This is a genomic window from Synechococcus sp. MU1617 (assembly GCF_020514235.1).
In the GTDB taxonomy this organism is placed as follows: Bacteria; Cyanobacteriota; Cyanobacteriia; order PCC-6307; family Cyanobiaceae; genus Parasynechococcus.
The window spans coordinates 220,396-301,236 of sequence record NZ_VTLB01000003.1; the positions used below are offsets into that span (position 1 = coordinate 220,396).

The 80,841-nt window shown below is 61.7% G+C and carries 78 protein-coding genes and 2 pseudogenes (1 of these 80 only partly in view); 41 read left to right on the plus strand and 39 right to left on the minus strand.

Going from position 1 to position 80,841, the window contains the following annotated elements:
- The 10 genes and pseudogenes from FZZ90_RS08345 to grrP form a co-directional block, all read right to left on the minus strand.
- Positions 1-68, minus strand: a pseudogene (locus FZZ90_RS08345) (low-complexity tail membrane protein) (its annotated part extends 493 nt beyond the left edge of the window); the annotation flags it as partial.
- 14 nt (positions 69-82) lie between these two features.
- The gene (infB, locus tag FZZ90_RS08350) at positions 83-3,421 is read right to left on the minus strand and encodes a translation initiation factor IF-2 (RefSeq protein WP_226425235.1); all 3,339 of its coding nucleotides are present in this window, start codon (positions 3,419-3,421) and stop codon (positions 83-85) included.
- A gap of 69 nt (positions 3,422-3,490) precedes the next feature.
- Entirely contained in the window at positions 3,491-3,769 is a 279-nt protein-coding gene (locus tag FZZ90_RS08355; protein ID WP_226425236.1) for a YlxR family protein, read from the minus strand.
- A complete protein-coding gene (gene nusA / locus FZZ90_RS08360; RefSeq protein WP_226425237.1) occupies positions 3,766-5,205 on the minus strand; it encodes a transcription termination factor NusA in 1,440 nt (479 codons plus the stop codon). Before nusA ends, FZZ90_RS08355 begins: the two co-directional genes overlap by 4 nt.
- 54 nt (positions 5,206-5,259) lie before the next feature.
- Complete coding sequence (gene rimP, locus FZZ90_RS08365) at positions 5,260-5,727, minus strand: ribosome maturation factor RimP (RefSeq protein WP_226425238.1); 468 nt, start codon at positions 5,725-5,727, stop codon at positions 5,260-5,262.
- 110 nt (positions 5,728-5,837) lie between these two features.
- Positions 5,838-6,095, minus strand: coding sequence for a hypothetical protein (locus tag FZZ90_RS08370; RefSeq protein WP_226425239.1), 258 nt, complete (start codon positions 6,093-6,095; stop codon positions 5,838-5,840).
- Positions 6,096-6,153: 58 nt separating this feature from the next.
- Complete coding sequence (locus tag FZZ90_RS08375) at positions 6,154-6,615, minus strand: hypothetical protein (RefSeq protein WP_226425240.1); 462 nt, start codon at positions 6,613-6,615, stop codon at positions 6,154-6,156.
- A gap of 11 nt (positions 6,616-6,626) precedes the next feature.
- Positions 6,627-7,814 carry a cyclophane-forming radical SAM/SPASM peptide maturase GrrM/OscB gene (gene grrM, locus FZZ90_RS08380; protein ID WP_226425241.1) on the minus strand — a complete coding sequence of 396 codons (1,188 nt, stop codon included), beginning with the start codon at positions 7,812-7,814 and terminating at the stop codon, positions 6,627-6,629.
- Entirely contained in the window at positions 7,811-8,212 is a 402-nt protein-coding gene (grrA, locus tag FZZ90_RS08385; protein ID WP_226425242.1) for a GrrA/OscA1 family cyclophane-containing rSAM-modified RiPP, read from the minus strand. The genes grrM and grrA overlap by 4 nt, the downstream gene beginning before the upstream one ends.
- 40 nt (positions 8,213-8,252) lie before the next feature.
- Positions 8,253-9,113 (minus strand): extracellular substrate binding-like orphan protein GrrP, encoded by an 861-nt coding sequence (grrP, locus tag FZZ90_RS08390; protein ID WP_226425243.1) that lies wholly within the window; start codon positions 9,111-9,113, stop codon positions 8,253-8,255.
- A 160-nt stretch (positions 9,114-9,273) separates the two neighbouring features.
- On the opposite strand from grrP, the gene FZZ90_RS08395 reads away from it, so the two are divergent.
- Positions 9,274-10,362, plus strand: coding sequence for a trypsin-like peptidase domain-containing protein (locus tag FZZ90_RS08395; RefSeq protein ID WP_370631046.1), 1,089 nt, complete (start codon positions 9,274-9,276; stop codon positions 10,360-10,362).
- A 37-nt stretch (positions 10,363-10,399) separates the two neighbouring features.
- Positions 10,400-11,119: a ribose-5-phosphate isomerase RpiA gene (gene rpiA, locus FZZ90_RS08400; RefSeq protein ID WP_226425244.1), complete on the plus strand. Its 720-nt coding sequence runs from the start codon at positions 10,400-10,402 to the stop codon at positions 11,117-11,119.
- Here the strand turns inward: rpiA and hisD are convergent.
- The gene (gene hisD / locus FZZ90_RS08405; protein WP_226425245.1) at positions 11,112-12,419 is read right to left on the minus strand and encodes a histidinol dehydrogenase; all 1,308 of its coding nucleotides are present in this window, start codon (positions 12,417-12,419) and stop codon (positions 11,112-11,114) included. The two genes, rpiA and hisD, sit on opposite strands and share 8 nt — an antisense overlap.
- 107 nt (positions 12,420-12,526) lie before the next feature.
- Here hisD and rpsT point away from each other — a divergent pair, with 107 nt between their 5' ends.
- The 14 genes from rpsT to FZZ90_RS08470 all read left to right on the plus strand — a co-directional run bounded on the left by rpsT (position 12,527) and on the right by FZZ90_RS08470 (position 29,597).
- Positions 12,527-12,823, plus strand: coding sequence for a 30S ribosomal protein S20 (rpsT, locus tag FZZ90_RS08410; protein WP_226425246.1), 297 nt, complete (start codon positions 12,527-12,529; stop codon positions 12,821-12,823).
- Positions 12,824-12,871: 48 nt separating this feature from the next.
- Entirely contained in the window at positions 12,872-13,660 is a 789-nt protein-coding gene (locus tag FZZ90_RS08415) for a TatD family hydrolase (RefSeq protein ID WP_226425247.1), read from the plus strand.
- A 281-nt stretch (positions 13,661-13,941) separates the two neighbouring features.
- Positions 13,942-17,235 carry a DNA-directed RNA polymerase subunit beta gene (gene rpoB / locus FZZ90_RS08420; protein WP_226425248.1) on the plus strand — a complete coding sequence of 1,098 codons (3,294 nt, stop codon included), beginning with the start codon at positions 13,942-13,944 and terminating at the stop codon, positions 17,233-17,235.
- 48 nt (positions 17,236-17,283) lie between these two features.
- Positions 17,284-19,188, plus strand: coding sequence for a DNA-directed RNA polymerase subunit gamma (locus FZZ90_RS08425; protein ID WP_226425249.1), 1,905 nt, complete (start codon positions 17,284-17,286; stop codon positions 19,186-19,188).
- 46 nt (positions 19,189-19,234) lie between these two features.
- Positions 19,235-23,323 carry a DNA-directed RNA polymerase subunit beta' gene (locus FZZ90_RS08430; RefSeq protein ID WP_226425250.1) on the plus strand — a complete coding sequence of 1,363 codons (4,089 nt, stop codon included), beginning with the start codon at positions 19,235-19,237 and terminating at the stop codon, positions 23,321-23,323.
- Between the two features lie 35 nt (positions 23,324-23,358).
- Entirely contained in the window at positions 23,359-23,511 is a 153-nt protein-coding gene (locus tag FZZ90_RS08435; protein WP_006850847.1) for a hypothetical protein, read from the plus strand.
- Positions 23,508-24,566: a 23S rRNA (adenine(2503)-C(2))-methyltransferase RlmN gene (gene rlmN, locus FZZ90_RS08440; protein ID WP_226425251.1), complete on the plus strand. Its 1,059-nt coding sequence runs from the start codon at positions 23,508-23,510 to the stop codon at positions 24,564-24,566. The genes FZZ90_RS08435 and rlmN overlap by 4 nt, the downstream gene beginning before the upstream one ends.
- A gap of 54 nt (positions 24,567-24,620) precedes the next feature.
- On the plus strand, positions 24,621-26,375 hold the full coding sequence (locus tag FZZ90_RS08445; RefSeq protein ID WP_226425252.1) for a sodium:solute symporter family protein: 1,755 nt from the start codon (positions 24,621-24,623) through the stop codon (positions 26,373-26,375).
- Between the two features lie 30 nt (positions 26,376-26,405).
- Entirely contained in the window at positions 26,406-26,531 is a 126-nt protein-coding gene (locus FZZ90_RS12820; protein WP_255444647.1) for a hypothetical protein, read from the plus strand.
- 30 nt (positions 26,532-26,561) lie between these two features.
- A complete protein-coding gene (locus FZZ90_RS08450; protein ID WP_226425253.1) occupies positions 26,562-27,374 on the plus strand; it encodes a HEAT repeat domain-containing protein in 813 nt (270 codons plus the stop codon).
- Positions 27,375-27,448: 74 nt separating this feature from the next.
- Entirely contained in the window at positions 27,449-27,652 is a 204-nt protein-coding gene (locus FZZ90_RS08455) for a DUF2997 domain-containing protein (protein WP_226425254.1), read from the plus strand.
- Positions 27,652-28,044 carry a DUF1257 domain-containing protein gene (locus FZZ90_RS08460; RefSeq protein WP_226425255.1) on the plus strand — a complete coding sequence of 131 codons (393 nt, stop codon included), beginning with the start codon at positions 27,652-27,654 and terminating at the stop codon, positions 28,042-28,044. The genes FZZ90_RS08455 and FZZ90_RS08460 overlap by 1 nt, the downstream gene beginning before the upstream one ends.
- Before the next feature lie 3 nt (positions 28,045-28,047).
- Positions 28,048-28,398 (plus strand): ferredoxin, encoded by a 351-nt coding sequence (locus tag FZZ90_RS08465; RefSeq protein WP_226425316.1) that lies wholly within the window; start codon positions 28,048-28,050, stop codon positions 28,396-28,398.
- The gene (locus FZZ90_RS08470; RefSeq protein WP_226425256.1) at positions 28,398-29,597 is read left to right on the plus strand and encodes an aldo/keto reductase; all 1,200 of its coding nucleotides are present in this window, start codon (positions 28,398-28,400) and stop codon (positions 29,595-29,597) included. The genes FZZ90_RS08465 and FZZ90_RS08470 overlap by 1 nt, the downstream gene beginning before the upstream one ends.
- A 9-nt stretch (positions 29,598-29,606) precedes the next feature.
- Here FZZ90_RS08470 and rsmG read toward each other — a convergent pair whose 3' ends face one another.
- Positions 29,607-30,338 (minus strand): 16S rRNA (guanine(527)-N(7))-methyltransferase RsmG, encoded by a 732-nt coding sequence (gene rsmG, locus FZZ90_RS08475; RefSeq protein WP_226425257.1) that lies wholly within the window; start codon positions 30,336-30,338, stop codon positions 29,607-29,609.
- Positions 30,339-30,363: 25 nt separating this feature from the next.
- Between rsmG and FZZ90_RS08480 the strand changes: the two genes are divergently transcribed.
- Both FZZ90_RS08480 and FZZ90_RS08485 read left to right on the plus strand, forming a co-directional pair.
- The gene (locus tag FZZ90_RS08480) at positions 30,364-30,903 is read left to right on the plus strand and encodes a J domain-containing protein (RefSeq protein ID WP_226425258.1); all 540 of its coding nucleotides are present in this window, start codon (positions 30,364-30,366) and stop codon (positions 30,901-30,903) included.
- Positions 30,845-31,117, plus strand: a complete 273-nt coding sequence (locus FZZ90_RS08485) for a DUF3143 domain-containing protein (RefSeq protein ID WP_226425259.1) — start codon at positions 30,845-30,847, stop codon at positions 31,115-31,117. Before FZZ90_RS08480 ends, FZZ90_RS08485 begins: the two co-directional genes overlap by 59 nt.
- Before the next feature lie 11 nt (positions 31,118-31,128).
- Here FZZ90_RS08485 and bioA read toward each other — a convergent pair whose 3' ends face one another.
- The gene (gene bioA / locus FZZ90_RS08490; protein WP_226425260.1) at positions 31,129-32,427 is read right to left on the minus strand and encodes an adenosylmethionine--8-amino-7-oxononanoate transaminase; all 1,299 of its coding nucleotides are present in this window, start codon (positions 32,425-32,427) and stop codon (positions 31,129-31,131) included.
- A gap of 31 nt (positions 32,428-32,458) precedes the next feature.
- On the opposite strand from bioA, the gene FZZ90_RS08495 reads away from it, so the two are divergent.
- Positions 32,459-32,719: a hypothetical protein gene (locus tag FZZ90_RS08495; protein WP_226425261.1), complete on the plus strand. Its 261-nt coding sequence runs from the start codon at positions 32,459-32,461 to the stop codon at positions 32,717-32,719.
- A gap of 4 nt (positions 32,720-32,723) precedes the next feature.
- Here FZZ90_RS08495 and FZZ90_RS08500 read toward each other — a convergent pair whose 3' ends face one another.
- From FZZ90_RS08500 to FZZ90_RS08520, 5 genes are read right to left on the minus strand one after another with little or no spacing between them, the layout of a single operon-like run.
- Positions 32,724-32,879, minus strand: a complete 156-nt coding sequence (locus FZZ90_RS08500) for a hypothetical protein (protein ID WP_226425262.1) — start codon at positions 32,877-32,879, stop codon at positions 32,724-32,726.
- A complete protein-coding gene (gene bioD, locus FZZ90_RS08505) occupies positions 32,876-33,535 on the minus strand; it encodes a dethiobiotin synthase (protein WP_226425317.1) in 660 nt (219 codons plus the stop codon). The genes FZZ90_RS08500 and bioD overlap by 4 nt, the downstream gene beginning before the upstream one ends.
- Positions 33,532-34,311, minus strand: coding sequence for a methyltransferase (locus FZZ90_RS08510; protein WP_226425263.1), 780 nt, complete (start codon positions 34,309-34,311; stop codon positions 33,532-33,534). Before FZZ90_RS08510 ends, bioD begins: the two co-directional genes overlap by 4 nt.
- Entirely contained in the window at positions 34,293-34,982 is a 690-nt protein-coding gene (locus FZZ90_RS08515; RefSeq protein WP_226425264.1) for an alpha/beta hydrolase, read from the minus strand. The genes FZZ90_RS08510 and FZZ90_RS08515 overlap by 19 nt, the downstream gene beginning before the upstream one ends.
- On the minus strand, positions 34,979-36,118 hold the full coding sequence (locus FZZ90_RS08520) for an 8-amino-7-oxononanoate synthase (protein WP_226425265.1): 1,140 nt from the start codon (positions 36,116-36,118) through the stop codon (positions 34,979-34,981). Before FZZ90_RS08520 ends, FZZ90_RS08515 begins: the two co-directional genes overlap by 4 nt.
- 54 nt (positions 36,119-36,172) lie before the next feature.
- Here FZZ90_RS08520 and FZZ90_RS08525 point away from each other — a divergent pair, with 54 nt between their 5' ends.
- Complete coding sequence (locus tag FZZ90_RS08525) at positions 36,173-37,093, plus strand: bile acid:sodium symporter family protein (RefSeq protein ID WP_226425266.1); 921 nt, start codon at positions 36,173-36,175, stop codon at positions 37,091-37,093.
- Positions 37,094-37,102: 9 nt separating this feature from the next.
- Here FZZ90_RS08525 and FZZ90_RS08530 read toward each other — a convergent pair whose 3' ends face one another.
- Entirely contained in the window at positions 37,103-37,333 is a 231-nt protein-coding gene (locus FZZ90_RS08530; protein ID WP_226425267.1) for a hypothetical protein, read from the minus strand.
- Between the two features lie 251 nt (positions 37,334-37,584).
- On the opposite strand from FZZ90_RS08530, the gene FZZ90_RS08535 reads away from it, so the two are divergent.
- Positions 37,585-40,359 (plus strand): RNA helicase, encoded by a 2,775-nt coding sequence (locus FZZ90_RS08535; RefSeq protein WP_226425268.1) that lies wholly within the window; start codon positions 37,585-37,587, stop codon positions 40,357-40,359.
- Positions 40,360-40,361: 2 nt separating this feature from the next.
- On the opposite strand, the gene FZZ90_RS08540 is transcribed toward FZZ90_RS08535, so the two are convergent.
- Positions 40,362-41,795, minus strand: a complete 1,434-nt coding sequence (locus FZZ90_RS08540) for a class II fumarate hydratase (protein WP_226425269.1) — start codon at positions 41,793-41,795, stop codon at positions 40,362-40,364.
- A gap of 60 nt (positions 41,796-41,855) precedes the next feature.
- On the opposite strand from FZZ90_RS08540, the gene FZZ90_RS08545 reads away from it, so the two are divergent.
- From FZZ90_RS08545 to FZZ90_RS08560, 4 genes are read left to right on the plus strand one after another with little or no spacing between them, the layout of a single operon-like run.
- On the plus strand, positions 41,856-42,371 hold the full coding sequence (locus tag FZZ90_RS08545; protein ID WP_226425270.1) for a DUF1997 domain-containing protein: 516 nt from the start codon (positions 41,856-41,858) through the stop codon (positions 42,369-42,371).
- A gap of 22 nt (positions 42,372-42,393) precedes the next feature.
- Positions 42,394-43,221, plus strand: a complete 828-nt coding sequence (locus FZZ90_RS08550; RefSeq protein ID WP_226425271.1) for a hypothetical protein — start codon at positions 42,394-42,396, stop codon at positions 43,219-43,221.
- A 14-nt stretch (positions 43,222-43,235) separates the two neighbouring features.
- The gene (locus FZZ90_RS08555; protein WP_226425272.1) at positions 43,236-44,069 is read left to right on the plus strand and encodes an ABC transporter permease; all 834 of its coding nucleotides are present in this window, start codon (positions 43,236-43,238) and stop codon (positions 44,067-44,069) included.
- Between the two features lie 46 nt (positions 44,070-44,115).
- A complete protein-coding gene (locus tag FZZ90_RS08560; RefSeq protein WP_226425273.1) occupies positions 44,116-45,324 on the plus strand; it encodes a sugar ABC transporter in 1,209 nt (402 codons plus the stop codon).
- Between the two features lie 31 nt (positions 45,325-45,355).
- Here the strand turns inward: FZZ90_RS08560 and FZZ90_RS08565 are convergent, their stop codons facing one another.
- The 7 genes from FZZ90_RS08565 to dusB are packed head-to-tail and all read right to left on the minus strand — an operon-like array spanning position 45,356 to position 56,490.
- Positions 45,356-48,844, minus strand: a complete 3,489-nt coding sequence (locus FZZ90_RS08565; RefSeq protein WP_226425274.1) for a rhamnan synthesis F family protein — start codon at positions 48,842-48,844, stop codon at positions 45,356-45,358.
- 33 nt (positions 48,845-48,877) lie between these two features.
- Positions 48,878-50,014 carry a dTDP-glucose 4,6-dehydratase gene (gene rfbB / locus FZZ90_RS08570; protein ID WP_226425275.1) on the minus strand — a complete coding sequence of 379 codons (1,137 nt, stop codon included), beginning with the start codon at positions 50,012-50,014 and terminating at the stop codon, positions 48,878-48,880.
- Positions 50,015-50,072: 58 nt separating this feature from the next.
- Positions 50,073-50,957 carry a dTDP-4-dehydrorhamnose reductase gene (gene rfbD, locus FZZ90_RS08575; RefSeq protein ID WP_226425276.1) on the minus strand — a complete coding sequence of 295 codons (885 nt, stop codon included), beginning with the start codon at positions 50,955-50,957 and terminating at the stop codon, positions 50,073-50,075.
- A complete protein-coding gene (gene rfbC / locus FZZ90_RS08580) occupies positions 50,954-51,544 on the minus strand; it encodes a dTDP-4-dehydrorhamnose 3,5-epimerase (protein WP_226425277.1) in 591 nt (196 codons plus the stop codon). Before rfbC ends, rfbD begins: the two co-directional genes overlap by 4 nt.
- Entirely contained in the window at positions 51,534-52,472 is a 939-nt protein-coding gene (rfbA, locus tag FZZ90_RS08585) for a glucose-1-phosphate thymidylyltransferase RfbA (RefSeq protein ID WP_226425278.1), read from the minus strand. Before rfbA ends, rfbC begins: the two co-directional genes overlap by 11 nt.
- Before the next feature lie 8 nt (positions 52,473-52,480).
- A complete protein-coding gene (locus tag FZZ90_RS08590) occupies positions 52,481-55,492 on the minus strand; it encodes a rhamnan synthesis F family protein (protein ID WP_226425279.1) in 3,012 nt (1,003 codons plus the stop codon).
- Positions 55,489-56,490 carry a tRNA dihydrouridine synthase DusB gene (gene dusB, locus FZZ90_RS08595; RefSeq protein ID WP_226425280.1) on the minus strand — a complete coding sequence of 334 codons (1,002 nt, stop codon included), beginning with the start codon at positions 56,488-56,490 and terminating at the stop codon, positions 55,489-55,491. Before dusB ends, FZZ90_RS08590 begins: the two co-directional genes overlap by 4 nt.
- A 6-nt stretch (positions 56,491-56,496) precedes the next feature.
- Between dusB and FZZ90_RS08600 the strand changes: the two genes are divergently transcribed.
- Positions 56,497-56,964 (plus strand): DUF1823 family protein, encoded by a 468-nt coding sequence (locus tag FZZ90_RS08600; protein ID WP_226425281.1) that lies wholly within the window; start codon positions 56,497-56,499, stop codon positions 56,962-56,964.
- 1 nt (position 56,965) lies between these two features.
- Here FZZ90_RS08600 and FZZ90_RS08605 read toward each other — a convergent pair whose 3' ends face one another.
- Positions 56,966-57,349, minus strand: a complete 384-nt coding sequence (locus tag FZZ90_RS08605; protein ID WP_226425282.1) for a L,D-transpeptidase — start codon at positions 57,347-57,349, stop codon at positions 56,966-56,968.
- Positions 57,350-57,478: 129 nt separating this feature from the next.
- Between FZZ90_RS08605 and der the strand changes: the two genes are divergently transcribed.
- From der to proC, 6 genes are all read left to right on the plus strand, one after another.
- On the plus strand, positions 57,479-58,846 hold the full coding sequence (der, locus tag FZZ90_RS08610; protein ID WP_226425283.1) for a ribosome biogenesis GTPase Der: 1,368 nt from the start codon (positions 57,479-57,481) through the stop codon (positions 58,844-58,846).
- Between the two features lie 3 nt (positions 58,847-58,849).
- Positions 58,850-59,758, plus strand: coding sequence for an energy-coupling factor transporter transmembrane protein EcfT (locus FZZ90_RS08615; protein ID WP_226425284.1), 909 nt, complete (start codon positions 58,850-58,852; stop codon positions 59,756-59,758).
- A gap of 14 nt (positions 59,759-59,772) precedes the next feature.
- Positions 59,773-60,039: a PipX family protein gene (locus tag FZZ90_RS08620; protein ID WP_186493710.1), complete on the plus strand. Its 267-nt coding sequence runs from the start codon at positions 59,773-59,775 to the stop codon at positions 60,037-60,039.
- A 4-nt stretch (positions 60,040-60,043) separates the two neighbouring features.
- On the plus strand, positions 60,044-60,706 hold the full coding sequence (locus FZZ90_RS08625) for a YggS family pyridoxal phosphate-dependent enzyme (protein WP_226425285.1): 663 nt from the start codon (positions 60,044-60,046) through the stop codon (positions 60,704-60,706).
- A gap of 75 nt (positions 60,707-60,781) precedes the next feature.
- The gene (locus FZZ90_RS08630; RefSeq protein WP_226425286.1) at positions 60,782-61,348 is read left to right on the plus strand and encodes a cell division protein SepF; all 567 of its coding nucleotides are present in this window, start codon (positions 60,782-60,784) and stop codon (positions 61,346-61,348) included.
- A 44-nt stretch (positions 61,349-61,392) separates the two neighbouring features.
- The gene (gene proC / locus FZZ90_RS08635; protein ID WP_370631047.1) at positions 61,393-62,169 is read left to right on the plus strand and encodes a pyrroline-5-carboxylate reductase; all 777 of its coding nucleotides are present in this window, start codon (positions 61,393-61,395) and stop codon (positions 62,167-62,169) included.
- Here the strand turns inward: proC and cobI are convergent.
- Complete coding sequence (cobI, locus tag FZZ90_RS08640; RefSeq protein ID WP_226425288.1) at positions 62,166-62,876, minus strand: precorrin-2 C(20)-methyltransferase; 711 nt, start codon at positions 62,874-62,876, stop codon at positions 62,166-62,168. The genes proC and cobI overlap by 4 nt on opposite strands.
- 68 nt (positions 62,877-62,944) lie before the next feature.
- Between cobI and FZZ90_RS08645 the strand changes: the two genes are divergently transcribed.
- From FZZ90_RS08645 to FZZ90_RS08660, 4 genes are all read left to right on the plus strand, one after another.
- On the plus strand, positions 62,945-63,505 hold the full coding sequence (locus FZZ90_RS08645) for an acireductone dioxygenase (protein ID WP_226425289.1): 561 nt from the start codon (positions 62,945-62,947) through the stop codon (positions 63,503-63,505).
- A 21-nt stretch (positions 63,506-63,526) separates the two neighbouring features.
- The gene (locus tag FZZ90_RS08650) at positions 63,527-63,910 is read left to right on the plus strand and encodes a hypothetical protein (RefSeq protein ID WP_226425290.1); all 384 of its coding nucleotides are present in this window, start codon (positions 63,527-63,529) and stop codon (positions 63,908-63,910) included.
- Positions 63,911-64,017: 107 nt separating this feature from the next.
- Entirely contained in the window at positions 64,018-64,584 is a 567-nt protein-coding gene (locus FZZ90_RS08655; RefSeq protein ID WP_226425291.1) for a L,D-transpeptidase, read from the plus strand.
- A complete protein-coding gene (locus FZZ90_RS08660; protein WP_226425292.1) occupies positions 64,585-65,103 on the plus strand; it encodes an isoprenylcysteine carboxylmethyltransferase family protein in 519 nt (172 codons plus the stop codon).
- Between the two features lie 9 nt (positions 65,104-65,112).
- On the opposite strand, the gene FZZ90_RS08665 is transcribed toward FZZ90_RS08660, so the two are convergent.
- From FZZ90_RS08665 to hpf, 5 genes are read right to left on the minus strand one after another with little or no spacing between them, the layout of a single operon-like run.
- Positions 65,113-66,282, minus strand: a complete 1,170-nt coding sequence (locus FZZ90_RS08665; RefSeq protein ID WP_226425293.1) for a glycosyltransferase family 4 protein — start codon at positions 66,280-66,282, stop codon at positions 65,113-65,115.
- 32 nt (positions 66,283-66,314) lie between these two features.
- Complete coding sequence (locus tag FZZ90_RS08670; RefSeq protein ID WP_226425294.1) at positions 66,315-67,694, minus strand: MFS transporter; 1,380 nt, start codon at positions 67,692-67,694, stop codon at positions 66,315-66,317.
- 28 nt (positions 67,695-67,722) lie between these two features.
- The gene (recO, locus tag FZZ90_RS08675) at positions 67,723-68,496 is read right to left on the minus strand and encodes a DNA repair protein RecO (RefSeq protein ID WP_226425295.1); all 774 of its coding nucleotides are present in this window, start codon (positions 68,494-68,496) and stop codon (positions 67,723-67,725) included.
- Positions 68,497-69,177 carry a 2-deoxyribose-5-phosphate aldolase gene (locus FZZ90_RS08680; RefSeq protein ID WP_226425296.1) on the minus strand — a complete coding sequence of 227 codons (681 nt, stop codon included), beginning with the start codon at positions 69,175-69,177 and terminating at the stop codon, positions 68,497-68,499.
- A gap of 14 nt (positions 69,178-69,191) precedes the next feature.
- The gene (hpf, locus tag FZZ90_RS08685; RefSeq protein ID WP_226425297.1) at positions 69,192-69,779 is read right to left on the minus strand and encodes a ribosome hibernation-promoting factor, HPF/YfiA family; all 588 of its coding nucleotides are present in this window, start codon (positions 69,777-69,779) and stop codon (positions 69,192-69,194) included.
- An 11-nt stretch (positions 69,780-69,790) separates the two neighbouring features.
- On the opposite strand from hpf, the gene lipB reads away from it, so the two are divergent.
- The 5 genes from lipB (at position 69,791) to queA (ending at position 75,467) form a co-directional block, all read left to right on the plus strand.
- On the plus strand, positions 69,791-70,489 hold the full coding sequence (gene lipB / locus FZZ90_RS08690) for a lipoyl(octanoyl) transferase LipB (protein WP_226425298.1): 699 nt from the start codon (positions 69,791-69,793) through the stop codon (positions 70,487-70,489).
- Between the two features lie 28 nt (positions 70,490-70,517).
- Positions 70,518-72,431 carry an AMP-binding protein gene (locus FZZ90_RS08695; RefSeq protein ID WP_226425299.1) on the plus strand — a complete coding sequence of 638 codons (1,914 nt, stop codon included), beginning with the start codon at positions 70,518-70,520 and terminating at the stop codon, positions 72,429-72,431.
- A 97-nt stretch (positions 72,432-72,528) separates the two neighbouring features.
- The gene (locus tag FZZ90_RS08700) at positions 72,529-72,972 is read left to right on the plus strand and encodes a YlqD family protein (protein ID WP_114989554.1); all 444 of its coding nucleotides are present in this window, start codon (positions 72,529-72,531) and stop codon (positions 72,970-72,972) included.
- Positions 72,973-73,028: 56 nt separating this feature from the next.
- Positions 73,029-74,354, plus strand: a complete 1,326-nt coding sequence (locus tag FZZ90_RS08705) for a dihydrolipoamide acetyltransferase family protein (RefSeq protein ID WP_226425300.1) — start codon at positions 73,029-73,031, stop codon at positions 74,352-74,354.
- A 12-nt stretch (positions 74,355-74,366) separates the two neighbouring features.
- A complete protein-coding gene (gene queA, locus FZZ90_RS08710; RefSeq protein ID WP_226425301.1) occupies positions 74,367-75,467 on the plus strand; it encodes a tRNA preQ1(34) S-adenosylmethionine ribosyltransferase-isomerase QueA in 1,101 nt (366 codons plus the stop codon).
- A gap of 70 nt (positions 75,468-75,537) precedes the next feature.
- Here queA and cysK read toward each other — a convergent pair whose 3' ends face one another.
- The 5 genes and pseudogenes from cysK to FZZ90_RS08735 form a co-directional block, all read right to left on the minus strand.
- The gene (gene cysK / locus FZZ90_RS08715; RefSeq protein WP_226410996.1) at positions 75,538-76,524 is read right to left on the minus strand and encodes a cysteine synthase A; all 987 of its coding nucleotides are present in this window, start codon (positions 76,522-76,524) and stop codon (positions 75,538-75,540) included.
- 96 nt (positions 76,525-76,620) lie between these two features.
- Positions 76,621-78,075 (minus strand): PLP-dependent transferase, encoded by a 1,455-nt coding sequence (locus FZZ90_RS08720; protein ID WP_226425302.1) that lies wholly within the window; start codon positions 78,073-78,075, stop codon positions 76,621-76,623.
- Positions 78,072-79,214, minus strand: coding sequence for a PLP-dependent aspartate aminotransferase family protein (locus FZZ90_RS08725; RefSeq protein WP_226425303.1), 1,143 nt, complete (start codon positions 79,212-79,214; stop codon positions 78,072-78,074). Before FZZ90_RS08725 ends, FZZ90_RS08720 begins: the two co-directional genes overlap by 4 nt.
- Positions 79,215-79,326: 112 nt before the next feature.
- On the minus strand, positions 79,327-80,715 hold the full coding sequence (psbC, locus tag FZZ90_RS08730; RefSeq protein ID WP_011364942.1) for a photosystem II reaction center protein CP43: 1,389 nt from the start codon (positions 80,713-80,715) through the stop codon (positions 79,327-79,329).
- Positions 80,699-80,841 (minus strand): annotated as a pseudogene (locus tag FZZ90_RS08735) (photosystem II D2 protein (photosystem q(a) protein)); the annotation flags it as partial. The gene psbC and the pseudogene FZZ90_RS08735, both read right to left, overlap by 17 nt.

Here is an 80,841-nt window from a genome sequence, read left to right on the forward strand (position 1 = left end):
AGCTCCAGGGGGATGGCTCCAAGAGCCAGGCACTGAAGCCAGAGCAGGGGCTCGCTGCGGGGCTGCACGATCGCTTGCGGGGTCAGGTGGTGAGTTTGCGGCGTTGGGTGACCATCTTGAAGGCTTCAATGCGATCGCCTTCTTCCCAGTTGGCGAACCGATCGGTGCCGACACCGCATTCGAAGCCCGTGGCCACTTCTTTGACATCGTCCTTGTTGCGACGCAGGGAGTCGAGGTCGCCTTCGTAAACCACCTGTTTTCCGCGGTGAACCCGCACCCGGCAGTTGCGATGCAGCTTGCCGGTGGTGACGTAGCAGCCAGCCACAGCGCTCTTGCCGATGGTGAAGACGGCGCGCACCTCGGCTTCGCCCAGGGCTTCCTCCACCAATTCCGGTTCGAGCAGACCTTCCATCGCCATCTGGATGTCTTCCAGAAGCTTGTAGATCACGTCGTAGTCGCGAACATCCACCCCGGTGGCATCCGCCGCTTTCTTGGCGCCGGAGGCCATGGAAGTGTTGAAGCCCACGATCACTGCGCCGGAGGCGGCTGCCAGGTCGACGTCGGTTTCGGTGATCTCGCCAGGTGCCGACAGCAGCACCCGAACCTGCACCTCATCCTTCGGCAGCTGTTCGAGCGATCCCAGGATGGCTTCCACAGAGCCCTGAACGTCGGCTTTGAGAATCAGGTTGAGTTCCTTCAGCTCACCATCATTCGCCTGGCCGGACATGGCCGTGAGCGAGACGCGTCGTGACGCCATCTGCTGAGCGAGACGGGTGGCACGCGCATCGGAGGCGCGATCGCCGACGACCGCCCTGGCTGATTTCTCGTCGGGGTACACCTCGAACTCATCACCGGCGGTGGGCACCTCGCTGAAGCCCAAAGCCTCCACAGCGAAGGAGGGACCAGCTTCCTTGAGGCGTTGGCGGTTGTCGTCCACCATGGCGCGCACCTTGCCCAGCACCGGACCAGCGGCGACAACGTCGCCGGTCTTGAGGGTGCCGTTCTGCACCAGCAGCGTGGCCACGGGGCCTTTGGCCTTGTCGAGGTGAGCCTCGATCACGGTGCCGCGGGCCAGACGATCCGGGTTGGCCTGCAGGTCTTCCACTTCGGTGACCAGCAGCAGCATCTCCAGAAGCTTGTCGATGTTTTCGCCCTTGATGGCGCTCACCGGCACCATCACCACGTCGCCGCCCCAGTCTTCCGCCAGCAGGTTTTGTTCCGACAACTCCTGCTTCACCCGTTCGGGCGATGAACCTTCTTTGTCGATCTTGTTGATCGCCACCACGATCGGCACTTCCGCAGCCCGGGCGTGGCTGATGGCTTCCAGGGTCTGAGGCCGGACGCCGTCATCGGCGGCCACCACCAGCACAGCCACATCGGTCACTTTGGTGCCGCGAGCTCGCATGGCGGTGAACGCTTCGTGGCCCGGAGTGTCTAGGAAGGTGAGCTTGCGCTGTTCGTTGTTGTGTTCGATCTCAACCTGATACGCACCGATGTGCTGGGTGATGCCTCCGGCCTCACCCGCAGCGACGCGGGCCTGACGGATGGCATCCAGCAGGCTGGTTTTGCCGTGGTCGACGTGGCCCATGACGGTCACCACGGGAGGACGCCGGATCAGGTGAGCCTTGTCGGTCTCTTCGATCATTTCGACGGTCTTCTTGGCCGCCTCTTCCACGTCGTCCTGCAGCACAGGCACGCCGAATTCGTCGGCGACGGCCTCGATCGTGGGCATGTCCAGGGTCTGGGTGACCGTGGCGATGATCCCTTTGAAGAACAGGGATTTGATGATTTCTGAGCTTTCGACGCTCAGCATGTCTGCCAGTTCCTGCACCGTGAGGTTGTCCTCCGGCACCACGATCATTTCGGGCCGTACCTGTTTGGCTTCCCGGGCTGCCCGCAGTTCCATGGCACGCCGGCGCTGACGCTGACGGGCAGTTTCCTTCTTGCGCTTGCGCATCGCCGCCACCGGTTTTGGTGCGGTGCGCTGCTTCGATTTGGGCTTGGCGGGACGAGCCAGGCTCGCCGAGAGAACCATGTTCTCCTGTTCGCCGGCGAAGCCGCCGGTCTGTGCCGCCAGGGAATCATCGTTCTCGCCAATGATGTGTACCTTCTGGCGCTGCTTCTGCGGCGAGCGGCTGCGCAGAGCATCGAGCCGGGCGCTGTCATCCCAGTCGGGCCGACCAGGGCGTCGCTGTCCTCCGGGACCGCCGGGACGGAAGCCGGGACGGCGGGGTGCCGAGGGGGCATTCGGACGTGCCACAGGTGGGGTGGCGGTTCCTGCCCCTGCAGCGGCTTTGGTGGGCGCATCGGGACGGCGGGGTGCCGGTGCCGCCGGCCTGCCGACAGGCTTCTGCAGCTGCATGAGCTCACCGGGAGCAACCGGTTTGCGCATTCCAGCGGGCATGCCGGGACGTCCAGGAGCTCCCGGACGGGTTGGCGCGCCAGGACGACCGCTGCCGGTGCTGCTGCCGTCGCGACGAATCGGCTTGCCGACCAGTTCAAGGGTGTTGCCGCTGCGGGGGGGCATCCCCGGGCGACCCTGTCGGGTGGGGGCTCCTGGACGGCTTGGACCACCCTGGCGTTGAGGCACGCCTGTGCCAGCAGGACGGCGGGGCACAGGTTTGCCCACCAGTTCAGGCCTGGGGGTTGGCCGTGAGGGTGCTCCGGGCTTTGCAGGAGCGCCGGCACGGGTTGGAGTACCGGGCCGAGATGGGGCGCCAGCGCGGATGATCTGCGGCTTGGGCTGACCCTGGCCAGGGGTGGGCCGTGCTGGACTTCCAGCCCCTGCGGGACGCGGCGCCGGGCGAGCGGGTGTAGGCCGCGGCGTGGGTGCCGTGGGTTTAGCAGCAGTCTTGGGCTTGCTCACCAGTTCCGGTTTGCCCTCAGCCTGCTTGCTGACGACCTGCGGCTTGGCCGCGGCAGGGCGTGGCATGGGCTTTGCTGCCGTTGGTCGCGCTGGGACTGCAGGTGGTTTCTGAGGCGCGGCGGGCCGCGCAGGAGCTGCCGACGATTTCGCCGGGGCAGGGGCCGGCTTGCTGATCACCGGTTTGGGCGTGGCCGCTGCAGGAGGCTTCGGGGCCGCTTGTGGCTTGGCTGCCACTTGGGGCTTGGCGGCAACAGGCTTGGCGACCGGTTCTCTCACCGCTGGGGTGGGTTTGCTCGGGGCGGCAGGGGCTGCTTTCTGCACCGAGAGGATGGCCTTCCCCGGTGCGGGCTTGGCAGGGGCCGCGGCAGCGGGCGTCGCACCATTCCCGCCTTTCCCAAGCAGCGAACGGATCTTCCCGGCTTCAGCGTCACTGATCGAGCTGCTGTGGCTCTTCGCAGCGATCGAAAGCTTTTCAGCCGCATCCAGCACGTCCTTGTTCTCAAGACCGAGGTCCTTGGACAGCTCGTAAATTCTGACTTTGCCGCTGCTGGTCATTCAGTTCGGGTCTCCGATCGGTCCGGGCATGGAATGCCGCGGTGGCCACTCACAACGTGGGGCCAATGTTCAGTCTGCCTCAGCGGATTCACCAATGCTTTGGTTAAGCCGCTGTTTCAACACCGCAAGCACTGTTTCGGGCACCTGACAACGCAGGGCTTTCTGCAGACGTTTGCGACGGGTCGCCTCCTCCAGGCAGTTTTCCTCGCGGCAGAGATAGGCCGAACGGCCCATCCCCTCATCGAGGAGAACTCCGTCCTGATGGTCGCGGATCACCCTCCAGAGTTGGCGGCGATCCAAGAGTTGGCGGCAGGCCACGCAGCGACGCAGGACGGGACGGTCACTCACCGGACCTGCTCCTGATCGGCATCGGTATCGGCTTCAACCGCTGCGTCCGTGGTTTCAGTTTCGGTTTCGGTGCCGGCTTCCAACTCAGCGGGCTCCTCCTCCGAGAACTCCTGCTCGGGCTGCTCCTCGCCGTACTCCTCCTCGTCTTCGGGCAGCGGATACAGCTCCCTCAGGCGTGCATCCTCTTCCGCCCGAGCGGCCTGTTCGACGGCCAGCCGTTCTTCGGCTTGCTGCTGGAGGGCTTCCTCTTCCTCACGCTGGGAGATCAGCTCCGCAACCACGGCATCCTCTGCCTCTTGGTCGTATTCGGTGGAGTTCTTGATGTCGATCTTCCAGCCGGTAAGTCGGGCGGCCAAGCGCACGTTCTGGCCTTCGCGGCCAATGGCCAGGCTCAGCTGATCGGGGGGCACCAGCACATGGGCGTGCTGGCCCACGGGATCCACCAGGCGCACCATTTCCACTCGAGCGGGGCTGAGGGAGTTAGCGATGTACTGACCCGGATCGTGGGACCAGCGAATCACGTCGATTTTTTCTCCACGCAGTTCGTTCACCACCTGCTGGATGCGAGAGCCGCGGGCGCCAATGCAGGCGCCGACAGGGTCCACCTCGCGTTCGATGCTGTCGACGGCCACTTTGGTGCGAGGGCCCACCGAACGTGAGGGGGGATTGGCTTCACGGGCAACGGCCACGATCCGAACGGATCCTTCCTGGATTTCGGGAACTTCGTTCTCGAACAGGTAAACCACCAAACCGGCGTTGGAGCGGCTGACGAACAGCTGCGGTCCCCGGCGGGGAACTTCGCTCACTTCTTTCAAGAAGACTTTGAAGGTGGCGTTGGCGCGGTAGTTGTCGTTGGGCAGCTGATCGCGCCGGGGGAGTTCTGCCTCCACTTCCGGACGGCCCAGGCCTGAGCTGACCGCCATGATCACCGACTGGCGCTCGAAGCGGATCACTCGGGCCGTCAGCACCGGATCCTCCAGATCAGCGAATTCCTCTTGGATCATGCGGCGCTGCTGATCCCGCAGCTTTTGGGCCAGCACCTGCTTGGTGGTGGCGGCGGCCATGCGGCCGAAATCTTCTTTCTCCGGCGTGACATCCAGCACCACCGTGTCGCCCACCTGGGCGTCATCGGCCACCTGCATCACCTCGGCGATCGCGATCTGGTGGTCTTCACTCTCGACCTCATCAACAATGATCTTGCTGGCGAGAACCCTGTAGCCCTCTTCCTCAAGGTCGAGGCCAACGTCAAAGTTGCTGAAGTACTCCTCATCAAAGGGGTCTTCGCTGATCCCGAGATACAGGGTGCGCCTGTAGCGCTCGTAGCCCTTCAGCAGGGCCTCGCGCAGGGCCGCTTCCACCACCTGGGGCGGCAGCTTCTTCTCTTCACTGATGTCGTCGATCAGGTTGGTGAGACCGGGAAGCAGGACGAGAGCCATCGCGTTGGGTTAGGGGGAAAGAAGGGAGCGGTTGCAGGGGTGTGAACGCTGGGTTCAGCTGCCTGGACTCGTGAGGCGGACATCGATCACGCAATCCCGAGGAATCCGTTTGATTCGCCCGCGAATGTTGATCTGCAGCGTGTCGACGTCGCGTTCGAGCAAGAGGCCCTCCAGACGTTGCTCGCTGTCGTCCTTGTCGCGGTGATGAACCTCCACGGGGAAACCGCGGAAGGTTTCAAAGTCGCGATCGCTGGACAGCTGGTCGCCGATGCCGGGACTGCTGATCTCCAGAACATACGCGTCAGTGAGCAGGGAAGAGGCCTCAAGGGCATCCCCCAACACGCCGCTGAAACCCGCGCAGTCATCGAGGCTCACATCCGCTCCATTGCTGTGGCGGATCTGTACTTCCAGGGTCATCGGGCTCATGTGAGTGAGCAGCTGAATACCGCAAAGGGAAAAGCCTTTGCTGGCGGCCACCTCGGTGGCCAGAGTTTCCAGATCTGGAAGCAGAGGGTGAGGCAACGCAAACTGAGGGAGGACGTCGGTCCGACGTGCATTTCAGTTGTGACCGATCTCCCGCAGGGAGATGCCCGTCGGACACACCTTCAATGTACGGGACTGTCTACCCGCCGTCAGGTGTTGCCCAGGTCGATGGCTGGTGCATCAGGGAAGGCATCGCCCGGCTGCTCGGAGCCGCGCCCGTCGGAATCCTGATTGATGCACAGGCGTCGACGCTCCGGATCGGTCACGTACTGACAGACGCGACTCCAGAGTTTGCTGCGGCTGCCTTGGGGGCCATTGCTGAATGTCACCACGCCGGGAAGGCCAGGCCGGTCTTCGATCACGACCTGGCAGAGCTCACAGCGTTGTGAAGCGGCGGATTCGCTCAAGAGTGAAGCTCACAAGACGGATTGACCCTAAGCAGTGGACTGAAGACCCGCTGTGCGATCAGTGGCAGCCCTGAACGGAGATCCGGTAGCTGAATCCAGTGGCTGCCGGATCGTTGTTGGCGCCGATCCTGAAATTCACCTGGCTGATGCTCTTGCCTGGCACCTGCTGGAAGGGACCGAACATCCGGCCGGTCCCCACGGGCGGCTGCAGTTGTTCATCGGCCACCTTGCTGTTGCTGCCGTCGCTGAACTTGAGGAAGGCCTGGATGGGATAGCTGCTGGGATCGTTGGAATCGGCGGTGAAAAAGAGCTTGAAACTGCGGTAGGGCTGATCCACCACGAAATCGGTGTTCCAGTTGGTGCGGCCGACGGCTTTGCCAAGCAGCCCTTTGGGTCGCTCCACCTTCTTTTTCACGATGGGATCGCCACCTCCCACAGGAGGCAGGAAACTGCAGGCGGCCTGGGCCTGCAGTGGCATGAGCAGCAGGCCCAGCACGGGCAGAACAGTGAAGGATCGCATGGAGAATTGGATCAATTGGGCGTGAGTGCCGTCAGGGGAGGACCCTCTTCAAATCGCTCCAACAGCACCTGAACAGGAATCTGGGTGCCGAAGCGGCAGGCGTTGGTTTCACTGGAGGCGAGGGTGCCGTGCTCCCAGAACTTGTTGCTGCCGTTGCCACCGCCACAGAGGCCGAAGTATTCGCAGCTCTTGTGGCAGGTCTCCACACCGCTGGTCATGTCGGCCATGAGGCGACGGAACTGTTCGGTGTAGGTGGATTCCACCAGCGACAAATCCTTGAGATTGCCGAGGTTGAAGCTGCCGTAGCGGTCACTTGCCACCGACAAAAGCTCGGGGTCGAAAGTGGAGAAATTTCCCTCCCAGTCAACGCTGAGGATCGAGAACGGGCGATTGAGCTCGTTCTGGGTCATCCGCTCGTTGCCTTGGATCAGGCTGATGACCTGCTCGAATTCGCGCAGCACCACGGGATAACCGTCCTGCTCGCTCAGCCGCCAGAAGGCCCGCAGGAAGTCGCGATACTTCCCCTCCATCTCTGAGCCTTGCATCGAGGAACTGGTGTTGATCCCCTCCTGCTCCTCAACGTTGAAGCCCACTTCGCTGATGCCGTTGTCGCGGAAGAAGCGATACATCCGCTCCGGTTGCTCCATGGCATCGGCGGTCACCACCGAGATGCAGTGGAAGGGCACATCATTGCGGTGCAGGGCTTCAATCCCTTTCATCGCCATAGCATGGGAGCCGCGCCCGTTGCGGAAGCGCCGGTGGGCGTCGTGGATGTCTTCAGGGCCATCCACACTGATGCCCACCACGATGCGGTTGCGCCGGAAGCAGTCGCACCAGGCGTCGTTGATCAACGTGGCGTTGGTCTGCACGTGCTGGGTGAAGTCCAGCCCCTGGGCATTGAACTGATCAAGGCTGCGATACAGGATCGCTGTCGCCTCGTCATACCAACTGGTGGGCAGGGTGAGCGGTTCACCGGCGTGCCAAACCAGGGAAAATTCAGGTCCGGCATAGGGGCTTTCCAGGATCCGCTGCATCAGCAAGGGCAGCAGATCGAGGTCAAAGACCCGCTTCTTCTGCCGGTCCGGCAGATAGCAATACGAACAATCGAGGTTGCACAGCGAGGTGGACTGCACAACCACGAGCCCGATGGGCCCGAACCGGTTGAGGTCGGGCCTGACGTTGGGAGAAGAAACGATCACCAGTTGACGAATCCGCCGCCACCGTTGCCCCAGGCCCCGCCACCATTGCGCCAGCCGCCGTAGTAGTTGCCGTTGCCCCAGGTGTTGCGGCTATTGCCCCACTTGTTGCCGCTCTTGCCGTTGCCCCACTTGCCCTTGCCGCGGCTATTGCCGAATTTCTTGCCCTTGCCGTTGCCCCACTTGCTCTTGGCAACCAGCTCGTCATCCATGTCGGAGACCTGGAGCAGGCTGCCCCAGTCGGTGTTCCGCACGGCTTCGATCCGGGCTTCGATGCTGTTGGTCTTGGCCTGGCCGGTTAGTTGCTCTGGAGCGGTGTAGGTGGAGCTGGCTTCGGCGGTCTGGCAGAGCACGGCGCTGGAGGCCAGCAGTGCTTGAAAGGCAATCAGAGAACGCTTCATGACTGTTGATGGATAGAGAACAAAAGCAAGCGAGGAGTCGTCAGATTCCCGGTGTCGCTGGGGTGTTGATTTCTGCGGTGATGCTGAGGATCAGGCCGTAAAGGGAGCGGATCACGTCCTGGCTCAGGCCCACGTCGCTACCCGGACCAATCCAACGGTTGATCATGCGGCGCGTTCCCGCATCGCCATCCATGTAGGCCTGCATCATCTGGCCCAACGCGATGTTGGTGGAGGAGAGCAGCTTGCCGTTGTCCTGTTTGACGATGCAGCTGATGCCGGAGCGGCCGTAGGGGCGGAAGGGCAGCAGCGCCGTCTTGTCGATGCGGCTGTTTGCGGCCAGCCACAGGGTGCCGCCGCCAAGGATTGGAACGTCACCTTCGTAGAAAGCGTTCAACGCTTCGATCGGGGTGTCGTAGCTCTTCAGCGTGGCGCCGGGCACCACGCTCTTCAGCACCTTGGCGGAGGCGGTGTCCTTCACCACCCCGATCGTTTGGCCCTCCAGTGAAGCCGGGGTCCCATTAATGGTGGTGTCGTTGGCGGTCAGCAGACGGGTGCCGCCAACGCCGAAGGGAAGGCTGTAGCTCACCTGGGTGGAGCGCCCCCAGGTGAAGGCCACGCCACAGGCGATGTCGGCTTTGCCGGTGATCACGGCGCCGATGCCGTCATTCACCGACTTCGCCACCCGGTAGTCCACCTTGCGGCGCTTGGCCTGAATCCGGATCTGTTCAAGAACATCAACCCCGAGGCCCTCGTAGCCGGCATCCGTTTTGTGATACATCGGCTTCATCTCCTCAAAGATCACCGCCTTGAGCGTTGTGCTTTCCGCTGAGGCTTGAGGGGTGAGGGCAACCGGGCCAGCCAGGGCAAGCAGGGCTGCCGCTGGAGCCAGAAGTGCACGCATTTGAAAACTGCGTTTCCTGATTTGTTAGCTGGAATCGCCGACCTTGTCCGCCCATCGCAAAAGGCTTTGTGAGATTGCGTTCGATTTGGACCAAGGCCCGCTTCCCTGGCTGGATCCGATAAAAAGAAGGCAATTCACAGGTCTTGTGTTGCGTTACGCCCTGCGTCAACTCTTGGCCGTGCTGGTGGCCGTAGCCGTCCTGGTCGGTGATGGACCGTCCGTCCAGGCTTTGGAACACAGCTTTGTTGCCGATGCCGTTCAGCGGGTGGCCCCGGCTGTGGTTCGGATCGACACCGAGCGCACCGTGGAACGCCAGCCGTTTGATCCCACGCTGCTCGATCCCCTGCTGCGGGACTTGCTGGGGGATCCTCCGGCAGGTCCGGAGCGGGAACGCGGCCAAGGCTCCGGTGTGGTGATTGATGCCAAGGGGCTTGTGCTCACCAACGCCCATGTGGTGGATCGGGTGGAGTCCGTCAGCGTCACCCTGGCCGACGGAGAGCAGCGGGATGGACGGGTGGTGGGTACCGATCCGGTGACAGACCTGGCCTTGGTGCGTCTCGAGGGCAATCAACTACCGCCGCGGGCTCCCTTGGGTGATTCGGAAGCCATGCAGGTGGGCGATTGGGCGATCGCCCTCGGCACCCCGTTCGGATTGGAACGCACGGTGACCCTGGGCATCGTCAGCAGCCTGCACCGCAACATCAACAGCCTTGGCTTCGCCGACAAACGGCTGGAACTGATTCAGACCGACGCCGCCATCAACCCCGGTAATTCCGGCGGGCCGTTGGTCAACGGCGATGGTCAGGTGATTGGCATCAACACCCTGGTGCGGTCAGGCCCTGGGGCCGGCCTGGGTTTTGCCATCCCGATCAACCTGGCCCGCCGGGTGGCCGATCAGCTGCAGCAGCAGGGTGAGGTGGTGCATCCCTACATCGGTCTGCAACTGGTTGCTCTTACACCGCGCATCGCGCGCGATCACAACAAGGATCCCAATGCCCTTGTTCAGCTGCCGGAACGCAGCGGTGCCCTGGTGCAAGCCGTGCTTCCCGATGGCCCGGCCGAAAAAGCAGGACTGCGCCGCGGCGATCTGTTGATCACCATCGATGAGCGCGACATTCCCGACCCTCAGGCGCTGCTCGAGGTGGTGGATGCCGCCGCCATCGATGTTCCCTTGCCCTTGAAGGTGCTACGGGCGGGCCGCGAGCTGACCCTTTCCGTCAAACCGGAGCCCCTGCCTGGGATGGCTTGAAACCCTTGCTACGGTCGCGCTCTAAAGATGTGACCTGATGGCTGATCTTCAGACCCAGATGAAACAGGCGGTGGCTGATGCCGCTGTTGAGCAGATCAAGGACGGCATGGTGCTGGGCCTGGGATCAGGTTCCACCGCAGCGTTGATGATTCAGGGCTTGGGGGCCAAGCTCGCCAGCGGCGAACTCAAAGACATCGTTGGTGTGACCACCTCCTTTCAAGGTGAGGTGCTGGCCGCGGAACTCAATATCCCCCTGCTCAGCCTCAATGCCGTCAGCCGGATTGATCTGGCCATCGATGGTGCCGACGAAGTCGACCCTGGCTTCCAATTGATCAAGGGCGGTGGCGCTTGCCACGTGCAGGAAAAACTCGTGGCGGCACGGGCGGATCGTTTTGTGGTGGTTGTGGACTCCACCAAGCTGGTGGACCGTCTCAACCTCGGTTTTCTGCTGCCGGTGGAAGTGCTGCCTGGGGCCTGGCGCCAAGTGAAGCAGCAGCTGGAAGCCCTCGGGGGCAGCGCTGAGCTGCGCATGGCCCAGCGCAAGGCCGGCCCCGTGGTCACCGATCAGGGCAACCTGGTGTTGGACGCCAAACTCGACGGCGGCATCTCCGATCCCGTGGCTCTGGAACAGACCATCAACAACATCCCTGGTGTGCTGGAGAACGGCCTGTTCGTCAATATCACCGATGAGGTGTTGGTCGGCGAGATCGCCGATGGCGTGGCGGGTGTCCGCAGCCTGGAGAAGCGCCTCAGCTGAGGCGCCGCCGCACTGATTCAGCGTGGCTGTGAAGTCCTTCACTGGTGGCTAGCTCCTGCACAGCTGAACCCGTTGCTTCCAGCGCAGCACGGTTGAAACCGATCAGCGAGGTGTGACGCATGAAGGTCTCAACGCTCAGGGCCCCGCTAAAGCGCGCAGCTCCACAGGTCGGCAATGTGTGGTTTGGGCCTGCCAGGTAATCCCCCACAGCTTCTGGGGACCAGGGGCCCAGGAAAATGGCTCCGGCGTTTTGAATGCGATCCGCCAGGGGGTCGGGCCGCTCCACCAGCAGCTCCAGGTGTTCGGGGGCGAAGCTGTCGCTGAGGCGGGCACAGCTCTCGAGGTCGTCGCAGACCACCACCAGCCCCCAGTCCCGCAGAGCGGCCTCGCAGATCTCCTGGCGGGGGTGATTGGTCAGCTGTTCGGCCACCGCAGCGTTGATCCCGTCGGCCAATGCAGGGTCGGTGGTGATCAGCACCGCCGCCGCTAGAGGGTCGTGCTCCGCCTGCGCCAACAGATCCGCCGCCACCTGGTCGGGCTTGGCGGAGTGGTCCGCGATCACCAGAACTTCGCTCGGTCCCGCTAGGGAATCGATGGCCACCTGGCCGTACACCGCCTGTTTCGCCAGGGTCACGTAAAGGTTGCCTGGGCCACTGATGACATCCACCTTGGGCACGCTGTCGCTGCCGTAGGCCATGGCGGCGACAGCCTGGGCACCTCCGAGGCGGAACACCGTTTTCACGCCGGCAAGGTGAGCTGCTGCCAGCACTACGGGGTTGACCGCACCACTCCGTCCGGCGGGGGAGCAGATCACCACGTCCTTCACGCCGGCGACCCGAGCTGGCACCGCATTCATCAGCACGGTGCTGGGGTAGGCCGCTCGTCCTCCGGGCACGTAAAGACCCGCCCGCTCGACCGGTCGCCAGCGCCGCCCGAGCTGTTCGCCGTGGGGGCCCGTCACCGCCAGATCGGCGGGACGTTGGCGTTGGTGGAAATCGGTGATGCGGCGATGGGCCAGCTCCAGGGCGTCCCGTAGGTTGGTCGGAAGCGAAGTCCAGGCCTGTTCGAGGGCCTCGGGGGAAACCGCCATCGGTTCTGGCCGGAAGCCATCGAACCGTTCGGTGAAATCGGCAATGGCCGCATCGCCGCGGTCGCGTACCGCCGCAAGAATGGTTTCAACCCGCTCACGGGCTTCACCTTGCTGGGTTTGTGTGGTGCGGCTTGATAACCGTTGCAGTTCTGTCTGGGCCTGTTCCAGATCCCGCACGATGCGAAGGGGAGCAACGGCCGGTTGGCTCACAGACAAAGGAACGGTGGGAGATTTCGGTCAAGTTAGGACTCCACAACGCAGGGAGGGGGTCCTGTCAAGGAGTAAGGTGATGGATTGTTCGCAACGTTGAAGCCTCAGTGGCCAATAACAAGTCAGCCAAGAAGCGGATTGAAATTGCTGAGCGCAACCGTGTGCGCAACCGCACCTACAAGTCGTCGATGCGCACCCTGATGAAGCGCTGCTTCGCCGCCTGTGATGCCTACAGCGCGACCCCTGGTGATGAAGCCAAGGCCAGCGTGCAGACCTACATGCGTGCCGCCTTCAGCAAGATCGACAAGGCCGTGAAAGTTGGTGTGCTGCACCGCAACAACGGTGCCAATCAGAAGTCCCGCCTCAGCGCGGCCGTGCGCAAGGTGCTCGAGCCCGCCAGCTGATTCGGTTCCAACCGGCAGAATGGGCCGAAAGCGCGTTTCGGCCCAGCTGTGTCCCCCACCCCGACGTTGATTGACAGCCACTGTCACATCGTCTTTCGCAACTTTGACGACGACCTCGATGAGGTGGCCTCACGTTGGCGTGAGGCTGGGGTTGGTGCTCTGCTGCACGCCTGCGTTGAACCCTCTGAAATTCCGGCGATCCGCGCCTTGGCTGATCGGTTTCCGGAGATGCGCTATTCCGTCGGCGTCCATCCACTGGACACCGAGCATTGGCGGGATGACACGATGGCTGTGCTGCGTCGGGCGGCCCTCGAGGACGATCGGGTGGTCGCCATCGGCGAACTCGGGCTCGATCTTTTCCGTGACAAGAATCTGGATGAGCAGCTCGCTGTGCTGCGTCCTCAATTGGATCTGGCGTTGGAGTTGAACCTGCCGGTGATCATTCACTGCCGGGATGCCGCCGAGCCGATGCTGGATGAACTGCGGGCCCGCAAGGCTCAGGGCCGTTGCCCTGGAGGGGTGATGCACTGCTGGGGCGGCACCCCTGATGAAATGCACCACTTTCTGGATCTCGGTTTTTACATCAGCTTCAGTGGCACCGTCACCTTCCCCAAGGCGGAGCCCACCCACGACTGCGCCCGTCAGGTGCCGGAGGATCGTTTCCTGGTGGAAACAGATTGCCCTTTCCTGGCCCCTGTGCCCCGCCGTGGCAAGCGCAACGAGCCGGCCTTCGTGGCCTCCGTTGCAACACGGGTGGCCGAGCTCCGCGGCGTGGATCTCGACAGCGTGGCCTGCAGTAGCACCGCCAACGCCCGGCGTTTGTTCGGACTCCCTTAACTGGGGTTTCAAGAGTGTCGAGTCCATATGTAAGATGTTGTATTGGCCTGGCCATGCGCAGGATTCCTTCTTGTGCGTGGTGCCTGAAGCGTCCATTTCCTTCCGGTGCATTTGTCGTCGTCAGCTGATCTGACCCGCGATTTCTGAACAGCAGCAGCGGCGCTGTCGGTTCCGTCCTGGAAACCGTCAGTGCCGCTGCTGTGTCGAATCGTCTTGTCGGGTGAGCTTTTGCCGCCAATCCAGTCCTCCCCAGTCCCTTCGTCCTCTCTGCCGGTCCCCGCATGAGCAGCAGCGCGATTCAGGTCGCCAAGACCGCCACCTACCTCCCTGATCTGGTGGAGGTGCAGCGGGCCAGCTTTAAGTGGTTTTTGGATCAAGGTCTGATCGAGGAGCTGGAAAGCTTCTCTCCGATCACGGATTACACCGGCAAGCTGGAGCTGCACTTCATCGGTAGCGAGTACCGGCTGAAGCGCCCCCGCCATGATGTGGAAGAGGCCAAGCGTCGCGATGCGACCTTCGCCTCGCAGATGTATGTGACCTGCCGTCTGGTCAATAAGGAGACCGGTGAGATCAAGGAGCAGGAGGTCTTCATCGGCGAATTGCCGCTGATGACCGAGCGCGGCACGTTCATCATCAACGGCGCTGAGCGCGTGATCGTGAACCAGATCGTGCGAAGCCCCGGTGTCTATTTCAAGGATGAAATGGACAAGAACGGCCGGCGCACTTACAACGCCAGCGTCATCCCCAACCGGGGTGCCTGGCTGAAGTTTGAGACAGATAAGAACGACTTGCTCCACGTTCGTGTGGACAAGACCCGCAAGATCAACGCGCACGTGCTCATGCGTGCCATGGGTCTGTCTGACAACGACGTGCTTGACAAGCTGCGTCACCCCGAGTTCTACAAGAAGTCGATTGATGCCGCGAACGACGAGGGCATCAGCTCGGAAGACCAGGCTCTGCTTGAGCTTTACAAGAAATTGCGTCCGGGTGAACCCCCCTCAGTGAGTGGTGGTCAGCAGCTGCTGCAGACACGTTTCTTCGATCCCAAGCGCTACGACCTCGGTCGGGTCGGCCGCTACAAGATCAACAAGAAGCTGCGTCTCACCATCCCCGACACGGTGCGCACCCTCACCCATGAGGACGTGCTCTCCACCCTCGATTACCTGATCAACCTGGAGTTGGATGTTGGCGGCGCCAGCCTCGATGACATCGACCACCTCGGCAACCGCCGCGTGCGTTCCGTGGGTGAACTCCTGCAGAACCAGGTTCGTGTGGGTCTGAACCGTCTCGAGAGGATCATCAAGGAACGGATGACCGTCGGAGAAACCGATTCGCTGACCCCAGCGCAGTTGGTTAATCCCAAGCCCCTGGTGGCGGCGATCAAGGAGTTCTTCGGCTCCAGCCAGCTGAGCCAGTTCATGGACCAGACGAACCCTCTGGCTGAGCTCACCCACAAGCGCCGCATCTCGGCTCTTGGACCCGGTGGTCTCACCCGTGAGCGTGCAGGCTTCGCTGTCCGCGACATTCACCCCTCCCACTACGGCCGTCTCTGCCCGATTGAGACGCCGGAAGGTCCTAACGCCGGTCTGATCAACTCCCTGGCCACCCACGCCCGGGTTAACGAGTACGGCTTCATCGAAACTCCGTTCTGGAAGGTGGAGAACGGTGTCGTCCTGAAGGAGGGCGATCCGATCTACCTGTCTGCAGACCGGGAAGACGAAGTGCGCGTTGCCCCTGGTGATGTGGCCACCGAGGACGACGGCAGGATTACGGCGGATCTGATCCCTGTGCGTTATCGCCAGGATTTCGAGAAGGTCCCCCCCGAGCAGGTCGACTACGTCGCCTTATCACCGGTGCAGGTGATCTCCGTGGCAACGTCCCTGATCCCCTTCCTGGAGCACGACGACGCCAACCGAGCACTGATGGGCTCCAACATGCAGCGTCAGGCTGTGCCGTTGCTGCGCCCCGAGCGTGCCCTGGTGGGCACCGGCCTGGAAACCCAGGTGGCCCGCGACTCCGGCATGGTGCCGATCTCCCGGGTGAACGGCACTGTCACCTATGTGGATGCCAACGCCATCGTTGTCCAGGACGAGGATGGCAACGACCACACCCACTTCCTGCAGAAGTATCAGCGCTCCAACCAGGACACGTGCCTGAACCAGCGCCCGATCGTCCGCTGTGGCGATCCGGTGATCGTCGGTCAGGTGATGGCGGATGGCTCGGCCTGTGAGGGCGGTGAGATCGCCCTGGGTCAGAACGTTCTGATCGCTTACATGCCCTGGGAGGGTTACAACTACGAGGACGCGCTGCTAGTCAGCGAGCGTCTGGTCACCGACGACCTCTACACCTCGGTTCACATCGAGAAGTACGAGATCGAAGCGCGTCAGACCAAGCTCGGACCCGAGGAAATCACCCGCGAGATTCCCAACGTCGCTGAGGAAAGTCTCGGCAACCTCGACGAGATGGGCATCATTCGTGTTGGTGCGTTCGTTGAAAGCGGCGACATCCTCGTCGGCAAAGTGACGCCCAAGGGCGAATCTGATCAGCCGCCCGAAGAAAAGCTGCTTCGCGCGATCTTTGGTGAGAAGGCCCGCGATGTGCGCGACAACTCTTTGCGTGTGCCTGGCACCGAGCGTGGCCGCGTTGTGGATGTGCGCATCTATACCCGTGAACAGGGTGATGAGCTGCCCCCCGGCGCGAACATGGTGGTGCGGGTTTATGTGGCCCAGCGCCGCAAGATTCAGGTCGGCGACAAGATGGCCGGCCGCCACGGCAACAAAGGCATCATCAGCCGCATCCTTCCCCGGGAGGACATGCCCTATCTGCCCGACGGAACCCCGGTCGACATCGTGCTCAACCCTTTGGGTGTGCCGAGCCGGATGAATGTGGGACAGGTATTCGAGCTGCTGATGGGTTGGGCGGCGTCCAACCTGGATTGCCGCGTGCGCATCGTTCCCTTCGATGAGATGTACGGGGCTGAGAAGTCCCAGCAGACCGTCGAGACCTTCCTCAAGGAAGCTGCCAAGCAGCCTGGCAAGGGTTGGGTGTACGACCCTGAGGATCCCGGCAAGCTGCAGTTGCGGGATGGCCGCACCGGTCTGCCTTTCGATCAGCCCGTGGCCGTGGGCTATTCCCACTTCCTCAAGCTGGTTCACCTGGTGGACGACAAGATCCACGCCCGTTCCACCGGCCCCTACTCCTTGGTCACCCAGCAGCCCCTGGGCGGTAAGGCACAGCAAGGCGGTCAGCGTCTGGGTGAGATGGAGGTGTGGGCACTCGAGGCCTATGGCGCCGCTTACACCCTGCAGGAACTGCTCACGGTCAAGTCCGACGACATGCAGGGCCGTAACGAGGCCCTCAACGCCATCGTCAAGGGCAAGCCGATCCCCCGCCCCGGAACGCCGGAATCCTTCAAGGTGCTGATGCGCGAGCTTCAGTCCCTGGGGCTGGACATCGCCGTCTACACCGATGAAGGAAAGGAAGTGGACCTGATGCAGGACGTGAACCCACGTCGCAGCACCCCCAGCAGGCCCACCTACGAATCCCTCGGCGTCGCGGATTACGACGAGGACTGACGGATCAACGAACGAACCGATTCCCCGCTCCTTCTTCCTTAACCGTCAATGACCAACAGCAACCTCCGCACCGAGAACCACTTCGATTACGTCAAGATCACCCTCGCCTCACCCGATCGGGTGATGGAGTGGGGACAGCGCACCCTGCCCAACGGCCAGGTTGTCGGTGAGGTCACCAAGCCGGAGACCATCAACTACCGCACCCTCAAGCCCGAGATGGACGGGCTGTTCTGCGAAAAGATCTTCGGCCCTTCCAAAGACTGGGAATGCCACTGCGGTAAGTACAAACGGGTGCGTCACCGGGGCATTGTTTGTGAACGCTGCGGTGTGGAGGTCACCGAGAGCCGCGTGCGTCGTCACCGCATGGGCTTCATCAAGCTGGCGGCACCGGTCTCCCACGTCTGGTACCTGAAGGGCATCCCCAGCTACGTGGCCATTCTGCTGGACATGCCCCTGCGGGATGTGGAGCAGATCGTTTACTTCAACTGTTATGTGGTGCTGGATCCCGGCGACCACAAGGACCTGAAGTACAAGCAGCTCCTCACGGAAGACGAGTGGCTGGAAATTGAAGACGAGATCTACGCCGAAGATTCCGAGATCGAGAACGAGCCCGTAGTGGGCATCGGTGCCGAGGCCCTCAAGCAACTGCTGGAAGATCTCACCCTCGATGAAGTGGCTGAGCAGCTGCGTGAGGAGATCAACGGCAGCAAGGGGCAGAAGCGCGCCAAGTTGATCAAGCGTTTGCGCGTGATCGACAACTTCATCGCCACCAACGCCCGTCCCGAGTGGATGGTGCTGGATGTAATCCCGGTGATTCCGCCTGATCTGCGTCCGATGGTGCAGCTCGATGGCGGTCGCTTTGCCACCAGTGATCTCAACGATCTCTACCGGCGGGTGATCAACCGCAATAACCGTCTGGCGAGGCTCCAGGAAATCCTGGCCCCTGAAATCATCGTCCGCAACGAGAAGCGGATGCTGCAGGAGGCCGTCGATGCCCTGATCGATAACGGCCGTCGCGGTCGCACCGTTGTAGGTGCCAATAACCGTCCGCTCAAGTCACTGAGCGACATCATCGAAGGCAAGCAGGGCCGCTTCCGTCAGAACCTGTTGGGTAAACGGGTCGACTACTCCGGTCGTTCCGTGATCGTGGTGGGTCCGAAGCTGAAGATGCACCAGTGCGGTCTGCCCAAGGAGATGGCGATTGAGCTGTTCCAGCCCTTCGTGATCCATCGCCTGATCCGCCAGAACATCGTCAACAACATCAAGGCGGCTAAGAAGCTGATCCAGCGAGCCGACGATGAAGTGATGCAGGTGCTGCAGGAGGTGATCGACGGTCATCCGATCCTGCTGAACCGTGCTCCAACCCTGCACCGTCTCGGCATCCAGGCCTTCGAACCCAAGTTGGTGGATGGCCGCGCCATTCAGCTGCACCCACTGGTCTGCCCAGCCTTCAACGCTGACTTTGACGGTGACCAGATGGCCGTTCACGTGCCTCTAGCCATTGAGGCTCAGACCGAAGCACGCATGCTGATGTTGGCCAGCAACAACATCCTGTCGCCCGCCACAGGCGAGCCGATCATTACTCCGTCTCAGGACATGGTGCTCGGCTCCTACTACCTGACAGCGCTTCAACCCGGTGCCACCAAGCCCGATTTCGGTGATCGCAGCTGCACCTTCGCGGGCCTGGAGGATGTCATCCACGCCTTCGAAGACACCCGGATTGGTCTGCATGACTGGGTTTGGGTCCGCTTCAACGGTGAAGTTCAGGACGATGAAGAGCTGGATGCGCCCAGCAAGAGTGAATCCCTCAGCGATGGCACGCGCATCGAAGAGTGGAGCTTCCGCCGCGATCGCTTCGATGAAGACGGTGCCTTGATCAGCCGCTACATCCTCACCACCGTGGGCCGTGTGGTGATGAATCACACAATCATCGACGCGGTGGCCGCCGCCTGAATCGAGCCAGACGCCCTTTCCCTCCATTCCTGATCCGCGCGCAGCCATGACCTCGTCCTCGAAATCCCGAAAGTCCAAATCCAGCAAAGCTTCCAAGGCCGCCAAGGAAGCTCCTGTGAGCGCATCCCGCCCCCTCTCCAAGACCCCGCCACCGTTCCGCAATCAGATCATTGACAAGCGGGCCCTCAAACAGCTTGTTGCTTGGTCTTACAAAAACCACGGCACGGCGGTGACGTCGTCCATGGCCGACAACCTCAAGGATCTCGGCTTCAAGTACGCCACCCAGGCGGCTGTGTCGATCTCCGTCGACGACCTCAAGGTGCCCGAGGCGAAGAAGGATCTGCTGGGCCAGGCCGAGGAACAGATCACGGCGACCGAAGAGCGTTATCGCTTGGGTGAAATCACCGAGGTGGAGCGTCACACCAAGGTGATCGACACCTGGACCGAGACAAATGAGCGTCTGGTGGATGCCGTCAAAAAGAATTTTGACGAGAACGCACCGCTGAACTCGGTGTGGATGATGGCCAACTCCGGTGCCCGGGGAAACATGTCCCAAGTGCGTCAGCTGGTGGGCATGCGCGGCCTGATGGCCAACCCACAGGGCGAAATCATTGACCTTCCGATCCGCACCAACTTCCGTGAGGGTCTGACGGTCACTGAGTACGTCATCTCCTCCTACGGCGCCCGGAAGGGTCTGGTGGATACGGCGCTACGCACCGCTGACTCGGGCTACCTCACCCGTCGTTTGGTGGACGTTGCCCAGGATGTGATCGTCCGTGAGGACGACTGCGGCACAACTCGCCACATCGTGGTGGACGCCGAGGACGGCAAATTCGGCAGCCGGCTTGTGGGTCGCCTGACTGCCGCCCAGGTGGTGAATGCCGATGGTGAGGTGCTGGCCGAGCGCGACACCGAAATCGATCCGCCGCTGTCCAAGGCCTTTGAGGCCGCTGGCGTAAAGGCCGTGAGTGTGCGTTCGCCGCTCACCTGCGAAGCCAACCGTTCCGTTTGTCGTAAGTGCTACGGCTGGGCACTGGCCCACAACGAACTGGTCGATCTGGGTGAAGCCGTCGGCATCATCGCGGCCCAGTCGATCGGTGAGCCTGGAACCCAGCTCACGATGCGGACCTTCCACACCGGTGGTGTGTCCACCGCTGAAACTGGTGTGGTCCGCTCCAAAGTGGCGGGCACCGTCGAGTTCGGCAGCAAGGCGCGGGTGCGTCCCTACCGCACCCCCCATGGTGTGAATGCTCAACAGGCTGAGGTTGATTTCAACCTCACGATCAAGCCGTCCGGCAAGGGCAAGGCTCAGAAGATCGAGATCACCAACGGCTCTCTGCTGTTCGTCGACAACGGTGCTGAGATCGATGCCGACGTCACGGTGGCCCAGATCGCTGCTGGTTCGGTCAAGAAGAGTGTGGAGAAGGCCACTAAGGACGTGATCTGCGACCTTGCCGGTCAGGTGCGTTACGAGGAGGCGATCCAGCCCCGTGAGGTCACCGACCGCCAGGGCAACATCACCCTGAAGGCCCAGCGCCTCGGCCGGATGTGGGTGCTGTCGGGTGATGTGTACAACCTGCCGCCCAACGCCCAGCCTGTGGTCAGCGGTGAAACTCAGGTCACTGAGGGTCAGGTGCTGGCCGAAGCCAGCCAGCGCAGTGAGTACGGCGGTGAAGTCCGCCTGCGCGACTCCATCGGTGATTCCCGCGAGGTGCAGATCGTCACCACGGCGATGACCCTCAAGGACTTCAAACTGCTGGAGGAGTCCACCCACTCCGGTGAGATCTGGAATCTCGAGGCGAAGGACGGCACCCGTTACCGCCTCAACACCATCCCCGGCAGCAAGATCGGTTCAGGTGAAGTCATCGCTGAACTGGCGGATGACCGCTTCCGCACTGGTACAGGTGGTCTGGTGAAGTTCGCCCCTGGTTTGGCAATCAAGAAGGCCCGTTCCGCCAAGAACGGCTACGAGGTCAACAAGGGCGGCACCCTGCTGTGGATCCCCCAGGAGACCCACGAAATCAACAAGGACATCTCCCTGTTGATGATCACCGATGGTCAGTGGATCGAGGCTGGAACCGAGGTTGTTAAAGACATCTTCAGCCAGACAGCGGGCATCGTCACCGTCACCCAGAAGAACGACATCCTGCGCGAAATCATCGTCCGCAGTGGTGAGTTCCACCTCTGCAGCGATGCCAAGGCGTTGGAGCGCTTCGAGGGTGATGGCCAGATGGTCAATCCCGGCGAGGACGTCGCCAAGGGATTGTCCGTCGACACGATGAAGTATGTGCAGACGGTGGAGACCCCCGAAGGCAAGGGTCTGCTGCTGCGTCCCGTTGAGGAGTACACCATTCCCAACGAGGCCCAGCTGCCTGAGCTGTCCCATGTGAAGCAGGCCAATGGCCCTCACCTCGGCATCAAGGCCACTCAGCGTCTGGCGTTCAAGGACAACGAACTGATCAAGTCCGTTGAAGGTGTGGAGCTGCTCAAGACCCAGCTGCTGCTCGAGACCTTCGACACCACTCCGCAGATGACGGTGGATGTGGAAAAGGCCCCCGACAAGCGGGCCAAGACCATTTCCCGTCTGCGCCTCGTGATCCTTGAGTCGATCCTGGTGCGTCGCGACACCATGTCCGACTCCAGCCATGGTTCAACCCACACCGAGCTGCAGATCGAAGACGGCGTGTCAGTGAAGGCTGGTGATGTCGTTGCTACCACGCAGATCCTCTGCAAGCAGGCAGGTCTGGCGCAGTTGCCGGAAGCCACCGAAGCCGACCCTGTGCGTCGGATGATCGTGGAGCGCCCCGAAGACACCACCACCCTGAGCACCTCCGGCAAGCCGGTGGTGAGCGTCGGTCAGCGGATTGTCGATGGCGATGTCCTTGCCGACGGCGAGACTGCAAGCTGCTGTGGTGAGATCGAGGCTGTGGGAGGCAACAGCGTCACCCTGCGCCTGGGACGTCCCTACATGGTGTCTCCCGATTCCGTTCTGCACGTGCGCGATGGAGATCTGGTGCAGCGGGGTGACGGTCTGGCCCTGCTGGTGTTCGAACGCCAAAAGACCGGTGACATCGTTCAGGGTCTGCCACGAATTGAGGAATTGCTGGAGGCCCGTCGCCCCCGTGAATCCGCGATTCTCTGCAAGAAGCCCGGCACCGTCGAGATCAAGCAGGGTGAAGACGACGACTCCCTCGCCGTCAACGTGATCGAATCCGATGACGCCATCGGCGAATACCCGATCCTGCTCGGCCGCAACATCATGGTGAGCGATGGCCAGCAGGTCACTGCCGGTGAGTTGCTGACCGATGGCCCGATCAACCCTCACGAGTTGCTCGAGTGCTATTTCGAGGATCTGCGCAGCCGCAAGCCTCTGATGGATGCCGCTCAGGAGGCGATTGCCAACCTGCAGCACCGTCTGGTGACTGAGGTTCAGAACGTCTACAAGTCCCAGGGCGTCTCGATTGACGACAAGCACATCGAAGTGATCGTCCGTCAGATGACCAGCAAGGTGCGAGTCGAGGATGCCGGTGACACCACCCTGTTGCCCGGTGAGCTGATCGAACTCCGTCAGGTGGAAGACACCAACCAGGCCATGGCGATCACCGGTGGCGCTCCCGCCGAGTTCACCCCGGTTCTGCTGGGTATCACCAAGGCGTCGCTCAACACCGACAGCTTCATCTCCGCCGCCTCCTTCCAGGAGACGACCCGTGTGCTCACCGAAGCTGCCATCGAGGGCAAGAGCGACTGGCTGCGCGGTCTCAAGGAGAACGTGATCATCGGTCGCCTGATTCCTGCAGGTACCGGCTTCAGTGGCTTCGAAGAGGAGCTGCAGAAGGAGGCTGGCCCCCACCCCGACATCCTGTCTGAGGATCCGGCCGGCTACCGCCGCATGCAGAACCTGCGTCCCGACTACACCGTCGACATGCCCCCTGCGGCCAGCGCCAGTGCGGTGCTGGATGACCCCAGTGACGCCGACCTTGAGGCCACCCGCACCCGCCACAACATCGATCCCTCGGCGAGTAATTTCGCCGCGTTCACCCGTCCGGACGCCGACAATGAGCTGAAGGAAGAGCAGGTGGTCGATGCTGAAGCCGTCGAGGGCCTTCAGGAAGAGGGCCTGCTCTCTGACGAATGAGCTCCGCTCAAACGTTCACCATTGCAGCCCCTTCCATGCTTGAGCCCACTGAGATTCCCAAGAGACGCCTGCCTAAATATGGGTTCCACACCCATACCGAGCGGCTGAATGGACGTTTGGCCATGCTTGGCTTCATCGCCCTGATGGCGGTGGAGATCAAGCTGGGCCATGGTCTGCTGATCTGGTGACCCAGGCTCTGCTGGGTCGCAGCGCGGCTGAGCTGCAGGACTGGGCCGTTGCTCAGGGGCAAAAGCCGTTCCGTGGCCGTCAGCTCCATGACTGGATTTATGCCAAAGGGGCTCGATCCCTGGCCGACATCACGGTCTTCCCCAAGACCTGGCGTGCCGCCTTGTTGGAGGGTGGCATCGATGTGGGCCGACTGAAGGAAGTGCATCGTTCGGTGGCCACGGATGCCACCACCAAATTGCTGCTCTCCACAGAGGACGGCGAAACCATTGAAACCGTCGGTATTCCCACCGACCAACGGCTCACCGTCTGTGTGTCCAGCCAGGTGGGTTGTCCCATGGCCTGCCGCTTCTGCGCCACCGGCAAAGGCGGCCTGCAACGCTCACTCCAGACCCACGAAATCGTGGATCAGGTGCTGAGTGTGCGTGAGGCGATGGACCGTCGTCCCTCCCACATCGTGTTCATGGGCATGGGCGAGCCCCTGCTCAACAGCAGCGCTGTTCTGGAGGCGATCCGCTGCCTCAATGATGACCTCGGTATCGGCCAACGGCGCATCACCGTCAGCACGGTGGGTGTTCCGAAAACCCTGCCGCAACTGGCAGAACTGGCCATGCAGCGGTTGGGACGCGCCCAGTTCACCCTGGCGGTGAGTCTCCATGCCCCCAACCAGCGGCTGCGCGAGGAGCTGATTCCCACAGCCCATGCCTACCCCTATGACGCCCTGCTTGAGGATTGCCGTCACTATCTGGACGTGACCGGTCGGCGGGTGAGTTTTGAGTACATCCTTCTTGGTGAACTCAACGATCAGCCAGAGCACGCCGCAGAGCTGGCGGATCGCGTTGGCGGTTTCCAGAGTCACGTGAACCTGATCGCCTACAACCCGATTGAGGAGGAGGAGTTCAAGCGACCGACGCCGCAGCGGATTGAGGCGTTTCGTCGTGTTCTGGAGCGACGCGGTGTCGCCGTGAGTCTGAGGGCCAGCCGGGGGCTGGATCAAAATGCGGCTTGTGGTCAGCTCCGGCGTCAGCAGATGGCTCCGAATTCGTCGGGGATCTGAAGGGTGGGCTGATGTCCTGTTCCTTAGCAGACTGCTGAGGAACAGGCTCTGCGAATGACAGCAATTGATTGGCTGCTTCTCGCTGCTTACCTCGTTCTCACCCTGGTGTTGGGGTTGTGGCTGGCCCGCCGCAACAGCGGCGAGGCGGATTATTTCGTGGCTGGCCGTCGTCTGAACGGTTGGTTGGCCGGCGCCTCGATGGCGGCGACCACCTTCTCCATTGACACGCCGCTCTACGTCGCCGGCTTGGTGGGTGCCCGCGGCCTGGCGGGCAACTGGGAGTGGTGGAGTTTTGGTTTGGCCCATGTGGCCATGGCCGTTGTCTTCGCACCCCTCTGGCGCCGCAGCGGTGTGCTCACCGACGCCGCCTTTACCGAGCTGCGCTACGGCGGAGGGGCCGCGGCTTGGTTGCGCGGTATCAAGGCTTTCCTGTTGGCCGTGCCGGTGAACTGCATTGGCATCGGGTATGCCTTCCTCGCCCTACGCAAGGTGGTGGAAGCCCTCGGCCTGGTGTCGGGTCAACCCGCTGCCCTGGGACTGACGGACACGGTCTGGTTGTTGATGGTCGTGGCCCTGCTCGTGATGAGTTACACCGTGGCCGGTGGGCTCTGGGCTGTCGTGGTCACCGATCTGGTCCAGCTCGTGCTGGCGTTGGCGGGTGCCGTGGCCGTGGCCGCGGCTGCCCTCCATGCCGCAGGAGGGATGACGGCGCTGTTGGAGCAACTGCAGGCGCTGCAGCGGCCAGAGCTGCTGTCTCTGGTGCCCTGGACCTGGGATGACTCGGGCTTCCGCTGGTTGCAGGGCAGTGGCATCAGCATCCCGATGTTCACGGCCTACATCGCTGTGCAGTGGTGGAGTTTCCGTCGCAGCGATGGTGGCGGCGAGTTCATCCAGCGGATGCTGGCCACCCGTGATGAGCAGCAGGCCCGGCTGGCGGGTTGGGTCTTTCTGGTGGTGAATTACCTCCTGCGCAGCTGGCTCTGGATCGTGGTCGCGTTGGCGGCCCTGGTGCTGTTGCCAGCCGGCGCTGATCTGGAGCTGGGCTATCCCGCCCTGGCCGTGCAACTTCTGCCCCCCGTGGCGCTCGGCCTGGTGGTGATCTCCCTGGTGGCGGCGTTCATGAGCACCGTGAGCACCTCGGTGAACTGGGGAGCCAGCTACCTCACTCACGACCTCTATCAGCGCTTTGTTCGCCCCTCCGCCGGTTCCCGCGAGGTGTTACTGGTGGGACAACTCACCACGGTTCTGCTGCTTGTTCTTGGGGTGATCACTGCTTTGATCAGCGACAGCATCGGCACGGTGTTTCGGCTGGTGATCGCCATCGGGTCCGGCCCAGGTGTGGTTCTGGTGCTGCGCTGGTTCTGGTGGCGCGTTAACGCCGCGGCGGAGCTATCGGCGATGCTCTGCGGGTTTTTCGTTGGGGTGTTCACCTCGGTGGTGCCCCTGGTTCGGATCGAGGATTACGGGGTTCGTATTGCGGCGATCACCGGCCTCTCCGCTGTGGTCTGGTTGGCGGTGATGCTGAGCACACCTCCGGAATCCGACGCTGTCTTGGAGCGGTTTGTGCGGACGGTGCGTCCTCCGGGCCCCGGTTGGTCACGCCTGCGCAAGCGCTTCGGTGTCATGCCGATGGAGTCGTTGCCCGCCATGCTGCGGCGCTTTGTGCTGGCCTGCGGTGTGCTGTTCGGCGGTCTGCTCGGCACGGGAGGATTCCTTTTGCATCAGCAGTGGACTGGCTGGATCGGTCTGTCGGTGCTGATCCTCTCGATCTGGCAGCTGAGGCGGCGTGTCGATGCCGTGCCGTCTTGAGCAGAATGGCGCCTTGATTGGAGTGTTCCGGTGTCGTTTTTTCGTTCCACCCTTCTGCCGGCTCTGATTGTTCTCCTGTTTGCCCTGGCGTTGGTGGCCGTGAGTGCCCGCATCTGGCTTCCCGGTGACATGCTGGCTCCAGCTCCCATGGGTTGAGCCCTGGAATGGCTCCCGTAGCATCCCCGCATGACTGACGATCGCAGCCAACAGAAGGACCAGGGGCTTTCCAACCTTTCCGTGGATCCTGATCTGCTGGCGCGTGAGCTGGCGGCTGAAGACGATATTGACCCGCTTGATGCGATCCAGCTCGACGACGCCGAGCAGGATTCCTCTTTGCAAATTGCCCGGTCCTGTGACCAGGGTCTGGTCTGGTTGCGTGGCAACCATGGAGAACGGCTCCAAGGCCTGCAGGTTTTCTGTGAACACCGTGATCCCCGCGCGATCGCCCTGCTGCTCCCCTTGCTCCAGAACTTCTGCCCGGTGGAGCGGATGAGTGCCGTCTACGCCTTGGGCCGCAACCCATCTCCTCCGGCTGTTGAGCCGCTGTTGCAGCTGCTGCAGCTCGATGCCAACGCCTACGTCCGTAAGGCTGCGGCCTGGAGCCTGGGCAATTTCCCCGATGCTCCGGTGCTGAATCCGCTGATCCGGGCACTGCAGACGGATGTCGCAGCGGTGCGCCTGTGGTGTCCAGGCTCACTGGCGGAGGCCGGCAGTCGTTCACCGGTGAAGGCCGACCCCGCGGCGGGTCAATTGCTGGTGAGCCTGCGCATCGACAGTGAAGCGGTGGTGCGCAGCAACTGCATCTGGGCTTTGGGCCGTTTGATGGATCAGCTGGTGCAGCCGCGACAAGCTGAGATCGTTGAGGCTCTGGTGAGCGCCCTCCTCCATGACGGTGAGATCTCTGTGCGCGATGAGGCCAGAACCGCCCTCGAACAGCTGGAGGATCCATTGGTGCTGGAACGCATCCAGGCTTTGATCAACGACGGTTTCATCCTGTAACTGGGCTGTGTAACGAGGAAGTCAACACTCTCGGGAGACCACCACTAGATTGCGATGCAAATCACGCTTCTTCAATGCCCCAAAAGACCCTTCGTTTCACCATTCGGCCTGATGGTCGTGTGGAAGAGCGGGTCGAGGGTGTTGCAGGCGAGGCGTGCCAGCAGCTCACTGAAGAAGTGGAAGCTGCTCTTGGAACGGTTGAACGTAAGGAGTCCACATCCGAAGCGTTTCTGCAGCCAGAGGTCCAGTCCCAGTCTCTTCCAGCTCATTTGAACTGATGTCGCATTTCAGCACCGTCAAAACCGAACTGCGTCAGCTGGAGCCTCTGGTGAAAGCTTTGGAAGACATGGGTTATGCCCCTGATCAGGCCGAACGCCCTGTGCGTGGCTACCGCGGCCAGACCGTTACGGCTGATCTGGCTATTCCAGTGCAGGACGGTGGTGATATCGGCTTCCGCTGGAACAGCGCATCGGAGTCCTACGAGCTGGTCACAGACCTCGATCTGTGGAAACAGCAGATTCCTGTGGAACGTTTCCTCTCCAAGCTCACCCAGCGCTATGCCTTGAACACGGTTCTTGCTGCCACCGCCAAGGAAGGTTTTCAGGTTGCCGAGCAGACCCAAACCGAGGATGGTTCGATTGAACTCGTGGTGACCCGCTGGGACGCCTGAATCCTGGCTGATTCTTCGTCTCACGCTTTTTCTGCCCCAGCCCGGCCGCTGGAGCAAGCCACCGGTAGGGAGCCACTCCTTGGTGGTGACATGCGAGATCAGGCTGTCTGGGTCGATGAAGGCGTCTGCATCGGCTGCCGTTATTGCGCTCATGTAGCTGCCAACACTTTTGTTGTTGAGCCCCATTTGGGACGTTCCAGGGCAATCCGACAGGACGGCGACTCCACCGAATGCATCCAGGAGGCCATCGATACCTGCCCAGTGGATTGCATCCACTGGGTTCCTTTTGAATCGTTGGAAACGCTGCGGCAAAACCTGATTCGCCAGAATCTGCAACCCCGTCCCCAGGGTTAATGGCGCTTCCCACCCGCCGATTCGGCCGCACGGAGCTTGAGATCCCTCTCTTGTCTCTTGGGGGAATGCGCTTTCAGCAGAGCTGGACAGACCTCCCTGCTGAAGAGATCACGTCTGCGTCGCAGACCCAGCTCGAGGCGACCCTGAGGCGCGCAGTGGATCTGGGTTTTCATCATGTGGAAACGGCTCGGCACTACGGCAGCTCCGAGCGTCAGCTGGGTTGGGCCCTGCCGCGCACACCCGACCCCTCCCGTCTGCTGCAGAGCAAGGTGCCTCCCCGGCCCGATCCCGATGCCTTCGAAGCGGAACTGGAGCTCAGCTTTGAGCGGCTGGGATGTGATCGCCTGGATTTATTGGCCATCCATGGCATCAACCTGCAGGAGCATCTCGAGCAGACCCTTCGGCCTGGGGGATGCATGGAGGTGGTGCGCCGCTGGCAGGCGGAGGGTCGCATCGGTCACGTGGGCTTCTCCACCCATGGCCCCACAGCCTTGATTGCAGAGGCCTGCGATTCCGGTGCCTTCGATTACGTGAATCTGCACTGGTATTACATCCGCCAAGACAACAATCCCGCCCTGGATGCGGCCCGCCGTCAGGACATGGGGGTGTTCATCATCAGTCCCACCGACAAAGGAGGCCATCTGCACACGCCATCCCAACGGCTGTTGGAGCTTTGTGCACCGTTGCATCCCATCGTTTTCAACGACCTGTTTTGTCTCCAGGATCCGCGGGTGCACACCATCAGCGTGGGAGCGGCCCGGCCGGAGGATCTCGAGCTTCATCTGGAGGCGTTGCACTTGCTGCCGGATGCCGCGTCCTTGATTGCTCCGGTGGATCAGCGGCTTCGGCAAGCGGCCGATGAAGCGCTGGGTCGTGACTGGATGGCCACCTGGTCCGTCGGGCTTCCGCCTTGGTATGCGACGCCTGGGGGGATCAACCTGCCGGTGTTGCTTTGGTTGTACAACCTTCTGGAGGCCTGGGATCTCGAGAGTTATGCCAAGGCCCGATATGGGTTGTTGGGCTCCGGCGGGCACTGGTTTGCCGGTGCCAATGCCGATGGCTTTGATGGGGAGGTCAGTGCCGAAGACCTGCGGAGAGTCCTGCAGGAGAGCCCATGGCGTCAGCGCATCCCCGAGATCCTGCGCAGCCTCAAGCACCGGCTCAAGGGCGAATCCCAGATGCGCTTGTCGAGCGTCTGAGTGTTCGTCTTAGCCCCCAAGGGGATCTCGGCTGGGCGTTCCCACGGCCCTTGGGTAGCTGCGGGGGCAGGGGGCGTTCGGCTGCACCCGCAGAAGATGACGCGTGCCGCGATCACCGGGCAGTTGCCGGTGCTGCACCTCCATCAGACGGGCCTGCAGTAGGCGCAGGGCTCTGTTGAACGGCACGGCATCGGCGTCATTCCACTGGCCCCGATACAGCAGGGCCTGGCCGTCGGTTTTCAGCAAGGGCACGAGGTATTCAGCCACCACAGGAGCTGCCGCCACAGCCCGGGCTACGGCTCGATCGAAGCTGCCGCGGAAGTTGCGATCGCGCCCGGTGGTTTCGATCCGCTCGGTGCGGACCCGCACCCGATCGGCAAGCCCCAGGCTGCTGGCCATGGCTTCCACGGCGGCGGTCTTGCGCCCGACGGAATCCAGCAGGGTCACCTGTGACTGGGGCAGGGCAATGGCGACGGCGAGACCGGGGAAGCCGCCCCCGGTCCCCACATCAATCCAGTGCTGCGGCTCGTCCGCTGACTGGAGTTCCCCCGCCAGCGGCCAGAGACTGTCGAAGACCTGACCAATCCAGAAATCATCGCCGTTCACCAGGCGCGTGAGGTTGACCCGTTCATTCCAGCTCTGCAGGAGGCCTTGAAGCTCCACCAGCTGGTCGCGTTGCCCTTGCGATGGCTGCCATCCCAGGGCGTCCCAGAACGCCGGTTCAGGCGCGGTGGCGGCCATGGCTGCACCAACAACTCTTCTTAGGATGAAGGACCGGCTGTCTCCTGTGTCCGAAGCCCACCCCAGCCATCACGAACGGCTTGGCGTGCGCCCCGGGGTTGACGCTGAAACCTTGCGCCAGGCCTTTCGACGTCAGTCCAAGGCTCTGCATCCCGACACCACGCAACTGCCGCCCGAGCAGGCCAGCATTGCTTTTCAGGAGCTTAAGGAGTCCTACGACGTTTTACTGCGTCAGAGCCAAGCAACCCTCGGTCTTGGCATACAGGCGCCGTCATCGCCCCCGCCCCTGCAGAGTCAGCCCCGCCCGGATGCCTGGCAGGGCATCGGTCAACGAAGGCCGCTTTCCGGCGGGGAATGGTTCTCGCTGGTGCTGTTGAGCATCGCGCTGTTGCTCAGCCTGGTGCTGGGGTTGGGGGTGGCTCTTGCCCAGGGCCGCGACTGGCAGGTGTCGCCGAGTTGGCTGGCGGATGAGCAGACTCCGAAGACATCCGTGCGTACGCAACCTGATGGCCGCCCTGCCCCCGGAGAGCACCCCGCTGAATCAGCACTCTCTTCCGGCGCTTGAGGCCTGGCTTCAGCAGCTGGGTGCCGTCCGTATGGACGACAACCCCTGCCAGTGGATGCTCGAGCGTTCTGAGTGGAGGGCGCTGTTGCTGCTGGAACGGGAGGACCTCAAAGTGATCTGGCACCCCGGTTCCCTGGAAGCGATGTTGCAGTGTTCATTGCCCTATGGCCTCTCCAGGGCTGATGTCGAGGCGGCGATTCAGGCGGGTCCCTGAGGCCACAACGTTCAGAGCTGATCGAGGGCCATTTCCAGCACCGAATAGCACCGTTCCAGCTGGACATCGCTGATGCAGAGCGGTGGCAGTAGATAGACCACCTGGCCCAGGGGGCGGAGGAAGACGCCGTTCTCCATCGCCAGCCGTTTCAATCTCGGCCCCGCCGGGTTGAGGTAGCCCGAGGTTCCCTCCACAACGAGGTCGAAGCCGGCAACAGTCCCCGTCAGCCGGGGGTGTTGCACCTTCGGATGGCGTGCCAACCGTTCGAGGTGCGGACGATGCCGTTGTTCGAACTGCTGAAAGGCAGCGGGGTTGCGCTCCATCAGATCGAGGCTGGCGTTAGCCGCGGCGCAGCCCAGCGGATTGGCCGTGAAGCTGTGGCCGTGCCAGAGGGTCAGACAAGGGTCGTCACCGACGAAGGCTTCGAACACCGCTTCGCTGGCCATGGTCACGCCCATCGGCAGACATCCACCCGTCAAGCCTTTGGACAGCGCCATCAGATCCGGCCGGATGCCCGCCCGCCGGCTGGCGAACCAGTCGCCGCAGCGTCCGAAGCCGGTCAGCACTTCATCGGCAATCAGCAGTGCTCCTGCCTGACGGGTGCGTGCCTCCACCTGTTGCAGAAACTCGGGCCGCACCATGGCCATCCCGCCGGCCCCCTGCAGCAGGGGCTCGAGGATCACCGCCGCAGTCGGTGTCTCCAGCACGCGCTCGAGCACCTCCAGTGCTGCCGATTCCTTGGCCTCCACGGCGTCGTCATCCCACCAGGTGGCCGGCCAGGGAACCCTGGCGACGGGAAAGAGCTTGTCTTCAAAGGGCGCGCTGAAAAGGTTGCGTTCGCCAACGGCCATCGCCCCGAAGGTGTCGCCGTGGTACGCGCCGTCGAAGGCGACGATCTGATGACGCGGTTGCCCCCGGTTGGCCCACCACTGGCAGGCGATCTTGAGCGCCACTTCCACCGCAGTGGAGCCGTTGTCGGAGAAGAACAGCCGTTGCAGACCGCAGAGTCCGCTCAGGCGTACGGCCAGCTGTTCCGCAGGCTCATGGGTGAAGTCGGCAAAAATCACCTGCTCGAGGCGGGCTGCCTGATCGGCGATGGCCTTGGCCAACACCGGATGGGCATGGCCGTGAAGGGTGACCCACCAGCTACTGATGGCATCGATCAGCGGTTCCCCCTTTTCACGAATCAGCAGAGCCCCGTCTCCGGACACCACCCGTTGGGAGTTGGCTGCGCTGGCCATCTGGGTGAAGGGGGGCCACAGATTCGGATGGCGGATCGACTCCATGGCAGCAGCGGCAGCTTTTGCCATATTGGATCTGAGGCTGTTGGAGATGCCCCGGATGGCTGCCCCGCGCACCCGTCGTCAATCCAAGCGTTTTGTTCCCGCCATGCCGCCTGAGCGGTCGGCCAAGCGACGCCTCGTTCTCCCGGAGGGCGACTGGCATTCGATTCGCAGTGATCTCGAGCTACGGGGTTGGTCGTCGTCCCAGCTGGAGTTGATCCAGGCTGAACTCAGACACGGATGGCCGCTGCGGATCGCCGTGCGCCATGCCGCGATGCGACTGGGCACCTGCCCCACCGGTTCAAAGGCCCTGGGCTGAGTCTTCAGCGGCAGACGTCACTGTTCTTTTCCGCCTCTGTGGCAATGGCACTGCAGTTCACCCAGCGCACCAGCTGCACCTCGATATCGGTGAACAGCACCAGAATTCCAACGCAGAGTGCTGAAACAGCAAGGGTCGCCAGGGTTTGACGTGAATTCACGGGGACGATCGCTTCAGCGCTTTTCGGAATGTAGTGGTGAGATCCTGCTCGTGCCAAAGCCGCTCCAGAACCGTTGCCGATAGCGAGGCCTGGGGGGGGAGCTGCGCCAGAACGGGGACGTCACCGAACTGTTCGAGGGTCCCCGGGTTGTCGGCATGGAGGCGGCCGTTGAGGATCAGTCCCAACACCGTGAGATTTCGCCGTCTCATCGCTTCCAGGCTGAGCAGGGTGTGGTTGAGGGTGCCCAGCCCACTGCGGGCCACCAGAACGATTGGCAACTGCCACTCCACGAGTTGATCGATCTGGAGCCAGTTGCGGGTGAGGGGCACCATCAACCCTCCAGCTGTCTCCACCACCAGCGATCCCTGATGGTCGGGAAGAGCCAGTTGGGCTGGGTCGAGCGGCGTGTCGTCCAGTTCGGCGGCCCAGTGGGGGGAGACCGGCTCTCGGAAGGCATAGGCCTCGGGAAGCATCCGTTCCGGCGGGAGGTTCAACAGCTGCCGCACCCGTTCGCGGTCTCCGCCGCCCTCCAGTCCGCTCTGAACGGGTTTCCAGTAGCTGGCCTGAAGCCCCTGCACGAGCCACGCACTCACCACGGTTTTGCCGACGTCCGTGTCGGTTCCGCATACCACCAGGCGACTGACGCTGCCGTTCATCGCTTCACTATCAGGACCCACATCCTCCAGGTCAGGGCGAACCGTGTCAGAGCGAACCGTGGTGATGCGTTGGCTTGGGGCCAAGCCCGGAAGACGGCCTTCCACTGGCCTGGGGAGAGCCGGCCAGCATTGGTGACGGAGGCGCCAATGCTGCTCATCGGTCGCAGCAGCCGCAGTGGATTGGCGGCGTGTTGGGTGAAGCTCAGGCACTCGTCCCGTTGCACCACGCCATCGGGCAGGGCCGCGATCAGTTGCTCTCGCACCGGCATGGTCAAGGCCGTGCAGGCCTGATCTGCTGCGCGGGCGGCGTGCTGCCATTGCGGAAAACTTCCGTCCACCGGCACCGCCAGGGCCAGCCAGCCCCCCTTCGGCAGCGCATCCACCCAACGTCGAAGCTGTTGCGCTGGATCTGGCAACCAATGCAAAACAAAGCTGGAGGCCAGCAGTTGCGGTGGCTCACTCCAGTCCGGTAGCCCGCGGCTCAGGTCATGCCGCAGGGTGCGTGTTCCATGGGGGTGGCTGTTCAACATGGCGGTACTTCCGTCAAGGCGGATCACTTGCTGACCCGGGTGAGCGGCTTCCAGGGCTGCGGCCAGATGACCGGTGCCGCTGCCGAGGTCTGCCCACAGGCCGCGCCGGATGGAGCAGTGTCGGCAGAGTTGGGCCAGGCGCCAGGCCATAGCCCGTTGCAGCTGCGCGTCGCCCGCGTAGGTCGGCGCTGCGCGACTGAAGCGCTCCAGCACCTGGTCGGGGCGAATCACAGGGCCTCCAGCCATTGCTGCACCACCGAGAGCACCGGTGGTGTGATCAGTGCGTGGCCCCAATTCGGATCCCGATGGAGGGTCAGCGGCTGCTGTCTGAGGTCATCGATCAGCTGCTGCGCCGATGCGGCGTGCACCACAGCGTCCTGTTCGCCCTGCACCACCAGCACAGGCACGGCCTCAGGCCATCCCGTCGGCAGGGCCTGGCAGTGCGCCAGAAGCTCCAGATCCTGCTGCAGCCGCTGGCGCCCCAGGGTCGTCAAACCTTGCAGCTGGGGGGCTGGGGGCAGGGCGCTGCGGGCATGGGGTGAGGCGGCTTTGTCGAGGAAGCGTTCCAGCATCGTCAGTTCCTGGTCGGTGTCCAGAGCCGCCTGCATCCCCTGCAGAGCTGCAGCCACAGCGCGCCCTGCGCGCCCGTGGGGCACGAAGGCGCTGAAGCTACCCAGCAGCACCACCGCATCGGCCTGCGCCAGAACAGCTGCCGGCAGTAGATGCAGCCCCAGGGAGTGGGCGATCAACAGGTTGCGTTCTGGGCCGGGGGGCCATGCCGGAGCAACAGCCTCACCGCCGCCGTAGCCCCGGTCTGCGCTGGACCATCTCGATCCCCAGTCTTCAAAGCGTTGACGCCAGTGGAACCAAGCGCTGGCCTGGCCAGCCCAACCATGCATCGCCAGGACCTGCGTCATCGAGAGCCGAGGGCTGCGAGCAGTTGCTCCAATGTGCCCTCTGGCAGGTCCCGCCGCAGCACCAAGCGCAAACGGGCGGTTCCCTCCGGCACGGTGGGCGGCCGGATCGCTACTGAAAGCAGACCCGCCTGCTCCAGCTTTTGCTGGAGGTCGAGCGCGTCCTGGTCGCCACCGATCAGTAAGGGCAGCACAGGACCGTGCCCTGCTGGTTTTACCCAGCCCTGCTGCGCCAGAGCTGTCCTCCAGCGTTCCGAGCGCTGGCTCAGCTCGCTTCCCCAATTGGGGTTGGTTTGGATCAAGTGCAGGGCAGCTTGTGCTCCAGCCACCAGCGGTGGTGCCAGGGCCGTGGTGTAGCGGAAAGCCCCACTGGTTTGAAGCAGCCGTTCCATCGTGGTGTGACCCCCAGCCAGAAATGCACCTCCGCTGCCGAAGGCCTTGCCGAAGGTGCCGCACACCAAGGCCACAGGCTGTCGGAGTCCATGGCAAAGCCCGCGGCCTCCGGGCCCCAACACCCCCAGGCCATGGGCTTCGTCCACCAGCAGCTGTGCACCGTGGTGGGCGCAAAGGTCGGCGATGCCCTGCAGATCGGGGCTGGTGCCTTCCATGCTGAACAGGCTTTCGGTCACCACCAGTGGTGGTGTTGTTGCCGGCTTGAGCCGCTGCAGCCGCTGGCCGAGATCTTCAAGATCGTTGTGGGCAAAGCGTTGCAGCCGCGCTCCACTGGTGCGGACGCCGGCCAGCAGCGAGTGGTGGATCAGCCGGTCCACCAACACGGTGGTATGCCTGTCACTCAGGGCCGTTAGGGCAGCGATGTTGGCTTGAAATCCGCTGGGGAACAGCAGCACTCGGTCTCGGTTCAACCAGGTGGCGAGGGCTGCCTCCAGATCCAGATGGCATGGTCGGGTGCCGGTGACCAGGCGAGAGCCACCGGCACCAACGCCATCGGAGGCCATGGCCTCCGTTGCCGCTGCGAGCACATCGGGATGGCGGCTGAGCCCGAGGTAGTCGTTGCTCGCCAGATCAACGAGCTGGCCGGCTTCAGCGGGATCCTTCAGCTGCCAGGGCTCCTGGCCGGCATTCAAGCTCCGCAGGCGCCGGCGGCGGGCTGGAGGGATGGGAGAAGCGTGGTCCCGCATCACAACAGTCTGGAATCCGTCCTGATCAAGGATGGCCGCAGTCCTCTGATCGTCATGTCCTGGGAGCGTTTCACTCTGCTGTTTCCGCTTTGGACGTTGCTGGGGGCTCTGCTGGCGCTGCTGCATCCCCCGCTGTTCATCTGGTTCAAGGGCCCACTGATCGCCCTTGGACTCGGCGTGATCATGCTGGGCATGGGCGTTGGGCTGACACCCGCTGATTTCGTGCGGGTTGGTCGACGCCCCCGGGCCATGCTGCTCGGGGTGCTGGCGCAGTTCCTGGTGATGCCGGCTCTTGCCGCTGCGATTGCGGCGGCTCTGCACCTGCCTGCGCCGCTTGCGGTGGGTTTGATTCTTGTGGGCTGCTGCCCGGGGGGGACCGCCAGCAATGTGGTGGTTCTGATCGGCCGTGGCGATGTGGCGCTTTCGGTGGTCATGACAACGATCAGCACCCTGGCGGCGGTTGTGTTGACCCCGCGTCTCACCCAGGTGTTGGCCAGTCAGTACGTGCCGGTGGACGGTTGGGCCCTGTTCCTGGCCGTGCTTCAGGTGGTGTTGTTGCCCGTCACCGTTGGGGTGGTGCTCAAGCGTGGTTTGCCCGGTGTGGCCCAGCGGATTGAGCCTGTGATGCCTCCCTTGGCGGTGATGGCCATCGTGATGATCGTCTCCAGCATCGTGGGCAGCCAGACGGCTGTGCTGCGTCAGCAGGGGCCCGTGCTGATCCTGGCTTGCCTGCTACTTCACGGCGGCGGCTTTCTGCTCGGCTGGCTGATTCCCCGGCTGGCGGGGCAGACCGTGCAGGCTCAGCGGACCATCAGCATCGAGGTGGGCATGCAGAACTCAGGACTGGCCGTGGTCCTCGCCCGCAGTGGTGGGTTCGCCAGTCCCCTGACGGCGTTGCCGGGTGCCATCTCTGCGGTGATTCACTGCCTGATCGGCAGCGCCCTTGCTGCCGTCTGGAGGCGTCGCTCGCCTTAGTCGGTCGCCCTAGGTCGAGCCCCCGTCATGGAGTTCGAACAGCAGCCGGGCGGCGAGGCCACGGGAGATGCGTCGTTCCACGAGCAGATCACAGATCCAGTTGAACAGCGGCGGGGCATCGGTGCTGGATGCCAGGCGCTGTTCGAGGGCCTTCAGCTCCTTGACGTCGCTGCAGCCCCGCAGGGCATCGATCAGGGTGTCTTCAGCCGGCCGCGGCTTGGTGAGCTGAGTGCTGGTCACAGTCACAGGTAGTGGCGCTAAATCCCCTCTGTCATGGCACCGGCGGAGTGCCTCTGTCACCCTTCGCCTCTGCGGAGGCAGTCACAAAAAAAGCCCCGGTGGGATCACCAAGGCTCGAAGCATTCTCTTCACTATTTTTCATGATTTGGCTCGGTTCCGTCAAAGGAGGTCGGCACATCTGATTGATGGCATTGGCGTGGCTTATCGCTTGTTTGAAAAGAGAGCTCAGCCAGGCTCCTTAAGATCAATCGATGAACCAATCGACACCGGCCACGCCCCGATCCGAGCCCGATGTCGATCGCAGTGCCCCACTGAATCCCTCAGAAATCTTCCCTTTCCCGCTGGATGATTTTCAGCTGGAAGCCATTGATGCCCTTAACCAGGGACATTCGGTCGTGGTCAGTGCCCCCACGGGATCCGGCAAAACCCTGATCGGCGAATACGCCATTTATCGCGCCCTGGCCCACGGCCAGAAGGTCTTCTACACCACACCGCTGAAGGCTCTCTCCAACCAGAAACTGCGCGATTTCCGCGATCAGTTTGGTGCGGAGAACGTGGGCTTGATGACCGGTGACCTCAGCGTGAATCGCGAGGCTTCCATCGTGGTGATGACCACGGAGATCTTCCGGAACATGCTCTACGCCGAGGCGGATGAGCACGACGATCCCCTGGCTGATGTGGAAGCGGTGGTGCTCGATGAATGCCACTACATGAACGACTCTCAGCGGGGCACGGTCTGGGAGGAGTCGATCATTCACTGTCCACCCACGGTGCAGCTGGTGGGGCTCTCCGCCACCGTGGCCAATGCCGGGCAGCTAACCGACTGGATCGAGAAGGTTCATGGTCCGACCACGTTGGTGATGAGTGATCACCGGCCGGTGCCGCTGCAGTTCAGCTTCTGCAGTGCCAAGGGTCTGCACCCGCTGTTGAACGACGCCGGCACGGGTTTGCATCCCAACTGCAAGGTTTGGCGCGCGCCCAAGGGGCACAAGCGCAAAGGGCGTTCCCAGAGGCCCCCGCAACCGGAGCCACCGCCGATCAGCTTCGTTGTGGCCCAGATGGCCGAGCGGCAGATGCTTCCGGCCATCTACTTCATCTTCAGCCGCCGCGGTTGTGACAAGGCGGTGAGGGATCTGGGGGTGCAGTGCCTGGTGACCCAAGAGGAGCAGGCGCGGATCAAGGAGCGCTTAACCGCTTACAGCCATGACAACCCCGAGGCCGTTCGGGATGGAATTCACGCTGATGCGCTGCTGCGGGGCATCGCTGCCCACCATGCCGGTGTTCTGCCCGCCTGGAAGGAGTTGATCGAGGAGCTCTTCCAGCAGGGGTTGGTGAAGGTGGTCTTTGCCACGGAGACCCTGGCGGCGGGCATCAACATGCCGGCCCGCAGCACGGTGATTGCGGCCCTCTCCAAGCGCACTGAACGGGGGCATCGCTCACTGATGGGCAGTGAGTTCCTCCAGATGGCCGGTCGGGCCGGGCGGCGTGGCCTCGACTCCCAGGGCTATGTCGTGACGGTGCAAAGCAGGTTCGAAGGTGTGCGTGAAGCAGGTCAGCTGGCGACGAGTCCCGCCGACCCCCTGGTGAGCCAGTTCACCCCCAGCTACGGCATGGTTCTGAACCTGCTGCAGCGCCACGATTTGGCCAAGGCAAGGGAGCTGGTGGAGCGCAGTTTTGGTCGCTATCTGGCGGGACTTGACCTCGTGGAGGATGAGGAGAACCTCTCCCAGCTGCGGTTGCAACTCAGCCAGCTGGAGGGCGTCGCCGGCGACATCCCCTGGGAAGACTTTGAGGACTACGAAAAAATGCGTGGGCGGCTCCGCGAAGAGCGGCGCTTGCTCCGCATCCTTCAGCAGCAGGCCGAGGAGACGCTGGCCAACGAGCTGACGATGGCCCTGCAGTTCGCCAGCACCGGCACCCTGGTCAGCCTTAAATCGCCTCAGCTGCGGGGGCGCGTCGCGCCCGCGGTGATCGTCGAGAAGGTGAAGGGGCCCGGTCAGTTCCCGCTGTTGCTCTGCCTGACCGATGAAAATGTCTGGATCCTGCTGCCCTGTCAGGCCGTGGTGAGCATCCACGCGGAGCTCAGTTGTCTGCAGGTGGACGGGCTGGAGGTCCCGGAGCTGTCCCGTTCCGGCGAGTTGCGCCATGGCGATCAGGCCAGTGGGGGTTTGGCGTTAGCCGTGGCCCACATGGCCCGGCGCCATGACATGACCACCCCGCAATACGACCTGGCTGGGGAGGTGTTGACCCAGGCCCGGCTGGTGCGGGATCTCGAGCAGGAGCAGGAGCAGCATCCGGCCCATCGCTGGGGAGATCGAAAACAGCTGAAGAAGCACCGCCGGCGCATGGAAGATCTGGAACTGGAGATCGCCGAACGGCAGCAGCAGCTGCATCAGCGGGCCAACCGTCACTGGGAGACCTTCCTGGCCTTGATGGAGATCCTGCAGCACTTCGGATGTCTTGATGAATTGGAACCCACAGAGATTGGCCGCACTGTGGCTGCTTTGCGGGGCGACAACGAACTCTGGCTGGGGCTGGCTCTGATGAGTGGGCATCTCGATGACCTCTCCGCCCCAGACCTGGCGGCGGTGTTCGAGGCGATCAGCACAGAGGTCAACCGTCCCGACCTATGGAGTGGCTTCCCGCCGCCTGCGGCGGCTGAGGAAGCTCTCCAGGATCTGTCGGGTCTTCGTCGCGAGCTGCTACGGGCCCAGGAACGCGCTGGTGTGGTGGTGCCGGCCTGGTGGGAACCTGAGCTCATGGGTCTTGTGGATGCCTGGGCGCGGGGAACGTCCTGGAGCGATCTGATCGCCAACACGTCCCTGGACGAGGGTGATGTGGTGCGGATCATGCGCCGCACCGTGGATCTTCTGGCCCAGGTGCCCTACTGCGAAGCGATTAGCGAGCAATTGCGCAGCCATGCCCGTCAGGCATTGAAAGCGATCAACCGCTTCCCCGTGGCCGAGGCCCAGGATTTGGTGCCGCCTTCCTCTGCGCTCAACCCGGCAACGGAGAGGGCGGCCTGAGCTCAGGCTTCCGGAGCGGCCATTGCGCCTGGATTCACCTGCTGATCAAAGTCTGCTGCGGTGATGTGGCCCAGCTCCAAGGCCGCTTGCTTCAGCGTCAGCCCCTGGTGGTGGGCATGCTGAGCGATGGCACTGGCCTTCTCGTAACCGATGCTCGGGGTCAAGGCGGTGACCAGCATCAAGGAGCGATCAACAAACCTCTGAATCTGCTCCCGATCCGGCTCCAAGCCCTCCACCAAGTTCTGGCGGAAGCTGGTCATGGCGTCCTTGAGCATGCGAATCGACTGCAGCAGGTTGAAGCCGATCAAGGGCTTGTACACATTCATCTGCAGATGGCCGCCGGCGCCGGCGGCTGCCACGGCGCCATCGAGTCCGATCACCTGGGTGCAGACCATGGCCATGGCTTCGCACTGGGTGGGATTGATTTTCCCCGGCATGATCGAGCTGCCGGGTTCGTTGGCGGGAAGCCGCAACTCCCCCAGACCAGCCCGGGGCCCACACCCGAGCAGACGCACGTCGTTGGTGATTCGGAGCAGGGCCACCGCCAGCAGACGAAGTTGGCCCATCGCATGGACGAGGGCGTCATGGCCGGCCATCACCGCGAAGAGGTTGTCAGCAGGACGGACCTCGACGCCAGCGACCCGGCTCAGCGCCTCCGCCACGGCATGACGGAAGCCCGGTGGCGTGTTCAATCCTGTGCCCACCGCGGTGCCCCCAAGAGGGAGATCGCCGAGGCTGACCAGACAGTCCTCCAGCCAAGCCTGGGCTTGTTTGAGTTGATCACGCCAAGCGGCGACTTCATCGCCAAGACGCAGGGGTACCGCATCCTGCAGATGGGTACGGCCAATCTTGACGATTGGCATCCAGGCCTGGGCTTTTGCATCCAAGGCCTGAACCAGGGCATTGAGCGCCGGCAGCAGCCCATCCTTCAGTTGCTTGGCCGCGGCGACATGGATGGCGGCGGGAAATACATCATTGGTGGATTGCGACCGATTGACGTGGTCATTCGGGTGCACTGGGCTGTGACTGCCGAGGGCGGTGCCTGAGGCCTGAGACGCCAGATTGCTGATCACCTCGTTGATGTTCATGTTGGTCTGGGTTCCGCTTCCGGTCTGCCAGACCCGAAGCGGGAACTGATCGTTGTGCTGGCCAGCGGCAATGGCATCGGCTGCCGTGCAGATCAGCTCAACCTGTTGAGGGCTCAGAAGCGCATGCTGGCCGTTCACCGTGGCGCAGGAGCGCTTGATCCAGGCCAGGGCCTGGATGATCTCGAGTGGGATTCGTTCGTCGCTGATGGCGAAGTTCTGAAGCGACCGCTGGGTCTGGGCTCCCCAGAGCGCTTCGGACGCCACCTCAATGCCACCCAGGCTGTCGGTTTCAATCCTGAACGGCAGCGTCATCGGATCCTCGGCGCGATCAAGCGGTGCTTCGATCATCCGTGATCACTGTCCGTTGATCGTGCCATCGTTCCGCATCAATCGTCTCGGTGGTCTCCGGTGCAGGTTCACCGCTCCCATGGCATCAATTTGCAGGTGCCTGATGCATCCCTGCCTCAGCTGCAGGGCTACCTGGCGCAGCCTGGGCGCCCATTGAAGGCTCTGTTGAACCGCAAAAAGGTGGAGCGGCTTGCGGATGGCCGCTTCCTTTATGCATCTCGGCCGTATCAGTTGCTGAAGTTTCAGCTCCAGCCTGAGGTGGTGTTCCGCTCCAGCTGGGATGGCGATCAACTCACCATTGTTTTCGAACACTGCACGATCCATGGCCTCGGGCCGTTGCAGGATTTGGTGCAGTTCCAGTGCCAGGCCTGGATCCGACCCGAGCAGGAACGGTTGATGGCCAAGGCAGATCTAAGTCTTGAACTCTCCCCGAATGGAGCAGGGGTTCTGTTGCCGAAGCTGCTGATGCAACGCACCGGAGATCTCGCACTGCGTTTGGTGACGGATCGCTTGGAAAAGCGTTGTCGCACCGGATTGATCAAAGGTGCTCTTCATTGGGTTGCACGGCACCCCTGAAGCTGCTTGATTTCCTGGTGTTATGGTCACCGAATTGGGCCCTTTTACACCTGGTGTTGTGGTGAGTGCGACTGCTTCAGCCAGGCCGCTGTTGACCTTCCAGAACTTCTCTCTCCGCTGCGATAAATCAGACCCGCGCATTTCTTTTAAGGCTCCTTGGAATTGGGAACTTGATCAAGCAAAGAGAATCGCTGTAATTACAAATAGCTCGTTTTTGCGGTATCAATTAAGCGCAGCGCTAGCTGGTCTTGTCCCTCCTGTTTCTGGGGAAATGCTCACCGAAGGAGTGGTTGGTTGGCCCGTGGGTGGAGAAGGGGGGTTGGATGGAAAACTGCGGATTACTCACGCCCTAAACTTTCTCACGACCGTTTACAGCGATTGCCTTGAAAAGTCCCTGGTGAGTGTGGATGAATTCTGGAGCTTTATATCGGCAGCGGAGATCGATCCAAGGTCAATTATTAAAGAGCTTTCTCGAGAGCAAAAAGACTGCTTCTTTTTAGCCTTGTCTGTTCTTTTCTCTTTCGACTTGTATTTAATATCCAAGACGAGGTATTTGATGTCGAGGCCTGCTAAGCCGCTACGAGCGCTTTTGTTGAAGCAGCTTGAGGGTAAAACTCTCTTCGCTACCTCAACAAACAGCCGTTTTCAGCGCGAATTCTGCACCGATGGTCTTGTGCTGGACTCGATGGGGCAGATCCTGTTTGCAGGCGGAGTTTCAGAGGCCATTGAGTGGGCAGATCAAAATCTTGATGCCTCTGATGTGTCAGACTCTGATGAAGATCAACTCGAAATGGGATTAAATCTTCTTAATTCTGAGACCTCTGACGAGCAAATGGATGATTTTGTTTAGGAGGTCTTGATCTTATGAATTTTCTTCGAAGGTTTCTTGCTGCGATTCAGAGGCAGATTGCTGTGGTTCTCGCAATCGCCACCTATGAGAACAATCGAAAATCAACAGGAACGTCGCTCGGCGCTTGGGAAGCCATCGTGACGCCGCTGCAGATCATGTTGTTCTTCATCGTGATGCGCGTGGGATTTAGCTTCTTAAGGGGTAGTAATCGATATGCGGCAGGTGGTTCGACAGATATGTACTTCAATATTGTAGTTTTTATTGCATCTGGATTTGCTATCGCTTTTTTATTCAGGCAAGGTGCAATCAAGGCGCTTTCAGGCTTGAAGTTAAGGGCTCCTCTTTACTACAAAAGAGTTCAGCCTTTGGACATTCTTTTGGCACTGCTAGTCAATGATTTCAGGGCGATTTCAACGATTTCTCTTGGGATTTTTGGATTGGTTTGGTATTTCACCTGGAGTTTCCAGCTTGACAGTCCTGGCTTAGCTATCAGCGTTTATCTGTTAACCATTCTGATGGCGCTTGGTTTTGGGGTGTGTCTTGTCTTCCTGGGCCAATTCAACAAATGGGTTACTAGGATTTTAAAAAGAATCCTCAACCGGGTGATTATTTTTACTTCAGGTATATTTTTTGCAACCTTTGAGCTGCCTGAGTACACAAGGCCTTTCGTGACCTGGAACCCGATCCTTCATGCAGTCGAGCTCTTTAGGTACTCAATGAACAACCAATATCCGATACCTGGCATTTCTCTTTCGTATTTAGTTTGGTGCTCTATAATTCTTTTTGGATTTTCTTTGATTCTTTATCGAACCAACGAGTCGTTACTCGTCGAGGCCAATGATGACTAACGCCTGATCGTTGTCCGGTCGCCTGCTTTGAGTTAATTTTTTGGTTATGCCTGAATCCATCCCGACTTCCAGCTCTTCAACTTCTCTGCAAAAGGAGCTGTCATCACCATTCCAGGTTTCTAGCTTCTTGGCTCAAGCTCAGCTAACACCAGTCTGGCGTGAGCGGTTGGACAGATTTACCAAGCCCAAGGTTCTGATTTCAGCTTTTCTGGCAACCTCGGCTTTCTACTGTTTCATCATCGGCAGAGATCGTTATACGGCTGTCTCTGAATTTGTGATTCAACAGGCAATGCCCCTGGAGGGATCATCGTCTTCAGTGCTGGCTGGATCGGCAGCTGCTCCCCAAGTTCTCACCTCTCTTGTGGATGGTCAGTACCTTCAGGTTTATCTCGAATCCTCTGAAGTCAAGTCTCGATTGTTCCCTGATGGGAAGAAGCTTGAGCAGGACTACCGCATCAAGTTTCCGGATCTTCGGACGGGATTGCCCGCCAACAGTTCTGCGCCCGATCAACTCGAATTTTATCGAAAACAACTGTCTGCAGCGCCTCAGCCCTTGAGCGGTTCAGTCGTTCTGACTACGTCAGGATTCACGCCAGAACAAGCTTTCAATCTCAACAATGCGTTGCTTAAGCAGTCTCGGCGTTTTGTGAATGAGGTGAATCAATCCATCAATGCTGATCAGAATCAATTTGCCAGAAAGGAGGTTCAAATAGCCGAATTAAATCTCAAAGCATCAACACGAAAGCTTGAGCTTTTCCGTGAAAAACATGGAAATCTGAGTGTTGAGACTGAACAAGCAACGACCAGTTCATTCATTTCTGGCCTTGAATCTCAACTGGTTGAATTGAAGGTTGAAGAGGCTGCATTACGTCGCCAGTACCGCGATCCCAATGCACCTGAGGTGGCATTTGTTGCAGACCAAGTGAAGGAGCTTGAGTTCCAGATTCGTCAAGAGAGAGAGCGTTCTGTAAGTAAAGACGGTCGAGATTTAAACACCCTCGTTCTCGAAGAAGCTGAGCTGATTTCGGATGTTGAGTTTGCGACCGCAAACCTCCAATCAGCTCGCTTGGCTGCCGATAACAGTCGCCGCGAGAGCCAGCGACAGCTCAAATTTGTGGTTGTACTGAGTCAGCCCCAGCTGCCTGTTGCGCCTGATCAGAACTGGCGCTGGCAAGCCTTCCTTGCTTCGATCGGGATCATTGTTGTGGCCTGGGGTGTGGGTGGCTTCCTTCTCAATGCGATGCGGAAGAGCTGATCTCTGGCAACACCAACGAAAACTGAAATGGTTAGGGACGTATTCCACCATGCCCCTTTCCCGCTAGGTAGTAGCCGCAGGCTCGTGCAAAATGAAGCTTTCTGCGCCTTATTAAGTCTTGATCGCTAATGTCTGGGTATAACTTCTGGGCTTGAACGTCATTGTTGCAAGAGCGCTCTACCATTTGCAGAACCTGTTGTTTGCTCGAAGGCAGTCTTTCTCCAAGCATTCGATTGTAGAAATGCCATTCTGTGTTGGCGCGCAGTACGGTTTCACGGAAGCCATATTCATGGGAATGGCGGACAACAGCTGTTGATGCATAGGCTTTTTTATATCCCTTCCTAAGAATCTCCCGAGCCCATAATTGATCCTCGCCATACACAACATCCGGAAGTGGCAGAGTCTCCCAGGCGGATTTCCTTAGGCAGGAATTGTTATCGGAGTAGAAGCGTTCATGGGAGGAGACAACGCCATTCGTCGTTTGTCGATCAGCATTCAGTTCGATTGGTTGTCGATGACTCCTGAAAATCCAACGGTTGAAATGTTGGTCAAGGTCATGGGCAGTGAGTTGCCCATGATTGGTATGGGCGATGTGGCAGCCAAAGACCCCTGCCACCCGTGGATCGTTCTGCAGCGGGGCGATCAGATTCATCAGCCACATGCGATTTGCTGGGATCGCATCCTGCGTGATGAAAGCGACGTACTCCCCTCGGGCTAGTTCCACCCCCAGGTTGCGGGTACGCCCATGGCCGAAATCCTCCTTACGAATCCTATGGAGGCGGAGTCGTTCGTCTTCTGGTAAGCCCTCCAGGCATCCATCGCTCGAAGCACTGTCGATCAACAACACTTCAAAGGCCTGATCGAGATCCTGAGTAAGACAGGACTCAACCACCGCCTTCAGCATCGTGCCCCCGTTGTAAACCGGGATGACCACCGTCACCAAAGGCGTCGTTGTTTGAACGGGGTGTGGTGTGGATGGCGCCGATGGAAGTGACGCCTGAATGAAGGTCTCAATGACCTTGTTGGAGCCATCCCAGGTGAGCTGTTCAGTGGCGGCGAGACCAGCTCGGGCGGTGATTTCTCTGAACGATGCGTCATTCAGCAAGCGGCTTAATGCAGAGGCCAGCCCCACTGGTGTCGCTTCGGCCAACACAGCTGTATTGGGTTGATAAGAGACCCGCGTGTGTTCGGCATCAATATCAACGACAGGCAGCCCACAGGCCATCATTTCGTTCGGAACCAGGGAGTAGTTGGTTCCTGAAAGCACGAATCCAACCGCGCATTGGCGGTACAGATTGGCCAAAGCGTCGGCGTCCAGAATTCCTGCATGCCTTACTTTCACTGGAATTCCAAGATCGGGCAGATCTTTTTCACCGAAGGTGATGATCTCAAAGTGTTCTCCTAGATCAAACAAAGCTCTTAAAGCAAGCAGCCCAAGTTCATAGAGCCGTCTTGGCGTGCTGCGTCTCACATAAAAGGCAATGGCATGCTTGTTGCGTTTCTGATCGTTGTTGGGTTGGTAAACACTGTGGTCGACGGCCAGTGGGAAAGAGATGGCTGAGTTGCCAAAGCTTTCCATTTTCTGTTTCAGCCAAGGGCTGGCACAAATGCATGAAAAATTGTTTTCAGATGCATACGAATGTTCGGTGAGGATGCTGGAGCTGCCGCGCGCGAAAAAATAGGGCTCATAATCTTGAACAAAATAGAATCTTTTCTGAAACTTTTTCATTCCAAGCACCGGATAGCTGCTCATGCGGTCTGTGGCAATGACAATGTCGCCACTTACAAGATCAAGGTCGTCTTGGTTATTGCCCAGCATGTAGACCTGGTCTGTTTGCAGTGGAATGAAGGACTGATCGATGACACGTTTGTGCAACGAGCTGATGCGGCTTGGCTTGTCGTTCCCCTTGAGCTCGGAATGAACCCAGATTGTGCATTGGTGACCACAGCGTTCCAGATAATCAATCGCTCTGAAAATGGTCATATGGCCACCGAGGCCAGGCGTAAAATTGGGTATGACCCAATGGATGTGCAGAGATTTGGGGTTGATGTTTCTCTTCAGCGACCAGTCTGGATCCAATTGCTGGGGTTTGAAATGAATAACCTTTTCAAAGCCCTGGATTTTCAGTTTATTTTTGCCTTCAATGATTGATTTATCGGTTTGATGTTGTTTCGAAAGGGCGTATCCACAGTACGTTGTTTGCAATTTTTGATTGAATATTTCGGTTGTCGATAGGCCGATGAGGCGTTCAATGCTATGGGCGATGGTTCCATCGATCTGCCCGCCTTCCTCATCGAAGTCGTTCCAGCTGAGATTCCAGTCAAGAATGGGTTTGAGCAGCTCTGGCTTGCACCAGAACATCGTCCCGGTTGGGAAGCGAAATTGGCTGTCTCTTTTAATGTGGTCGAGATTGAAGCGTTTTAGGAAGGGACTGGCTTTGGTGTAGTTGCCATCTTCATGGCCCCAGCAGGAATCGTGTTTAATTCCGAGGCTGAGAGCGTAATTCTCAATCGGATACACAATTCCTATCTCATGTGATTGGAGTTCTTTGAGGTTGGTAGCTGTAATAGTTTCGCTGCCAATTAGGTTGTCGAGGCAGTGAAGGAACCATCCGCTCAGCGCATTGCTGTGGGGGCTTTTTTTGGAGTGGAGCTTAAGAATGAGATCGTAGTTGAGGATTTGATCCTTGAAACCAACGATGAATGGAGCGACGTCGCGCCCAATATTGCTGAAATGCCTGACATCAACCCTATCGGCATTTTCAACTCGTGCAAAAATGTTCTTCAATGCTTGAACTGAATCTTCCTTTGTGGAAATGAAGATGTCGATGCTGCAGGGGATGTTCTTCAGATAAGCGGCGATTGTTTCGCTGAGTTCCGGGTAGAAGATGTGCAGGAAGACCCCAATCTTTTTTGTCTTCAGATCGTCTTTGATCGAATTTAGAAGATTTGGCTCAGGCCTTCTAATGTCGGCCATTTTCCGCATGAAATGGATGTTATCCATCGAATAGCGGTGTTCGTTCATGCCGAACTTGAAGCAGTGGATCATCGGGTTGAGTCCACTTTCTTTGACGTCGGGATATTTGCTGAAATAATTTTCTGTGTCGAATAAGTTACTCGGGTCGATTCCTTCCTGGCTGCCTGAGCTGCAGTAATGGAGAATCACGTCGCCAATGTTTTGAAGTGTCTCCGCTTCTCTTGAATCTAATTGAGATTTGTAGTGCTCAATATCAAACACATAGGCGTAATGAGCTAATTCGCGGAAGTCGCGAATTATTTTTTTGCTTGTTTCTTTATTTTGTAGGCCTTTGATGTACTCCTGCAGTTCAGGCGTTATCTTTTTGCGCCTGTTGTTGGGAGGGCTTGGGCGCCTGGCTTGTCCCAGTCGGTTGAGCTGCTTTCGTAGTGCTTTGGGCAGAAATTTCTGTTTGCCCATGGCAGTGGCTGAGCGTTTCAGTGCCTGCCGTGTCGTGTTGGAGAGAGTGGAGAGCGGATGGCGTCGTTTAGGCATGCCGCTCATCTGGCAGGTCTAAGAAAAGCAAATTGAAACTTATCACTGTCCTGCTTTGGTTTTCGTTGTTTTTATGCCCAATCTGCTGCCGTCATATCCCGCACGCTCGCGCACTTTGCTGCACCACTTCTGATGAGAGAGGTACCAGCTCACGGTTGCTGCCAAGCCCTCTTCCACATTGTGGCGAGGGCTCCAGCCAAGCTCAGAACTGATGCGGGCCGGGTCAATTGCATAGCGGCGGTCATGGCCCGGCCGGTCGGTCACCGGTGTAATCAAATCGGCGTGGGGAGCTGATTCAGGGCAGCTCTGATCCAACTGCCGGCAGATGGCATGAACGACCTCTTTGTTGGTGCGTTCACCATGGCCACCCACGCAGTAGCTGCGGCCCGACGCTCCGTTGCAGGCGGCTAAGAGCAGAGCATCAACGTGGTCTTCCACGTAAAGCCAATCGCGCACATTCAGTCCATCGCCATAGAGCGGGATCGACTCGCCTTCGGCTGCCTTCAAGGTGACCACGGGAATGAGTTTTTCGGGGAACTGCCAGGGCCCGTAATTGTTCGAGCAGTTGGTGAGTACCACGGGAAGCCCAAAGGTGTGGTGCCAGGCCTGGACCAGGTGATCGCTGGCTGCCTTGCTTGCTGAATAAGGGCTACGGGGGTCGTAGGGCGTTGTTTCGGAGAAGCGTCCTTCGGCACCAAGTGAACCAAAGACTTCGTCGGTGCTGATGTGGTGCATCCGGAAGGCGTCCTGGCGTTCCCCGTTCAAGCCCTCGTAATGGCTTCGTACCGCCTGCAGCAGGTTGTATGTGCCGTTGACGTTGCTCTCAATGAACGCACCAGGGCCGGAGATGGATCGATCCACGTGGCTTTCTGCAGCCAGGTGCATCACCAGATCGGGGTCGGCCTCCTGCACCGCCGCCTCAACGGCCGCTGCATCGGTCAGATCCACCTGCTGAAGTCTGTGCCGATCGTTCGCCGCTTCGCCCAGCTCGCTCAGCACCTCCTCGATCGAGGCCAGGTCGCTGGCGTAGCCCATCTTGTCGAGATTGAAGACGGTGACTGTGGTCTCCCGCAGCAGCCTGCGCACGACGGCGCCGCCAATGAAGCCTGCACCTCCGGTGACCAGCACTCTGCGGCGAGCTCCCAGCAGGTCGGAGGCGGAAGGCATGGACGAAACCATTGGTGAGAGCTTGGGGTGGGGCGTTGTTTGGGGTTGGCGCGTTGAACTCAGTGGCCCTTCATGGCGTTTTGGCTTGCCGCAACACAGCCTGCAGAGCTTGCTGCCAGTGCTCGCCGTTGAGGTCCAGAGCTGCTCGGGTGGCAGTGCAGTCGAGAAGGGAATAGGCCGGACGTTCCGCAGGGGTTGGGTAGTCCGCTGTGGTGATCGGTTTCACCTCAGCGGGGGTGTCGATGAGCCCCAAGTCAGCACCGATTTGACCAACGGCCACCGCCACGTCATACCAACTGGCGGCGCCGGCATCACTCCAGTGCATCACAGCTGGCAACTCGCGATTACCAGCGATCTGAAGGGTTTGCCAACAGGCTTGTGCCAGGTTCAGGGTGCTTGTGGGACAGCCCACTTGATCGGCGACAACACCCAGTTGATCCCGTTCGCGGTGGAGGCGGAGCATGGTGAGGGCGAAGTTCTTCCCGACGGGCCCGATCACCCAGCTGGTGCGCAGGATCAGGCCCCGTCCTTCTGCTCCAAACACGTTTTGGACCGCCGCTTCTCCAGCAGCTTTGCTGGCGCCGTAGACACCGAGAGGGTCGCGGGCTTGCACGGGCTGATACGGCGTGCCCTGGGTTCCGTTGAAGACGAAGTCGGTGCTGATCTGCAGCAGGCGTCCCCCCTGTTGATCCAGAGCACGGGCAAAGGCCTCCGGTGCCCCGGCATTCACCGCATGGGCCAGCTCCGGTTCCGACTCGGCCTTGTCCACTGCTGTGTAGGCACCAGCATTGAGCACCCAGTCGGGTTGGTGCTGTTTCACGGCGCTGCGGCAGGCTTCTGGGTCAGACAGGTCAAGCTGCTGACGGCTGGTGGCCACCAGATCCAGTCCCTCAGGGGCGGAAGCGATCAGAGCCTGGCCGAGCTGACCGCCAGCTCCGGTGAGCAGCACCTTCATGGGAAAACGTCTCCAGCAGCCTCAGCGGCTTTGAACCCTGCTGCTTCGGCATCTTTGCCCGAGAGGCTCACTTCGGCACCCTCCAGCCGATCGATCGGCCAGGCAATAGCCAGATCAGGATCATTCCAGACGATGGCCCGTTCACAGGCTTTGTTCCAGAACCCCCGGGCTTTGTATTGCACCTCGGCAATGTTGCTGAGGGTGAGAAAGCCATGGGCGAAGCCCTCGGGAATCCAAAGCTGGCATTTGTTCTCGGCACTCAGTTCGGAGCCGACCCAGGCTCCATAAGTGGGTGATCCGCGCCGGATGTCGACGGCAACGTCGTAAATGGCTCCGACCGTGGCACGTACCACTTTGGCCTGGGGTTCCGGTGCCAGCTGGTAGTGAAGTCCTCTCAGGACGCCTTGGATTGAGCGGGAGTGGTTGTCTTGGGAGAACACCACTGTTTCGCCCACAGCCTCATCGAACGAGCGTCGGTTCCAGCTTTCGTAGAACCAGCCACGCTCATCACCGAAGCATCGCGGCGTCATAAGTAGTGGACCATCCATGGTTTGGCCACTGGAGGTCTTGAGTTGTTCAAACTGCATTCTTCACCTCCAGGCTGGTTTGCAGAGCAGTGTGGTCGCTCACGTTCTCCTCAAGCATCTGGAGCAGATAGGAGCCGTACCCACTCTTCTTCAAGGGTTGCGCTAGCTGATCGAGTTGTTCCGCTGTGATCCAGCCCTGGCGCCAGGCCACCTCCTCGGGGCATCCCACCTTTAGTCCCTGGCGATGTTCGAGGGTTCGGATGTAGCCACCGGCATCGTTGAGTGAATCGCAGGTGCCGGTGTCGAGCCAGGCCATGCCTCGGCCCATCAGCTCAACCCGCAGCAGCCCTTCGTCCAGATACATCCGATTGAGATCGGTGATTTCCAGCTCGCCACGCGCGGAAGGTTGCACTTGGCGGGCCCGTTCCACGACGCTGTCGTCGTAGAAGTACAACCCCGTCACGGCGTAGCGGCTTTTTGGGCGCTGAGGTTTTTCCTCCAGGCTCAGCACGCGGCCATCGGCATCGAACTCGGCCACGCCATAACGCTCGGGATCACGGACGGGATAAGCAAAGACCGTCGCCCCTTGGGCTTGCGCGTTGCTGTTCACCAGCTGGGGCACCAGATCGTGCCCATGGAAGAGGTTGTCTCCCAGCACCAGTGCGGCGGGGTAACCCGCCAGGAAGTCGGCACCAATTAGAAACGCCTGAGCCAAACCGTCCGGGCTCGGTTGCACGGCGTACTCGATCGTCATGCCCCAACGGCTGCCATCACCGAGCAAGCGCTGAAATGCCTCCCGGTCGTGGGGAGTGGTGATGATCAGCACCTCGCGGATCCCCGCCAGCATCAGGGTGCTGAGCGGGTAATAAATCATCGGCTTGTCGTAAACCGGCAGCAACTGTTTGCTGACGGCCTGGGTGATCGGGTGCAGCCGCGTGCCACTTCCGCCAGCCAGGATGATTCCCCGTCGCTTGGATGCGGTGCTCATCAGCTGGCTCACCGGCGTGAAGTCGGCGCTATTACAGCACGAGACCCCCTGCGATCACTTGCGTTCCCTCGACGGCGAAGCCGTTCAAACATCCGCTTCAATCCTGGTTTGGGCCGCAGTTGTCGTTGGATGCTGGCCGCTAGCTGAGGGTTGCGTTGGCCGATCACTTCGGGCCAGGTGTCGACGGGTTGCCTGGTGGGGTTGTCCCGCAGAAGGCTCACCTTGAGGAAGGGGAAGCCGCGTTGCTCAATCAAGTGCTTCCAGTCGTAGTGCAGAACATTGCCGTTGGCGTTGTGGGTGTAGAGGCTCTCGAGCCTTAGCCCCGCTGCCTGCAGCTGCACCGGCAGGCCCACTTCGCAATGTTTGACCAGGTCCCGTTTGCGGGGCCAGATCTGCAATGTCTCCCAGAAACGGCCAAAGGCTGGGCACTGCAGTGCCTTGCGTTTGTAAGCCGTGAAGGCCGACGACAGATGGGGCTCGTACATCAGATCGTCCGTCAGTCCAATCACGTCCGCTGAACTTGCATGCAGGCGTTGGAACAGATCGTCGAGGGGAGTGATCGGTCCCCAGAAGCTGTCGTTGGTGAGCACCAGGAACGCCGCCTGCTCAATCTCCTGCCTGTGAAGGTTGAGTGCTGCTTTCCAGCTGCCGAAGTCGTACCCCTGATTGCGCCGGATCACGATCGCGGCACAGCGTTGGCGCAGCCGATGCAGGGTTCGCGGGTGCCAGCGCAGCCCGCTGGCCGAGGACACAACGATCACATCGGCGAAGCGCCGGTACTCGTCAATCAGGGGGAAGAGGTCGTCTCGAAAACGGTTGTTGGCTGAAAAATGCGCCAGCACAACAATCGGTCGTTGGCGGCTGGGCTGGAAGTTCGGATCCCTCCAGTGCATCAGCACGGCATCGGCCACCGGACCTTTGGAGCGCGGCACAGGATCCCGGGGTTGGTAGCGATTGCTGTGGGGGTGAATGCATTGGCTGGTGAGGGGATCTCCAGCGGCAAACAACCTGGCGTGCTTGGCCCTTAGATGACCGGACTCCCGTTGATGCCGTGCCAGTGCCGCGCCTTCGCGGTCTTTGCCGCGACTGATCGATTCGTGATGAACGATCTCAACAAAGGGGGTCACCACCACCGAAGCACCGCTCTGCCTCAAACGCAGGCAGAGATCCACATCGTTGAACACCACGGCGAGATCTTCATCGAAGCCTTGGATGCGATCGAAATCGCTGCTGCGGAGCATCAGGCAGGCTCCGGTTGCTGCGGTGAATTCCTCCTGCACCAGTAGGGGTGTGAGGGTGGCCAGCACAGGAGCGCTGTGCAGGTGTTTGCCAGGCTCCACCACACAGCGCCGTTCCCCCTTTACAAGGGCGACCCCTTGATGCTGGATGCTCCCGTCGGGGTAGCGCAGCTTGGCCCCCACGGCAGTGGTGCCGCGGTAGGCGAATGGGTCCAGCAGGGCCTGGAGCACCTCGGCGGATCGGAATTCGATGTCGTTGTTCAGTAGCAACAAATGGCAGCCACGAGCGTGGCGTCGGCCGATGTTGTTGAGCCGCGAATAGTTGAACGGTTCATCCACCCGCACCACGCACACGTCATCGAGCTGCGCTTGTTCGTCCAGCCAGGCCTTGGTGGCGGCTTCCTCACTGCCGTTGTCGATCAGGATCAGTTCATAGCTCACAGCTCCGGCGCAGCGGCGCAGAGACGCGACGCAGCTTTGGGTGAGATCCACCCGGTCGCGAAACGGGATCAGAACCGACACCAGAACGGTGGGTTCGGTGCGGAGTTGCAGCTGATGGCAGGCGCTCAGCGAATCAACGGGAGTGAGCTGCCCACCGGGCACCAGAAAGCTTGGGCTGTGTCGCTGGGTGATCGCCAGGATTTCAGCGCTGAGCTCCGGTGACCAACACTGGCGGTCGGCGGGGGAGGCAACGTCGGGCACGGTCGGGTTCGCCCGTATGGATCGCTGCAGCAACACTTCCGGGCAGTGGGCGACGGCGTCGCCGCGGCGGCAAATCTGCAGCGCCAGATCCAGCAGCAGGGCGTGCAGCGAACTGGTGGATGCCGGCAGCGTTAGCTGTTGCAGCGTTGAACAGCGGATCGTCACCAGGCCGCCGAGGCATCCCCGGCAGAGCAGGCGAAACGGTGTGATCGCAGTTCTGCTCTGGCGGTTCCCCGCCGGAATGCCTGGGTTGTCACTCCAGCGCAGGGTTTCATCACTGGTGAGCAAGACCGCTGCAGGGTGTTTCGCTGCACACTGGGCCATGCGCAGGGCCGCCTGGGGATCCAGCTGATCACTGGCATGACAGAAGCTGACGAGGGTCTCGTCGTCTGGGGCCGGCGCTCCGCTCCATCCAGAGGGATCCTCCAGGGCGGCGTGCCGGATCTGGCCCCACCCTTCTTGTTGTGAGGTGCGAGCTGATTTGGCCTCAGCTTCTTTTTGGGTTGGGTGGAAAACCACCAGCATCGAGGCCACTGAGGGAATGGGCTCGGTTGGTGCTGGGTCCGGGATGGGGGGCTGGTAGCGATCGAGATCCATGCCCAGGGGCCGTCCCTTCTGGAAGCGTTCGCGGCCGATGCCGGCCAGGTGCTCGAGAGCGCTGAGGGAGTCTTCACGTGCCACTGGTCTCAGCCCATCCCGGTAGGCCTGGAGGTGAACCGGCGGCAGATCAGTGAACAGGCTGCGGTGGCCGAGGGCGATTTCGCGCAGGCGGCCGCTGGAAAGCAGTTGGTTGGCGTGCGTGAGATCCCTGTGGGATGTCAACAGATCGACCGGAGCCAGCCCGCTGTCTTCAGGGGACCACTGGCTTGGGTCGCGCAACAGGGCGATGGGCAGCAGTGAAGGATCCAGCAGCTCTGGCGGGATCTGCGGAAGCTGCTGGTGGAGTTGTTGCTGCCAATGCTCGATCTCTTCGGCGCTGGCGTGGCCAGACTGCCAGCGCTGCCAGGCCTGGGCATCAAGCGTGGTGTTGTCCTTACCGCTTGCAGGCTCCACGCCCTGATTGTCGCGGTGTCCAGTCAAGCGGACGCGGCAAGGGCGTCGATCTGCTGCGTCAGCAGGTCCCTGGCCTGGGCGGGTGTGGGGGCCCGCATCAGGTCATGACGCAGTCGCGAAGCGCCTGGAAAACCTGTGCAGGTCCAGCTCATGTGTTTCCGGGCGATCAGCAGCCCATGGTCGCCGCGATCCTGCACCAGGCCGTCCAGTTGGTCGCGGGCCAGTGCAAGCCGTGCCGATGGGTTGGGCGTGGAAGGGATCGCACGCCCGGCCAGTGCGGCATCGATCTGTCCCACCAGCCAAGGGGCTCCCATGGTGCCTCGGCCCACCATCACGCCCGCTGCGCCAGTTTGATTCAGGCAGCGCAGGGCATCGTCGGGACTGTCGATGTCGCCATTCGCGATCAGCGGGATCGTGAGGGCCTCACGGACGTGGGTGATGGCGCTCCAGTCCGCAGCGCCCTTGAAGCCCTGCTCGCGGGTGCGTCCATGCAGCGTTAGCAGTTGTGCTCCGGCTTGTTCCAGCTGTTGGCACCAGTGCACTGGATCGGCATCACTTCCGCACCAACCCAGGCGTGTTTTCACCGTGACGGGCACGGCCACGGCATCCGCCACTGCTTCCACGATCCGAATGGCTAGTTCGGGATCACGGATCAACCCGGACCCGCCACCTTTGCGGGCAATCTTCCGCACAGGGCAGCCCATATTGATGTCGATCAGGAAGGCGCCACTGGCTTCAGCTCGTCGTGCCGCATCGGCCATGGCCTGGGGGCGATGGTCGAACAGTTGCACCCCGATGGGGCCGGATTCCTCGGCCAGTGACTCCACCTTGCAGCGCCCATGCCCCATTTCAAGGCTGGTGGCATTCACCATTTCGGTGAACAGCAGGGCGTCAGGAGCCCATCGTCGAACCAGGCCACGAAACACCCGATCGCTCACCCCCGCAAGCGGCGACTGCAACACGCGGCAGCGCAGCTGACGTGCGATTCCATTGCCGGGAAGCTGCAGGGGGGATGAAGCAATCATGGGTCCATGCTGCACAACGCAATCGACATGACCTGGCCGCTCAGTCGTTCGTTGCTGATGCAGATCCTCGAAGACCGCTGCACTGATCGCTTTGTCTGCGAAAGGGTTTGGGAACGTTTGGGTTATCGGCCTGCCGAACCGCAGTGGTGCGCCGGCCCCGATACACCCTCCGAGTGGGCCGACGCCTTCCCCCAGGCTCCCGAGTTGATCGCCGAGCGTCCGGCGTCGGTTCGTTTGACCCGCTCGGTTCCCAAGGAACACAAGCAGCTGCTGAAGCAACAGCTCAACTTCGCGGGGTACCGGATCGGTGAGTTGTACCCCCGCCGCACCCGGCGAGCCACAGCGGTGAACTGGCTGCTGGCCTGGCTGGCGCAGCAGGACGAACCCCTGCCTGAGCAGGGACCCTTAGGGCCAGAGCTTCCGCCTCCAGTTGATCCGGTGCAGGGACACCCCGGTGATCTGCCGGTGGGCTGACTCAGGCCTGAATCGTGATGGGTGTTCCTTTCGGTGTGTTGTGGAACAACCAACGGGCGTGGTTCATCGGCATGCGTACACAGCCATGGCTGCGGGGCACGCCGAAGGGTTGCCCTGCGTTCTCCTGCCAGGGGGCGGCGTGCAGGCAGATGGCCTCGTTCGCACTGACGCACATCGTGAACGGCACCCCTGGAACGGTGTAGGTGCGCCCATACATCGTTGTGGAGCGGTATTTCGTATAGACCTTGCTATTGAAGATCGGTGTTGGCGTTGAGGCCTTACCAGTGCTGACTGGAATCACACGGACCACTTCCTGGTCGCTGTTGTAGACGGTCAGGCGTTGGTCGGAAAGGTCGACCACAAGACTGGCGACGAGCTCGAGCATGGCGAGGAAACACTCTGAACCCGCCCTAGCTGTCTCAGGTGAGACTCATTTGTCTCGCCCCGAAAGAATTTCGGTTCCGGAGGGGTTTAAGGCATCTCTGTAGGGTGAAAGATTGGCCTGAGCAGACCCTTGGCGCGTCCCGTCGTCGCAATCATCGGACGCCCCAATGTCGGTAAGTCGACCTTGGTGAACCGGTTGTGCCGCAGCCGCGAAGCCATCGTTCACGATCAGCCTGGGGTGACGCGTGATCGCACTTACCAGGATGGTTATTGGGGCGATCGCGAATTCAAGGTCGTTGACACCGGTGGGCTGGTGTTCGACGACGACAGTGAGTTCCTGCCGGAGATCCGGGAGCAGGCGGCTCTTGCGCTCGAGGAAGCCAGTGTGGCTCTGGTGATCGTGGATGGTCAGCAGGGGCTCACGGCCGCTGACGAATCCATCGCTGAATTTCTGCGCAGTCACCGCTGTCCCACGCTTCTGGCGGTGAACAAGTGCGAGTCGCCGGAACAGGGCCTGGCGATGGCTGGCGAATTCTGGAGTCTTGGCCTGGGTGAACCCCATCCGATCTCGGCCATTCACGGAGCCGGCACCGGAGAATTGCTGGATCAGGTGCTCACCTTTTTGCCTCCCAAGGATCAGGAGGGTGATGAGGAGGAGCCGATTCAGATGGCCATCATCGGACGGCCGAATGTCGGGAAATCCAGTCTTCTGAATGCCATCTGCGGTGAGCAGCGGGCGATTGTCAGCCCGATCCGAGGCACCACTCGCGACACGATTGACACCAGCATCATTCGTGAGAATCGTCCTTGGCGCCTGGTGGACACGGCGGGCATCCGCAGGCGTCGCAGCGTCAACTACGGCCCGGAATTCTTCGGGATCAACCGCAGTTTCAAGGCCATTGAGCGCAGTGATGTCTGTGTTCTGGTCATCGATGCCCTCGATGGGGTGACCGAGCAGGATCAGCGCCTAGCGGGCCGCATTGAAGAGGACGGCCGTGCCTGCGTAGTGGTCGTCAACAAATGGGACGCCGTGGAAAAAGACAGCCACACCATGACGGCGATGGAAAAGGAGCTGCGCTCCAAGCTCTATTTCCTTGATTGGGCCCCGATGCTGTTCACCTCGGCGCTCACGGGCCAGCGGGTGGAGAGCATCTTTGCTTTGGCCGCCTTGGCTGTTGAGCAGCACCGCCGCCGCGTTACGACGTCCGTTGTGAACGAGGTGCTGAAGGAAGCGCTGAGTTGGCGCAGTCCCCCCACCACCCGTGGTGGCCGCCAAGGAAAGCTGTACTACGGCACCCAGGTGGCCAGTCGCCCCCCCAGCTTCACTCTGTTTGTCAACGACCCCAAATTGTTCGGAGAGACCTACCGGCGCTATGTCGAGCGCCAGATCCGCGAGGGTCTCGGTTTCGATGGCAGCCCGCTGCGCCTGTTCTGGAGAGGCAAGCAGCAGCGTGATGCCGAGCGCGACCTGGCCCGTCAGCAGAGTCGCAAAGGCTGAGCCATGGACTGGTTGCGCCAGGTCCCCATGGGCCAATACGTCGATGGCTCCACCGGTTGGCTTCGGCGCTTGGACCCTCGGCTGAAGCTGGCCTGGTCCCTTGTATTTCTGCTCACGCCTGTCCTGGCAGGACCTCTCTGGCGTGTTGGCCTGGTGGTGGCTCTGGTGCTGATCACCCTCGGCAGTGGTCTGGCCCGCTCGCTGTGGTGGCGTTCTGTTGTTTTGTTGACGGCCTTGGCACTTGTGGTGGGCCTGTTGTCGATGTTGTTACCTGCTGTGGATCCCCCTGCGGCCTTCCCTCTGCGCAATCCGGCCGAGCTCCCGGGGCTCGAGACGGAAGGCCCCGCCTGGGACCTTCTGCGTCTCGGCCCCCTGCAGATGGGTGGTCTCCAGCTGGGCCCTTTGGTGGTGGATCGGGCCTCGGCGGTGCTGGGGCTGCGAACGTCGACCTTGATTTTCACCGTGATTCACAGCGTCAATCTGATGCTGATCACGACCCCTCCAGAGGATCTGGTCTGGGCCCTCAGTTGGTGCCTGGCTCCGTTGAAGTGGTTGGGGTGTCCTGTGGAGCGGCTGGGGTTTCAACTGCTGCTGGCGCTTCGTTTTCTGCCTCTGGTTCAGGAGGAGCTCCAGAATCTGCTCCGCTCCCTCGCCAGCCGTGCCGTCAATCTGCGCCAGTTGGGGTTCAAGGCCGGTTTCGGTTTGGTGCTGGCCGTCGGAGAGCGGCTGCTCGCCAACATCCTTCTCAGAGCTGAGCAGGGAGCCGATGCTCTAGTCGCCCGTGGTGGTCGAATTCTCGGTCCTTCGTACTTCCGTATGCCTCCCGATCGTCCTGCTTCCCTGCTGAATGGCCTGGCGATGATCGCTCTGGTGTTGGTGATCGGGCTTCGGGGTCAGTACGGTGCTTCATGACTATCGATTAGGGCATGGCGTCCGAGCGATATCTGAATCACCCCACCTTCGGGATGCTCTATCGGGTGGCTCCGGCAGGTGAGGGCCGCGATGTCTACGCCACGTTGTATGCCCAGCGCATGTTCTTCCTGGTGACGCTGCAGCCCCGTGGCGCCCAGTTTGAAGTGATTCCCTACGGAGACGCGCGTCACCACGCTGAGGTGCACCTGGGCCGCTGCCGGCGGAATGGGTCAGAGGATCTGGACTCCTGGACTCAGTTGTTCGATCAGACGTTCATCTGAACCCTTGACCGATTCACTCGCTGCGCGGTGGCAGGCACTCAATCTCGACCGTCCTTCCTCCGCCAGGCTCCTGGCCGTCAGCAAAGGGCACCCAGCAGCCGCTGTCCGTTGCGTGGCAGAGCTTGGTCAATTTGATTTCGGGGAAAGCCGCGTTCAGGAGGCTCTGCCGAAGCAAGAGGAGCTGGTCGATCTGAACTTGCGCTGGCATTTCATCGGTCGCCTGCAAAGCAACAAAGTGCGGCCGGTGGTGAAGGCTTTCGATGTCATTCACTCGGTGGATTCCCTGTCGCTGGCCGAAAGGGTGTCGCGCATCGCTGTGGAGGAGGCCCGTCAGCCTGATGTTCTGCTGCAGGTGAAACTGCGCCCTGATCCCAGCAAGGGGGGGCTGTCGGCCGATGAACTCGCCGCCATTTGGTCAGACCTCCAGGCTCTGCCGGGGTTGCGGATCTCGGGCCTGATGACCATGGCGCCGCTCGACATGGCCGCAGAGCAGCGCAAGGACTTGTTTTCCGACTGCCGTGCCTTGGCGGATCGGCTTGCCTTGGCGGAGTGCTCGATGGGGATGAGCACGGACTGGAAAGAGGCTGCTGAAGCAGGCAGCACCTGGCTCAGGATCGGTTCGGCACTGTTCGGCCCGAGATTGGTGTCAACAGACGCTGCGAATTGACTTGCCCCGCCGCAGCGAAAACGGTATCCAGGTACATGGTTTTCGAACCACATTCAGACCGAGAGGAATCCCAAGGTGTCGCTGATCTCCCGTCTCCGTGCCGTCGTCGCTGGCGATGACTATCTCGATGGCGAATTGGATGACTTCGCCTATGACGACGAGCAAGACGACCAGGATCAGCGCGCCCTGCAGGCTGACGGTGGTGCGTTGGCAACCATTGGTGACTCCAACCCGTTTGATCTCGGTGGTGATCTGCCTGGATCCAACGTGATCGGCATGCCCGGCATCAGCAATGCCGCGTCCGAGGTGAATGTGATGGAACCTCGCAGCTTCGATGAAATGCCTCGGGCCATTCAGGCTCTGCGGGAGCGCAAAACCGTCATCCTCAACCTCACGATGATGGAGCCAGACCAGGCACAACGTGCTGTTGATTTCGTTGCTGGTGGCACCTTCGCGATCGATGGACATCAGGAGCGCGTCGGCGAGAGCATCTTCCTGTTCGCCCCCAGCTGCGTCACCGTGACCAACACTGGTCAAGACGAAACCTCGGCTCCAACGGTGGTGAGCCGTGAGGCCGATGTGGCGGATGTCGACGAATCCGCCAGCGCCCCCTCGCCTGCCTGGGGAGCAGCTGCTCTCTGAAGCCCCCCGTGCAGCCCGCTTTCGGTGTGATCGGCCTGGGTCGAATGGCTCAGGCCCTTGTTGTTCCTCTTTTGGAGCGTGGACGGATTCCTGCCGACCAGCTGTTGGCGGTCGTCGGAGGATCTGGCTCGCTTGAGCAAAGGCGTGGGGCCTTGCCGGCGGGTATCGGTCTGGTTGCTGCTGACGATCCTTCTGCTCAACAGGTCTGGACGGCCCCGGTGCAGCTGCTTGCGGTGAAGCCGCAACAACTGGATGCAGTTGCAGCAGCTGCGGGACCTGTTGCGGGTCAACCGCTGCTGATCTCTGTGTTGGCGGGGGTGTCTCTGGCGCGGCTGCAGCATTTGTTTCCCGGTCATCGCTGTGTGCGGGCGGTGCCCAACACCCCTGCGCTGGTGGGAGCTGGTTTGACAGCTCTGGCCTGGGGGGAAGGGATCGACCAAGGGCAACGGGACGAGGTGCGGCATCTGTTCGCCGAAGTGGGTGAAGTGCTGGAGCTGGCGGAATCCAAGCTCGATGCCTTCCTGGCCCTCACCTCTTCGGGCCCTGCCTTTGTGGCCCTGGTGGCGGAAGCCATGGCCGATGGAGCTGTTGCAGCCGGTCTTCCCAGGGACCTGGCCTTGAGGCTGAGCCACCGCACCCTGGCCGGAACAGCTGAGCTGCTGGACCGTCGCGATTTGCACCCTGCCCAGCTCAAGGACATGGTCACCTCGCCAGGGGGTACCACGATCGCCGGCGTCCGCGCGTTGGAACGCATTGGTTTGCGCTCCGCCTTGATCGAAGCGGTTGTCGCTGCTGCGGAACGCAGCCGAGAGCTGGCCTAGGGCAAAACCTCCGGCCATCCCTGACGGATCAGCAATAGCGAGAAGTAGGGGCGGGGTTCGGCTGCGACTGAATCTGCGCAACAGATCTGCTGGTCTGGCCAGCCGACCCGTTCGGCAAACAGCGCTTGCTGCAGCAGACCACGCCGCTTCAGCAGGGGTTGCACCCAACTCCAGCGCCGGCCCAGCTTCAGCAGGGCTAGAACTTGCCCCGTCGCCGCGGCGGTGTCCAGCACCTGCTCCAGCTCCTCAGGCGTGTCGGGGCAGGGGCGCAACAGCAGTTGGTCCTGCTGCAGCGCGAGGGGCCAGAGGCCGGCAGCCGCGGCTGCTGAGCAGGAGGTGATGCCAGGAATCACGCTGATGGGACAGTCGGGCCATGCCTGACGAAGGGCCAGCAGCACGTAGCTGCAGCTCGCAAACAGAGACGCATCTCCTTCGCAGAGCAGTGCCACCTGTTGGCCGGAACGGACAGCCTGCTGCAGCTCCTGTGCTGCTGCCCCCCAGGCGGAGCGACGCGGTTGGGCGGCTTCCACCATCGGGAACAACAACGGCAGGCGCTGATGGTCGCTGCGGATCCAGGCGGCGGCGATTTTGGCGGCCATGCTGTCGGCCCCCGGACGTCCCACCGGGTAAGCCACTACCTCCGCTTTGCGGATGGCTTCAACAGAGGCCAGGGTAAGCAGGGACGGATCACCGGGGCCGACTCCCACCAGCGTGAGACCCCCAGTCGTGGTGGGATCGATGATGGTCAGCAGTCGATGCGCCCGGGGTCCAGACGATGAGTCGTCTCAGCATCTTTCCAGACGAAACCGCAGCCCATGCTCCAGATGAGCAAGTGCCCGAGCTGGAGAGCCATGATCCAGCGGTGATTCAGGCGGAGCTCAGCCGCCGAGGCATCGGCTTTGAGCAATGGCCAGCTGAGCAGGGCCTGCCGAAGGGGGCCGATCAGTCCGCCATCCTCCAGGCCTATGCCGATGCGATTGCCCGGGTTCAAGGCGATGGCGGTTATGCCACGGTCGATGCGATTCGGATGACGCCGGATCATCCTGATCGTGAGCTCCTGCGCCGCAAGTTCCTTGAGGAGCACACCCACGCCGAAGACGAAGTGCGCTTTTTTGTGGAAGGGTGCGGTTTGTTTGTGCTGCACATCGGTGCCGAGGTGCTCAGCGTGCTGTGCGAACGGGGCGACCTGATGCGTGTCCCCGCTGGGACCCGTCATTGGTTTGATATGGGCTCTCAGCCCCGGTTTTGTGCCGTGCGTTGGTTCAACAACCCCGAGGGATGGGTTGCGCAGTACACCGGTAGCAGCATCGCCCAGCGTTTTCCCAGGCTTGACTAAGGGGGCTTCCAGGAGATCTTGATGCGCCTCCACCGCTCCTTTGTTGCGCTGCTGCTGAGTCTGCCCATGGCAGCACCCATTGCTGTTGCTGCCGAGGATGCTCCCTTGGCACCTGAGGTTCAGCGGCGGGTTGCCGTGGTGGTGCTGGCCCGCCGAATTCGCGGCTATGCCGCCATGGCCAAGGCCAGCAGCGACTGTCAGGTGGAGAAGGGGCGTCTTCCGCGCCGCCAGGCCAGACAAGCCCTGGCGATTTCGCTCGAGGAGTTGGGCATCAGCCGGCGCGTGCTGGTGAATCCCCTGGTGGTTGCCGTCAGCCCGCGCCTGCAGCGCCTGCTGGATGAAAGCTGTGCCCTGGATCCAACCAAGCAGGCTGAAGCGTTGCAGCTGGCCGAAAACGAACTCTGAGCCTTTTCTCGAGCTGGGTCTCAGAAGGGGACAGTGAGAGTGCTGGCTTTTATTTCCTCAGCGAATAAAAACCGCCCATAGGGTTCCGCCCTGTTTGCTTGGCTGCTGTGGTCGTTCGGTCTTGTCTCGCATTGAAGCTGCTGGCGCTGTTGGCAGTGCCCTGTTCTGCGGCCGAGATGGATCTGGCCTCTGCATCCACGGTGCCAACCACGTCGCTATCCACCTCCATCCCAGCCAATGAGTCGGTCTTGGTGCTGGACCGCACCACGCGATCGCTGGCACGTACGGGCGATCCCATCTGGAGCCTGCGTCTGGAAACTCCAGGTCAGCCCGTGCAGCACTTCGATGCCGTCAGCGGTCGGGCCCACCGTCAAAATGCCGATCGCCATCGTTCTGGCACCCGCGCGCCGCTTCCCGCCGGTCGCTACAGCCTTGGGCCGGTGGAGCCCCTGGGGCCTTCCGATCCGCGGGAGCTCGGGCCGATCTGGATCGGAATTGAACCGCAGTTCCCCACGGGGCGAGGCCATCTGGGCATTCATCTCGATCCAAGTGCCAACCGCAATGCCAACAGCGGCACACTCGGCTGTGTGGGCTTGATTCGTTGGGATGACATGCAGACTCTGGCGGGTCTGGTGCAGCGCCGTAACGTCCGAACATTGGTGGTGAGCGAGTGAATGTTCTCCGATTGGGGCTTCAGTTGGGGCGGCTGGTTGGACAACCGCCGGGGTGAGTGGTGGCTGCTGGCCCAACTCCTGCTGATCACGGCCCATCTGCTGCCGGTCTGGCCTGCTCCGGCCAGCTTCGGTGTGGCGATCTGGCCCAAGCCCTTGTTTGGGCTGGGTTTGCTGCTGTTGGCTTTTGGCCTGTTTCGAGCCATTGAGGCGTTTCGCTGCCTTGGGGCAAGCCTTTCGCCGCTGCCGGCGCCCAAGCCGTCGAACCAGTTGATCGCCACAGGCACATATGCCATCTGCCGGCATCCGTTGTATCGGGCCGTTTTGCTGTGTTCCGCAGGAGTGGTGCTGGCCACAGGCAGCCTGCTGCATCTGTTGCTGTTGGTCAGCCTCGCGGTGGTGCTGCGGGGCAAAGCCCGCTTCGAGGAGCAGGGGTTACGGGCGCTGCATCCGGATTACAGCCAATATGCCGCCGCCACTCCGGCGATTTTGGGCTGGGTTCCTGGATTGGATTGGCGCTGATTGGCTGGCTCAGGCGGCGACCGTGCTCGTCCTTATCAGGTCGGCATAGAGATGTTCGAGGGCGTCGATGTTGCTTGAAATCGTGTAGCGCTCCAAGGCGCGGAGTCGGGCTTTGCGGCCCAGTTCCGCCGTCAGCACCGGCTGGTCCCTGAGCACCGGCAGCAGCGTGCGCAACTGGGTGGTGACGCCCTGGGTGCTCAACACGATTCCCGCGCCATGCTCAAGCACTTCGCCATCGGCACCGGCATCGGTGGCCACGCAGGCTGTTCCGGTGGCCATCGCCTCCAACAAGGCCAGCGACAGGCCCTCCACAAGGCTCGGCAGGATGAAGACTTCAGCGCACTGAAGCAGGGCCACCCGAGTGTCCAAATTTGGCTCGTGGCCCCACCAGTGGATTCGATCGTCATTGAACTGGTTCATCAGGCTGTTGCGCAGCGGGCCGTCGCCGACGATCACCAACCGACAGCCCTCCGGTGAGACCAGACGCCAGGCCCGCAGCAGGGCTTCAACGTTCTTCTCCGTCGCTAGGCGACCCATGTAGAGGACGATCCGTTCTCGCCCCAGCCTCTGCCGCACCTGTTGATGCATCGGCGAAATGGTGCCGGGGCTGGAGGGGCACCAGCGGTCGGTGTCCACACCATTGGGGATCACCGTTAGACGATCGGCTGGAACGCCGAGGCGCTCGAGAAAATCTGCCTGAAGCTGTGAAAACACGATCACCCGGTCGTAGCGGGCTAGGGCCGGTGCATACAGCTGGTAGCTGAGCTGTTGGGTGCCTGCCGTCAGGTTGCGCAGGCCAGCATCGAAGGGTGGATGAAAGGTGGCGACCAGGGGCACGCCCAATTGCTGGCAGAGCTCCGGCAGGCGGAAATCCAGGGGCGAAAGGGTGAGGCTGGCGTGCACCAGGTCGGGCTGCAGTCGCTCCAGGGATTCCCTCAGCTCCCGCTGAGCCCCTGGGGAAGGGATCGTATAAACCTGCGACTTGACCAGATAGGGCAGGCTGACGTCCGGGTCGTTGGCCAGCAGTGAAGTGTTGTCGCGCTCTGGGCTGCGTGGGTTATCGAAATGGATGAAGTGCACCTGATGCCCGCGTTTTCGCAGGGCTTCTGTGGTGCTGATCCCGTAGGACACATTCCCGCAGAAGGGAGACTTCTTGCCGAGCCACGCAATCTGCGCCAAGCGGGTTGGGCCTCCTCAGGCGAAACGGCAAGTTAGCAGCGTTGCCACGGCCGTTCGATCAACGCCGCTACCAGCGCCAATCCCGCCAGCAGCCACAGCACCGGTTGAAGACCAATGCTGCTCACCAAGGTGCCCGCCAGCACCAGCGGCAGACTCAGGGCGATGTTGATCAGGTTGTTCTGCAGTCCGAACACCCTGCCGCGCTCGGTTTCGGGGGTTTCTTCTTGAATCGTGGTCTGCGCTGGTATCGCCACCAGAGCTGCTCCAATGCCGAGGATGCCGCAGAGGCTCAGGGTGAAGGGCAGAGATCCCCGCAGTTGGCTGAGCAGTACCAAGGTCCAGGTGATGGTTCCAAGGCCTGCTGCCGTGAGTCGGCGGCGGCTGAACCGATGGCCCAGCTGGGCCATCATCACGGCTCCGATCGCCATGCCCAGACCACTCATCGCGAGCAGAGCACCAAAGCCTGAAGCCCCCAGGTTGTCGATTAGGGCCGCCAGCTGGAGCGCCAACACGTAGAGCGCCGCCAACAGGCTGTAAAGCAGCACCAGGTGAATCATGGCGCCGCGCACCGACGGCACCCGGCGCAGAACCTGCAATCCTTCGCCGATCTCCGCCCACACCGATGTATTGGAGGCGGGCTTTGGAGTTTCCTGCAGCTTCAGGCGCGAAAGGCTGAGGGCCGCGAGGCCATAGCAGAGCGGTAGCAGCAGAAACTCGCCGCCATCGATGCCGAGGATCGCCAGGCTGCTGTGCAGGGCACGAAGAATCGGTTCTCCCAGGGCGAAGCCCAGGATCGTGGCCCCCATGCTGGTGGCTTGGTAAAGGGAGTTGGCTGCTAACAGGTGTTCTCCCGGCACCACCACAGGAATTGTGGCCTGTTCCGAGGGGGCGAAAAACTGGGTCAGGATCGACTCCAGGAAGGTCATGCCCACTAGCCCCCAGTAGCCCCAGGGGAGACCAAGCCAGACGGGCCCTGGCAGAAGACAGAGCGGTGCGAACACCACCAACAGGGCTCGTACGGCATTGCTGGCCACCATCACTCGACGCTTGGGCCAGCGGTCAGCCCAGACCCCAGCCACCGTTCCCAGCAGCATGGCCGGGATGGTGTTCGCCACAAAGATGCCTGTGGCCAGCAGGGTGATCACCTGGGTGCGTGTGCTGATGTCAAGGCCGTAACCCGACGCCATCTCTGCCAGTACGCCACTTCCCTGCCCCTTCAGCAGCAGGTGCTGATCGATCAGGAAGACCATCAGCACGATGTAAAACTTGTCCGCCAGCTGGGAAAAGATCTGGCCCAGCCAGAGTTTTCGGAAGTCGTTGAGGCGAAGCACGGCTTCCAAGCCGCGCTTCCCCTCCGGATTGCTGCCGGTGGGCAGAGCGGGTTCAGGGGTGGTGAGGGTAGGTCCGCTCAAGGGGCAATTGCATCGCGGCCATGATGGCTCACGCGCCTGCTAGCAGCGTCTCTCGCAGCATGGCCAGGGCTTTGTTGGGTCGGTTCAGATGCGTCCGGCTCCAGATCTCGACCACCCGCAGTAGCCGGCGCCATACAGCTGGGGGTCCCATCAGCTCCCCATCCCGGCGACGGGGTAGTTCGGCCCGGGTCAGTCGCTGGAGCAGGGCCAGTTCGGAGGGATTCAGCTGGATCGTCGTCCCAGGCTGCTCATCGATTGCAAAGCCGTCCTGCGGCAGCAGGCTGCAGCGCCAGTCCCACTGACCCAGCGGTGGGTCCAGGGGATCGCCCGTCAGGCAGCAGGTCTGCAACGGCAGTCCATAACCGCCCAGGGTGAGCAGATGGATGCAGGCCTGGACCGTGCAGGCCAGCACCAGCTCCGGATCGGCTCGGTGCTCCTCCAGACGTTCCAGGTGCAGCTGCATCGTGGCCAGCAATCCTTCCACGGGGTCCTGGGTCGCCAGTTGAAGGCAGAGATCACACAGCGCCTGTGCCGCAGCAAGGGTCTCCAGCTGTTGCCCGAGGCCTGAAAAACTGCGCAGCACCCGCAGTTGTCGTATCCGGGCCAGACCACTGCGTCCTCCTACCTGCAGTTCCAACAGGGTGAGGGGGGCCGCGGCGGCCAGACTGCTCTTGGGCTTGCGTGCTCCGGGAACGGCGAAGCGACTGATGCCCTCCGCATCACTGAGCAGGCTCAGCAGCCGGTCGTGCTCGCCGAGGGGGCCCACCTTGAGGGCGAGTCCGATGAGGCGTCGTTCTGCCATTCAGGCGGCGGGGCGGCGCTGGGCCTGCAGCAGAGCCGGCGCGCTGCTGGTGCCCAGCAGATCGGCCCCCGCCAACAAAAGCTCCCCCGCATGGCTGAGGCTATGGATGCCCCCGGCCGCCTTGATGGCGCAGCGTTTGCGGATCAGCTGTTTCAACTGGCGGATCTGATCGGCTTGACAGGCCGGACCGAAGCCGTTTCCGGTCTGCAGTCCCGCAGCGCCAGCATCAATGGCGGCCTCTACGGCCAGCTCCAGCTGTTCGCTTTCCAGTCGTGCCATGTCCAGGACGGCCCGAACGGGGACCCCCAGCTCGCAAAGGGCGGCGAGTTCCTCGGCAAACGCGCCGGAGTCGCCATTGGCCAAGGCGCTGAAATCGGGCACGACATCCAGCTCCTGGGCGCCATGGGCGGCACACCACTCCGCTTCGGCCAGTTTGAGTTCAGCGGGAATTGCCCCAAAGGGAAAGCCGATGGCTGCAACCAGGCGGGGGCCTGCCTTGGTGGTCCCGATGCGTTCCCGCAGCAGCGGCAACTGACGCGGTGTGGTGCAGATCGCCCGCACGCCCTCCTGCATTCCGGAGTCACAGAGGGCCTGAAGCTGGTCTTGGGTCAGCAGGGGGTCGAGGATCGCCTGATCAAGCCGCGGCGGTAGGTCGGGGAGCTCTTGGGCTGGATCAGCCATGGCGGGCCAGAGGGTCAGTCACGAGCCTGAATCACGCCGTATCCCCCGTGGTTGCGTCGGTAGATCACCTGCAGTTGATCGCTGTCCTTCTCCCGGAACAGGTAGAAGTCGTGGTCGATCAGATCCAGTTGACGGCGCGCCTCCTCCAGGCCCATGGGCGGCATGGCGAAATATTTGTGTCGTACACCCGGGTTTGGCAGTTCCGCCTCACGCCCATGCAGCAGGGACTCCTCAACGGGGGACTCGTCGTTGACCACATCCGTGCTGGGGGTGTGGCTGGCGCTGTGGCCATGGCTGTGGTGGTGATCACTGTGGCGTTCCTTCCAGCGGCGCAGCTGGCGGGCCAGTTTTCCAGCGGCGAGATCGATGCTGGCGTAAAGGTTTTCGCTGCGTTCCTGGGCGCGGATCACCGTGCCGTTGGCAAAGACCGTCACTTCAGCGGTCTGCTGAGGCACACGGGGATTGCGGGCCACGGAGAGATGGACGTCTGCCTCGCGAACGGCATCACCGAAGTGCGCTGTGGCCCGCTCCAATTTGGTTTGGGTGTAGTCCCGCAACGCCGGCGTGATCTCGAGGTTGCGACCATGGATCAGCAACTTCATGCCTCGCTCCTGTGCCGGTTGTTATCGGCAAGCTAGATACGGCGCACGATTCGGCCCACCCCCAGCGTGCATTTCTTTTCGAGCCCGGTCATCCGGTTCGATTCGATGCGGCCTGGTCGGCGCAACAACGCTGGCAGAGCAGCCTTCTGGCTGATCCATCGGCGCCAGAGGCGGTTTGGATCTTGCAGCACCAGACCTGCTACACCCTCGGCCGCGGTGCAAGCGAGGAGCACCTGCATTTCGATCCCCTCGACCCACCAGCACCCCTATACCGGATTGATCGTGGCGGGGAGGTGACCCATCACCTGCCCGGCCAACTGGTGGCCTACCCGGTGTTGGACCTTCGGCGTCGTAATCCCGATTTGCACTGGTATCTGCGCCAGCTGGAACAAGTCGTGTTGGATGTTCTGGCGGAGTTGGGCTTGGAGGGTCAGCGTCTGCCGGGGTTGACCGGTCTCTGGTTGGACAACCGCAAGGTCGCCGCCATCGGTGTGGGCTGTCGCCGCTGGATCACCCAGCACGGCCTGGCCCTGAACGTTGATTGTTCGATGCATGGGTTTGAGCAAGTCACCCCCTGTGGTCTCACCGGTCGTGCGGTCGGGCGGCTTGCCGACTGGTTGCCAGGGCTGACGTCGGCTGAAGTGCAGCCGCTGCTGCGGCAAGCCCTGGCCCATCGTTTTGGTCTGGTCTGGGAGGAGGAAGCGAGATAGACCTGAGCTGTTTCAACCCCTGCCTCGGATGACGGCCAGCTGGAGCCCGATAACCCGCGAAACGGACGCTTTGCAGCGTCATGCCCATGTTCAGAGGTTGTCGAGGGTCGATGCGGTGTGGCCCTGGCTCGCCGACCGCCACGGGCTGATTGCCGCCGTCGATGCGCCCCATGTGGCGCATCCCGAACGCTTTAATTTCGGCGAATTGGCTGAGCGCATCGCCACCGCTGCTGCCGCCTTTCGGCGCCATGGCGTGAACGATGGCGATGTGGTGGCTCTGTTTGCCGAGAACAGCCCCCGCTGGCTCGTGGCGGATCAGGGGCTGATGCGTGCTGGTGCCGCTGATGCCGTGCGCGGAGCCTCTGCCCCTGTGGAGGAGCTGCGCTACATCCTCATGGACTGCCAGGCGTCGGCCCTGGTGGTGCAGAACGCTGAGGCATGGCATCGTCTGGCCCTTCCCCCAGACCAACGGGCTCAGCTGCGCTTTGTGCTTCAGCTGGAAGGGGAGCCTGCCGAGGGCAGCATCGGCTGGGAGGCATTTCTGGCGTCAGCTGCCGGGCTTGATCCCGTTCGCCCGGCGGGGGGGCGAGACGCCGTGGCCACTGTTCTGTACACCTCGGGCACAACCGGGCAACCCAAAGGGGTTCCGTTGACCCACGCCAACCTGCTGCATCAGATGAGCTCGCTGGCCTGTGTCGCCTATCCCGAGCCCGGTGCTCCGGTGCTGAGTGTGCTGCCGATCTGGCATGCCTACGAGCGCAGTGCCAGCTACTACTTCCTCTCTTGCGGCTGCACGCAGACCTACACAACCATCAAGCAACTGAAGAAGGATCTGCCGCGGGTCCGGCCGATCGCGATGGCCACCGTGCCGCGGCTGTGGGAGGCGGTTCAGGCCGGATTTGAGGATGTGCTCAAGACCTTCCCCCCGTCCCGGCAGCGCCTGCTGCGGGCGGCCTTGGTCAACAGTGCTGCCCAGCGCAAAGCCGTGCGAACGGCGCGCAATCTCCTGCTGGAACCGGTGTCAGCCTTTGGCAGGCTGCGGGCCTGCGGCTCCGCTGCCCTGCGCTGGCCTCTGCATGCCCTGGCGTCGACCTTGATCTGGCCGAAGCTGCGTCGCCAGCTCAGTGGTGGTCAGCTCGCCTATCCCATCAGCGGTGGCGGTGCCATCGCGCCCCACATCGATGCCTTCTTTGAAGCCGTGGGGATTGAACTGCTGGTGGGCTATGGCCTCACGGAAACCAGCCCTGTGGTGAGCTGCCGCCGGCCCTGGCGCAACATCCGCGGCAGCTCCGGCCTGCCGATGCCCCAGACCGAATTCCGAATCGTCGACCCCGATAACGGTCAGCCCCTGGGCTTCCGGCAACGGGGGCGGGTGATGGTGCGGGGGCCTCAGGTGATGGCGGGCTACCTCGGCAAACCCGAGGCCAGCGCCAAGGTTCTCGATACCGAGGGCTGGTTTGACACCGGCGATCTCGGCATGCTCCTGCCGGATGGTTCCGTGGCCCTCACTGGCCGGGCTAAAGACACGATTGTGTTGAGCAGTGGCGAGAACATCGAGCCCGGCCCCCTGGAGGAAGCCCTGGTGGCCAGCCCCCTGATCGAGCAGGTGATGCTGGTGGGTCAGGACGAACGCCAGCTCGGTGGTCTGATCGTTCCCCGGGCGGAGGCGATCGTGGCCTGGGCGGTTGAAGCCGGGGTCAACGTGGCGCAGGACTTGGGCGGCCAACCCGGTGATCCGGCCCTGCTCCGCTTGTTGATGCGCGAATGCAACCGCTTGCTCAAGCAGCGGTCTGGTTCCCGTGGGGATGAACGGCTGGCCGGGGTGGTGCTCGTGGATCCCTTCAGCATTGAGAACGGACTCCTGACCCAGACCTTGAAGCAGCGCCGTGATCGCATCACCAGCCGCGATCAGCACTTGATCGATGCCCTTTACGGACGTTGAACGCGGCGTGGCTGAAGAGGCTTGGGGATCGGTCGGTTTACCGGTGATTGACCCCACGTGAAAGGGCTGACACGCTTTGGCCGTCTCCCAAGAATCCATGTCCGACGGCACTTCCCTGACGATCAAGCGTCCGATCACCGTCCGCGCCGTGGTGACACCCACCTGGAAAGAGGAAGCAGAGCGCGAACTCAGCAATGGCATTGCCACCGCTGACCAACAGCTGGCTCAGCTGGAACAGGAAGGCCAGGACGTGGTGGACCAGGTGCGTCGTCAGAGCGCCAATCCCCTTGATCCCAGGGTTCAGGATCAGGTGGCGCAGATCCAACAGCAGGTCGCGGCCAAGCGTGCCGAGCTGGAGGAGCAGAAGCGCAACCTGCTTCAGCAGCAGGCCCAGGTGCGTGAGCTGGAGATGGACCAGATCGTTGAGCAGGGTCAGCTGGAGAGCAGCTGTGAGCTGAAGGTCGGCGACAACCTGGTGCAGAAGATGCAGGTGGCCATCGTTGTGAAGGATGGTGTTGTTCAGTCGATCGAGGAGGCCTGATCGGCTTCCTTCTGCTGACTCGTAAACTCCCCTGATCTGCCCTCTCGGAGACGGTTTTGGCGACCACAGACATCTTCATGCCTGCCCTCAGCTCCACCATGACGGAGGGGAAGATCGTGGAGTGGCTGAAACAGCCCGGCGACAAGGTGGCTCGGGGGGAGTCGGTTCTTGTCGTTGAGTCCGACAAGGCGGACATGGACGTTGAGTCGTTCCAGGACGGCTACCTCGCTGCGGTCTTGATGCCTGCTGGCAGCACGGCACCGGTGGGTGAAACCATCGGTTTGATTGTCGAAACCGAAGCTGAGATCGCTGACGCACAGGCCAAGGCCCCCAGCGCTCCTGCTGCGGCGTCAGCCCCTGCACCGGCTCCCGCTCCCACGCCAGCTGCAGTCCAGGCCCCAGCCCCGACCCCTGCGCCGGCACCGGCTCCTGTCGCCGCCCCAGCACCGTCGGCACCGGTGGTGAACAATGGCCGCATCGTGGCGAGCCCTCGGGCCAAAAAGCTGGCCTCCCAGATGGGAGTGGACCTGGCCACGGTGCGCGGCAGCGGCCCCCATGGCCGGATTCAGGCGGAGGACGTTGAGCAAGCCTCCGGGCAGCCCATTTCCGTGCCCCGGGTGGCGGAAGGAACAGCCCCCGCAGCTTCTGTGGCAGGCGCACCAGCAACAGCGGCCCCAGCCGCTCCGGCTGGCAACAGCTTCGGGCGGCCCGGTGAGACCGTGGCCTTCAACACCTTCCAGGGTGCGGTGAACAAAAACATGGAGGCGAGCCTGGCGGTCCCTTGCTTCCGCGTCGGCTACACCATCACCACCGACAAGCTGGATGCCTTCTACAAACAGGTGAAGCCCAAAGGCGTCACGATGACGGCGTTGCTTGCCAAGGCTGTGGCCGTCACCCTGGCGCGTCACCCCCAGGTGAATGCCGCCACAACACCCGCTGGCATGGCCTACCCGGCCGATGTGAATGTGGCTGTCGCGGTGGCGATGGAAGACGGCGGCTTGATCACACCGGTGCTGCGCAATGCCGACCGCACCGATCTCTATGAGATGTCACGTCAGTGGGGTGATCTGGTCAAGCGTTCCCGCAGCAAGCAGCTGCAGCCAGATGAGTATTCCACGGGCACCTTCACCCTCTCCAACCTCGGTATGTTCGGTGTTGATCGCTTCGATGCGATCCTTCCCCCAGGCACTGGAGCCATCCTTGCCGTCGCCGCATCACGCCCAACAGTGGTGGCGAACAAGGACGGGTCCATCGCCGTCAAGCGTCAGATGCAGGTCAACCTGACGGCGGATCACCGGGTGATTTACGGCGCAGACAGCGCAGCATTCCTGAAGGATCTCGCCGCGCTGATCGAGAACCGTCCCGAAAGCCTGGCGCTCTGATCGGTCGCCCGCGTGCCTGATCCCAGGGACCTTCAACTCAGCAGCTACGACTACCCGCTGCCGTCCGAGCGCATCGCCCAGGCACCGGTCGAGCCCCGGCACAGCGCTCGGTTGTTGATGGTTCCGCCCCATCGGGAGCCATCACTGCAAGCAGCCCACGGCCAGGTGTGGGATCTGCTGGAGCAGCTGCAGCCCGGTGATCTGCTGGTGGTGAACGACACCCGAGTGCTGAAGGCCCGTCTGGCGGTGCGTCGTTCCGGGGGAGGGCTGTCCGAGTTACTGGTGCTTGAGCCACGGGGTGAAGGCCGCTGGCTCTGTCTGGCCCGCCCTGCCAAGCGCATGCGGCCCGGCGACAGCCTCACCATTGATGGCACCTCGATCAGCTTGAAGGTGCTCGCGGAAGATCCCGCCAGTGGTGGACGGGTGGTGCAGTTCCCCAGTGATTGCAGGGATGCCGAAACCATTGAGGGCCTGCTCAATGACGTGGGCGAAGTTCCTTTACCGCCCTATATCGAACGGCACGATCCCAGCGACAGCCAGCGTTATCAGACCCGCTACGCCGATCGCCCCGGTGCGGTGGCTGCCCCGACGGCGGGGTTGCACTTCAGCGATGAACTACTGGCGGGCTTGCAGCAGAAAGGGGTGGAGCTGGCCCGGATCACTCTGCATGTGGGCCTCGGTACCTTTCGCCCCGTTGAGACGGAAGACCTCACCGCCTTGGAGTTGCACAGTGAATGGGTTGATGTCAGCCCCGCTGTGGTGAAGGCGGTGCAGGCTTGCCGAGGTCGTGTGATTGCGGTGGGCACCACCAGTGTTCGAGCTCTGGAGGGAGCCGCTCAAGCGCATGGCGGTGTTCTGAAGCCCTACACGGGGCCGGTGGATCTGGTAATTCAGCCGGGTTATCAGTTCAAGGTGATTCAAGCCCTGCTGACCAACTTTCATCTGCCCAAAAGCTCCCTGCTGCTGTTGGTGAGTGCCCTTATTGGCCGGGAAACTCTGCTGAAGCTCTATGCCGAAGCGATCGAGAGGAGTTACCGCTTTTTCTCCTATGGCGATGCCATGTGGATTGATGCGGCGGCGGTTCAGCCCCAGGCCCGCCCACCGGCACGTTGAGGCCTGAACGGTGATGCCATAAAAAAAGCCCCGTCAAGGACGGGGCTCCAGATCTGACTGCTGGAAACGATCAGGCTGTGACGGGTTGCTCGATGATGCCGGTCGGCACCTCGGCGAACATCACTGAGGAGAGATAACGCTCAGCCAGGTCGGGCAGCACCACCACGATGGTTTTACCGGCGTACTCATCTTTCTCCGCCAGACGAATGGCGGCAGCGGCAGCGGCACCGCAAGAGATGCCCACCAACAGGCCTTCCTCCTGGGCCAGGCGCAGAGCCATGGCGACGGACTCCTCGTTGGTCACCTGCTCCACCTTGTCGACCACGGAGAGGTCGAGGTTTTTGGGGATGAAGCCGGCACCGATGCCCTGAATCTTGTGGGGACCGGGCTTGACGGCCTCACCGTTCATGGTCTGGGTGATCACCGGGCTGTTGGTCGGTTCAACGGCCACGGCTTCGATCGCCTTGCCCGCTTCATTTTTGATGTAGCGGGAGACGCCGGTGATGGTGCCACCGGTGCCGACGCCGGCCACCAGCACATCAATGGCGCCATCGCAGTCGTTCCAGATTTCAGGACCGGTGGTCTTGAAGTGGATCTCGGGGTTGGCGGGATTGTCGAACTGACCGGGCATGAAGTATTTGGCCGGATCGCTTTCCGCGATTTCCTTGGCCTTGGCAATCGCACCGGGCATGCCCTTGGCGGCTTCGGTGAGGATCAGTTCAGCCCCGAGCACGGCCATCACCCGACGCCGCTCGATCGACATCGACTCGGGCATCGTCAGGATCAGCTTGTAACCCCGGGCAGCGGCGGTGAATGCCAGAGCGATGCCGGTGTTGCCGGAGGTGGGCTCAACAATCACCTTGCCCTTGGTGAGCTTTCCGCTTTTTTCAGCGTCCCAGATCATGTTGGCGCCGATCCGGCACTTGACGCTGTACGCGGGGTTGCGCCCCTCAACCTTGGCCAGCACGGTGGCCTTGCAGTTTTTGGTGACGTTGTTCAGCTTGACCAGCGGGGTGTTGCCGATGGCCTGACTGTTGTCGTCGTAAATGCGGGACATGGAGCTGATGTAGAGGGGCCCGAAGTAAACAAACTAATGATCAAAAGCCTCTCCTCATCCTGTTGTTAAGGGCTTTTTCAGAGTCTCACCGGTCTCTCAGTCAGCAAACGCTTGCGTAAACCGCATCCACAGCGCGTCGGGGTCTTCCAGACCCACCGAAACTCGCAGCAGATGAGCCGGCACGCCGCACTGTTCTGCCCAGCTCAGTTCGTCGTAGTGGGCCAGCTGGGTGTAAGGGCAAACCAGGCTGAAATCGGTGCCAAGGCTGGGGCCTTTGCTGATCCGAAGCGCGTCGTAAACCCGCTTGGTCTGCTCTTGGCCTCCCTTCAGTTCAAAGGAGAGCAGGCAGCCATGGCCAGCTCCTTTTCGCATCAGAGCACGGAAGTTGGGGCAGCTTTTCGGATGCAGCACCCGTCGCACGGCTGGGTGGGCCTCGAGCCGTTCCGCCAGTACCAGCGCGTTGGCATCGAGTTGTGGAACCCGCTGGAGCACATCCCGGCTGGCAATCTCCAGGGCGATGGCATCGGCATCGCTAAGCGGGGCGATGGCTGAAACCGCCGCCCGCAGGGAGGCCGCCCACGGCGATTGCGGACTCACCAGCACACTGCCGGCCATCACATCACCGCGCCCCGCGAAGCTCTTGGTGAGCGAGGTGAAGATCAGATCGGCATAGGGCAGGGCATTGAGGTTGATGCCGGTGCCGATCGTGTCATCGGCGATCACCGGAATGCCGCGGTTCCGGGCCAATGCCGACACGCCGGGCAGGTCCATGCAGCGCAGCAGCGGATTGCTCGGCAGCTCCACGATCACGGCCGCTGGCTGGAGTTGATCCAGCGCTGCTTCCACTTCGGTGAGGGTCTGCGGCTGCAACAGCTCGCCACCGTGAAACACCACGCGCGGCTGCTTCAGCACATCCACGTAGGGAAAGCCCAGCTGCAGCGTGGGCCGACTCGGCCGGAGCATTTGGATGGCGCTGAGGGCTGCATGCAGGCCGGCCATTCCCGCTGGATGCAGGCTGATCTGCCGGGGGTCGACGCCATGGATGCCGGCCAGGCGCTTTCGAATCACCTCGCGGGCCGCATCGCCGGATGTGCTGCTGGGGGCCGTCTCTTTCCCTAAGGCGATGGCGGCCTGGCGGGAGGAGAGGCCCAGGCCGGTGTGCTGCCAGAACGCTTTGGCATGGGGGCTCGCCGCTGCATCACTGCGCAGGCAGGTCACCCCAGCAACGGCGATCAGCTCCGAGCGGCTCTCCGGTGCTTTGCGTTGGCAGTGGGCCAGGGCCGCTTGGGCTGCCGCTTCGGTGGGATAGGGCCAGACCGTGGTGCCTGCAAGCTCCGATGTCTGAACCAATTGTCGGATCAGCGGATGCAGGCCGAAGCGTGGATAGATCGTCTGCAGGGCATCGCGGCAGGCCGGATCCTTCTCCTCGTAGGCGACCACATCGCGCCAGCGCGGCAGCGCCACAGACACTGCATGGGGGGAGTCGGGCAGGGGATGGCCGAGATCAGAGCCCTGCCAGGCCGGATCGCTGAGCAGATTGCGGGGACTCACGCCAGCAGCTCCAGGGCCTGGTCCAGATCGGCCTGCAGATCGGCGAGGTCTTCGCAGCCCACCGAGAAGCGCACCAGGCCGTCGTCAATGCCCAGCTTGGCCTTCACCTCTGCTGACACCGCTGCATGGGTCATGGTGGCGGGGTGGCAGATCAGGCTTTCGATGCCACCCAGGCTTTCGGCCATGGTGAACCAGCGCAGTTGCTTGCAGAGGGCATAGGTCTGCTCCTGGCTGGCGTTGAAGCTCACCGTCAAGATGGCGCCACCGGCGCGCATCTGTCGGATCGCCACCTGATGCTGGGGGTGATCGCTGCGGTGGGGGTAACGCACCCAGTTCACCTTGGCGTGCCCCGCCAGTTGATCGGCCAGGGCCGCGGCATTGGCCATCTGCTGCTTGAGCCGCAGCGGCAGGGTCTTGATGCCCCGCGTGATCAGCCAGCAATCAAAGGGGGAGGGCTGCAGGCCCAGGGCCTTCTGGGAGAACACCATCTTCTGGTGCCACTCGGGATCGTTGGTGCAAACGGCTCCTCCGAGGGCATCGGAGTGGCCGTTGATGTACTTGGTGGTGCTGGTGAGTGAGAGGGTGGCGCCCAGCTCCAGGGGGCGCTGCACCAGGGCGGTGGCAAAGGTGTTGTCCACCACCACGGGGATGCTCAAGGGTTGGGTGACGGCACAGACTGCCTCCAGGTCGATCACCTTGAGCAGAGGGTTGGTGGGGCTCTCCAACCACACCATCGCCGGCTTCTGGGCTTGGATCTGCTCCAGTGCTGCTGGCTGGGTGAAATCAACCCAGGCGGTTTTCAGCCCGAACTTGGCGAACACCTGCTCGAACAGCCGCACGGTGCAGCCGTAGAGGTTCTCCTCGCAGAGCACCAGATCACCCTGTTTCAGCTGGGAGACCACAGCGGTGATGGCACTGACGCCGGAGGCGAAGACGGTGGCGTGGGCACAGCCTTCAACAGACGCGAGCACCCCATCAAGGATGCGGAAGTTGGGGTTGCCGGAACGGGTGTAGTCGAACCCGCCGGCGTTGCCATGGGCAAAGGTGCTGGTGGGGAAGATCGGCGGCATCACCGTGCCGGTGTCTCCCGCAAAGCTGTCGCCGTGGTGGATCACGCGGGTGTTCAGGCCTGTGTTCACGAACGATCCATCGATTCAGACAGGCTAAGAAATCGCCTTTTCCAACCCAATAAAAAACCCCCGCCGTATGGCGGGGGTTGATGACGACGATCGTTTGGGTTGGACCGGTGGATCAGTCGAGGTCGGGCATGCCGAGCACAGGCTCAGCCTTGCGGTCGATGCCTTTCTCGAAGCCAGCAGCAGCAGCGCGAGCGCGGCCGGCGTGCCAGAGGTGACCAACCAGGAAGAAGAAGGCGAGCACGAACTGCGTTGCACCCAGCCACTGGCGGAGGTTCACGTAGTTCACCGAGTTGGGCTCGGTGATGATGCCGCCCACGGAGTTGATCGAGGCGTTGGGAGCGTGGGTCATGTACTCAGCCGCACGGCGCACTTGCCAGGGCTGAATGTCGTTCTGCAGCTTGTCGAGGCTGAGACCGTTGGGGCCACGCAGGGGCTCCAGCCAGGGACCACGGAAGTCCCAGAAGCGCATGGTTTCACCGCCGAAGATGATTTCACCGGTGGGTGAGCGCATCAGGTACTTACCCAGGCCGGTGGGGCCCATGGCGGAACCGATGTTGGCGCCGAGGCGCTGGTCACGCACCAGGAAGGTGAAGCTCTGAGCCTGGGATGCCTCAGCGTTGGTGGGGCCCCAGAACTCGGAGGGATAAGCGGTGTTGTTGAACCAGATGTAGGCCGAAGCGATGAAGCTCATGAAGCTCAGAGCGCCAAGGCTGTAGCTCAGGTAGGCCTCACCGTTCCAGATGAAGGCGCGACGCACCCAGCCGAAAGGCTTGGTGATGGCGTGCCAGATGCCACCGAAGATCAGGGTCAGACCCAGCCAAATGTGGCCACCGATGATGTCCTCCATGGAGTTCACACCGATGATCCAGCCCTCGCCGCCAAAGGGAGCGCGGAACAGGTAGCCGAAGATCACGCCCGGATCGAGGGTCGGGTTGGTGATCATGCGGACGTCACCGCCGCCGGGGGCCCAGGTGTCGTAGACGCCGCCGAAGAACATGGCCTTGAAGACCAGCAGCAGGCAGCCGACGCCCAGAAGGATGAGGTGATAACCGATGATGTTGGTCATCTGGTTCTTGTCACGCCAGTCCTGGGAGAAGAAGGAGGAGTAGTTCTCCAGGATCTCCGGACCACGCAGAGCGTGATAAAGGCCACCGAGACCGAGCACGGCAGAACTGATCAGGTGCAGAACACCCACCACGAAGAAGGGGAAGAGATCAGTGACCTCACCGCCGGGGCCCACGCCGTAGCCAAGGGTGGCGACGTGGGGCATGCAGATGAAGCCCTGCTCATACATGGGCTTATCGAAGGTGAAGTGGCTCACCTCGAACAGCATCATTGCGCCGGCCCAGAACACCATCAGACCAGCGTGGGCCACGTGGGCACCAAGCAGACGGCCGGACAGGTTGATCAGACGGGCGTTGCCAGACCACCAGGCATACCCGGTGGATGGAAGGTCTTTGCCGCCAGTGGCGCCAAGACCGGGATTAGAGAGCGTTACCACGGGGCAGAACCTCTTCAGGGAAGACGAAGTTTTCGTGCGGCTGGTCAGCCGGTGCCATCCAGGCACGCAGACCTTCATTCAGAAGGATGTTCTTGGTGTAGAAGGTCTCGAATTCGGGATCTTCTG

Excerpts from the sequence above, each read along its gene's own strand:
- FZZ90_RS08375 (WP_226425240.1), bottom strand. The coding sequence starts at position 6,615 with ATGCGATCCTTCACTGTTCTGCCCGTGCTGGGCCTGCTGCTCATGCCA.
- rfbC (WP_226425277.1), bottom strand. The coding sequence starts at position 51,544 with ATGCAGTTTGAACAACTCAAGACCTCCAGTGGCCAAACCATGGATGGT.
- FZZ90_RS08455 (WP_226425254.1), top strand. The coding sequence starts at position 27,449 with ATGCCCCAAAAGACCCTTCGTTTCACCATTCGGCCTGATGGTCGTGTG.
- FZZ90_RS08525 (WP_226425266.1), top strand. The coding sequence starts at position 36,173 with ATGTCCTGGGAGCGTTTCACTCTGCTGTTTCCGCTTTGGACGTTGCTG.
- FZZ90_RS08660 (WP_226425292.1), top strand. The coding sequence starts at position 64,585 with ATGTTCTCCGATTGGGGCTTCAGTTGGGGCGGCTGGTTGGACAACCGC.
- FZZ90_RS08470 (WP_226425256.1), top strand. The coding sequence starts at position 28,398 with ATGGCGCTTCCCACCCGCCGATTCGGCCGCACGGAGCTTGAGATCCCT.
- FZZ90_RS08695 (WP_226425299.1), top strand. The coding sequence starts at position 70,518 with ATGACGGCCAGCTGGAGCCCGATAACCCGCGAAACGGACGCTTTGCAG.
- FZZ90_RS08600 (WP_226425281.1), top strand. The coding sequence starts at position 56,497 with ATGCTGCACAACGCAATCGACATGACCTGGCCGCTCAGTCGTTCGTTG.
- bioA (WP_226425260.1), bottom strand. The coding sequence starts at position 32,427 with ATGGCAAAAGCTGCCGCTGCTGCCATGGAGTCGATCCGCCATCCGAAT.
- nusA (WP_226425237.1), bottom strand. The coding sequence starts at position 5,205 with ATGGCTCTCGTCCTGCTTCCCGGTCTCACCAACCTGATCGACGACATC.
- grrA (WP_226425242.1), bottom strand. The coding sequence starts at position 8,212 with ATGAAGCGTTCTCTGATTGCCTTTCAAGCACTGCTGGCCTCCAGCGCC.
- bioD (WP_226425317.1), bottom strand. The coding sequence starts at position 33,535 with ATGAACGGCAGCGTCAGTCGCCTGGTGGTATGCGGAACCGACACGGAC.
- FZZ90_RS08550 (WP_226425271.1), top strand. The coding sequence starts at position 42,394 with ATGGTCACCGAATTGGGCCCTTTTACACCTGGTGTTGTGGTGAGTGCG.
- FZZ90_RS08700 (WP_114989554.1), top strand. The coding sequence starts at position 72,529 with ATGTCCGACGGCACTTCCCTGACGATCAAGCGTCCGATCACCGTCCGC.
- FZZ90_RS08620 (WP_186493710.1), top strand. The coding sequence starts at position 59,773 with ATGGCGTCCGAGCGATATCTGAATCACCCCACCTTCGGGATGCTCTAT.
- FZZ90_RS08560 (WP_226425273.1), top strand. The coding sequence starts at position 44,116 with ATGCCTGAATCCATCCCGACTTCCAGCTCTTCAACTTCTCTGCAAAAG.
- FZZ90_RS08520 (WP_226425265.1), bottom strand. The coding sequence starts at position 36,118 with ATGCGGGACCACGCTTCTCCCATCCCTCCAGCCCGCCGCCGGCGCCTG.
- rpiA (WP_226425244.1), top strand. The coding sequence starts at position 10,400 with ATGGCTGATCTTCAGACCCAGATGAAACAGGCGGTGGCTGATGCCGCT.
- rfbB (WP_226425275.1), bottom strand. The coding sequence starts at position 50,014 with ATGGTTTCGTCCATGCCTTCCGCCTCCGACCTGCTGGGAGCTCGCCGC.
- FZZ90_RS08540 (WP_226425269.1), bottom strand. The coding sequence starts at position 41,795 with ATGATCGAAGCACCGCTTGATCGCGCCGAGGATCCGATGACGCTGCCG.
- FZZ90_RS08515 (WP_226425264.1), bottom strand. The coding sequence starts at position 34,982 with ATGACGCAGGTCCTGGCGATGCATGGTTGGGCTGGCCAGGCCAGCGCT.
- proC (WP_370631047.1), top strand. The coding sequence starts at position 61,393 with ATGGCTCAGGCCCTTGTTGTTCCTCTTTTGGAGCGTGGACGGATTCCT.
- FZZ90_RS08605 (WP_226425282.1), bottom strand. The coding sequence starts at position 57,349 with ATGCTCGAGCTCGTCGCCAGTCTTGTGGTCGACCTTTCCGACCAACGC.
- rfbA (WP_226425278.1), bottom strand. The coding sequence starts at position 52,472 with ATGAGCACCGCATCCAAGCGACGGGGAATCATCCTGGCTGGCGGAAGT.
- grrP (WP_226425243.1), bottom strand. The coding sequence starts at position 9,113 with ATGCGTGCACTTCTGGCTCCAGCGGCAGCCCTGCTTGCCCTGGCTGGC.
- FZZ90_RS08485 (WP_226425259.1), top strand. The coding sequence starts at position 30,845 with ATGGCCGCCCTGCCCCCGGAGAGCACCCCGCTGAATCAGCACTCTCTT.
- infB (WP_226425235.1), bottom strand. The coding sequence starts at position 3,421 with ATGACCAGCAGCGGCAAAGTCAGAATTTACGAGCTGTCCAAGGACCTC.
- FZZ90_RS08510 (WP_226425263.1), bottom strand. The coding sequence starts at position 34,311 with ATGGCTGGAGGCCCTGTGATTCGCCCCGACCAGGTGCTGGAGCGCTTC.
- FZZ90_RS08435 (WP_006850847.1), top strand. The coding sequence starts at position 23,359 with ATGCTTGAGCCCACTGAGATTCCCAAGAGACGCCTGCCTAAATATGGG.
- recO (WP_226425295.1), bottom strand. The coding sequence starts at position 68,496 with ATGGCAGAACGACGCCTCATCGGACTCGCCCTCAAGGTGGGCCCCCTC.
- FZZ90_RS08535 (WP_226425268.1), top strand. The coding sequence starts at position 37,585 with ATGAACCAATCGACACCGGCCACGCCCCGATCCGAGCCCGATGTCGAT.
- FZZ90_RS08555 (WP_226425272.1), top strand. The coding sequence starts at position 43,236 with ATGAATTTTCTTCGAAGGTTTCTTGCTGCGATTCAGAGGCAGATTGCT.
- FZZ90_RS08430 (WP_226425250.1), top strand. The coding sequence starts at position 19,235 with ATGACCTCGTCCTCGAAATCCCGAAAGTCCAAATCCAGCAAAGCTTCC.
- FZZ90_RS08645 (WP_226425289.1), top strand. The coding sequence starts at position 62,945 with ATGAGTCGTCTCAGCATCTTTCCAGACGAAACCGCAGCCCATGCTCCA.
- rsmG (WP_226425257.1), bottom strand. The coding sequence starts at position 30,338 with ATGGCCGCCACCGCGCCTGAACCGGCGTTCTGGGACGCCCTGGGATGG.
- rpoB (WP_226425248.1), top strand. The coding sequence starts at position 13,942 with ATGAGCAGCAGCGCGATTCAGGTCGCCAAGACCGCCACCTACCTCCCT.
- FZZ90_RS08445 (WP_226425252.1), top strand. The coding sequence starts at position 24,621 with ATGACAGCAATTGATTGGCTGCTTCTCGCTGCTTACCTCGTTCTCACC.
- FZZ90_RS08650 (WP_226425290.1), top strand. The coding sequence starts at position 63,527 with ATGCGCCTCCACCGCTCCTTTGTTGCGCTGCTGCTGAGTCTGCCCATG.
- cysK (WP_226410996.1), bottom strand. The coding sequence starts at position 76,524 with ATGTCCCGCATTTACGACGACAACAGTCAGGCCATCGGCAACACCCCG.
- FZZ90_RS08565 (WP_226425274.1), bottom strand. The coding sequence starts at position 48,844 with ATGAGCGGCATGCCTAAACGACGCCATCCGCTCTCCACTCTCTCCAAC.
- FZZ90_RS08450 (WP_226425253.1), top strand. The coding sequence starts at position 26,562 with ATGACTGACGATCGCAGCCAACAGAAGGACCAGGGGCTTTCCAACCTT.
- FZZ90_RS08680 (WP_226425296.1), bottom strand. The coding sequence starts at position 69,177 with ATGGCTGATCCAGCCCAAGAGCTCCCCGACCTACCGCCGCGGCTTGAT.
- FZZ90_RS08460 (WP_226425255.1), top strand. The coding sequence starts at position 27,652 with ATGTCGCATTTCAGCACCGTCAAAACCGAACTGCGTCAGCTGGAGCCT.
- FZZ90_RS08480 (WP_226425258.1), top strand. The coding sequence starts at position 30,364 with ATGAAGGACCGGCTGTCTCCTGTGTCCGAAGCCCACCCCAGCCATCAC.
- dusB (WP_226425280.1), bottom strand. The coding sequence starts at position 56,490 with ATGATTGCTTCATCCCCCCTGCAGCTTCCCGGCAATGGAATCGCACGT.
- FZZ90_RS08495 (WP_226425261.1), top strand. The coding sequence starts at position 32,459 with ATGGCTGCCCCGCGCACCCGTCGTCAATCCAAGCGTTTTGTTCCCGCC.
- FZZ90_RS08425 (WP_226425249.1), top strand. The coding sequence starts at position 17,284 with ATGACCAACAGCAACCTCCGCACCGAGAACCACTTCGATTACGTCAAG.
- FZZ90_RS08615 (WP_226425284.1), top strand. The coding sequence starts at position 58,850 with ATGGACTGGTTGCGCCAGGTCCCCATGGGCCAATACGTCGATGGCTCC.
- rfbD (WP_226425276.1), bottom strand. The coding sequence starts at position 50,957 with ATGAAGGTGCTGCTCACCGGAGCTGGCGGTCAGCTCGGCCAGGCTCTG.
- hpf (WP_226425297.1), bottom strand. The coding sequence starts at position 69,779 with ATGAAGTTGCTGATCCATGGTCGCAACCTCGAGATCACGCCGGCGTTG.